Source organism: Bradyrhizobium sp. AZCC 1678 (assembly GCF_036924765.1).
GTDB classification, from domain to species: domain Bacteria; phylum Pseudomonadota; class Alphaproteobacteria; order Rhizobiales; family Xanthobacteraceae; genus Bradyrhizobium; species Bradyrhizobium algeriense.
In genome coordinates, this window is sequence record NZ_JAZHSE010000001.1 from 6,584,882 (window position 1) to 6,698,743 (window position 113,862).

108 protein-coding genes, 1 tRNA gene and 1 pseudogene (2 of these 110 only partly in view) are annotated in these 113,862 nt (G+C 63.2%); 61 read left to right on the forward strand and 49 right to left on the reverse strand.

Annotation, left to right across the window (positions count from 1 at the left end):
- Positions 1-3,182: the 5' portion of an indolepyruvate ferredoxin oxidoreductase family protein gene (locus V1294_RS31615; protein ID WP_334502720.1), read on the reverse strand. Its footprint begins 292 nt before the window's first position; 3,182 of the gene's 3,474 nt are visible here — the first part of the coding sequence; the start codon lies at positions 3,180-3,182; its stop codon lies beyond the left edge, outside the window.
- 189 nt (positions 3,183-3,371) lie between these two features.
- Between V1294_RS31615 and V1294_RS31620 the strand changes: the two genes are divergently transcribed.
- The 10 genes and pseudogenes from V1294_RS31620 to V1294_RS31665 all read left to right on the forward strand — a co-directional run bounded on the left by V1294_RS31620 (position 3,372) and on the right by V1294_RS31665 (position 12,109).
- Positions 3,372-4,316: a hypothetical protein gene (locus V1294_RS31620; RefSeq protein ID WP_334502722.1), complete on the forward strand. Its 945-nt coding sequence runs from the start codon at positions 3,372-3,374 to the stop codon at positions 4,314-4,316.
- Positions 4,317-4,356: 40 nt separating this feature from the next.
- Positions 4,357-4,911 (forward strand): carboxymuconolactone decarboxylase family protein, encoded by a 555-nt coding sequence (locus V1294_RS31625; RefSeq protein WP_334502723.1) that lies wholly within the window; start codon positions 4,357-4,359, stop codon positions 4,909-4,911.
- Entirely contained in the window at positions 4,912-5,712 is an 801-nt protein-coding gene (locus V1294_RS31630) for an SDR family NAD(P)-dependent oxidoreductase (RefSeq protein WP_334502725.1), read from the forward strand.
- 123 nt (positions 5,713-5,835) lie between these two features.
- The gene (locus tag V1294_RS31635; RefSeq protein ID WP_334504895.1) at positions 5,836-6,222 is read left to right on the forward strand and encodes an ester cyclase; all 387 of its coding nucleotides are present in this window, start codon (positions 5,836-5,838) and stop codon (positions 6,220-6,222) included.
- A 322-nt stretch (positions 6,223-6,544) separates the two neighbouring features.
- Positions 6,545-6,769, forward strand: a complete 225-nt coding sequence (locus V1294_RS31640; RefSeq protein ID WP_334502726.1) for a hypothetical protein — start codon at positions 6,545-6,547, stop codon at positions 6,767-6,769.
- Between the two features lie 296 nt (positions 6,770-7,065).
- A pseudogene (locus tag V1294_RS31645) lies at positions 7,066-7,506 on the forward strand (polyphosphate kinase 2 family protein).
- A complete protein-coding gene (locus V1294_RS31650; protein WP_334502727.1) occupies positions 7,503-9,224 on the forward strand; it encodes a SulP family inorganic anion transporter in 1,722 nt (573 codons plus the stop codon). Before V1294_RS31645 ends, V1294_RS31650 begins: the two are co-directional and overlap by 4 nt.
- 121 nt (positions 9,225-9,345) lie before the next feature.
- The gene (locus tag V1294_RS31655) at positions 9,346-9,822 is read left to right on the forward strand and encodes a Crp/Fnr family transcriptional regulator (RefSeq protein WP_334502728.1); all 477 of its coding nucleotides are present in this window, start codon (positions 9,346-9,348) and stop codon (positions 9,820-9,822) included.
- A gap of 281 nt (positions 9,823-10,103) precedes the next feature.
- Positions 10,104-11,087, forward strand: a complete 984-nt coding sequence (locus V1294_RS31660) for a putative zinc-binding metallopeptidase (RefSeq protein WP_334502730.1) — start codon at positions 10,104-10,106, stop codon at positions 11,085-11,087.
- Positions 11,084-12,109 carry a D-alanine--D-alanine ligase family protein gene (locus V1294_RS31665; protein ID WP_334502733.1) on the forward strand — a complete coding sequence of 342 codons (1,026 nt, stop codon included), beginning with the start codon at positions 11,084-11,086 and terminating at the stop codon, positions 12,107-12,109. The genes V1294_RS31660 and V1294_RS31665 overlap by 4 nt, the downstream gene beginning before the upstream one ends.
- 181 nt (positions 12,110-12,290) lie before the next feature.
- On the opposite strand, the gene hemC is transcribed toward V1294_RS31665, so the two are convergent.
- From hemC to V1294_RS31685, 4 genes are all read right to left on the reverse strand, one after another.
- Positions 12,291-13,265 carry a hydroxymethylbilane synthase gene (hemC, locus tag V1294_RS31670; protein ID WP_334504897.1) on the reverse strand — a complete coding sequence of 325 codons (975 nt, stop codon included), beginning with the start codon at positions 13,263-13,265 and terminating at the stop codon, positions 12,291-12,293.
- A 173-nt stretch (positions 13,266-13,438) separates the two neighbouring features.
- Positions 13,439-15,511: an acetate--CoA ligase family protein gene (locus tag V1294_RS31675; RefSeq protein WP_334502735.1), complete on the reverse strand. Its 2,073-nt coding sequence runs from the start codon at positions 15,509-15,511 to the stop codon at positions 13,439-13,441.
- 44 nt (positions 15,512-15,555) lie between these two features.
- The gene (locus tag V1294_RS31680) at positions 15,556-16,338 is read right to left on the reverse strand and encodes an enoyl-CoA hydratase/isomerase family protein (RefSeq protein WP_334484189.1); all 783 of its coding nucleotides are present in this window, start codon (positions 16,336-16,338) and stop codon (positions 15,556-15,558) included.
- Between the two features lie 72 nt (positions 16,339-16,410).
- On the reverse strand, positions 16,411-17,424 hold the full coding sequence (locus V1294_RS31685; RefSeq protein ID WP_334502737.1) for a Bug family tripartite tricarboxylate transporter substrate binding protein: 1,014 nt from the start codon (positions 17,422-17,424) through the stop codon (positions 16,411-16,413).
- A 263-nt stretch (positions 17,425-17,687) separates the two neighbouring features.
- On the opposite strand from V1294_RS31685, the gene V1294_RS31690 reads away from it, so the two are divergent.
- From V1294_RS31690 to V1294_RS31725, 8 genes are all read left to right on the forward strand, one after another.
- A complete protein-coding gene (locus V1294_RS31690; RefSeq protein ID WP_334484194.1) occupies positions 17,688-18,443 on the forward strand; it encodes an IclR family transcriptional regulator in 756 nt (251 codons plus the stop codon).
- Positions 18,444-18,551: 108 nt separating this feature from the next.
- Positions 18,552-19,799 carry a multidrug effflux MFS transporter gene (locus tag V1294_RS31695; protein WP_334502739.1) on the forward strand — a complete coding sequence of 416 codons (1,248 nt, stop codon included), beginning with the start codon at positions 18,552-18,554 and terminating at the stop codon, positions 19,797-19,799.
- 95 nt (positions 19,800-19,894) lie between these two features.
- Positions 19,895-21,313: a M20 family metallopeptidase gene (locus V1294_RS31700; protein ID WP_334502741.1), complete on the forward strand. Its 1,419-nt coding sequence runs from the start codon at positions 19,895-19,897 to the stop codon at positions 21,311-21,313.
- A 249-nt stretch (positions 21,314-21,562) separates the two neighbouring features.
- Positions 21,563-23,359: a peptide ABC transporter substrate-binding protein gene (locus V1294_RS31705; RefSeq protein WP_334502743.1), complete on the forward strand. Its 1,797-nt coding sequence runs from the start codon at positions 21,563-21,565 to the stop codon at positions 23,357-23,359.
- A 21-nt stretch (positions 23,360-23,380) separates the two neighbouring features.
- Positions 23,381-24,340 (forward strand): ABC transporter permease, encoded by a 960-nt coding sequence (locus V1294_RS31710; protein WP_334502745.1) that lies wholly within the window; start codon positions 23,381-23,383, stop codon positions 24,338-24,340.
- Positions 24,306-25,226 carry an ABC transporter permease gene (locus V1294_RS31715; protein ID WP_334484205.1) on the forward strand — a complete coding sequence of 307 codons (921 nt, stop codon included), beginning with the start codon at positions 24,306-24,308 and terminating at the stop codon, positions 25,224-25,226. The genes V1294_RS31710 and V1294_RS31715 overlap by 35 nt, the downstream gene beginning before the upstream one ends.
- Positions 25,226-26,218, forward strand: a complete 993-nt coding sequence (locus V1294_RS31720; RefSeq protein WP_334502747.1) for an ABC transporter ATP-binding protein — start codon at positions 25,226-25,228, stop codon at positions 26,216-26,218. Before V1294_RS31715 ends, V1294_RS31720 begins: the two co-directional genes overlap by 1 nt.
- Complete coding sequence (locus tag V1294_RS31725) at positions 26,215-27,183, forward strand: ABC transporter ATP-binding protein (protein WP_334502750.1); 969 nt, start codon at positions 26,215-26,217, stop codon at positions 27,181-27,183. Before V1294_RS31720 ends, V1294_RS31725 begins: the two co-directional genes overlap by 4 nt.
- Positions 27,184-27,574: 391 nt before the next feature.
- Here V1294_RS31725 and V1294_RS31730 read toward each other — a convergent pair whose 3' ends face one another.
- Entirely contained in the window at positions 27,575-27,820 is a 246-nt protein-coding gene (locus V1294_RS31730) for a hypothetical protein (RefSeq protein ID WP_108518585.1), read from the reverse strand.
- Positions 27,821-28,748: 928 nt separating this feature from the next.
- Positions 28,749-28,949, reverse strand: coding sequence for a hypothetical protein (locus tag V1294_RS31735; RefSeq protein WP_108518582.1), 201 nt, complete (start codon positions 28,947-28,949; stop codon positions 28,749-28,751).
- A 228-nt stretch (positions 28,950-29,177) separates the two neighbouring features.
- On the opposite strand from V1294_RS31735, the gene V1294_RS31740 reads away from it, so the two are divergent.
- Together V1294_RS31740 and V1294_RS31745 are read left to right on the forward strand one after the other, a co-directional pair.
- Positions 29,178-29,492: a hypothetical protein gene (locus tag V1294_RS31740; RefSeq protein ID WP_108518580.1), complete on the forward strand. Its 315-nt coding sequence runs from the start codon at positions 29,178-29,180 to the stop codon at positions 29,490-29,492.
- Between the two features lie 220 nt (positions 29,493-29,712).
- On the forward strand, positions 29,713-29,952 hold the full coding sequence (locus V1294_RS31745; RefSeq protein WP_334502752.1) for a hypothetical protein: 240 nt from the start codon (positions 29,713-29,715) through the stop codon (positions 29,950-29,952).
- A gap of 129 nt (positions 29,953-30,081) precedes the next feature.
- Here the strand turns inward: V1294_RS31745 and V1294_RS31750 are convergent, their stop codons facing one another.
- A complete protein-coding gene (locus V1294_RS31750) occupies positions 30,082-31,236 on the reverse strand; it encodes a hypothetical protein (RefSeq protein WP_334502754.1) in 1,155 nt (384 codons plus the stop codon).
- 696 nt (positions 31,237-31,932) lie between these two features.
- On the opposite strand from V1294_RS31750, the gene V1294_RS31755 reads away from it, so the two are divergent.
- The 4 genes from V1294_RS31755 (at position 31,933) to V1294_RS31770 (ending at position 35,645) form a co-directional block, all read left to right on the forward strand.
- On the forward strand, positions 31,933-33,021 hold the full coding sequence (locus V1294_RS31755) for a mandelate racemase/muconate lactonizing enzyme family protein (RefSeq protein ID WP_334502756.1): 1,089 nt from the start codon (positions 31,933-31,935) through the stop codon (positions 33,019-33,021).
- Positions 33,022-33,166: 145 nt separating this feature from the next.
- The gene (locus V1294_RS31760) at positions 33,167-33,469 is read left to right on the forward strand and encodes a hypothetical protein (protein WP_334502758.1); all 303 of its coding nucleotides are present in this window, start codon (positions 33,167-33,169) and stop codon (positions 33,467-33,469) included.
- 452 nt (positions 33,470-33,921) lie between these two features.
- Positions 33,922-35,031: an MBL fold metallo-hydrolase gene (locus V1294_RS31765; RefSeq protein WP_334502760.1), complete on the forward strand. Its 1,110-nt coding sequence runs from the start codon at positions 33,922-33,924 to the stop codon at positions 35,029-35,031.
- Positions 35,028-35,645 carry an SCO family protein gene (locus V1294_RS31770; protein WP_334484230.1) on the forward strand — a complete coding sequence of 206 codons (618 nt, stop codon included), beginning with the start codon at positions 35,028-35,030 and terminating at the stop codon, positions 35,643-35,645. The genes V1294_RS31765 and V1294_RS31770 overlap by 4 nt, the downstream gene beginning before the upstream one ends.
- A gap of 715 nt (positions 35,646-36,360) precedes the next feature.
- On the opposite strand, the gene V1294_RS31775 is transcribed toward V1294_RS31770, so the two are convergent.
- A tRNA-Pro gene (locus V1294_RS31775) sits at positions 36,361-36,437 on the reverse strand.
- Between the two features lie 69 nt (positions 36,438-36,506).
- On the opposite strand from V1294_RS31775, the gene V1294_RS31780 reads away from it, so the two are divergent.
- Genes V1294_RS31780 through V1294_RS31795 form a run of 4 tightly spaced genes read left to right on the forward strand, consistent with a single transcriptional unit; the run spans position 36,507 to position 40,014 of the window.
- Positions 36,507-37,499, forward strand: coding sequence for an L-threonylcarbamoyladenylate synthase (locus V1294_RS31780; protein ID WP_334502762.1), 993 nt, complete (start codon positions 36,507-36,509; stop codon positions 37,497-37,499).
- Positions 37,500-37,513: 14 nt separating this feature from the next.
- Entirely contained in the window at positions 37,514-38,953 is a 1,440-nt protein-coding gene (locus V1294_RS31785; RefSeq protein ID WP_334502764.1) for an FAD-binding oxidoreductase, read from the forward strand.
- 20 nt (positions 38,954-38,973) lie between these two features.
- Positions 38,974-39,411, forward strand: coding sequence for a GNAT family acetyltransferase (locus V1294_RS31790; protein WP_417021279.1), 438 nt, complete (start codon positions 38,974-38,976; stop codon positions 39,409-39,411).
- 21 nt (positions 39,412-39,432) lie between these two features.
- A complete protein-coding gene (locus tag V1294_RS31795) occupies positions 39,433-40,014 on the forward strand; it encodes an NUDIX domain-containing protein (protein WP_334502767.1) in 582 nt (193 codons plus the stop codon).
- Positions 40,015-40,153: 139 nt separating this feature from the next.
- Here the strand turns inward: V1294_RS31795 and V1294_RS31800 are convergent, their stop codons facing one another.
- Positions 40,154-40,912 (reverse strand): SOS response-associated peptidase, encoded by a 759-nt coding sequence (locus V1294_RS31800; protein WP_334502769.1) that lies wholly within the window; start codon positions 40,910-40,912, stop codon positions 40,154-40,156.
- A gap of 104 nt (positions 40,913-41,016) precedes the next feature.
- Here V1294_RS31800 and V1294_RS31805 point away from each other — a divergent pair, with 104 nt between their 5' ends.
- The 5 genes from V1294_RS31805 to V1294_RS31825 all read left to right on the forward strand — a co-directional run bounded on the left by V1294_RS31805 (position 41,017) and on the right by V1294_RS31825 (position 43,512).
- Positions 41,017-41,490, forward strand: coding sequence for a hypothetical protein (locus V1294_RS31805; RefSeq protein ID WP_334504898.1), 474 nt, complete (start codon positions 41,017-41,019; stop codon positions 41,488-41,490).
- A gap of 98 nt (positions 41,491-41,588) precedes the next feature.
- Positions 41,589-42,008 (forward strand): NUDIX hydrolase, encoded by a 420-nt coding sequence (locus V1294_RS31810; protein ID WP_108518564.1) that lies wholly within the window; start codon positions 41,589-41,591, stop codon positions 42,006-42,008.
- Positions 42,009-42,070: 62 nt separating this feature from the next.
- Complete coding sequence (locus V1294_RS31815; protein ID WP_247784420.1) at positions 42,071-42,448, forward strand: TIGR02301 family protein; 378 nt, start codon at positions 42,071-42,073, stop codon at positions 42,446-42,448.
- Positions 42,449-42,454: 6 nt separating this feature from the next.
- Positions 42,455-43,093, forward strand: coding sequence for an HAD family hydrolase (locus tag V1294_RS31820; RefSeq protein WP_334502772.1), 639 nt, complete (start codon positions 42,455-42,457; stop codon positions 43,091-43,093).
- Positions 43,094-43,245: 152 nt separating this feature from the next.
- A complete protein-coding gene (locus V1294_RS31825) occupies positions 43,246-43,512 on the forward strand; it encodes a hypothetical protein (protein WP_334502775.1) in 267 nt (88 codons plus the stop codon).
- A gap of 148 nt (positions 43,513-43,660) precedes the next feature.
- Here the strand turns inward: V1294_RS31825 and V1294_RS31830 are convergent, their stop codons facing one another.
- Positions 43,661-44,995: a dihydroorotase gene (locus V1294_RS31830; protein ID WP_334502778.1), complete on the reverse strand. Its 1,335-nt coding sequence runs from the start codon at positions 44,993-44,995 to the stop codon at positions 43,661-43,663.
- A 149-nt stretch (positions 44,996-45,144) separates the two neighbouring features.
- Between V1294_RS31830 and ygfZ the strand changes: the two genes are divergently transcribed.
- The 5 genes from ygfZ to V1294_RS31855 all read left to right on the forward strand — a co-directional run bounded on the left by ygfZ (position 45,145) and on the right by V1294_RS31855 (position 50,735).
- Entirely contained in the window at positions 45,145-46,026 is an 882-nt protein-coding gene (gene ygfZ / locus V1294_RS31835; protein WP_334502780.1) for a CAF17-like 4Fe-4S cluster assembly/insertion protein YgfZ, read from the forward strand.
- Positions 46,023-46,649 (forward strand): DNA-3-methyladenine glycosylase I, encoded by a 627-nt coding sequence (locus V1294_RS31840; protein WP_334502782.1) that lies wholly within the window; start codon positions 46,023-46,025, stop codon positions 46,647-46,649. The genes ygfZ and V1294_RS31840 overlap by 4 nt, the downstream gene beginning before the upstream one ends.
- A complete protein-coding gene (locus tag V1294_RS31845; protein ID WP_334502784.1) occupies positions 46,646-47,257 on the forward strand; it encodes an HD family hydrolase in 612 nt (203 codons plus the stop codon). The genes V1294_RS31840 and V1294_RS31845 overlap by 4 nt, the downstream gene beginning before the upstream one ends.
- A 92-nt stretch (positions 47,258-47,349) precedes the next feature.
- A complete protein-coding gene (locus tag V1294_RS31850; protein ID WP_334502786.1) occupies positions 47,350-47,856 on the forward strand; it encodes a tyrosine phosphatase family protein in 507 nt (168 codons plus the stop codon).
- 176 nt (positions 47,857-48,032) lie between these two features.
- The gene (locus V1294_RS31855; protein WP_334502788.1) at positions 48,033-50,735 is read left to right on the forward strand and encodes a DUF2339 domain-containing protein; all 2,703 of its coding nucleotides are present in this window, start codon (positions 48,033-48,035) and stop codon (positions 50,733-50,735) included.
- 102 nt (positions 50,736-50,837) lie between these two features.
- On the opposite strand, the gene V1294_RS31860 is transcribed toward V1294_RS31855, so the two are convergent.
- From V1294_RS31860 to V1294_RS31900, 9 genes are all read right to left on the reverse strand, one after another.
- Positions 50,838-52,526: a methyl-accepting chemotaxis protein gene (locus V1294_RS31860; RefSeq protein WP_334502789.1), complete on the reverse strand. Its 1,689-nt coding sequence runs from the start codon at positions 52,524-52,526 to the stop codon at positions 50,838-50,840.
- 170 nt (positions 52,527-52,696) lie between these two features.
- A complete protein-coding gene (locus tag V1294_RS31865) occupies positions 52,697-52,930 on the reverse strand; it encodes a DUF6894 family protein (RefSeq protein ID WP_334484262.1) in 234 nt (77 codons plus the stop codon).
- Positions 52,931-53,090: 160 nt separating this feature from the next.
- Positions 53,091-53,708, reverse strand: a complete 618-nt coding sequence (locus tag V1294_RS31870; RefSeq protein WP_334502791.1) for a hypothetical protein — start codon at positions 53,706-53,708, stop codon at positions 53,091-53,093.
- Positions 53,709-53,815: 107 nt separating this feature from the next.
- Positions 53,816-54,802, reverse strand: a complete 987-nt coding sequence (acuI, locus tag V1294_RS31875) for an acrylyl-CoA reductase (NADPH) (protein WP_334502793.1) — start codon at positions 54,800-54,802, stop codon at positions 53,816-53,818.
- A gap of 43 nt (positions 54,803-54,845) precedes the next feature.
- Complete coding sequence (locus V1294_RS31880; protein WP_334484273.1) at positions 54,846-56,096, reverse strand: MFS transporter; 1,251 nt, start codon at positions 56,094-56,096, stop codon at positions 54,846-54,848.
- Positions 56,097-56,806: 710 nt separating this feature from the next.
- Positions 56,807-57,961, reverse strand: a complete 1,155-nt coding sequence (locus tag V1294_RS31885; RefSeq protein ID WP_334495995.1) for an IS110 family transposase — start codon at positions 57,959-57,961, stop codon at positions 56,807-56,809.
- Positions 57,962-58,048: 87 nt separating this feature from the next.
- Complete coding sequence (locus tag V1294_RS31890) at positions 58,049-59,500, reverse strand: cell wall hydrolase (protein ID WP_334484276.1); 1,452 nt, start codon at positions 59,498-59,500, stop codon at positions 58,049-58,051.
- 416 nt (positions 59,501-59,916) lie between these two features.
- Positions 59,917-62,787, reverse strand: coding sequence for a pyruvate, phosphate dikinase (ppdK, locus tag V1294_RS31895; RefSeq protein WP_334502795.1), 2,871 nt, complete (start codon positions 62,785-62,787; stop codon positions 59,917-59,919).
- Positions 62,788-62,963: 176 nt separating this feature from the next.
- The gene (locus V1294_RS31900) at positions 62,964-63,119 is read right to left on the reverse strand and encodes a DUF3096 domain-containing protein (RefSeq protein WP_334484280.1); all 156 of its coding nucleotides are present in this window, start codon (positions 63,117-63,119) and stop codon (positions 62,964-62,966) included.
- 236 nt (positions 63,120-63,355) lie between these two features.
- Here V1294_RS31900 and V1294_RS31905 point away from each other — a divergent pair, with 236 nt between their 5' ends.
- Positions 63,356-63,718 carry a DUF1236 domain-containing protein gene (locus V1294_RS31905; protein ID WP_334502797.1) on the forward strand — a complete coding sequence of 121 codons (363 nt, stop codon included), beginning with the start codon at positions 63,356-63,358 and terminating at the stop codon, positions 63,716-63,718.
- Positions 63,719-63,856: 138 nt separating this feature from the next.
- Here V1294_RS31905 and V1294_RS31910 read toward each other — a convergent pair whose 3' ends face one another.
- From V1294_RS31910 to V1294_RS31940, 7 genes are all read right to left on the reverse strand, one after another.
- Complete coding sequence (locus tag V1294_RS31910; protein WP_108518527.1) at positions 63,857-64,459, reverse strand: class I SAM-dependent methyltransferase; 603 nt, start codon at positions 64,457-64,459, stop codon at positions 63,857-63,859.
- Positions 64,460-64,462: 3 nt separating this feature from the next.
- The gene (gene glyS / locus V1294_RS31915; protein ID WP_334502799.1) at positions 64,463-66,607 is read right to left on the reverse strand and encodes a glycine--tRNA ligase subunit beta; all 2,145 of its coding nucleotides are present in this window, start codon (positions 66,605-66,607) and stop codon (positions 64,463-64,465) included.
- Entirely contained in the window at positions 66,607-67,542 is a 936-nt protein-coding gene (locus V1294_RS31920; RefSeq protein WP_334502801.1) for a glycine--tRNA ligase subunit alpha, read from the reverse strand. The genes glyS and V1294_RS31920 overlap by 1 nt, the downstream gene beginning before the upstream one ends.
- A gap of 204 nt (positions 67,543-67,746) precedes the next feature.
- Entirely contained in the window at positions 67,747-67,935 is a 189-nt protein-coding gene (locus tag V1294_RS31925; protein ID WP_334504901.1) for a hypothetical protein, read from the reverse strand.
- Between the two features lie 120 nt (positions 67,936-68,055).
- Entirely contained in the window at positions 68,056-68,967 is a 912-nt protein-coding gene (locus V1294_RS31930) for a S49 family peptidase (RefSeq protein ID WP_334484290.1), read from the reverse strand.
- 242 nt (positions 68,968-69,209) lie between these two features.
- Positions 69,210-69,977: a tRNA1(Val) (adenine(37)-N6)-methyltransferase gene (locus V1294_RS31935; RefSeq protein ID WP_334502803.1), complete on the reverse strand. Its 768-nt coding sequence runs from the start codon at positions 69,975-69,977 to the stop codon at positions 69,210-69,212.
- Positions 69,970-70,197, reverse strand: a complete 228-nt coding sequence (locus V1294_RS31940; RefSeq protein ID WP_212420243.1) for a putative signal transducing protein — start codon at positions 70,195-70,197, stop codon at positions 69,970-69,972. The genes V1294_RS31935 and V1294_RS31940 overlap by 8 nt, the downstream gene beginning before the upstream one ends.
- Positions 70,198-70,330: 133 nt before the next feature.
- Between V1294_RS31940 and V1294_RS31945 the strand changes: the two genes are divergently transcribed.
- Both V1294_RS31945 and V1294_RS31950 read left to right on the forward strand, forming a co-directional pair.
- Complete coding sequence (locus V1294_RS31945; RefSeq protein WP_334484295.1) at positions 70,331-71,338, forward strand: polyprenyl synthetase family protein; 1,008 nt, start codon at positions 70,331-70,333, stop codon at positions 71,336-71,338.
- Positions 71,339-71,536: 198 nt separating this feature from the next.
- The gene (locus tag V1294_RS31950; RefSeq protein ID WP_334502805.1) at positions 71,537-72,166 is read left to right on the forward strand and encodes a LysE family translocator; all 630 of its coding nucleotides are present in this window, start codon (positions 71,537-71,539) and stop codon (positions 72,164-72,166) included.
- A gap of 92 nt (positions 72,167-72,258) precedes the next feature.
- Here the strand turns inward: V1294_RS31950 and V1294_RS31955 are convergent, their stop codons facing one another.
- The 3 genes from V1294_RS31955 to V1294_RS31965 all read right to left on the reverse strand — a co-directional run bounded on the left by V1294_RS31955 (position 72,259) and on the right by V1294_RS31965 (position 76,874).
- The gene (locus V1294_RS31955) at positions 72,259-73,143 is read right to left on the reverse strand and encodes a 4-(cytidine 5'-diphospho)-2-C-methyl-D-erythritol kinase (protein WP_334484301.1); all 885 of its coding nucleotides are present in this window, start codon (positions 73,141-73,143) and stop codon (positions 72,259-72,261) included.
- Positions 73,144-73,170: 27 nt separating this feature from the next.
- Complete coding sequence (locus tag V1294_RS31960) at positions 73,171-74,952, reverse strand: tetratricopeptide repeat protein (RefSeq protein ID WP_334484303.1); 1,782 nt, start codon at positions 74,950-74,952, stop codon at positions 73,171-73,173.
- A gap of 263 nt (positions 74,953-75,215) precedes the next feature.
- Positions 75,216-76,874 (reverse strand): electron transfer flavoprotein-ubiquinone oxidoreductase, encoded by a 1,659-nt coding sequence (locus tag V1294_RS31965; RefSeq protein ID WP_334502807.1) that lies wholly within the window; start codon positions 76,872-76,874, stop codon positions 75,216-75,218.
- 133 nt (positions 76,875-77,007) lie between these two features.
- Between V1294_RS31965 and V1294_RS31970 the strand changes: the two genes are divergently transcribed.
- Positions 77,008-77,844 carry a uracil-DNA glycosylase gene (locus tag V1294_RS31970; protein ID WP_334504903.1) on the forward strand — a complete coding sequence of 279 codons (837 nt, stop codon included), beginning with the start codon at positions 77,008-77,010 and terminating at the stop codon, positions 77,842-77,844.
- 45 nt (positions 77,845-77,889) lie between these two features.
- Here the strand turns inward: V1294_RS31970 and V1294_RS31975 are convergent, their stop codons facing one another.
- The 5 genes from V1294_RS31975 to V1294_RS31995 all read right to left on the reverse strand — a co-directional run bounded on the left by V1294_RS31975 (position 77,890) and on the right by V1294_RS31995 (position 82,736).
- Positions 77,890-79,398, reverse strand: coding sequence for a glycosyltransferase family 39 protein (locus V1294_RS31975; RefSeq protein WP_334502809.1), 1,509 nt, complete (start codon positions 79,396-79,398; stop codon positions 77,890-77,892).
- A gap of 81 nt (positions 79,399-79,479) precedes the next feature.
- Entirely contained in the window at positions 79,480-80,271 is a 792-nt protein-coding gene (locus V1294_RS31980; protein WP_442895398.1) for a ribonuclease HII, read from the reverse strand.
- A 58-nt stretch (positions 80,272-80,329) separates the two neighbouring features.
- Positions 80,330-80,905 (reverse strand): GNAT family N-acetyltransferase, encoded by a 576-nt coding sequence (locus tag V1294_RS31985; RefSeq protein WP_334502811.1) that lies wholly within the window; start codon positions 80,903-80,905, stop codon positions 80,330-80,332.
- A gap of 61 nt (positions 80,906-80,966) precedes the next feature.
- On the reverse strand, positions 80,967-81,416 hold the full coding sequence (locus tag V1294_RS31990) for a VOC family protein (protein ID WP_334502814.1): 450 nt from the start codon (positions 81,414-81,416) through the stop codon (positions 80,967-80,969).
- A gap of 159 nt (positions 81,417-81,575) precedes the next feature.
- Positions 81,576-82,736 carry a PA0069 family radical SAM protein gene (locus V1294_RS31995; protein WP_334502816.1) on the reverse strand — a complete coding sequence of 387 codons (1,161 nt, stop codon included), beginning with the start codon at positions 82,734-82,736 and terminating at the stop codon, positions 81,576-81,578.
- Between the two features lie 189 nt (positions 82,737-82,925).
- Here V1294_RS31995 and V1294_RS32000 point away from each other — a divergent pair, with 189 nt between their 5' ends.
- Positions 82,926-83,498: a glycosyl transferase gene (locus V1294_RS32000; protein WP_334484321.1), complete on the forward strand. Its 573-nt coding sequence runs from the start codon at positions 82,926-82,928 to the stop codon at positions 83,496-83,498.
- Between the two features lie 154 nt (positions 83,499-83,652).
- Positions 83,653-84,582: a bifunctional helix-turn-helix transcriptional regulator/GNAT family N-acetyltransferase gene (locus tag V1294_RS32005; RefSeq protein WP_334502818.1), complete on the forward strand. Its 930-nt coding sequence runs from the start codon at positions 83,653-83,655 to the stop codon at positions 84,580-84,582.
- A 148-nt stretch (positions 84,583-84,730) separates the two neighbouring features.
- Here V1294_RS32005 and moaB read toward each other — a convergent pair whose 3' ends face one another.
- Complete coding sequence (gene moaB, locus V1294_RS32010; protein ID WP_334484326.1) at positions 84,731-85,294, reverse strand: molybdenum cofactor biosynthesis protein B; 564 nt, start codon at positions 85,292-85,294, stop codon at positions 84,731-84,733.
- Between the two features lie 147 nt (positions 85,295-85,441).
- Positions 85,442-86,380 carry a KPN_02809 family neutral zinc metallopeptidase gene (ypfJ, locus tag V1294_RS32015; protein WP_108518478.1) on the reverse strand — a complete coding sequence of 313 codons (939 nt, stop codon included), beginning with the start codon at positions 86,378-86,380 and terminating at the stop codon, positions 85,442-85,444.
- 277 nt (positions 86,381-86,657) lie between these two features.
- Here ypfJ and V1294_RS32020 point away from each other — a divergent pair, with 277 nt between their 5' ends.
- The 3 genes from V1294_RS32020 (at position 86,658) to V1294_RS32030 (ending at position 89,221) form a co-directional block, all read left to right on the forward strand.
- A complete protein-coding gene (locus tag V1294_RS32020) occupies positions 86,658-87,791 on the forward strand; it encodes a site-specific DNA-methyltransferase (protein WP_334502820.1) in 1,134 nt (377 codons plus the stop codon).
- A 230-nt stretch (positions 87,792-88,021) separates the two neighbouring features.
- A complete protein-coding gene (locus V1294_RS32025; RefSeq protein ID WP_334484331.1) occupies positions 88,022-88,348 on the forward strand; it encodes a hypothetical protein in 327 nt (108 codons plus the stop codon).
- A 186-nt stretch (positions 88,349-88,534) separates the two neighbouring features.
- Positions 88,535-89,221 carry a glutathione S-transferase family protein gene (locus V1294_RS32030; protein ID WP_334502822.1) on the forward strand — a complete coding sequence of 229 codons (687 nt, stop codon included), beginning with the start codon at positions 88,535-88,537 and terminating at the stop codon, positions 89,219-89,221.
- A gap of 210 nt (positions 89,222-89,431) precedes the next feature.
- On the opposite strand, the gene V1294_RS32035 is transcribed toward V1294_RS32030, so the two are convergent.
- Positions 89,432-89,863: a nuclear transport factor 2 family protein gene (locus tag V1294_RS32035; protein ID WP_334484336.1), complete on the reverse strand. Its 432-nt coding sequence runs from the start codon at positions 89,861-89,863 to the stop codon at positions 89,432-89,434.
- A gap of 88 nt (positions 89,864-89,951) precedes the next feature.
- Here V1294_RS32035 and V1294_RS32040 point away from each other — a divergent pair, with 88 nt between their 5' ends.
- The gene (locus V1294_RS32040) at positions 89,952-90,872 is read left to right on the forward strand and encodes a LysR family transcriptional regulator (protein WP_334484339.1); all 921 of its coding nucleotides are present in this window, start codon (positions 89,952-89,954) and stop codon (positions 90,870-90,872) included.
- A 139-nt stretch (positions 90,873-91,011) separates the two neighbouring features.
- Here V1294_RS32040 and V1294_RS32045 read toward each other — a convergent pair whose 3' ends face one another.
- The 3 genes from V1294_RS32045 to V1294_RS32055 all read right to left on the reverse strand — a co-directional run bounded on the left by V1294_RS32045 (position 91,012) and on the right by V1294_RS32055 (position 93,082).
- Positions 91,012-91,629, reverse strand: a complete 618-nt coding sequence (locus tag V1294_RS32045; protein ID WP_334502824.1) for a glutathione S-transferase family protein — start codon at positions 91,627-91,629, stop codon at positions 91,012-91,014.
- A 129-nt stretch (positions 91,630-91,758) separates the two neighbouring features.
- Entirely contained in the window at positions 91,759-92,238 is a 480-nt protein-coding gene (locus V1294_RS32050) for a nuclear transport factor 2 family protein (protein WP_334502826.1), read from the reverse strand.
- Between the two features lie 19 nt (positions 92,239-92,257).
- Positions 92,258-93,082 carry a helix-turn-helix domain-containing protein gene (locus tag V1294_RS32055; protein WP_334502828.1) on the reverse strand — a complete coding sequence of 275 codons (825 nt, stop codon included), beginning with the start codon at positions 93,080-93,082 and terminating at the stop codon, positions 92,258-92,260.
- A gap of 150 nt (positions 93,083-93,232) precedes the next feature.
- Between V1294_RS32055 and V1294_RS32060 the strand changes: the two genes are divergently transcribed.
- Both V1294_RS32060 and V1294_RS32065 read left to right on the forward strand, forming a co-directional pair.
- Positions 93,233-93,607, forward strand: a complete 375-nt coding sequence (locus V1294_RS32060; RefSeq protein ID WP_334502829.1) for a nuclear transport factor 2 family protein — start codon at positions 93,233-93,235, stop codon at positions 93,605-93,607.
- 97 nt (positions 93,608-93,704) lie between these two features.
- Positions 93,705-94,991 carry a flavin-dependent oxidoreductase gene (locus tag V1294_RS32065; RefSeq protein ID WP_334502831.1) on the forward strand — a complete coding sequence of 429 codons (1,287 nt, stop codon included), beginning with the start codon at positions 93,705-93,707 and terminating at the stop codon, positions 94,989-94,991.
- On the opposite strand, the gene V1294_RS32070 is transcribed toward V1294_RS32065, so the two are convergent.
- Positions 94,960-95,415 carry a PaaI family thioesterase gene (locus tag V1294_RS32070; RefSeq protein ID WP_334502834.1) on the reverse strand — a complete coding sequence of 152 codons (456 nt, stop codon included), beginning with the start codon at positions 95,413-95,415 and terminating at the stop codon, positions 94,960-94,962. The genes V1294_RS32065 and V1294_RS32070 overlap by 32 nt on opposite strands.
- 280 nt (positions 95,416-95,695) lie before the next feature.
- On the opposite strand from V1294_RS32070, the gene V1294_RS32075 reads away from it, so the two are divergent.
- Complete coding sequence (locus V1294_RS32075) at positions 95,696-95,965, forward strand: DUF2798 domain-containing protein (RefSeq protein WP_334502836.1); 270 nt, start codon at positions 95,696-95,698, stop codon at positions 95,963-95,965.
- 38 nt (positions 95,966-96,003) lie between these two features.
- Here V1294_RS32075 and mutY read toward each other — a convergent pair whose 3' ends face one another.
- The gene (gene mutY, locus V1294_RS32080; RefSeq protein ID WP_334502838.1) at positions 96,004-97,101 is read right to left on the reverse strand and encodes an A/G-specific adenine glycosylase; all 1,098 of its coding nucleotides are present in this window, start codon (positions 97,099-97,101) and stop codon (positions 96,004-96,006) included.
- Between the two features lie 167 nt (positions 97,102-97,268).
- Between mutY and V1294_RS32085 the strand changes: the two genes are divergently transcribed.
- The 9 genes from V1294_RS32085 to V1294_RS32125 all read left to right on the forward strand — a co-directional run bounded on the left by V1294_RS32085 (position 97,269) and on the right by V1294_RS32125 (position 107,478).
- Positions 97,269-97,748: a DUF721 domain-containing protein gene (locus V1294_RS32085; protein ID WP_334502840.1), complete on the forward strand. Its 480-nt coding sequence runs from the start codon at positions 97,269-97,271 to the stop codon at positions 97,746-97,748.
- A 116-nt stretch (positions 97,749-97,864) separates the two neighbouring features.
- Positions 97,865-98,518: a DsbA family protein gene (locus V1294_RS32090; protein WP_190241922.1), complete on the forward strand. Its 654-nt coding sequence runs from the start codon at positions 97,865-97,867 to the stop codon at positions 98,516-98,518.
- A gap of 237 nt (positions 98,519-98,755) precedes the next feature.
- The gene (smc, locus tag V1294_RS32095; RefSeq protein ID WP_334502842.1) at positions 98,756-102,220 is read left to right on the forward strand and encodes a chromosome segregation protein SMC; all 3,465 of its coding nucleotides are present in this window, start codon (positions 98,756-98,758) and stop codon (positions 102,218-102,220) included.
- Positions 102,221-102,386: 166 nt separating this feature from the next.
- On the forward strand, positions 102,387-103,355 hold the full coding sequence (locus tag V1294_RS32100) for a small ribosomal subunit Rsm22 family protein (RefSeq protein WP_334502844.1): 969 nt from the start codon (positions 102,387-102,389) through the stop codon (positions 103,353-103,355).
- 258 nt (positions 103,356-103,613) lie between these two features.
- Positions 103,614-104,174, forward strand: a complete 561-nt coding sequence (locus V1294_RS32105) for a LemA family protein (RefSeq protein WP_334502846.1) — start codon at positions 103,614-103,616, stop codon at positions 104,172-104,174.
- A 30-nt stretch (positions 104,175-104,204) separates the two neighbouring features.
- Entirely contained in the window at positions 104,205-105,398 is a 1,194-nt protein-coding gene (locus V1294_RS32110) for a M48 family metallopeptidase (RefSeq protein ID WP_334502848.1), read from the forward strand.
- 168 nt (positions 105,399-105,566) lie between these two features.
- Entirely contained in the window at positions 105,567-106,319 is a 753-nt protein-coding gene (locus V1294_RS32115) for a hypothetical protein (RefSeq protein WP_108518437.1), read from the forward strand.
- A 60-nt stretch (positions 106,320-106,379) separates the two neighbouring features.
- Positions 106,380-107,048 carry a hypothetical protein gene (locus V1294_RS32120; protein WP_334502850.1) on the forward strand — a complete coding sequence of 223 codons (669 nt, stop codon included), beginning with the start codon at positions 106,380-106,382 and terminating at the stop codon, positions 107,046-107,048.
- 97 nt (positions 107,049-107,145) lie between these two features.
- On the forward strand, positions 107,146-107,478 hold the full coding sequence (locus V1294_RS32125; protein ID WP_334502853.1) for a GIY-YIG nuclease family protein: 333 nt from the start codon (positions 107,146-107,148) through the stop codon (positions 107,476-107,478).
- 187 nt (positions 107,479-107,665) lie between these two features.
- On the opposite strand, the gene V1294_RS32130 is transcribed toward V1294_RS32125, so the two are convergent.
- On the reverse strand, positions 107,666-108,205 hold the full coding sequence (locus tag V1294_RS32130) for an adenine phosphoribosyltransferase (protein WP_334484382.1): 540 nt from the start codon (positions 108,203-108,205) through the stop codon (positions 107,666-107,668).
- Positions 108,206-108,221: 16 nt separating this feature from the next.
- Positions 108,222-110,384, reverse strand: a complete 2,163-nt coding sequence (locus tag V1294_RS32135; protein ID WP_334502855.1) for an anthranilate synthase component I — start codon at positions 110,382-110,384, stop codon at positions 108,222-108,224.
- Between the two features lie 328 nt (positions 110,385-110,712).
- Here V1294_RS32135 and V1294_RS32140 point away from each other — a divergent pair, with 328 nt between their 5' ends.
- Positions 110,713-111,717, forward strand: a complete 1,005-nt coding sequence (locus V1294_RS32140) for a VOC family protein (protein WP_334502857.1) — start codon at positions 110,713-110,715, stop codon at positions 111,715-111,717.
- A 10-nt stretch (positions 111,718-111,727) separates the two neighbouring features.
- On the opposite strand, the gene V1294_RS38150 is transcribed toward V1294_RS32140, so the two are convergent.
- The 4 genes from V1294_RS38150 to V1294_RS32155 all read right to left on the reverse strand — a co-directional run.
- Positions 111,728-112,027, reverse strand: coding sequence for a type II toxin-antitoxin system RelE/ParE family toxin (locus V1294_RS38150; RefSeq protein WP_417021280.1), 300 nt, complete (start codon positions 112,025-112,027; stop codon positions 111,728-111,730).
- Entirely contained in the window at positions 112,015-112,242 is a 228-nt protein-coding gene (locus V1294_RS32145; RefSeq protein WP_334502858.1) for a hypothetical protein, read from the reverse strand. The genes V1294_RS38150 and V1294_RS32145 overlap by 13 nt, the downstream gene beginning before the upstream one ends.
- Positions 112,243-112,329: 87 nt before the next feature.
- Entirely contained in the window at positions 112,330-113,229 is a 900-nt protein-coding gene (locus tag V1294_RS32150; RefSeq protein WP_334502860.1) for an NAD-dependent epimerase/dehydratase family protein, read from the reverse strand.
- Positions 113,230-113,366: 137 nt separating this feature from the next.
- Positions 113,367-113,862: the 3' portion of a dienelactone hydrolase family protein gene (locus V1294_RS32155; RefSeq protein ID WP_334502862.1), read on the reverse strand. 179 nt of this gene lie beyond the right edge of the window; only the last 496 of its 675 coding nucleotides appear in the window; the start codon falls outside the window, past its right edge; its stop codon occupies positions 113,367-113,369.

Below are 113,862 nucleotides of genomic sequence, written 5' to 3' on the forward strand. Positions count from 1 at the left end.
AAGGCGCGGAAGATCCAGGCGCCGAACTCGCGCTTGCGCAGGTGCCCGGTCACCTTGTCGCGCGGCGCCAGCAGCGGCGGCGCTAGGCTGACCTTGACGCTCGCGTCGCCGTCGAACTGTTCCTTCAACGCTTTTGCGAACTCACCGTCGGAATAAAGCCGGGCGACTTCGTATTCGTCCTTGTAGGCCATCAACTTGAACAGGCCTTTTGCAAACGCTTCGGTCAGTTCATGCGACCCGGGCGAGCCCTTTGCTTCGACCGCGCGAACGCGCTCGACCTCGCTGAGGTAGCGCTTCGAGTAGGCCTCATTCTGGTAGTCCGTCAGGAACTTGGCGCGGAAAGCGATGCTCTCGTCGAGCGTCCGCTTGACCGGCGCCGCGCCCGAATTCTTGAAGCGGGCAGCCGTGACGACGCGCTGCAGATCGTGCGCGGCGAGCCGGCCCCACGAGAACGCCAGCTTGTTCATGTCGATCGCCGCGCCGTTGAGGTCGATCGCCTTCATGATCGCCTCCAGCGAAAGGGGAATCGCGCCACGCTGGAACGCGAAGCCGAGCATGAAGGCGTTGGTGGCGATGCTGTCGCCCATCAGCGCGGTGGCAAGCCCGGTCGCGTCCAGAATATCGAGATCGGAGGCGCTGACGGCGCCATTGAGCGACTCCCGCATCGTCCCCGCCTCAAAGTCGATGTCGGGGTTGATGACGAAGCTTGCCGTCGGCAACAAATCGGCATTGACGATCGCGCGCGTCACGCCGCGCTCGGCCCGGCTCAGCGCCGGAATGCTGGTGGCGACCACGATGTCGCAGCCGAGGATGAGGTTGGCGCCGCCGGGCGCAATACGGACGGTTGCGAGATCGTCCGCCTCGGGCGCGATGCGGACATGGCTCATGACCGCGCCGTTCTTCTGCGATAACCCTGTGAAGTCGAGCGTCGAGCACGCCAGGCCCTCGACATGGGCGGCCATGCCGAGCAGCGCGCCGATGGTGATGACGCCGGTGCCGCCGATGCCGGTGACGAGGATGTTGTAAGCGCCATCGAGCACAGGCGTGGCCGGCACAGGCAGATCGGCGAACAGCGCGGACGGATCGGCCGCGGTGCGATCGGCCTTCCTTAGTCTGCCGCCATGCACGGTGACAAAACTCGGGCAAAAGCCCTCGATGCAGGAAAAGTCCTTGTTGCAGTTCGACTGGTCGATCCGCCGCTTGCGGCCGAACTCGGTTTCCAGCGGCTGCACGGAAACGCAGTTGGAAACAGACGAGCAATCGCCGCAGCCCTCGCAGACCCTCTCGTTGATGAAGACGCGCTTCGGCGGATCGGGATAGAGCCCGCGCTTGCGGCGGCGGCGCTTTTCCGCCGCGCAAGTCTGGTCGTAGATCAGGACGGTGAGGCCCTTGACCTCGCGCAGTTGCTTCTGCACGGCGTCGAGCTCGCGGCGATGATGAACGGTCGCGCCTAATGGGAAGTAATTGCTGGGATACTTTTCGGGATCGTCGGAGACGATGACGAGACGTTTGGCGCCTTCCGCCGAAACCTGGTGCGCGATCTGCGAGACGGTCAATCCGCCTTCCGCCGGCTGGCCGCCGGTCATCGCCACCGCATCGTTGTAGAGGATCTTGTAGGTGATGTTGACGCGAGCAGCCGCCGCCGCGCGGATCGCGAGCAGGCCGGAATGAGTGTAGGTGCCGTCGCCCAAATTCTGGAACACGTGCGGCTCGCTGGTGAACGGCGCCTGCCCGATCCAGGTGACGCCTTCCGCGCCCATATGCGAGATCGTCTGGGTGCGGCGGTTCGGCACCGACAGCGCCATGCCGTGACAGCCGATGCCGGCCATGGCGCGGCTGCCCTCGGGGATCTTGGTCGAGGTGTTGTGGGGACAGCCCGAACAGAAATACGGCGTGCGCTGCAGCTTGGCGGCGCCAATGCCTTCCGCCGGCCGGTCGAACGCCTCGAGCTTTGCGAGACGCTGCTCCAGCGCCGGGCTGCGATGGCCAAGTTTGCGCAACCGCGCAACCACAGCCGCCGCGACCATGGTCGGCGTTATTTCGCCCTCGCTCGGCAGCAGCATCGCGCCGCTCTCGTCGCGCTTGCCAACCACCGAAGGCCGCTTCGAGGCATCGACATTATAGAGAATGCGAAGGAGCTGGTCCTCGATGAAACCGCGCTTCTCCTCGACCACAAGCACATCCTGCAGACCTTCGGCGAACGCCTTTGCTCCGGATTCCTCCAGCGGCCAGGTCAGCGCGACCTTGTAGATGCGCAGTCCCAGCGCCTGCGCCTCGGCGTCTGATATCCCGAGGTCGGCCAGCGCCTGCCGGAGGTCGAGATAGGCCTTGCCGGTCGCCATGATGCCGAGCCGGGCGGGCTTGGAATCCAGCACGATGCGGTCAAAGCGATTGACGCGCGTGAACGCCGCCACCGCCTGCATCTTCGGGCCGTGCAGCCGCCGCTCCTGCTCCAGCGGCGCATCGGGCCAGCGGATGGAAAGCCCGCCCGGCGGCATTTCGAAATCATCGGGCATGATGATCTTGATGCGGTCGGGATCGCTGACGATCGAGGCCGAGCTTTCAACGGTTTCGGAAATCGCCTTGAAGCCGACCCAGCAACTTGAATAGCGCGACAGCGCAAAGCCCAAAATGCCGAGGTCGAGATAATCCTGCAGCGTCGCCGGATTGACCACCGGCATCAATGCCGCGGCGAACACCTGCTCGCTCTGATGGGCGAGCGTCGAGGACTGGCAGCCATGGTCGTCGCCGGCGAGCGCAATCACGCCGCCGTTCGGCGAGGTGCCCGCCGAGTTGGCATGCTTGAGCGCATCCATCGAGCGGTCGACGCCGGGGCCTTTACCATACCAGATACCGAATACGCCATCGACCCTGGCGCCGGGAAACATGCCGACCTGCTGGCTGCCCCACACGGCGGTGGCCGCCAGGTCCTCGTTGAGACCGGGCGCAAACTCGATGTCATGCTGCTTGAGGAAGGTTTTGGCGCGCCACAGCGCGTGGTCGTACATGCCGAGCGGCGAGCCGCGGTAGCCTGATATGAATCCGGCGGTGTTGAGCCCCGCCGCACGGTCGCGTTCGCGCTGCAACATGGGAAGGCGGACCAGCGCCTGTGTACCGGACAGAAAAATCCGCTTCGCGTCCAGACGATACTTGTCGTCCAGACCAACTTCCATCAACGCCATTCGTCCGCTCCCCGTCGCACGTTCCGCCGGTTATTTGAACCGGTCTAATTACGAACAGAATGCACCGGTTTTGCTATGCGTGCCCAGCGTGAATTCATGGCCGCAGGACATATCTCGCCCGCCTTGTGGATCGCTCTTGCCGAAATCCGCCTTCTTTGAAACGCTTGGGAGTAAAGGGAGACACCAGGGATGACAGAAGCGGCGTTCACGACCGAACTATTGGAAAGCGGCAATCTGCTGGTGGGGCCGTGGCGCCGTCCGAAGCAGATGCTTCACGCGCAGGTCTACGACTCCCACGCCTCGATCCACGACGATGCGACCGCGCAAAAGCTCGGCTTTCAGGGCGGCACCATCGAGGGCCCGACCCATTTCAGCCAGTTCGCGCCGCTGTGCGAGCGGATCTGGGGCCAGGCCTGGTTCGAGACCGGGTGCCTGTCGGCCCACTACCGCAACCCCGCCTTCGAGGGCGAGGAGGTGCAGGCCAATATCGAAAAGCCGAAGCCGGGCGAGAGGATCTGCGCGATCGGCATGACCAAGCGCGACGGCACCGAGATCTTGCGTGGCACCGCATCGATCGGCGGTGACGGAACGGACACGGCGCTTTCCCGCCGGCTTGGCGAACTGAAGCCGCTCGGCGATCCCGTCATTCTCGCCGACCTCAAGGTCGGCATGAAGACACCCCGCCAGACGGTGAAGATGGATTTCGACCAGCACATGGGCGACCTCTACCCGTTTTCGCTTAAGCAGAAGCTGAAGGTGATCACCGAGCCCTCGGCGTATTATTCGCAGGAGCTCAATCCCTGGGGACGGGCGATCATTCCCATGGAGATGCTGAGCGTGCTGTTTCAATACCGCGCCCGCGAGGACCGGTTGCCGGTCCGCGGTCCGGCGGTCGGGCTGTTCGCCGATCAGGAAATCCGCCTGCTGCGCGGGCCGCTATTCGCAGGTGAGAGCTACACCACCGAGCGCGAGGTCGTTGCGCTGAGCGGCAGCCGTCGCACCGAGAGCGTGTGGATGCGCACGACGGTGTTCGCCGCCGATGACAAGCCCGTTGCAACCATGCTGCTCAACATGGCGAGCATCAAAGATTCCTACGCCAACTACGATCAGGAGCACAAAGCGCTCTATGGCTAGGTGAGCGTGATCCGCTATCGCCAACAAGGACAACAACAAAATGGCCCGCCTGCCCTATCTCGAAGCCGACCAGGTCGCCCCTGAATACCGCGACATGCTCAAGCGCAACACCAATTTGCACAAGCTGTTGGTGAACTCGCCCGACATGGCGCGCGCCTTCAACGGCGTCGGCGGCTACATCCGCTTCGAGAGCAAGCTCGATCCGCGCTTGCGTGAACTCGCGATCCTCCAGGTCGGCTGGATGGAGAAATCCGAATACGAATTCACCCACCATGTGAAGATCGGCAAGGAGTTCGGCGTCACCGATGACGATATCGCCGCCCTGATGGCCGAGACCGACGGCAAGCCCTCCAAACTCGAACCTCTGGCGAAGACGATTCTCCGTGGCGCCCGTGAGATGGTGCGGGAACTTGCGATGTCGGAGGCGACATTCGCCGAGATTAAAAAGGAACTCTCCGACGAGCACATGGTCGACCTCGTGCTCACCATCGCGTTCTACTGCGCCGTGGTCCGCGTGCTGGCGACGATGAAGATCGACAACGAACCCTTTTACAGAGAGGTACTGCAACAGTACCCGATCCCGGGAGTGGAATGAATGCGCCTGAAAGATCGTGTCGCCATCGTCGTCGGCGCCGGACAGAGCCCCGGCGAAGGCATCGGCAACGGCCGCGCCACCGCGCTGACCTTTGCGCGCGAAGGCGCCAAGGTGCTGTGTGTCGATCACAATCTGGCCTCCGCCCAGGAGACGGTCGACATGATCACCGCCAAACAGGGCACCGCAGCGGCGTTCAAGGCCGACGTCACCCAAAATGCCGACCTCAAGGCGATGGTGGCGGACGCGCAAGGACGCTGGGGCCGCATCGACATCCTGCACAACAATGTCGGCGTCAGCCTGTCCGGCGGAGACGCCGAACTGCTCGACATTTCAGAGGAGGCGTTCGACCGTTGCGTCGCGATCAATCTGAAGAGTTGCGTGTGGGCCGCCAGGCACGTGATCCCGATCATGCGGGCGCAAAAAAGCGGCGCGATTATCAACATCTCGTCGATGGCCGCGATCACGACCTATCCTTATGTGGCCTACAAGGCGACCAAGTCGGCGATGATCGCCTTCACTGAACAGCTCGCCTACCAGAACGCGCAATACGGCATCCGCGCCAACGTCATCCTGCCCGGCCTGATGAACACGCCGATGGCGGTCGATACTCGCGCGCGCGAGTTCAAGAAGAGCCGCGCCGAGGTCGAGGCCGAACGCGATGCAAAAGTGCCGCTGCGCCACAAGATGGGCACCGGCTGGGACGTCGCCAACGCCGCGCTGTTCCTCGCTTCCGATGAAGCAAGTTTCATTACCGGCGTGACGCTGCCGGTGGACGGCGGCGCCAGCGTCAGGCGCGGATAGAGTTGTAGGGTGGGCAAAGGCGCGAAGCGCCGTGCCCACCTTTCTCTCGGCGTAGAAGATGGTGGGCACGCTTCGCTTTGCCCACCCTACGGCAGCTACACCCCCGGAAGAAGGCGCATTGCCATGACCAAAGCCGACCTTTCCGACCTCTATCGAAACTACATTGCCTGCCTGAACAAGCAGGACTGGCCGATGCTGGGCGAATTCGTTCATCACGACGTGGTCCACAACGGCCGGCGCATCGGCTTGTCGGGTTATCTCGAAATGCTGGAGAGAGACTTTGATGAAATTCCGGACCTTCATTTCAACATCCGGATGCTGATCGCCGATCCACCTTATATTGCCAGCCGGCTCAGCTTCGACTGCACACCGAAGGGAAGCTTCCTTGGCCTCCAGGTAGGCGGGAAGCGAGTTTCATTCACCGAGAATGTTTTCTACGAGTTTCGGAACGACAAGATTCGCGAAGTTTGGTCGGTGATAGATAAGGTGGCGATCGAAGCCCAGCTTTAGCAGCCAATATGGCCGCGCGTTCCGACGGCGCGAAGAGGCCGGGCTCCTGAAATTTACCACTTGTTAGTAACTTTCTCTTAAGGGTTGCGGCGATTGGGCGGTCTTTTTGACGCGCCCCGTATTCACGCAATTTTGCGCCAGCGTTTTTGTCCGGCCATCTGTGTGATTCGACACATTCAATCGATTCCAGTGACACGATGATGTGACAGCACATCGTCGCTTGTCGAAATACCGACTCGTTGCAGTCGCACGAATTTCACGTGCGCTCGCTATGAGGCACCACAAGAATTGTGGCAAGCGCTGCAAGAAATGCCGAGGTACCATGAACGAAGAATTCGACTACGACCTGACGCCGTCCCAGTGGGAAGCATTGAAAGCGTTGCGCACGCCGCAATCAAAGCTGCCGCGCATGAGCCGCTACACGATCGACGGCCTGATCGCGCTCGGACTAGCCGACATAAACGGCGATACGCCCGCCATCACTGCAAAGGGGCGCAAGGTGCTGATCAGGGGTTCGTCGCTGCTGTTGCAGGATCTGGCGGCCTGATTCGCGGCACTGCGCTGCAACACAAGATTTTGGATTGGCCACACCTGATTCCCTTGGATATCAGAGCTCCATCGACTGAGTGGCAACTAGGGTTCCGGATGGCGAGACCGCCATCGCCGGTCCGAGCGTTGCGGAAACCGCGATAGCACGCGGCTGCACCCGAGGGACAAAAGCCGGGAGGAGATGTCGAGATCTTGTTCGCGCCAGATGGCACGGAGGTCTCATGTCGCCGCTCTCACTCTCGCTCGTTGTCCTCGCCGCCTTTATTCACGCCACCTGGAATCTGCTTTCGAAGCGTGCGGCGGCCGGCCCGACCGGGCGAGATCGTACTGTTCGACCGCTCATGGTACAACCGGGCCGGCGTCGAGCGGGTGATGAACTTCGTCACCGATGAGGATTACGAGCGGCTCATAACGATGGTCCCCGTTGTCGAGCGGGAGATGATCGTCAACAACGGCATCATCCTGCGCAAATACTTTCTCGATGTAAGTCAGGACGAGTAACGTCGCCGGTTTGAGGCGCGGATCAAAGACCTGATGAAACACTGGAAGCTCAGTCCGATGGACACTGAATCGATGCGGCGCTGGTGGGACTACACAGCGGCCTACCAGCGTATGATCAAGGCCACCCACACGTCATGGGCGCTCTACCGTGGGTCTGAGCGCTGGCCACCCGGTTCCCAGCCGCTACTGACGTTTCGGCCCGGAGTGGCCGGGCCTGGAAGTGACGGCCAATGAAGCATTGGATGCACTGGCTGCCGGGCATCGAAACGCTGCGTCGATACGAGGCGGCGTGGCTTAGGCACGATATCCTCGCTGGGCTCGTGCTGGCGGCCATGCTGGTCCCGGTTGGAATTGCCTACGCGGTGGCATCGGGCTTGCCTGGCATCTACGGTCTGTACGCAACGATCGTGCCGCTGTTGGTCTACGCATTGTTCGGCCCCAGTCGCATCCTTGTTCTGGGACCGGATTCGGCGCTGGCGGCTGTTATCCTCGGCGTTGTCGTTCCGCTGTCCGGTGGTGATCCTCTCCGCGCCGCAACGCTCGCCGCCATGATGGCGATCGTTTCAGGGACGGTATGCATTCTGGCCGGCATCGCCCGCCTGGGTTTTGTCACCGAGCTGCTCTCCAAACCGATTCGGTACGGCTATATGAACGGAATTGCATTGACCGTTTTGATCAGCCAAATGCCAAACCTCTTCGGCTTCTCGATCAATGGCGAAGGACCCCTGCGGAGTCTGTGGGCGATCGCCGATGCGATCCTTGAAGGAAAGACAAACTGGGTCGCATTCGGGATTGGGCTCGGCACGCTGACGGTCATCCTGCTGCTCCAGAACAACAAGCGGCTGCCAGGGATTCTGATTGCGGTGGTTGCGGCGACCGCTGTCGTCGGCGCGCTTGATCTTGGAACCCGTTACGGCGTGGCGGTCATTGGCCCCCTTCCAGAGCGATTGCCGGGTTTCGCAATCCCCTGGATAACCTACGGCGATATCGTCCCGGTACTGGTCGGCGGCTGCGCCATTGCCCTGGTTTCGTTTGCGGACACCAGCGTGCTTTCGCGTTCCTATGCCGCGCGATTGGGTACTCATGTCGATCCCAACCAGGAGATGGTCGGGCTTGGCGCCGCCAATCTGGCAACCGGCTTTTTTCAAGGTTTCCCGATCAGCAGCAGCTCTTCGCGTACGCCTGTTGCCGAAGCCGCCGGCGCCCGTACCCAGATAACCAGCGTCGTCGGCGCACTTGCCATCGCCACCCTTCTGCTAGTGGCGCCAAACCTGCTTCAGCATTTACCCTCCGCTGCATTGGCGGCTGTCGTCATCGCCGCTGCGATCGGCTTGTTTGAGGTCACCGACCTCAAACGAATCTATCGGATTCAGCAGTGGGAGTTCTGGCTGTCGATGGTCTGCTTTGTCGGCGTGGCCGTATTCGGAGTGATTCCGGGAATTGGGCTTGCAATCGCGATCGCCATTATCGAATTCCTGTGGGACGGCTGGCGCCCGCACTCGGCCGTGTTGGGTCGCGCCGATGGCGTCAAAGGTTACCACGACATCACGAGATATCCGGATGCACGCCGAATCCCCGGGCTGGTTCTGTTTCGGTGGGATGCGCCGCTATTCTTCGCCAACGCCGAATTCTTCAAGGAGCGCATACTGGACGCCGTGGCGAAATCGCCGACGCCCGTGCGCTGGCTGGTCGTTGCGGCGGAGCCTGTCACCAGCGTGGACGTCTCCGCCGGCGATACGGTCGCCGAATTGGACGAGATGCTGCACGCGCAGGGCATCGAGTTGTGCTTTGCCGAACTGAAAGATCCGGTAAAGGACAAGCTGAAGCGATTTGGGTTGTTCTCGCAGCTTGGCGAGCAATATTTTTTCCCAACCGTTGGCGCAGCCGTTTCCAGCTACCTGGAAATCAATGACGTGGAGTGGGAGGACTGGGAGGACCAGGTCAAACGTTAGGAAGTGACGTGCCGAGCTTGACTACGTCGCTTGACCGATCCTTGAAGGAGACCGGCAACCGCGCGGCCGCGAAAGCAGGTTCCGAACTTGCCGCTGCCGGAAGCGAGAGTATATTGGATCGATGGCTGTCAGCTCGCCCGATCTGAAAGCATTTTTGCTCGCCACACCTTTCTTCGGTGGCCTCTCGGACGCAAGCCTCGATCTCCTGGCCTCAATGCTGGTCGAGCGCCGCTTCGACGCCGGCGCCACGATCGTCGCGGAAGGAGAACCGGGGCGCTCAATGTTCATTGTTCACTCGGGCCAGCTCCTGGTGAGCAAGCTCGGTGATTTGGGCCGCGCCATTCGGATATCGGGTCTGGAGCCCGGCGATTTCTTCGGCGAAATGACGCTCATCGAAATGCAGAACCGGTCAGCCACCGTCGTAGCCGAGAGCGCAACCGTACTGTACGAGCTCACGGCCCGAAACCTCTACGCGTACTACAAGGCCGACATCCACGGCTACGTGATGGTGATGCAGAATATCAACCGCGAACTTTGCCGGCGGCTCCGCCGCGCCGACAGCCGTATTGCCGAACTGACCATTCACGCGGGTCGATGATGCAGATACAATCCGCAACGGCCCGTAGCGTGGCCGCCCAACGTTCTGAATTGACTTCCGCTTTCGGCGTCACAGTGCACATGGCTGGACTTGCCGCTGGACCGCCCCGGTAGCGAATGCCCCCAAGGCCGACGTGGGTCGCTAAACAACGGCGCGCCGCGGAGACTCCGCGGTTGTTGTCTTCAGCATCCTATGACACCATCTGAGTACCGAGTTGTTATGACTTCCAGAGGCCTATGCCCCGCCGGAAATATGCTTGGGAAAAGCTATCGGATGAGCAGTTGCTCCAGCAACGCCTCAGTAGTCTGAGGGTTGCGGTCGAAGGCACTTGGCTCGAGGATTGTATCAGCACTCTTTATGAAGAGCTTGAAGAGCGGGGCATCCGGCTGCGGCCACATACATGGATGTCGAGCGAATGGTTTAGTCCGGCAGATGTGCCGGGCATTGCCGTCCCATTCTATCTCAGCCATCCCCGCCTGATGAAGCTGGAGAAGAAAATGATGCTCGACGTCGAGGGCGGCACCTGGTCCGAATGCATGGCCATCCTCCGCCATGAGGCAGGCCATGCCATCCAGCACGGCTATCAGCTGCAGCGCCGCCGGCGTTGGCAGCAGCTGTTCGGCCGGTCCTCAAAACACTACCCACGCTACTACCGGCCCAATCCGGCCAGCCGGCAATATGTTCAGCATCTTCGGCTCTGGTACGCGCAGAGCCATCCGGACGAGGACTTCGCTGAAACCTTCGCGGTGTGGCTGCGGCCGCGTTCGAACTGGCGGACGCGCTATGCCGGCTGGCCGGCGCTGAACAAGCTCGAATATGTCGACGAACTGATGGAGGAGATCGCCGGGAAGCGGCCGCTGGTCACGACGCGGGAGCGTGTCGATCCGTTGCATGAACTCGGCCAGACACTCGGCGACCACTATAAAAAGAAGCAGGCGTTCTACGCCTTCAGGCCACCGAAGACTTACGACCGCGACCTCTCCCGGCTCTTTTCCGCCGATCCACGGCATCGCCGGGGGCAGCCGGCTTCTGCATTCATCAGGCGGCACCGCGCCCACATCAGGCAGCTGGTTGCGCGGTGGACGGGCGAGAACCAGCTTACGCTTGATGCTGTACTTGACGACATGATCTCCCGCTGCCGAGAGCTCAATCTGCGCGCTGTCGGCTCCGATCGGAAGCTTGTGGCTGACTTCACCGTCCTGTTGACCGCCAAGACCATGCACGCGCTGTTCGGTCCTTCGCGGCGAAAATGGATCGCGCTATGAGACGTCTGCGCGTTCTGGTGCTCATGCATCCGGACTTTGTGCCCCCGGACTCCACCGAGGGATACACTGCGCGGCAAATCAACGAATGGAAAACAGAATACGACGTCGTGAGCACCTTGCGTGCGGCCGGCCATGATGTTCGCGCACTCGGTGCGCAGGAGGAAATCAAGCCAGTGCGCGAGGAGATCGAAAGTTTCAAGCCGCACGTGGTATTCACGTTGCTGGAGCAGTTTCACAACGAGCCCACGTATGACCAGCACGTCGCAAGCTATCTCGAACTGATGCAGATCCCGTATACCGGGTGTAACCCGCGTGGTCTGATCCTGGCGCGCGGCAAGGATCTGTCCAAGACATTGGTGCACCATCGCCGGATCGCGGTGCCGGCCTTCGCCGTATTCCCGATGCGCCGAAAGGTCAAACGCCCAGCGCGTCTTGCGCTGCCGTTAATCGTCAAGAGCCTGAACGAGGATGGATCCCGGGGTATCTCGCAGGCATCCGTCGTCGATACGGACGAGAAGCTCGCAGAGCGCGTCGCCTTCGTCCATCAGCGGATCGGGACCGCCGCGATCGCCGAGCAATATATCGAGGGACGTGAGCTTTATGTCGGCGTGCTCGGCAACAATCGGTTGCGAGTGTTGCCGGTTTGGGAATTGAAATTCGGCACTATGGGCGGCCAGGCCATAGCCACCGAAAAGGTCAAACACGATCCCGGTTATCAGGAGCGCGTGGGAATTATGGATGGGCCGGCCAAGAACCTTGCGCCGGAGGTACTCACCCGCATTCAGCGAACAGCGAAACGCATCTACCGAACACTTGGGCTCGATGGATACGCGCGCATCGATTTTCGCCTTGCTGCCGACGGCACCTTGTATTTCATTGAAGCGAACCCCAATCCCGAAATCGCGAAGAGCCAGGAGTTCGCTACGGCGGCCCAGTATGGCGGACTTGATTACCCGGACCTCTTGCATCGCATTCTTGCGCTCGGAAAAAGCCGGGCAAACGCCGGCGCATCCGTAGGCTGAGACGGGCATGCGGAAGAGAGATTCCCGATTCATCTATGTCCGGCTGTTTTGGTCTTCTCGAAGACTCGCAGTCCTGAGGATGTTTTAGCTTCTGATCCGACAGCCCAAATCGATGCGGAATTTGGTCCGCTATCGGCGCGGACATCGAGTAGCAATCAAGCTCGATTTATGGGTATGCGCCCTAATGTTCGTCCGGCCTCGTCCGCGCGATAATCTCGGCCGCACCCTTGTCCAGCAATTCCAGCCCGACGGCGCGGCCAAGCTCGCGCGGCCGGTCCGCTGCGCCATGCCGCGACACCTCGATGAAGCGGTCGCCGGTTTCATCGAGCACGGCGGCCGTCAGCATCATCTCGCGGCCCGCAAGCGTAGCGTGGCCGGCGATCGGCGAGTTGCAATGGCCGTTCAATACCCAGAGCACCTCGCGCTCGGCCTCGGCGCAGCGCCGCGACGCGGCGTCCTCGATCTTCGCCAGCCGCTTGCGCGTCAGCCAATCGTTCTCGACGCATTCTACCGCGACGATGCCCTGCCCCACCGCCGGCAGCATCTCGCGAACCGAAAAATCATGGGCGATCCGCGAGGTCATCCCGATGCGCTCGAGCCCCGACCGCGCCATGACAAGCGCATCCGCAGGGCCGACCTCGCCGCCATCGGGAAGCCGCTGCTTGTCGCCGCGGTCGAGTTTTGCCACGCGGGTATCGGCCGCGCCGCGGAAATGGATGACGGTCACCTCGGGAAACAGCCGGCGCAGATAGGCCGCGCGGCGCACCGCATTGGTGCCTATCTTGAAACCTTTCCCGTTCGATGCGCGAAATTCATCGAGCGAAAGGCCGGGACGCAGCACCAGCGCATCGTTGGCGGCGTCGCGCGGCAGCGTCGCGGCGATGATCAGGCCCGGGGTCTCCTCATTGCCCGGAACATCCTTCAGCGAATGCATCGCCGCCTGCAATTCGCCGCCGCGCATGGCTTCGCGAATTTCGGCGACGAACGCCCCGCCCTTGCCGCCATGGCGCAGCAGCTTGCTGGTCTGGTCCCGGTCGCCGCGGGTTTCGAACTTGACGATCTCGACGTCGAGCGCGGAATCGGCCGCGCGCAACAGCCGCGCGATCCCTTCCGTCTGCGCCAGCGCCATCGCGCTCTTGCGCGTGCCGATCTTCAAGGTCTGTCCCGACACAAGGTCTCCGTTCGAAGGCGATCAAGCTGTTGTTTCGTGCGTAGGGGATAGAGCAAGCCGCCCACCAGAACAACTCTTTGGCTAATGGCTTGGCTAATGGCGAGCCGTTCGTTTAGGAGCGCCCATTGTGCACCGCAACAACCTGTTTCGCCAGGTTTTTAACCTCCGATCCCGGCTTTGTCCGGCGCCACCACCGCGACACCGTCCGCCGCCTTCACGCCATCCCCCCGCGGCAAGACAAACAAGGGATTGATCTCCGCTTCCAGCAGGTTCGTCCCGATCGAGGATACCATGCTCGAAAATGCAAGCATGGCGTCGATAAGAGCCTCGACATCCGCAACCGGGCGACCGCGAAAGCCGCTCAGCAGCGGAGCGGACTTCAGCTCACCGATCATTTCCTCAGCATCTTTTCGCGAAAGCGGCGCCAGCCTCACGGCGGTGTCCTTGTAAAGTTCAGCTGCGATGCCGCCCATGCCCAACAGGATCGAAGGCCCAAGCTGACTGTCATGCTTGAGGCCCAGGATCAGTTCGATCGCGCCGGTCACCAGTTCCTGGACCAGAAATCCTTCCACCTTTCGATTCGTCGCCAGCGAGAATGTTTCCGCCATCCGGGTGCAAGTGGCCGCGACATCGCTGGGAGGGATGTTGACGGCGACTCCGCCGACGTCAGATTTGTGAAGCACGTCGCGGGACAGAGCCTTGATGACGACGTTGCCCTGGAAGCGTACCGCTGCAGCTGCAGCTTCCTCGGGCGTGGCGGCACAGATCTCACGGGGGACGGGAACGCCGAATTTCGCAAACAGCGCCTTGCTCTCATACTCATTGAGAGGACCGGGACGCAGCATGCACCGGATGTCGGCGCCGACGGCCACGGGCATGGCCGGATCACCGGTTTGCGGAGAGGTCTTTCGGTGAATGCGCCACATTGCTGAAAATGCCGCGGCGCAGGCCTCAGGCGCGGCAAAGGTTGGTATGCCCGCGAGATTGAGGTGCCTGACCGCGTGCGGCGCGTGGGGGCTGGCAAATACCACAACGGGCTTGTCGGTCCGGGCGAAACAATCACGCAACGGCGCGCCGACGGTCTCCGGTTCCGTGATCGAAGACGAACCCAGAATGACGGCAACTGCATCGTAGGAAGGACTTTCGAGCACGCTGTCGAGCACATCTCGAAAGTACTCGGATTTCACGCCCGCGAGGGTAACGTCGATGGGGTTTCGATCCAGCACCGCATCGGGAATGTTCAGAGCCATCAGGCGGCCAGCAGTCATCGGGTCTGGTGCCGGGGTTTCGAACCCCGCCAGGCCGGCTGCATCAGCGACCAAACTCGCCGCGCCGCCGGTTGATGTTACCACGGCGACGCGGCGGCCCTTCAGTCGGCGCCCAGAACTCAGCGCGAGCGGGATATCGAGCAGATCAGAGAAGTACAGTGCTCTGATGATGCCGAGTTGCCTGAACAATGCATCGTAGACGACGTCCGATCCCGCCAGCGCCCCGGTATGCGAACTTGCTGACTGGATACCGGACTCCGATCGCCCGACTTTGAAAGCCACGATCGGCTTGCCGGCTCCCGCTGCGCGCAATGCCGCTTGCCGAAACTGCACCGGCTTGCGCAGGCCCTCCAGATAGAGCGCGATCACCTTCGTGGCGGGATCATCGACCAGGTAGTTGATCAGATCGGACACGTCGATGTCGGATTCGTTTCCCGTTGCGACCAGTTTGGAAAACCCGACGCCTTGGGCATCGGCTCGCGACAGCAGCGACCCAAGGATGCCCCCGCTTTGGGAAACCAGCGCGATGGAGCCGGGAACCAGCTCGTTGATCTGAAGCGCCGCGCTCGCGGAGAGGGCGATGCCGTCGGTGACATTGACGAGACCGATCGTATTCGGTCCAAGAAGCCGCATATTGCCGGCCGCGCTTTTCAGCCGTTGCTGCCGCGCCATTCCTTCCGCGCCGCTTTCACCAAATCCGCCGGCGAGAACGATCGCCGCGCCCGTTCCGATGGCTCCCAGCTCCTTGACAGCGTCCGGAACACGGCTGGAGCCGACCAGGACGATGGCGACGTCTGGTGCATGCGGCAGCGACCGGATATCCGGAAAACACGGATAGCGCCCAATCGATTGATAGCGAGGATTTACCGGGAAGACTTCATGCCCGTAGCCATACTTCTCCAGAAAGGCCAGCGGACGGCCGGTCAGTTTGCCGGTATCGGCTGAAGCGCCGATAATCGCCACGCTCTTCGGTCGGATCAAACGTTCCAGCGAATCCATATCGCCCCCTATCGCGCGGATTTGTCGAGGAATGCCGCGACGGATTCCCGGTGTTCGGACGTCGTGTAGCAGATGGCCTGGGCTTCCCGGCCGAGCGCAAAGACCTGCTCTTCCGCAGTTTCAAATGTGCGATCCATGATGCCCTTGGTCAGAGCGATCGCCGCCATCGAACCCCGACTGAGATCGCGCGCCCATGCTGCGGCGTCATGCACGAGCGTCGCAGCCGGACGCACGCGATCCGCCAGTCCCATAGCGAGAGCTTCTGTTGAACCCACGGAACGACCGGTGAAGATCATCTCTTTCGCGCGCGACAGACCTACCCGACGCGGCAAGAAGTACATTCCTCCACCGTCGGAAACCAACCCACGACGAACAAAACTCATGCTGAACACGGCCTCTTCGGAGGCCACGATGAAATCGCACGCGAGCGCCATGTCGCATCCCAGACCCGCGGCCGCACCGTTCACGGCAGCGACAGTCACCTTTCCCATGCCGTGAAGCGCCGCAACGCTCTTGTGGGTCTGCTGCTGCCGCCGCCAGCCATTGAATGCCACCTTGCCGGACGGCGCCTGCAGCCGCTCGCGCATGCCGGAAATGTCGCCACCCGAGCAGAACGACTTGCCGTTTCCGGTCAAAACGACGGCGCGCACGGCCTCGTCATTGGCTGCCCGATCGAGCGCGGCGACGAACTGCGCGCGCATTTCATCGTTGATGGCGTTGCGCACATCCGGCCTGTTCAACCTCACGATCGCGACTGAATCCTCAACGGACAACTCGACCAGGCTAGTCATCGTTACCTCTCAAACCGGTGATTGAAATCGTTGCTCATGGCGCGGCCTTGCCAAGGAAGGACATGCGCGGGGCTATTCCACCTTGATGTTCGCGTCCTTGATCAGCTTGCGCCATCGCGCTTCCTCGTCCTGAACATAGCGATCGAGCTTTTCGGGGGAGCCGCCGACCATGATCAGGCCTTCGTTGCTCTCGAGCCGCTTGAAAGCGGCGGACTGAATGGCCCTGGCGACGGCCTTGTTCAGACGCTCGATGATCGGCGCAGGCGTCTTGGCCGGCGCGTACAATCCGTACCAGCTCTCAGCAGCGTAGCCTGGCAGCCCGCCTTCGGCGACCGTCGGCAAATCGGGGAACGCGGGCGAGCGCTCGGCAGTCGTGACAGCCAGTGCCCGGAGCTGTCCACCTCCGACAAGCGAGGCTGCGCTTGCCACCGTGGTGAAGATGACATCGATCTGGCCGCCCAGGAGATCGGTGATTGCCGGCGCAGCGCCCCTGTAGGCCACCGTTGTCAGGTTCACATTCGCCATCGCTTTGAACAGTTCTCCCGCCAAATGGGCCGAAGTTCCCGTCCCGAACGTGCCGTAGTTGAGCTTCCCGGGGTTAGCCTTGGCTTCAGCGATCAGGTCGGGAATCGATTTGATCTTCGATGCCGGATTCACAACGACGATGTTGAGGGATCGCGCGATCAGCGAGACGGCGGCGAAGTCCTTGTGCGGATCGAACGGAAGCTTGCTGTTCAAGCTCGGATTGACCGCATGGGCGAAGCTTGCCAGCAGCAGCGTGTAGCCATCAGGCTCGCTGGTCGCGACAGTCTGAGTCCCGATGACGGTGCCTGCACCCGGCTTGTTTTCGATGATGACCGGCTTGCCCAGGTCGGACGAAATTTCCTGAGCCAGCGTTCGAGCGATGGTGTCGGTACCGCCGCCGGAGGAGAAGGGAACGACGATCTTGATAATCTTGGCCGGGTATTCGGCCTGGACCGGCGCGGCAGCCCCCAATACCGCCATCGCCGACAAGGCGGCAAGAATGATCCGCGGGCGCCGGCGCGCTGCGGGTCCTGAAGGATGGGTTACCTTGCTCTTCTGCATGCGTGCCTCCCTTTGCTGTTGTTCGAGCATTTTGGAAAATGCGTCTGTCACGGCGGCTTCTGTGTCCGGGCCGTCCATGCAGCTAGCACGGGCAATCCCGCCTCCGCTGGCCCCATTTCCATCTAGTGGAATTGGCAGGACGGCCGTTCCTCGTCGGACGCTGCCGAACTGGCCGACGTGCGTTAGCAGCTTGCGTGCCTTTGGCTATCCCGCTTATCCATTAGACGAGCTGAGAAGGCGGCTATGGCAGGAGGGCGGCGCGCATGAACTCTGCTGGCGGCAATCGTTCGTTGCAGCGGGGCGTCGAGATCCTGCGGGCGTTCCGTCAGGGAATCGATGTGCTCGGAAACGGGGAGATCGCAGAGCGGACCGGAATTCCGCGAGCGACGGTCAGCCGGCTGACTCGCACGCTGGTCCAGGCCGGCATGCTGGACGATGTTCGCAGCGAACGCGCCTACAGGCTGGCCGCGGCAGTGATGAGCTTCGGGCACGCGATGCGCATGAGTTCGCCGATCCTCAACGCCTTGGGGCCGATGATGCGCGTTGAATCCATGCGGCGGAAGATCAATGTTGGATTGGCCACCGCGGACCGCTCGATGATGGTCTATCTGGAATCCGTCCGATTCAACCCGCGCGTTGTTCTGCGCAATGTCGTTGCGGGGCAGCAGGTGCCGATGGAATTAACCTCGCTCGGGCGGGCCTATCTGGCGGGCATAACCGAACAAGAAAGAGCCAAGCTGTTTGCAGGCTTCACGCGGCGCGGTGCCGGCGCAACGCAGAATTTGCTCGCCGAAGTGCAGAGATCGATCCGCTCTGTCAAGCGCGATGGCTATTGCGCCGTCTCGTGGCAGCGCGGCGTTCTGGCTGTTGCGACACCGATCATCGTCAAGGGTCTCCCGGTGTACGCGCTCAATATGAGCACGCAGAATGTGCAACCCACCTCACGGCTGTCTGCCGAGATGGGGGCCTACCTCCTGGCGTTTGCAAAGAGGTGCAATGAGGCACTCGCCGGCAAATAAGAGTGTTGCGCGTTCAAGACCCACTTACCGATGGTCTGCCATGCCGAAAACGTTATTTGTGCAGCGCACCAAAATCCATAGGGTGCCGCCTTCAAAAGGATTTTTTTGTTGTCCGACACCAGTGCCAATGCCTTGGCCGCTTCAGGCCACCGCCCCATGGGCTTCCCCGAATTCGTGATCGTGATCGCCTCCATCATGGCGCTCAATCCGCTCGCGATGGACATGATGCTGCCGGCGCTGCCGAACATCGCGTCCGCCTTCGAGATCACGTCAGCCAACCGGCCGCAGATGGTGTTGTCGATCTTCCTGGTTGGCTTCGGCGTCGGCCAGTTCGTGATGGGCCCGCTGTCTGACCGGTTCGGGCGGCGGCCGGTCCTGCTCGGCGGCATGGCCGTCTATTGTATCGCGAGCCTGCTTGCGATCGCGGCACCTTCCTTTGAAACCTTGCTGCTGGCGCGGGCGCTGCAAGGCGTCTGCACCTCGGCCACGCGGGTGATCGCGACCTCGATCGTTCGCGACTGCTACGCCGGCCGGCGCATGGCGAGCGTGATGTCGCTGGCGATGATGGTGTTCATTGCCGTGCCTGTCATCGCCCCGGCATTCGGCCAGGCCGTGCTGATGCTGACGCAATGGCGCGGTATCTTCATCGTGCTGATGTTGTACGGCGTGGTGGCGCTGGTCTGGAGCGCGCTACGCATGCCGGAGACGCTGCCTGTCGCCAAACGCAGGTCGCTCGCGCTTCGCGCGGTGTTCGATGCGTTCCGCCAGACCGTGACCCATCGCCAGACGCTGGGTTATGCGCTGGCGGCCGGCGGCGTATTGGGGTCGCTGTTCGCCTTCGTCTTCATCTCGCAGCAGGTGTTCACCGGCATCTACCAGCTCGGGCATTATTTTCCGCTTGCGTTTGCCGGCGTCGCCGTCGGAACCGCGATCGCAGGCTTCGTCAATTCCCGCCTCGTCGGCCGCCTCGGCATGCGCGTGCTCTCCCACGGCGCGCTGATCGGCTTCGTGGTCATCGCCGCGACCATGCTGGCGGCGGCGAAACTGCAGATGCTGCCCTTGCCGCTGTTCATGGTGCTCTCGGTATCGATGATGTTCGCGTTCGGCTTGATGATCGCCAATTTCACCGCGCTCGCCATGGAGCCGCAGGGTCATATCGCCGGCACCGCGGCCTCGCTGTACGGCTCGATCACCACGCTGCTCGGCATCGGCATCGGCGCCACCATCGGCCAGGATTACGACGGCACGCTGGTGCCGTTCGCGACCGGCTTCCTGCTCTGCACGCTGGCGGCGCTCGGCGTGGTGCTGGTGGTGGAGAAAGGCCGGCTGTTCCAGCCGCATAACGTGAAGGTGTGATGGCATGGCAGATGCCTGCGCCGGCGCTGGCATCGTTTTGCGAAGCTGATTACAATTCCAGACTCACATCGCCTTCAGAATTAGGAAATCGGAAGATGGATAATCGCAGTAACATCTGGCGTGGCGTCGATACCATCAAGCCGCGCTTCGTCGACTTGAGCGACCGGGTCTGGGCGATGCCCGAGGTCTGCTACACCGAGGCGCGCTCGTCCGCCGAACATCTGGCCGAGCTGCGCCACCAGGGTTTCCGCATCACCGAGCAGGTCGCAGGCATTCCCACCGCGGTGATGGGCGAATGGGGCGAAGGCGGGCCCGTGATCGCTTTTCTCGGCGAATATGACGCCCTGCCCGGTCTCAGCCAGGAGGCCGGCGTGGCCGAACCTCGGCCGCTGGAGGCCGGCGGCCACGGCCATGGTTGCGGCCACAATCTGCTCGGTTCCGCCGCCCTGCTCGCGGCCACGGCCGTGAAGGATTGGCTCGCCGAACACAAAGCGCCGGGGCGCGTGCGCTATTACGGCTGCCCCGCGGAAGAAGGCGGCGCGGCAAAAGCCTTCATGGTGCGCGATGGCGCCTTCGACGACGCCGACATTGCGATCACCTGGCACCCGTCGAGCTTGTGGGAAGTGGTGGTGACGCCCTCGCTCGCCAATACGCGCGCCGATTTCATCTTCACCGGGCGCACCTCGCATGCCGCGGCCTCGCCGCATCTCGGCCGCAGCGCGCTGGATGCAGTCGAGCTGATGAATGTCGGCGTCAATTACATGCGCGAGCACATGCCGAGCGACGCCCGCGTTCATTACGCCCTGCTCGACACCGGCGGCATCGCTCCCAATGTGGTGCAGGCCCATGCGCGCGTGCGCTATTCAATCCGCGACCGCGACCTGCCCGGCATGAACGAACTGGTGGAGCGGGTCCACAAGATCGCGCAGGGCGCGGCATTGATGACCGAAACCAAGGTGGAGATGAAAATCATTTCCGCCGTCTCCAATCTGTTGCCGAACACCCCGCTCGAGGCGGCGCTTCATCGCATCATGGAGGAACTCGGCCCGCCGCATTTCGATGACACCGACAAGGATTTCGCCGCAAAAATCCGCTCCACGCTGACGGACAAGGATATCGCGTCCGTCTATCACTCGATCGGCATGGAGCCGACCGACCGGCCGCTGGCCGATTTCATCGTGCCGCTGGATGCCAAACGTAATCCGCAGATCGGCTCGACCGATGTGGGCGACGTGAGCTGGGTCGTGCCGACCGTTCAGGTCCATGCCCCGACGGTCGCGATCGGCACCCCGTTCCATACCTGGCAGGTGGTGGCGCAGGGCAAGAGCCCGCATGCCCACAAGGCCATGGTGCAGGCGGCCAAGGCCATGGCGGGGCTCGGCGTCCGGGCGTTGACGGAACCGGACCTGATCGCCGCCGCCAAGGCCGACCTGAACAAGCGGACCACCCGCACCCCCTATGTCAGCCCGCTGCCGGACAGCGTCGCGCCACCGCTGGATATGTCGCTGATCTGACCGGGTCCGGCGAACAAATTTTTTGCAGTGCAGAGCACGATTCCGCGCGCTTTGGCGCCGGATTGCTGAAGCTGTGTGCGTCGCAGCGCGTTTCTGCCCAAGCAAAAATCACAGGCCACCTTCATCCTGCCGATTGTCGACAGCCAGCCGTTGACGTTCGGGCCATTTGGTGTGCCATCTTACCCGGGGACACTTAACGCTGCCGCCCGGCGGCGCACTGCGCGATGCCAAAACCAGACGGGGACAACGATGCTGGACAACGAACTGCGAACCATGATCGACGAGGTGAAGGACGGGCGCATGGACCGCCGCGGCTTCGTTCAGCGGATGCTTGCGTTCGGTCTCACCGCACCCATGGCCACGCAGATTCTGGCTATCGGCGGTGTCGCCCTGGCCGAGGGCCCGTCCGTTTACAAGCCGACCAAGCGCGGTGGCGGCGGCGCGCTGAAACTTTTGTGGTGGCAGGGACCGACCCTGCTCAATCCGCATTTCGCCACCGGCACCAAGGACCAGGACGGCTCGCGCCTGTTCTATGAGCCGCTCGCCTGCTGGGATCCCGACGGCAACATGAAGCTGGTTCTGGCAGCCGAAATTCCCTCGCTCCAGAATGGCGGGCTGGCCGCCGACGGCATGTCCGTGACCTGGAAGCTCAAGCCCGGCGTCAAATGGCACGACGGCAAACCCTTCACCGCCGATGACGTGGTGTTCAACTGGGAATACGCCCGCGATCCCGCCACCGCCACGGTGACCATCGGCGTTCACCGCGACATCACCGTCGAGAAGGTCGACGACCTCACGGTCCGCATCCTGTTCAAGAAGCCGACGCCGTTCTGGGCGGATGCCTTTGTCGGCGCCCCCCAGAGCATCATCCCAAAACACCTGTTCGCAGAATATAAAGGCGCCAAGTCGCGCGAGGCCCCGAACAACCTCTCTCCCGTCGGCACCGGTCCCTACAAATTCGTCGAGTTCAAGCCGGGCGATGTCATCCGCGGCGAGATCAATCCCGACTACCACATGCCGAACCGTCCGCATTTCGACACGATCGAGATGAAGGGCGGCGGCGATGCCGTCTCGGCCGCGCGCGCCGTGATCCAGACCGGAGAGTATGATTTCGGCTGGAACATCCAGGTGGAAGACGACGTCCTGCTGCGTCTGGAAAAGGGCGGCAAGGGCAAGACCGTTTATGCTGTCGGCGGCGACACCGAATTCATCGCGCTGAACTTCACCGATCCCAATACCGAGGTCGACGGCGAGCGCTCCTCGATCAAGACCAAGCATCCGCTGTTCTCGGATCCGGCGGTGCGCAAGGCGCTCTCCATGCTGGTCGACCGAGAGGCTGTCAAGAAGGTCATCTACGGCCGCGCCGGACGCGTCACGCCCAATTTCCTCAACGGCCCCGAGAAGTTCGTTTCCAAGAACACGACCTGGGAATTCAGCATCGAGAAGGCGTCCAAGCTGCTGGACGACGCCGGCTGGAAGGTCGGCACCGACGGCATCCGCGAGAAGGACGGCAAGAAGCTGAAGCTTCTGTACCAGACCGCGATCAACGGCCCGCGCCAGAAGACCCAGGCCATCGTCAAGCAGGCCTGCCAGAAGGCCGGCATCGACGTCGAGCTGAAATCGGTGGTGGCCTCGGTGTTCTTCTCCTCCGACGTCGCCAATCCCGACACCTACGCCAAGTTCTACGCCGACCTCGAGATGTTCCAGATCCCGATGAGCCAGCCGGATCCGGCCCAGCACATGCGCCGCTATCATTCGCGCAACGTGGCCACCAAGGAGAACAAGTGGCAAGGCCAGAACTTCCCGCGCTGGGTCAACAAGGACTACGACGCGACGGTCGATGCGGCCGAAGCCGAAACCGATCTCGTCAAGCGCACCGCGCTCTACATCAAGGCCAACGACATCATGTGGCAGGATACCGTGTTCATCCCGGTGATGCACCGCCTGAAAGTGGAAGCCTGCTCCAACGCGCTCCGGCCGGTGGTCAGCGGCTGGGCCAACGAAACCGACAACCTGTTCGACTGGTACCGGGAGGCGACGGGATAAGCGCGACGGGATTTTTCCCTCATGAGCCAGTATGTGCTGCGTCGTCTCCTGATCGCGGTGCCGAGCCTGCTCGGCATCTCGCTTGTGCTGTTCATCGTGCTGGCGCTGGCGCCCGGCGATCCCTTCAGTGAACTCGCGACCAATCCCAACGTGCCGCCCGAAGTAGCTGCGGCGCTTCGGACCAAGTTCGGCCTCGACGACCCGATCCATCTGCGTTACCTGCACTGGATCACGGCCATGCTGCAGGGCGACTGGGGCTTTTCCTTTGTCAGCCGGATGAACGTCGACACGTTGATCCTGCAGCGCCTGCCGACGACGCTCTATGTGATCGGCTCGGCGCAACTGCTTGCGCTCGCGATTGCGATCCCGGTCGGGGTCTATGCCGCGACGCGGCCCTATTCGATCTTCGACCAGATCGCGAACACGCTCGCCTTTATCGGCTTTTCGCTGCCGACCTTCTTCACCGGCCTGCTGTTCATCCTGCTCTTTTCAATCACGCTGGACTGGCTGCCTTTCGTCTACACCTCCGACATCAAGGCGACCGGCTTCCGCTGGGTGATCGAACAAATACGGCAGGCCATCATGCCGGTGATGGTGCTCGGGCTGTTTCAGGCGGCCTCCATGACGCGCTTCGTGCGCTCGGCCATGCTGGACGTGATCCGCCTTGATTACGTCACCACCGCCCGCGCCAAGGGCCTCGGGCAGGCCCGGGTGATCGTCAAGCACGCGATGCGCAACGCCATGATCCCGGTCGTCACGCTGGTCGCGCTGCAGATGCCCGCCGTGTTCGGCGGCGCCATCGTCACCGAGCAGATTTTTCGCATTCCGGGCATCGGCTCGCTCCTGATCTCCTCCATTCTCTCCAACGACACGCCGGTCGTGATGGCCGTGACGTTCGTCTTCGCCTGTCTTGTCGTGCTCTTCAACCTGATCGCGGATGTCCTTTATGGCTGGCTTGACCCTCGCATCTCCCTCCGTTGAGCGGCGGCCGGCCTGGTCGCCCTGGCGCGAGACCTGGCGGCGCTATCGCCGCCACAAGCTCGCCGTGGTCAGCGCGGTCCTGCTGATCGTCCTGATTCTGGCGGTGGTGTTCGGCCCGTTCGTCTGGCGCGTCAGCATCAACGACATCGATTTCAACGCCCGCCTTGAAGGCCCCTCGCTCGCCCATCCGTTCGGCACCGACGATCTCGGACAGGATATCCTCGCCCGCATGATCTACGGCGGACGCATCTCGCTCGCGGTCGGCCTCGCCGCGATGGCGGTCGCCGTCATCGTCGGCACGGTGATCGGTGCGCTCGCCGGCATGTCCCGCGGCGCGCTGGGGCATGCCCTGATGTGGCTGACCGACCTCTTCCTCTCGCTGCCGCAACTGCCGCTGCTGCTGCTCCTGATCTACCTGTTCCGCGACGGACTGAAGGCCGTGTTCGGCCCCGAAGGCGGTATCTTCATCCTGATCGTGCTCGTCATCGGTGGCCTGCGCTGGATGCCGGTGGCCCGCCTGGTGCGCGCGCAATTCCTCTCGCTGCGCGAAAAGGATTTTGTCGAAGCCGCCCGCGCGCTCGGCGCCAGCCCGCTGCGGCAGGTGGTGCGCCACATCCTGCCCAATGCGCTGGGACCGGTGATCATCGCCGGCACCATCGACGTCGCCGCCGCCATCATCGCGGAATCGACCTTGTCCTTTCTCGGCCTCGGATTCCCGCCTGACACCCCGACCTGGGGCCGGCTGCTGTTCGACGCCAAGGACTTTCTCGACATCGCCGCCCATTGGGCGCTATTTCCGGGCGGCGCAATCTTCGTTGCGGTCGTTGCCATCAACTTCATCGGCGACGGCATGCGCGACGCGCTCGATGCAAGGCGGGTGATCTGATGGCGCCGCTGCTCGAGATCAAGGGCCTGAAGACTCACTTTGCCACCGACGACGGCATGCTGCAGGCCGTCGACGGCGTCGACATCGCGCTCAACAAGGGCGAGACGCTCTGCGTGGTCGGCGAATCCGGCTGCGGCAAGACCGTCACGGCGATGTCGATCCTGAAGCTGATCGCGATGCCGCCGGGCCGCATCGTCGAAGGCCAGATCCTGTTCGAGGGCCGCGATCTCGTGCCGCTCACAAGCCACGAACTTGACGACATACGCGCCAAGCAGATCGGCTTCATCTTCCAGGAGCCGATGACCTCGCTCAACCCGGTGCTGTCGATCGGCGAGCAGATCGCCGAGAGCCTGCGCCGCCATGAGGGCCTCTCGAAAAAGGAGGCGCTCGCCCGCACCATAGAGATGCTGAAGCTGGTGCAGATTCCCAATGCGGAAGGCCGCGTGCACGATTACCCGCACCAGTTCTCGGGCGGCATGCGCCAGCGCGTCATGATCGCGATGGCGCTGGCCTGCAAGCCAAAACTTGTCATCGCCGACGAGCCGACCACCGCACTCGACGTCACCATCCAGGCGCAGATCCTCGATTTGTTGCAGGACATGAAGGAACGCTTCGGCATGGCGGTCATGCTTATCACCCACGCCATGGGCGTGGTCGCCGAGACTGCTCAGCGCGTCGTCGTCATGTATGCCGGCAAGGTGGTGGAAGAGGCTGATGTCGACAGCCTGTTCGAAAGCCCGCGGCATCCCTACACGCAGGGCCTGATCCGCTCGATCCCGCGCATCGATCTCGACAGCGCGCACAAGACCCGGCTGGAAGCGATCGGCGGCTCGGTGCCGATGCTGATCAATCCCGCCCCCGGTTGCCGCTTTGCGCCGCGCTGCCGCTACGCCTTCGGTCCTTGCTCCGAAACGGAACCGGTTCTGCGCGAGGTCGCACCGGGCCATCGCATGGCCTGCCACCTCGAACAGACGCAGGGAGCGAGCTCATGAGCGAACCGCTGCTGCAAGTCACCGACCTGAAGAAGCATTTTTCCGTCAAGGGCGGACTCCTTTCGCGCGAGGTCGGACGCGTTCACGCGGTGGACGGTGTGTCGTTTGCGGTCAATCGCGGCGAAACGCTCGGACTGGTCGGCGAGTCCGGTTGCGGCAAGTCCACTACGGCGCGCTGCGTGCTGCGCCTCGTTGAGCCCAGCGAAGGCGAGATCGTCTTTGACGGACGCGACGTGCGCGGCCTTTCCGGCGGCGACCTGCGCACCATGCGGCGCAACATGCAGATCGTGTTCCAGGACCCGTTTGCCTCGCTCAATCCGCGCATGACCGTCGCTGCGATCCTCGGCGAAGCCTTCACCATCCACGAGCTCACCTCCTCGGCCAGCGAACGGGACGACCGCGTGGCGAGCCTGCTCGTCAAGGTCGGACTGAAGGCCGAGCACATGCGGCGCTACCCGCACGAATTCTCCGGCGGCCAGCGCCAGCGCATCGGGATTGCGCGCGCGCTCGCGGTGGAGCCGAAGTTCATCGTCTGCGACGAGCCGGTTTCGGCGCTCGACGTCTCGATTCAGGCGCAGGTGATCAACCTGCTGGAAGATCTGCAGGCCGAACTCAACCTCACCTATCTGTTCGTCGCCCACGATCTCTCGGTGGTGGAGCATATTTCCGACCGCGTCGCGGTGATGTATCTCGGCCGCATCGTCGAGCTGGCGAGCGCGCGCGATCTCTATCGCCATCCGCAGCATCCCTATACCCAGGCGCTGCTCTCCGCCGTGCCGGTGCCGGACCCGAAGGTGAAGCGCAAGCGGATCCGGCTGCAAGGCGATGTGCCGAGCCCGATGAACCCGCCGCGCGGCTGTCATTTCCACACCCGCTGCCCGATCGCCGAGCCGCGCTGCCGCGAAAGCGCACCCGAACTGAAGCAAGGCAGCGACGGGCATTTCGTGGCTTGCCATCTGGCTTGACGGGCACTGGCTGAAATAGGCCACCGTTTTTTGAATCAGGCCACTGTCGGGTTCCCTACAGACATCGGCTGGAATCAGATTTACCTCGGGCACATGCCGGGTCGGCATGGGGATCGGCGCGCCCCGGCATAGAACGACCCCAGTGGACCCCAGCCCCCGAAGCTGGGGTCGTTTCTTTTGAACGGCCGCTTTGAAGCGGGCCACTGTCAGCTGCGGCAGGCGGTTCGCTTTTTGTCGAAGCTTGCCGGCGGCGCCTGTACCGTCCGATTATTCGCCGCTTCCCGTGCGGGCGGCGTTCGCGTGAATTCAATCATCGAAAATGGAGCGGCCCCGCCGCGGCAGTGGTTGAACCACTCTTGCCGGGGCGGGGCCGCGATCAATTCGTTGCGCGTTAGCGCTGGTGAACGCCGTTTTTGCGAATGACGTCCGATAGCTGAGCCAAAAGCTCCCGAAGCCGGGCATTCTCTTCGATCAGCGAATGAGCTTCGTCGGCCTGGTCGTCGTGACGAAGGGCGGGCTCGTCCCCGCGAAGGGCATTCTCAAGCAGTGAAAGAGCGTCGTCGGTCGGTTCCTCAACCCAAAATGAGGGTTCTGCGCGTCGGTCTCGCTTATTAAGCTGCGGATGGTCTACTCGCATGATGATACTCCAATTTTAAAATGCGGAACGAGCCCCCAGTCTCTTTGTCGCGCGCGGAGAATGAGGTGAGTCGGCGGGCAATTTTGCGACTAAAATTGGAAGCGCGCGGAGGCGACCCCGGCGCTAAAGCGGCGTGATTGCGGCGAATCTTGAAGCGCGCGGAGGCTGGCGCTGCAGCCTGCGCGTGCGATGTGTGGCGTCTTCGAGCAGAGCATGTCCTCGGACCAGGACCGGCTCCGCGTCAGGAAAACGCGTCAAAACAACAATCTAGGACGGGTTCTGATTCAATCAGAGCCGAAAAGTTTCTCTCAAAGAAACGTGGCCAGTTGATAAAGCGCGTAAAGAACTTCCAGCCCCATGAGAACGAGCGCTGCGATCATTAGATAATAACCAAAATGCATGCCGGACTTGCAACCAATGCCTCTCGCGGCCTGTGCGGAATTCGCGCCAGGCCGTAAACCAAACTCGATACGCGTCGGAAGGAACAAAGCCTCCGGCGAACTATGCGTCGGCAACTAAAAATGAAAAGGCCTCCGCCGCCGCGGAAGTGACGCCTTTGTCGCGAACCTCTTCTTGACCGGAGGTTTCCAGTTCGACGCCAGCACGCCTGCTCATACACCGTGGAAAATCTTGATTCCCCACAGCACGATAACGATGGCCAACACCAGCGTAGCCGCCGTCAGTACACTTTCTAAGGAAGCGACTCTCATACTAACTCTCCGCTTCCCAGCCCCGCTAACGGTCTAGGTGATTCGTTGATTCTCCTGCAATCGCATGATCACAATGCTTTGAACGTTACCCCGCGGTTGTGTTTTACAGGTCACACATCTGGGGTTGGCGGTGCACTTCTCCGCCGCGACAGCATCGAAATGCGTCAACTGAAGCGGAAATGCCCGCCTCTTCCGACGGTTTTTCGATGGAGCAGGACTTACTCGGGCCGGCTTGCCGAAGCGTAGGAACCAGCCGGGACCATCGCACTGCGTCGCCGTTCGGCGTGAGCCGCCAGACGGTCGTACTCCTCCGCCACCTTGAGCAAACGCCCCTGGTCCTTGACGGCGTTCGCGGCTAACGCCCTTGTCAGTTCCGCGCGTTTGCGCCAGTGATCCGCATTGGTCAGGAAATCGGTCATCGATACGCCCCAAAATAAGATGGTTTGCTCCCCAGCCGCGCGGACGTCAGAATGGTTCGCGATACGTCAAAAATTTGGCCTAATTCGATCTGCCGTGTGAATCAAAGGACGTGTGGCTTTCCGGCGAGCCTCATCCTTGTTCCGTTTCCGACGCAAATTCGCCCTCGACTCAATGGAAAGCTTGTCGTCGAACCGACGACCGGGCCACCTTGTGAACAGGAATGTGTCATGAGTATCGAATATCCGCCGCAAGACAAACAAGCCCGCCGCGATTCATTTCGAAATGTCGGACATGCCGACAATGTCGTGCCGCTGCGTGAAGGCAATGACGTGCGTCAGGCAAATGAAGCACTGCTGCAGAGCGACGAACTTCTCACCGCCCTGGCGCCCCTGCTCGACGAAGTCGACGGACTTCGGGGTGATGACGCGCAGCATCAGAAAACCGATAATGTCGGGGTGCTACTCGAAGAGAATGCCCGGCTGCGAAAGCTGGCGGTCAAGCTGTCAAACCTCCTTGGCGACCTTCCCGAACGGAGCACGTAAGGTCGAAACCGCCGCGATTGACGCGGCGCGGCCAAAGCAAAGGCAAGCGCGCCTCGGTGCGGAGGATTTCGGCGCGAGGATTTTCACTCTGCCGAGATGGATCGCCGATCACGGCCGCCGCGCCAGCTCGCCGGTGAGAACGGCAGCTCCGAGCATTGCGAAGCGAGATTTGACGCCTCGGAACTGCCCGGAGCGGAACTGCCCGGAGAACGGCTCTTCAATGCAGACGCCGGTTCATTCCGGCCCGGCGTTGCGCGGGATGATCCTGCGGACGCCGGCCGTGTGGCTGATGATGTTGCCTTCAAGCCGAATTGTCTGGGCATCCAAGCCTCCATCCATGAACACCCTGCTGACGCCGGGTGTCGTTCCCAAGTGCAACCTAAGACGAATCTGCGGCTCAATCATTAAGCTTGTCTTGTTGCCCACAGCGCACAGGGGAAGCTTGCGCCTGATTTCCTGATTTGGAAACGGGAACCGTTGGCTCACCGTATTCGTACGTGACCTTTATTTGTACGTGACCTTTGGGCCGTGCGCAGGTTTCAAACATCCGTCACCGGAAAACCTACCCCCAATTCGCGCCCCTGCATACTCAAGTAGAGAATGCACTCGGCATGGAACGGTGAGATGGGTTCTCAAGTTTCCTGCGCTGGTGCGTCGACCACCACCGGGCAATCGCTTCATCAAGATCATCCCAGATCGTGGTGGGAAGATCGGACACCGCGATGCGGATGCTATAGCGATCAGTCGTGGGATTATGGAACCATTCTGCCCCTGCAAAATCAAACCCGAAACTCCCTGCGTGCTGGATTGGCAAACCCGTCCGGGCGAGATCGTTGCTCATTTCCGCAGCCGTCCGTCTCGCCGTTGCCTCATCAAGCGGCTGCTGGCTTCCGATCGTGACGTAGAGGCCATGAACGAAATGGAGTTCGGCCGTCAAGCCTGGGAGAGCGGTCGCAAAATACCGGCTGGCGCGACGGCTGTTGCGCAAAATGGCCGCGATTCGTTTGTTCGTCAGCTCGCGATATAACGGTGCGCCGATGTAGGGAGGGAAATGCGCTGGCAGCGCCGCGCCGCCCAATAGCCGAACAGCATTTCGCGTTTCGACCGGAAGTTCTCTGAGCTTCGATCCGCGGGGTACGTTCCTTTCCCAATTAACGAAAGTCACGGAGCCCAATCGACCGTACTCTGCCCCGAGCGAATCCAGCTTCGTATGGCTACGCACCATGACAACAGGGATAGTCAATTCTCGAGCACGTCCCAACACCCACCGGATGCGCCCTGACGCGCTGGAGAAGCAGGTGGTATCGAAGATCAAGAAATCAGGCGCCGATTTCGTGGACTGAAGCCCGGCATCAAACGCGGAAGCGGATGCGGAGGAGTCCAGTAACATTATCCGCGACGAAGCCGATCTCCGAGCGGCGCCCTCTTCCAAGGGGCGCTTCAGCGCAATCATCCGCAAACGATCGGCATAGCCTTCGATGAACTCCTGCGTCTCACCATAGGCACCAGGCAGGACCACAATGTCCGCCCTTCCGGTCACCCGGGCAGACGCCAACAGCAGAGCCGAGATCGCGGCCATGCCGGAAGCCGTATAGATGGTATCGATCGCGCCGCACTCGCGTTCGTAGAAAGAGGGGCCGCGCACATCGAGATCGGCGCGCTGGTAGTCGTATCGAAATTCGAAGGGGGCCGATGCGCTGTTGGCCGGGATGTGCCCAAGCCGTCTCGGTGACGTTCCAGTCATGCAGGGCGTGCTCTGCCTTAAGGGCAGCGGTGAGCTGAAACTTGTGCCGAATGACTTCGCTGACCGACCGCGGGCAGGTCAACGGCAAGGGGTGTCTCAGGCAGTCATTGATCAGCCTGAGTTCCTGGTACTTCCGACCTAGATATGCCTGGACGCTCTCCACGTAAATTCCGCCGATTGGGTGCCTGATCTAACGTTTCAAGGCCGCATCGGGTTCACTTCGAATAGAGCTGGCGAGACAGAGCCGGAATCGACGGCACGCACCTTGACGGACGTCATTGGCCGATTGGGTTTGACCGTCATCAGCGTGAGGCCCTCCCCGGCCTTAGACATCGCGCGCAAGAGCCGATCGTCTTTTTCCAACCAGCGGGCATTTCGAAACTGAGAGGTAGAAATCATCGTCGCCTCTGAGGCCAATGAGGCAGGACCTGCGTTAAATCCAAAAGAACCCAGCTCGCCTTTTCTGAGCACGGCCGCTGGGTGTCAGTTGAAGGGCAGGTTTTAACGCTCCCGCCTGTCACCTAGATGGTTCAGACGTTCCTGGCTGCAATGAGATTACGCAAACTTAAGGTCCGCGGTGCCGGACGTGGTGCGTTAAACGGGACCACGGTAAAGTGGACAAAAGTGGAAGGGGGTCAAACCAACCTATCGGCGCGCCCAATTCAATATGCACGAAGAAAACTCGGGTGGAAATCAATGACAACAATCAAAACGGTCGAGACTGAACTCTATCGGATCCCGCTGACGGTTACCCTCTCCGACAGCACGCATGGCGAAATCGCAGCCTTCGAACTGGTGACATGCCGCGTTCGCGATTCAGACGGGACTGAAGGCACGGGCTACACCTACACCGTCGGGCGTAATGGCGGCGCGATTGCCGACATCCTCAAGCGGGAGATCCCTGAACTGATCGAGGGCCGGCACGCCGACGACACCGAGGCCATCTGGCATTATATCTGGTGGGGCCTGCATTATGGCGGGCGCGGCGGACCGCCCGTGCTTGCGCTCTCGGCGCTCGATATCGCCCTGTGGGACCTGAAGGCGCGCCGCGCCAATCTGCCGCTGTTCCGTCTGCTCGGTGGCTTCGACGTTCGTGTGCCCTGCTACGCCGGCGGCATCGACCTCGATCTCTCTGTTGAAGCGCTTCTCAGGCAAACCGATGATAATCTTGCCAAGGGCTTTCGCGCCATCAAGATGAAGGTCGGCCGCCCCGAACTCGCATCCGACATCGCGCGCGTGCAGGCGATGCGCCAACATCTCGGTGACGGCTTTCCTCTGATGGCGGACGCCAACATGAAATGGACGGTCGAGGAAGCCATCCGCGCCGCGCGCGCGTTGCAGCCCTACGACCTCACCTGGCTCGAAGAGCCGATCATTCCCGATGATATTGCCGGTCATGCCCGCATCATGGCTGCCGGCGGCGTGCCGATTGCGGCCGGCGAAAACCTGCGCTCGCTCTGGGAGTTCAAGAACTATATCGCGGCCGGCGCGGTGTCCTATCCCGAGCCCGACGTCACCAATTGCGGCGGCGTCACGGCCTTCATGAAGGTCGCGCGGCTCGCCGAAGCGTTCAATCTTCCGGTCACCAGCCACGGCGCACACGACATCACGGTCCACCTTCTCGCGGCCTGCCCAAATCGCTCCTATCTCGAAGCGCACGGATTTGGACTCGATCGTTATATCGAGCACCCGCTGGTCCTCGACCAAGGCATGGCATTGGCGCCAACGCGGCCCGGCCACGGAATCACCTTCGACTGGAAAGGATTGGCGCAGCTCGCACAATGATCGGAGAGCTGCGCCAAGCTGAGCGGTCCTGTAGATCTCGACCTGGCTGTTCGCGGGTTCCTGCGTTCTCCTCCTTCGAAGTTCTCCGGGGAAACCATCGCTGCCTCGCGCGTTGTGCGGAGAGGAAACGATAGGAGGATGGCTCATGCGACCTTCAATTCTCGCCATGACGGTGGCTTTTGGCATTGCCATCGCCGTGCCGGCACAGGCTCAGCAGTCGACGGCGCCTGGCCAACAGATGCAACCTGACAAGCAGATGCAGGAAGAAGCGGATAAAGGCATCAAGACCCGCGACTCCGGACAGTCCGGATTTGTGGGACAACAGGAAACACCAGGTGCTTCCGCGCATGCACCCGGGCATCCCAATCCGAGCAGCAGTCAGACAACGACGGGTTCGGGTGCTGCAAGTTCCGGCCGGGATTCCGGGACCAGCAGCACGCCACGCTAACGCTGAGTTCAACACGGCGCGGTACGAAAGAAGTCCGGCATCGCCGCTCCCGTTGTGGTGCGGGCGTGGCGGCATCGAAGGCTCGCGCTGTGCGCCGTCGTCCTTTGAACCAGGGCGCGTGCCCATAAATCGAGCTTGATTACTACACGATGTCCGAAATGCGCCGCCGATAGCGGACCAAATTCCGCATCGCAGCGAAACGACGCCAAGTGCGATAAACGGAAGTGAATCTGCTCTTTTGGCTGCACCGAAAGTGGCGTATTCTTCGATGAGCTGCCAACGGCACGTGCCGGAGTTCTGTAGTTGAGCGCAGCACCAGTGCCTTCGGCGGGCAAGCACTACTTATTCATTGATATTGGATTTGAGGGCGCGATTTCGCGCCTTCTATACTTCGCCAGTTTTGGAGTCATCCAGCCAAGGATAACGCTCGGCTCCATTGCAGGGAGGAATCGATGATCGAGCAGTTCAAACGCCGCGATTTTCTGAGGGGTTGTGCGGCCATTGGGGGAGCCGTCGCCGCCGGCAGTTTCACCTGCATCGAAATCGCCAAAGCAGCCGCGATCGACGTTCCCGTGGTGGACAAACTCTCGATCCGGGTGCTGGTCGATGGAAGCCAGAATATTTTCGAGCGGCCGGGCAAGGTGGGGAACGTCTCGATCGAGCCGGCACCACGGCAGCAGGATTATCGTCGCGCACTACACAACCAATGGGGGTTGTCTCTGTACCTCCAGTCACAGCGCGGCAACGAGCAGCGCACTATCATGCTCGACTTCGGCTATACGCCGGAAGCTCTGCTCAACAATATCGAACTGACCGGCGCTGATCCCAGCAAGATCAATGCAATGGTCGTGAGCCATGGCCACTTCGATCATTACGGCGGCCTCATCGGCTTTCTGCAGAAGTACCGCAGCGCGTTGCCCACCGATGTGAAACTCTATGCCGGCGGGGAGGACAATTTCTGCCAGCGCTATAGCGGCGCGCCCGGCGCACTTGCCGAATTTGGCGCGCTCGATCGCCGCGAGCTGGCCGCGAACAAGGTCTCAGTCGTTCTGGCGGAAAACCCGACGGTTGTCGCCGACCACGCTTTCACGACGGGCAAGATCAAGAGGTCGGGCATCGAAAGAGTGTTGCCGAACACGTACGTCGGATTTGCTGTGAAGGACGGTCTCGGCTGTAACGCGAGCCACTACCTGCCGGCGGAGATGCTGGGCAAGATCGTTCCGGACGAGCACATCCACGAGCACGCGACCTGTTTCAATGTAAAAGACCGCGGGCTCGTGGTGATCAGCTCCTGCGGTCACGTCGGCATCGTCAATTCGGTCCGGCAGGCACAGGAAGTCTCCGGCGTGCAGAAGATCCATGCTATCGTCGGTGGCTTCCATCTCGGGCCGGCACCCGAGGACTATCTCAATCAAGTTGTCGCCGAGATCAAGAAGCTCGAGCCGGACGTGATTATCCCGATGCATTGTAGCGGCGACAACTTCGCTCGCGCCGTGCGCGCGCAGCTACCGGACAAGCTTCTGGTTTCGACAACCGGCGTCCGTATGACAATGGGCGCATGAGGAACAGTCGGGTGCTTGTCGGCCCGGTCCTGGCCGCGGGACTGCTCGGTGCAGTGCCCGTGGTGCACGCGCAGAGCGAACGCAGCGCCGGCGAGCTGATGGACGCAGTGATGTGGGGCAAGGAGCCGATCGGCGGCCCCTTCACTCTCATCGATCACACCGGCAAGCTTCGTACGGACGTCGATTTCCGTGGCAAGCTGATGCTTGTCTATTTCGGGTTCAGCTCCTGTCCGGACGTCTGCCCGACCGATCTGATGGCGATCGGGCAGGCCGTCGACAAACTTGGCCCCGGCGGCGACGCGGTGCAGCCGTTGTTCGTCACTGTCGATTCCGACCGCGATACGCCTGCGCATCTCGCCGACTATGTGCCGTTCTTTCACCCGCGCCTGCTCGGCCTAACAGGCGATGCTGCGCAGATTCGCGACGCTGCGCGCTTGTATCGGGTCTTTTACGCCAAAGTCCCGATCGAAGGCGCTGCAGGATACACTGTCGATCATTCGGGTTTCATCTATCTGATGGATCGCGACGGCAAGTATCTCGGGTTCTTCCCGCCGGGCACCCCCTCGGATCGGATGGCTGCGGGCATCAAGGCTCATCTCTCAGCCAAACGCTGAAGGGTCCATTGCGCGAAAAATCTAATTTGCTGAATGGATTCAGTCTGATTTGGGTCGTCCAGCCTGCTCTCCAAAAATAATTCGCTTCCCCCTCACCCCAAATCAGTGGCTATTTCCGCGCTGTCCCGTCTCGACAAGAGGGGCGTATCGCGATCGTCACGAACGCGAGGCGGGATGTGGTGGACGCTATGGCGTCGGCGCGCAGATGGAGTCGCAGGGCAAGTTTATCTTGTGAGCGAAATCCGGCGCGCAGGACGTACGGCGCTGAAGCGTACGGCAAAACCGTGTGGTCCCGACACCCGTGGCTGGTGCCAAGCTGCCGGTGGCGAATTCGATCCGACCGGATCGATTGAGCCATCAAGCCGGCAGCGATGGAGGCAAGACGAATTCGTCTCCAGGGAGAGCGCGGCATAAGCCGTCAACCCATTGCGCAGGGAATGCCGGCGTGCTCCGGCTGTACCTGTATGCTCGTGTGCGCACTTCCTTGTGCCCATTGCACACGAGACCGCGGGTGCAGCAAGCACCCGGCATTCCCTGCTCCCTCCCCAGGAGGGACAAGGTCAGGCAAATCTCGGGCTTCTTGAGCCGCGAGAACGCATGTTTATGTTTCGTTTCAGGCAGGGAATCCGCGGTTGACTTCACGGTTGACTCGGGAACCGCCAGCAATCAGAAAAAGCCCTGAAAAATGAATGGCAAGAATAAATGATAAAATAATTGGTCGGAGTGGCAGGATTCGAACCTGCGACCCCTGCGTCCCGAACGCAGTGCTCTACCGGGCTGAGCCACACTCCGACTTGGAACGCGGCTTATAGCCTTGGGTGTCGGCGACCGCAAGCAGCCGGATTAAGGAAATTAATCACAGTGAATGTTGCCCTGAAGACCCAGATTTTGCCCGCCGGCGAGGCCTCCGTGGCGGCGGCGGCGCGTATCCTGGCCGAAGGCGGCCTGGTCGCGTTTCCGACCGAGACCGTCTATGGCCTCGGCGCCGATGCCACCAATCCGGCCGCGGTCGCCCGCATCTACCAGGCCAAGGGCCGGCCGGCCTTCAATCCGCTGATCGCCCATGTCGGCAATATCGCCGCTGCCCGCAAAATCGCGCGCTTCGACGCCGCTGCGACCGCGCTGGCGGAGGCATTCTGGCCGGGCCCGCTGACGCTGGTGCTGCCGAAAACGGAAAGCTGCGCGGTGGCCGACCTCGCCACCGCCGGGCTCGACACGGTCGCGATCCGGATACCGGCCCATCCTGTGGCGCGCGACATCCTGCGTGTGTTCGGCGGCCCGGTGGTCGCGCCATCCGCAAACATCTCGGGCCACGTTTCCCCGACCACCGCCGCCCACGTGCAGAGCGACCTTGCGGAGCGGATCGAGTTGATCGTCGATGGCGGGCCGGTCGCCGTCGGCGTCGAATCCACCGTCGTCGGCTGCTTCGATGCGCCGATGCTGTTGCGCCCCGGCGGCGTGCCGCGCGCGGAGATCGAGCGCGTGCTGGGCCGCGCGCTCGTGCAGCCGCCGGCGGATGCCGGAACCGACAGCGTGCAACCGCTGGCGCCGGGCATGCTGACGTCCCATTACGCGCCGCGCGCGCGCGTTCGCCTCAACGCGCAAGCGCTGGAGCCCGGCGAAGCATTGCTCGCGTTCGGCCTCGGAGCAATTTCGGGAATTGACGCCACCTCCACAGTGATGAATCTGTCGGAGCGCGGCGACCTTGCGGAGGCTGCCGCCAATCTGTTCGGCCACCTTCGCGCGCTCGACGGCAAGGGCGTGCGCACCATCGCTGTCACGCCCATCCCGAACGAGGGATTGGGCGAAGCCATCAACGACCGGCTGCGCCGCGCAGCAGTCGGGCGAGAATGAACGAGAACAAGAAAATGAATATCGTCCAGGGCTCCAAGAAAGGTTCCGTGCCGCCTCTTCCCGCCGAGCTGATCGCAAAGTTTCGCGCCATCGTCGGCGACAAATATGCCGTGACCGATGCCGCCGATATCGCGCCCTACGTCACCGAGGAACGCGACCTGTTTCATGGCCGTTCGCCATTGGTGTTGCGGCCCGGCTCTACGGCGGAAGTGTCCGCGATCTGCAAGCTCGCCAGCGAGCACAAAATCGCGCTGGTGCCGCAGGGCGGCAATACCGGCCTGGTCGGCGGACAGACCCCGCATCATGGCGAGGTCGTCGTCTCGATGCGGCGGCTCGACAAGATCCGCGAGATCGATCCCGCTTCCAACACCATGACGTGCGAGGCCGGAGTGGTGCTGCAGATCGCGCAAGCCCGCGTAGCCGAAGTCGACCGCCTGTTCCCGCTGTCGCTCGGCGCGGAAGGAAGCTGCACCATCGGCGGCAATCTCTCCACCAATGCCGGCGGCACCGCTGCATTGGCGTATGGCGTGGCGCGCGAAATGGCGCTCGGGCTCGAGGTTGTGCTCGCCGATGGACGGATCCTGAACGGATTGTCAAAACTGAAGAAGGACAATACCGGCTACGATTTGCGCAACCTCTTCATCGGCGCTGAGGGCACGCTCGGCATCATCACCGCGGCGACGCTAAAATTGTTTCCAAAGCCGCGTGCGGTGGAGACCGCCTATGTCGGCCTCAAATCGCCGGCAGAGGCGCTGAAGCTGCTGTCGATCTCGCAGAACGAGGCGGCCGGCAGCCTCACCAGCTTCGAATTGCTGGCCGACATCGCCGTCGATTTCAGCCTGCGTCACGGCATCGACATCCGCGATCCCCTGACGACCAAGCATCCCTGGTACGTGCTGATGGAGTTATCCTCCTCGCGCGACGATGCCCGCGACGCCCTGGAATCCATCCTCGCCAAGGGCATGGAAGAAGGCATCGTCGACGACGCCGTGATCGCAGCTTCTCTCTCCCAGCGCGCCGGGTTCTGGAAGCTGCGCGACGAGATGTCAGCCGCGCAGAAGCCGGAAGGCGGCTCGATCAAGCACGATATCTCGGTGCCGGTCGCGGCGGTGCCCGCCTTCATCGAAGAGGCCAATGCGGCGGTGGTAAAACTCATTCCGGGTTCGCGGCCGGTACCGTTCGGCCATCTCGGCGACGGCAACATTCACTACAATGTCAGCCAGCCGATCGGCGGCAACACCGCCGACTTCATGTCGCGCTGGCACGAGGTCAACGAGGTGGTATTCGCGATCGTGATGCGGATGGGCGGATCGATTTCGGCCGAGCACGGCATCGGCGTGCTCAAGCGCGACGAACTGCCCGACGTGAAAGACAAGGTCGCGATCGAGCTGATGCGCGGCATCAAGGCGATGCTCGATCCGCTCGGCATCATGAATCCGGGGAAGGTGCTGTGACCGTGACGGCTGCGAAGACAATTCCCGCGCTCGCCATCGCCGACATCGCGGACGCCGATGTCGCCACTGTTATCGCGCTGTGGCAGGCCTGCGGCCTGACGCGGCCGTGGAACGATCCCGCAGCCGACATCGCGCTCGCCCGCCGCGAGCCGAATTCAACGATCCTGATCGGCCGCGACGGTGACGCGATCGTGGCGACCGCGATGGTCGGCTATGACGGCCATCGCGGCTGGGTCTATTACGTCGCCTCCGATCCACAGCGCCGCGCCAAGGGTTATGGCCGTGCGATCATGAACGCGGCCGAGGACTGGCTGCGCGCGGCCGGCATCCTGAAGCTTCAACTTATGGTTCGCAAAGACAATGCGCAGGTCCACGCATTCTACCAGTCGCTCGGCTATTACAACCAGCAGACCGTGACCTTCGCCAAATGGCTCGACGGCCGCGAGCCGACGCCGTAGTTTCCAGACGAACAGGCAGCCATGACTATCTCCGATCGCGTCCGCGTCAAGAACGTCGAGATCCTTTCCGACGACTACTACCTCTTGAACAAAACCACGTTCGAATATCGCCGCGCCAACGGCGAGTGGCAGACGCAATCCCGCGAGACCTATGACCGCGGCAACTGCGCCACCGTGTTGCCCTACAATCTCGCGCAGCGCACCGTGATATTGGTGCGGCAGTTTCGCTATCCGGTCTATGTCAACGGCTACGACGATCTCCTGATCGAGGCTGCGGCCGGCGTATTGGACGGCGAAGCGCCCGAGGTGCGGATCCGGGCCGAGGCGGAAGAGGAGACCGGTTATCGGCTCGGCGAGATCAGGAAGATCTTCGAAGCCTTCTCGAGTCCGGGCTCGGTCACCGAGAAGCTGCACTTCTTCGTCGCCGAATACGAGCCCTCGATGCGCATCAGCAGCGGCGGCGGCCTCGCCGACGAAGGCGAAGACATCGAGGTGCTGGAACTGCCGATCGATTCTGCGCTCGCGATGATATCAGACGGCCGCATTGTGGATGCGAAGACCATCATGCTGCTGCAGTATGCCGCGCTGCATATTTTCAAATGAGGACTGTAGGGTGGGCAAAGCGCAGCATGCCCACCATTCTTAAACCGTGTTCGAGAAGGCGTGGTGGGCACGCGGAGCCTGTCATCGGGCGCGCATTCGCGCGACCCGTTGGCTTTGCCCACCCTACAAATGCTGTGTTTCAAAACAACGACCCCTGCCCGTCATCCTCCGCCGTCACCTTGCGCGGCGCGGCCTTCTTCGCAGGCTTCGGCTCCTCCGCCGCGCGCTCCTCGTCGGTGATCGGCAGCAGCAGTTGTGCGTCGTCATTGACGACGCGGTTGACGCGCGTGGAAATCTCGTGCCAGCCGAATTCGCCCTCAGTCGGCCCGCGCAGCAGCGGCATGACATCGTCTGCATCGTACGCGCGGCCGTCGAGCCAGCGTTCGAATTCCTCAGGCGCAATGGTCACGGGCACGCGGTGATGCAGCACGGCAAGGTCGCGGCTGGCGGGCGCGGTGACGATGGCGACGCTGTCGGTCTCCTCGCCGTTCGGCCCCATCCAGGTCTCCGCCAGCGCGGCAAAGCCGACCGGCCGACCATCGCGCCGGTGGATGAAAAAGGGGCGCTTGCGGCCGCTCGCATCCTGCCATTCATAATAGCCGTCGGCCGGGATCAGGCAGCGCCGCCGCTTGATGGCATTCTTGAACGCCGGCTTCTCCAGAACCGTCTCGGAACGAGCATTGATCAGGAGCGTAAATTTGCGGGGTTCTTTGACCCACGACGGAATCAGTCCCCAGCGCATCAGCCGAAAATGGCGGCCGCCATTTTCCAGAATCACAACCGGAACTGGCTGAGTGGGCGCAATATTATACCGCGGCGGGAAATTGGGCTGCTCGATATAGCCGAAGATCTGCCGGAGTGCCGCAGGCGGTGAGGTAATTACAAAACGTCCGCACATTATCTGAACAAGATAAGCCGCTGTTTAATGGGTGTTAACCCCCGATGTTAACAGTGGGATAGATGACCTTCATGGCCACCACAGAAGTGCGAGCCGATCGCCCGATGCCACCACCGACGACGGCCCGTATTGACGAGGCGCGTGCGGATCAATTGCGCGCGGCCAACATCAATCCCCGCACCGGGCTCGCCACCGACTACCTGAATCATTTCAACGAAGCCGTCATGCTGCTCGAAATGGTGCCGGACATGCCGGAATGCGCGGAGGATTTTCTCACCTGGACCCCGCTGTCTTACGCCGAGCACTTCTGGGCCTCCAACTTCAAGGCCCGCGACCTCGCGATCGAGGCCTATGAATGCGCCGACCCCAAGGTCCGTGCCAATTTCGACAATCTCACGGCCACCATGACCTCGATCCTGACCGCGGTGGGCAACGCCATGCGCGAGGCCCAGCAGGACAAGACCCGCGCCACGCTGGCCGAGCAGGCCACCGCCTGGGTCAAGCCGCTGGTGGCGCTGGCCGGCGGCGTCATCAACGGCAGCACCGAGGGCGACATCGAAGCGGTGATGTCGAACTAGCCGCGCCACGCCTCACTCCATCTCGTCGTATTAGACCTGCGCGAACCGATCGGGCATGATCGTTCGCACCGCAAGTTCCCTGCTTACCGGATTCCCCCTTGGCTTCCCCTGTCCAGCCGACCCACCCCCAACTCGCCGTCAGCGGCGCGATTTTTCGTGACGGCAAGGTCCTGCTGGTCCGCCGCGCCCGCTCGCCCGGCAAGGGTTTTTACTCGTTCCCTGGCGGCCGGGTCGAATTCGGCGAATCCCTGCACACGGCGCTCCACCGCGAGGTGGACGAGGAAACCGGCTTGAGAATCGAGATTCTGGGCCTGGCCGGCTGGCGCGAGGTGCTGCCCGGGGCCGGCGGCGGCGGGCATTACCTGATCATGTCGTTCGCGGCGCGCTGGACGGCCAGGGAGCCGGTCCTGAACGACGAGCACGACGATTTCAAATGGCTGGCGCCGGATGGGCTCGGCGACCTCAAGGTCACCGGCGGCCTCCTGGAGGTCATCGAGGCCGCCCGAAAGCTGGTCTAGGCGGCCGTTCCCAGAGCCTCACACCTTGCCTCGGGCGTACTGAGGGGGCATATCGGCCCCAAATGCTCAAGCACGCCCTCGCCGCCCTCATCCTCATTTCGGCATGCCACCTGGCCCCCGCGCGGGCCCAGGATGCCGCCGCGCCGTTTGACGGCGACCTCCAGCGGCTGGCCGAGATTCTCGGCACCCTGCATTACCTCCGGGGCATCTGCGGCTCCAATGAAGGGGCGAAATGGCGCAACGAAATGCAGGCGCTGATTGACGCCGAAACCCCGTCCGGCGACCGCCGCGCCCGCATGATCGCGGGCTTCAACCGCGGCTATAACGGCTTTCAGCAGACCTACCGGACCTGCACGCCTGCGGCGTCCGTCGCGATCCGCAGATATATCGAGGAAGGCTCAAAGATCTCGCGCGACCTCACCGCGCGCTACGCGAACTAGGCAACCATGGACGCGATCTATTTCGACCTCGACGGAACGCTGACGGACCCCAAGCCGGGCATCACCCGTTCGATCCAGTATGCGCTGCAAAGGCTCGACCATCCGACCATGCCGACCGAAGACGAACTGACCTGGTGCATCGGCCCGCCGCTGCGCGCCAGCTTCGTCAGGCTGCTTGGCGCGGAGACGTCGGCCGATCTCGCCGTGACGTATTATCGTGAGCGATTTTCCGATGTCGGCCTCTATGAGAACGGCGTCTATGACGGTATCGGCGAGGTGCTGACGTCGCTCTGCGCCTCCGGCCACCGGCTGTTCGTCGCCACCAGCAAGCCGCATGTGTTCGCCGAGCGCATCATCGATCATTTCGGTCTGCGCGATCACTTCGAGCGCGTGTTCGGTTCCGAACTCGACGGCACCCGTGTGGACAAATCCCATCTGCTCGAATACGCGCTGAAGCAAGCATCGGTTGATCCGGCCAAGACCCTGATGATCGGCGACCGCAGCCACGACATGGTCGGCGCGAAGAACAACGGCATGAAGGGCATCGGCGTGCTGTACGGATACGGCAGCCGCGACGAGTTGCTGGAGGCCGGCGCGCACCATGTTTGCGCCACCCCGGGGGCGATCCTCGGCTGCATTGCGTGAGACGCGCGGGAACTTTTGTCGCCGCCTGAAATTCGAGCAGCGCCGTTAACCCTTCCTAAAGATGTGGCCTAGGCGAGCCCGCCGCGCGTGCTACAGCTTGTCGCGTTAGGATGCGTTCCGCCCTGGTTCGCGCGCAGATTTCGTTGAGCTTCATGAGCCGCCCAGCCTCGTTCCCGACCGCCCGCGACCCGCTTCCCGACTTCGAGCAGAAGCAGACTGCGCTGAGCTATTTGAGCGAGGCCTGGGCGGAAGCGCGGCACGATGGCGTCGATGGCGATTGCCTCGCGCAAGCGTGCCTGTTCACGGCGCTGGCCGAACTGGTCTCGACCTACGGCGAGGACGCAGTGGCGAAGTTCGTGGAAGGTCTGCCGGCTCGCGTGAAGAACGGTGAGTTTTCGCTGAAATTGGCGAAGCAGTGAGAGCGCTCCGCTAGCGCCGGTCGTCATTGCCTGCGACGAACGCGAAGCGTTTGCGCAAGGGAGCGCAAGCGACGAAGCAATCCATCTATCCGTTATGCCGTAGTATGGATTGCTTCGCTGCGCTCGCAATGACGGACGATAGACCGTCTTACCCCTTCAACGTCTCCAGAAACCGCACCGGCTCGCCGGTTGACGGCGTCGTCACCTCACCCTGCCACATCACGCGCTTGCCTCGGACAAAGGTGCCGACCGGCCAGCCGGTGACGCGCACGCCGTCATAGGGCGTCCAGCCGGCGCGCGAGGCCACCCATTTGTTGGTGATGGTCTCGCTGCGCTTGAGATCGACGATGGTGAAATCGGCGTCATAGCCGGCGGCAATGCGGCCCTTGCAGGCGATGTTGTAGAGCCGCGCGGGGCCCGCGCTGGTGAGATCGACGAAGCGCGCCAGCGACAGCCGTCCGGCATTGACGTGATCCAGCATCAAGGGTACCAGCGTCTGCACGCCGGTCATCCCCGAGGGCGAAGCCGGATAGGTCTTGGCCTTTTCCTCCAGCGTGTGCGGCGCATGGTCCGAGCCGAGCACGTCGATGATGCCTTGCTCGATGCCGTACCAGATACCCTCGCGGTGATCGGCCGAGCGCACCGGCGGGTTCATCTGCGCGCGGGTGCCGAGCCGCTCGTAGCATTCGGGCGCGGCCAGCGTCAGATGGTGCGGCGTCGCCTCGCAGGACGCGACGTCCTTGTGATCGCGCAGATACTCGATCTCCTGCTTGGTCGAGATGTGCAGGACATGGATGCGCTTTCCGGTTTCGCGCGCGAGATTGACCAGCCGCTGCGTCGCCATCAGCGCCGCGGTCTCGTCCCGCCACACCGGATGCGAGCGCGGATCGCCCTCGATGCGCAGCGGCTTGCGCTCGTTGAGGCGATATTCGTCCTCGGCATGAAAGGCAGCGCGACGGCGGATCACCTGAAAGATACGCCGCAGGCTCTCGTCGTCCTCGACCAGCAGCGCGCCGGTAGACGAGCCGATGAACACCTTGACGCCAGCGCAGCCCGGTGCGCGCTCGAGTTCAGGTAAATCCTGAACATTCTCGCGCGTGCCGCCGATGAAGAAAGCAAAGTCGCAATGCATGCGGTGACGGCCGCGCTTCACCTTGTCGGTGAAGTTGGCTTCCGTGACGGTCAGCGGATCGGTGTTCGGCATTTCAAATACCGCCGTCACCCCGCCCATCACAGCGCTGCGCGATCCGGTTTCAAGATCTTCCTTATGCGTCTGGCCCGGCTCGCGGAAATGCACCTGCGTATCCATCACGCCGGGCAGGATGTGCAGGCCCCTGCAGTCGATCGTCTCGGCGGCGGACGCCTGCCCGAGGCCGCCGATCGCGGCGATCCGGCCGTTGGAAATGCCGATATCGCGGATGCCCTCGCCGTCCTGATTGACCACGGTGCCGGATTTTAGAATGGTATCAAATCGTTGATTCATCGCTGATTCATCGGTCCTTAGGCGCCCGCTTCAAGGCTGTCGCGGGGCTTGTTGGCGGCACCTTAGCGCCTTAACTTCGGATGGGATATCCGCCACCTGCGTTTCCCCAGGAACTTCAAAAAGCACGTCAAAAGAGGCTGATTTAGCTTATGAAAGCAGCGTTTCTTCCGGACCGGGGCGTGGTCAAGGTCAGCGGCGAGGATGCCCGCAACTTCCTCAACGGCCTCGTCACCACAGACGTCACGCTGCTGCAGCCCGGCCTTGGCCGGTTCGGCGCACTGCTGACGCCGCAGGGCAAGATCACGGCCGATTTCCTGATCACCGAAGCCCCCGCCGGCCATGGCGTCGGCTTCCTGATCGATGCGCCTCGCGCGCTGGCGCAGAACCTCGCCGACAAGCTCGGCTTCTATAAGCTGCGCGCCAAGGTCGCGGTGGAGAACATCTCCGACAGCATGGGCGTGCTGGCGGTATGGGAGGGCGAGCCGGCCGTGAAGCCCGATCTGGCTTTTGCCGATCCGCGGCATGAGGGTCTTGGCTGGCGCATTCTCGTGCCCGAAGATCTCAAGCATAAAGTCGCCGGTCTGATCGGCGCCGATCTCGTCGACAGTGACGCCTACGAGGCCCATCGCATCGCCTTGGGCGTGCCGCGCGGCGGGCTCGATTTCATGTACAGCGACGCGTTTCCGCATGAGACAAATATGGACCGCCTGCACGGCGTCGATTTCGACAAGGGCTGCTATGTCGGCCAGGAAGTGGTGTCGCGGATGCAGCATCGCGGCACCGCGCGGACGCGGATCGTGCGCGTCACGCTCGAAGACTTTTCGCCGGAGACCGGCGTCGCCGTTCTCGGTGGCGACAAGCAGCTCGGCACCATGGGATCTACCGCCGGCGGCCATGGCCTCGCGCTGGTCCGGATCGACCGCGTTGCGGACGCGCTCGATGCGGGACTGCCGTTGACGGCCGGCGGCCTTGCGATCCGGCTGACCGACCCGAACGACGTTCGCACCCCACCGAAGCAGACCGTCGCATGAGCAAATCTGCGCGCCTGCACCCCGACGGCAAGCTGCGGTGCCCGTGGCCGGGCGAAGACCCGTTCTACATGGCCTATCACGACACTGAATGGGGCGTCCCCGAATACGACGATCGGGCGCTCTATGAAAAATTGATCCTCGATGGCTTCCAGGCCGGGCTGTCGTGGATCACGATTCTGCGCAAGCGCGAAAACTTCCGCAAAGCGTTCGACGATTTTCAGCCGGAGAAGATCGCGCGCTACAGCGACAAGAAGGTCCACGCGCTGATGAACGATGCCGGCATCGTGCGCAACCGCGCCAAGATCGAAGGCGCCGTCAACAGCGCCAAGGCCTATCTGAAGATCATGGAGGAAGGCGCGGGCTTCTCCAAGTTCCTGTGGGAGTTCGTTGACGGCAAGCCTGTCGTCAACCAGTTCAAGACCACCGCCAGCGTACCGGCCTCGACGCCGGTCTCGATCAAGATTTCAAAGGAGCTCGGCGCCCGCGGCTTCAAATTCGTCGGCCCGACCATCGTCTACGCCTTCATGCAGGCCACCGGCATGGTCAACGACCATCTGGTCACCTGCTTCTGCCACGAGGCCTGCGGCGGCAAGCTTCGCAAGCCCCGTCTCAAGGCCAAATGACGGCGCGAAAATCGTCCCTAGTCGCCAACCGCGCCTGGCAGCGGATGCTGTCGGGGCGGCGGCTCGACCTGCTGGACCCTTCCCCGCTCGATATCGAGATCGCCGACATCGCGCATGGACTGGCGCGCGTCGCGCGCTGGAACGGGCAGACCAGCGGCGCGCATATTTTCTCGGTGGCGCAGCACACGCTGCTGGTGGAAACCGTCATGCGCGAACAGATGCCGCGCGTCGACGCCCGCTTCCGGCTCGCAGCGCTGCTGCACGACGCGCCGGAATATGTCATCGGCGACATGATCTCGCCGTTCAAGGCGGTGCTCGGCGGCGACTACAAGGTGGTGGAGAAGCGCCTGCTGGCGGCGATCCATATTCGCTTTGGTTTGCCGCCGGTTCTGGCGGACGAAATTACCAAGGCCATCAAGGCGGCCGATCGCGGTGCCGCCTATCTCGAAGCCACCCATCTGGCCGGATTTTCGGAAAGAGAGGCGAAACGCCTGTTCGGCAGAGACCCCGGCCTGCCCGAGGCCACGGTGCGCGATTATCTGACGCCGTGGACCGCGGCCCGGGCCGAGAAGCAGTTTTTGGCGCGATTCAAGCTGCTGCTCGGTTGATCGCCCCGCGCAAACCTGCTTTCACCACCCCACCGGCGGGCCTATAATTGCGACAAAACAGTACCTTCCAGGGAACGCTTCGAAGGATCATCATGCTTCACATCTGTTCGCTCGCCGCACTTCCCGAGACCGTCAGAGCCACTGGCGCCAGCCATATCCTCACCGTGATGGCCAATGTCGATCAGGTGCTGCGGCCGGCTTCGGTGCTCGAGGCCAACCATCTGAAAGTGTCGATGGACGACATCACCGAGCAGATGGACGGCTTTGTCGCGCCGTCGGACCTGCATATCGAGAGGGTGCTGAGCTTCGTCCGCAACTGGGACCGCAGCGCGCCGATGGTGGTGCACTGCTATGCCGGCATCAGCCGCTCGACCGCGAGCGCCTTCGCCGCCGCCTGCGCTCTCAATCCGCACCGCAACGAGATCGAGATTGCCCGGCAAATTCGCGCCCGCTCTCCGATTGCTTCCCCGAACCGGCTGATCGTCAGCCTCGCTGACAAGGCGCTCGGGCGCGACGGCCGGATGCTGCGCGCGCTCGACGAGATGGGCCCGGGCAGCATGACCGTCGAAGGCCGGCCGTTCCAGCTCGATCTGGAATAGAAACCTGTGCGCGCCTGAGGGATATGGCACGAAAATGCCATATCCCTCGCAGCAAAGAGTGCGACATTGCCTCACGGGCTTGATTTGAACTTTTAGCGGACAAAGCCCCACACAGGATTGCAACCGGGCCGCCGAGGTGGCCGGTTAACGCTCTCACGCGCCCGCCTGGAGGCCCAATGTTCGACGATCCCTTCGTTTTCTTCGCGCTCGTGATCGCGATCGTCGCGCTGATTTTTGCGCGGAAGGCCATGAATCAGGTGGCGGAGCTGCGCCAGCGCCTGGAGGCGATCCAGGCGACGCCGACGGCCGCCGCGGCACCCGTACCTCCGTCGCTCACGCCATTCGAAGCGTTCGAGCAGACCCTGCCGCCGGCCGCGGCCGCGCCGACACCACCGCCCATCGTACCCGACGTCGCGCCCGTTGCGCCCTCCGAGACGCCGGAGCAGGCCACAGGCGCCGCTGCGGCACCGCCACCACCGCTGCCTCAGCCCGATCGTGGCTTCGAGGAAACGATCGGCACCCGCTGGGTGGTGTGGATCGGCGGGCTGACGCTGGCGCTCGGTGGATTCTTCATGGTGCGCTATTCGATCGAGGCCGGCCTGCTCGGCCCGGGCGTCCGCACCATGCTGGGCGGCCTGTTTGCTGCGGCTCTCCTGCTGGCCGGCGAATGGACGCGCCGCAAGGAGAGCATCTCCACGATCGAGGCCCTGCCGATCGCCAACATCCCGGCCATCCTGACGGCTGCAGGAACAGCCGTGGCGTTTGCCACGGTGTACGCCGCCTATGCGCTATATGGCTTTCTGGTGCCCGCCACCGCCTTCGTCCTGCTTGGGCTGGTGGCGCTGGGCACGCTTGCCGCGGCACTCTTGCACGGGCCGGCGCTGGCTGGTCTCGGCGTCGTCGGCGCCTTTGTCACGCCTGTCCTGGTCTCGTCCGACAAGCCGGACTTCTGGGCGCTCTACATCTATCTCGCGATCGTCACCGCAGCCGCTTTCGGACTTGCGCGTGTCAGGCTGTGGCGCTGGCTCGCGGTTACCGCGATCGTGTTCGCGCTGCTATGGACGTTCCCGTGCCTGCAATGCGGCCCATCGATGGTCGGCCCGCATGCGTTCCACGTGCTCGCCGGTTTCATTCTTGCCGCCCTGCTCGTGGTGTGCGGCTTCATGTTCGGACCACCCGCCGACGAGGGACAGGTCGAGCCGATCTCTTCCGGCTCGCTTGCGGCCTATCTGCTCGGCGCCACCTTGATCGTCCTGAACAGTTTTCATGCCGACACCGCGATGATCGTGTTCGGCCTCTTGGTGGCCGGCAGTCTCCTGGTCGCCTGGCGCAGCGATGCCGCCGCCGGCGCGGTCGGGGCTGCCGCTGCATTGGTCTTTGTCGTATTCGCTGAATGGGCCGTTCGCGCCAATGCCGACATGCTGGTGCTGCCCGGCGGCCCGTTGTCAGGCATCGGACCGAACGCCACGGACGGATCGGTGTCGCTGCATCTGATTTCGGCCGCGATCTTCGCCGCAGGTTTTGGTGTGGCGGGCTTCCTGGCGCAGGGTCGCTCCGTCGGACCAATCATACCGGTGATCTGGTCGGCCGCGGCGGTCTTCACGCCGCTGGCGCTGCTGGTCGCGCTCTACGCCCGCATCGTCCATCTCGATCGTTCGATCCCGTTCGCGATTCTCGCGGTCGCGCTCGCCGCGGCCTATGCCGCTGCGACCGAGGTCCTCGCCAAGCGCGAAGACCGTCCGGGACTGCAGGCCTCAATCGCGCTGTTTGCGACCGGCTCGCTCGCCGCGCTGGCGCTGGCGCTGACATTCGCGCTGGAAAAAGGCTGGCTCACGATTGCGCTGGCGTTGATGTCAGCAGGTACCGCCTGGATTTCGACGCAGCGGCCGATTCCGTTCTTGCGCTCGCTGGCCGCGATCCTCGCTGCGATCGTGGTGCTGCGGATCGCTGACGATCCGCGCATTGTCGGCACCGCAGTCGGCACCACGCCGATCTTCAACTGGCTATTGTGGGGCTACGGGATTCCGGCGCTGTCGTTCTGGGCCGGCAGCATCTTGCTGCGCCGCGGCGGCGATGACGCGCCGCTGCGGACGGTGGAGGCGGCGGCGATCCTGTTCACGGTGCTGCTGGCGTTCATGGAAATCCGCCACGCCGTCAATCAGGGCGACGTCTATCACCAGAGCGCCGGCCTTACCGAGGTTGCGCTGCAAGTCTGCGTAGCGCTCGCAATGGCGATCGGGCTGGAGCGCCTGCGCATCCGTACCGGCAGCGTCATTCACAATGCCGGCGCGATCCTGCTCACGGCGTTCGCGGGCCTTGCGGCGGTGTTCGGGCTACTGATGCTGGAGAACCCCATTCTCTGGTACATCGACGTCGGCGGCGCCGTCATCAATCTGCTGCTGCTCGGCTACGCCCTGCCCGCCGTTCTCGCACTGCTGTTGTCATACGCTGTCGCCGGCCGGCGCCCGGTCAGTTACGCCAACACGATCGCAGCGGGAGCGCTCATTCTTGCGCTTGCCTATATGACGTTTGAAATCAGGAGAATTTATCACGGCCCGGTCATGTCGGTCGGCCCGACCACCGGCGCCGAACAATACACTTACTCGATCGCGTACCTGGCGTTCGGCGTGGTGCTGCTCGGCATCGGCATTCTCTTCAACTCGCAGCGCGCGCGGCTGGCCTCCGCCGTCGTCATCGCACTGACGATCCTGAAGGCCTTCCTGATCGACATGTCGACGCTCACGGGCGTCTACCGCGCGCTGTCGTTCATGTGCTTAGGCCTGGTGCTGGTGGCGATCGGCTGGCTGTACCAGCGGATCCTGTTCCGCAGGCAAGCGGCATCGCCGCCGCCTGCACCGGCTGCTTCCTCGGGAAGCTGATCCACTAGAGCGTTTTCAAGCGAAGTAGCAACCGGTTCGCGTTAAGAAAACGCGTCAAACCAAGAATCTAGAGCTCTGTTTCGATACCATTGAAACGGAGCTCTAGGCGGCGCGTACCGATTCGAGGAATTTGGCGACCTCGAGCTTGAGACGGCTGCTGTCGCCCGACAGCAACTGCGCCGCGGAGAGCACGTGTGACGAGGCGGTCTCCGTCTCGGTCGCGCCACGCTGCACGTCGGTGATGTTGGCGGATACCATCTGCGTTCCCATCGCCGCCTGCTGCACGTTGCGGGAGATCTCCTGCGTCGCCGCGCCCTGCTCTTCCACGGCGGCCGCGATCGCCGAGGAAATTTCGGAAAGCTTTCCGATGGTGCCCGAGATTTCCTGGATGGCGCCGACCGAATCCTGGGTTGCGGACTGAATACCGGTGATCTGCTGACCGATCTCGCCGGTGGCCTTGGCGGTCTGTTCGGCCAGCGCCTTGACTTCGGACGCAACGACCGCAAAGCCACGGCCGGCTTCACCGGCGCGTGCCGCCTCGATGGTGGCGTTGAGCGCAAGCAGGTTGGTCTGGCCCGCAATGTTGTTGATGAGTTCGATCACGTCGCCGATGCGGGCGGCGGCTTTCGACAATTCGCCGACCCGATCGTTGGTCCTTGAGGCCTGATCCACAGCATCGCTTGCCATCCGCGCGGATTCCTGCACCTGCCGGCTGATCTCGTTGACCGAGGACGCCATTTCCTCGGTGGCGGATGCGACCGACTGCACGTTGGTGGAGGCCTCTTCCGAGGCTGCCGAGACGGTGGTGGCAAGCTCCTGGGCGCGCTCCGCGGTCGAAGTCAGCGTGCCTGCGGAAGCCTCGAGTTCGGTCGAGGCCGACGACACGGTTTCGACGATCTCGCCGATCATGGCTTCGAAGTCCCGCGTGATGCTGTCGACGCGACGGCCGCGCTCGATCTTGGCTTCGGCATCGCGGGCGGCGACCTCGTCGGCGGCCTTCTTGGCGATCAGCGCATCCTTGAATACCTGCAGGGCATCCGCCATCGCGCCGATTTCAGTCTTCTCACCGCGGCGCGTTACTGCGGCGGACAGGTCGCCCCTTCCCAGCGCCTGCATCGGCATCACGACGGAGGCAATCCCGCTCGAGAGATCGCGGACCAGATACATCCCCACGCCGATACCGCAGATGACGACGGCAGCGACAATGCCCAGGACGGTCCAGAACGCGAAATTGTAACCTTCCGCAGCCTTCCGGGTCGCGGTGTCCGCTCCCGCATTGTTGAGATTGATGGATTTTTCCAGGAACGCATCGGATTCGGCGGCGATGACCGCAACTTCCTTGGAGATGGCTTCGCTCGCCTCATGCGGAATCCGGCCGATGCTCTGGCGCGACAACTCGATGACCTCCTGGACGCCGGTGATGTACTTGTCCCAGGCGCGCGCCCAGTTCTCGTAGATCGAGCGCTCTTCGGGAGAGGTAATCATCGGCTCGTAAGCCTTGCGATCTTTTGCAATCCTTTCGAGGATGCCGGCCAGTCGCTTGTCGTTGGCGGCCTTCGCCTCCAGCGTTTCCGCCATCACATGAGCACGGAGTGCAACGCGGAACAGGTTGATATCCGCGCGTAGTTCACCGAGCACCCGGACGCTCGGAAGCCAGTTCGAGGCGATTTCCACCGTGTGGGCGTTGATTACCTGCATGCTGCGGATCGCCAGCAGGCCGATGCCGGACATCGCGATCAGCATGAATGCGATCACGGCGATGACCTTGGCGCGGATGGAAAGTGCGGACATGGCTGGCTCACTCAAGCGTTGGAGACAGGCGCCGCTGAATTATGAGGAACTGCCGTCAATCTTCGATGCGCCGGGAATATTCGGCAACGGTACGCATCAGGTCGCAAGCGACGGTTAATACGGCGCTCCGTAAAATTACCCGGGTGCGGGAACGGACACTGAATTGAGCGCTAACCGACGGATTCGGCGACAAGGCGAATCCGGAAAACCGGCCGCTTGGCTTCGTCCAGAAGCTCCATCTGCCATTCGGCGTTCTGTTTCAGGCTGCGCGAAAGGCTGCCGAGCAGGTTACCGCAGACTTTGGTCATCTCGGTCCAGGCGGCCTCGCGGCTTGCGAATTCGGATCCCTGATCGGACGCGCCTGCGTAGCTGCCGTGGCTGATCCGAAAAAAATACAGCGGCATGATTGATCTCATGGGTTGGGCCGCCCCCGGCCTTCTCTGCCGGTCACCAGTTGGAATGAGATTCGCTACCGGGACGTGAATGCGCCAGCCCGTATGACTACGGGTTGGCGTTCGTCAGCTGAAATGGATTCGCCGGAGCCGAGGCCGACTTACCGTGCAATTAATCGGTCGAGCGGCGCAGCTCCGGAGCGCTCTCGGCCTTGGCCGGTTCAGACTTGGCCGATTCAGCCTTTGGCTCGGATTTCACCGGCTCGAGCTTGGCGCTCTCGACCGCCGGCGTTTCGACGCGCGACGTTACCTCGGCACGTGCGTCAGCCGCCGCGCGCGACGGCTCCTCCCGACGAAGCATCGAGCGCGGCCGCGCCACGGAGCGCGCCATCAGCATCTGCGAGGCGCCCTGATGGCGGAAATCGCAATAGGCGAAGCCCATGCCCGAGACGGAGCCGCGGAACGAGCGATCGTCGCGCTTGTCGAGATTGAAGCACGGCTCGAACGGAAGTCCCTTGATCGAAGCACAAACGGCCTGGCCGCGAATCTGCAGCGTGTTGCCGGGCAGGCGCACATGGCGGATCGGGCCGGAGCCGCTGAATTGGACAGAACCGGCTGCGCCGAGATCTTCGAGAATGCGACCGGCGCCACGGGTACCGTCGAAACAGGTAAAGGCGAAAACTTTGCCGCTCACGAACCTGCGCGCCTCGTCAGCATTCATGCTCCCGGCCAGCGCAGGAACGATCATCGCACCGGCCGTGACGGCCCCCAGAACCAAACGCGCAAGCATGCTGCTACTCCAACTTAACAATAGCGCGGGCGCCCGCCTTTACCCCGTGCTTACCATATCAACAGTGGCAACATTGGAGCAGGTTGGTTGGTAAAGTCTGAACGCCGTTAGAGAATTTTTACCACGATTCGACCGCGGACCTGCCCGGCGAGTATTTGCGCACCGGTTCCAATGACCTGATCGAGGGTGATTTCCTGAGTAATATCAGCAAGTTTTCCTTTATCCAAATCGCTGGCGAGGCGATTCCAGGCAAGCTTGCGCTGGGGCAGCGGACACATCACGGAATCGATGCCCAGAAGGCACACCCCGCGTAAAATGAAAGGCGCGACCGAAGACGGCAGGTCCATGCCGGCGGCAAGCCCGCAGGCGGCGATGGCGCCGCCATATTTCGTCATCGAAAGCAGGTTGGCGAGCGTAGTCGAGCCGACGCTGTCGACGCCGCCCGCCCAGCGCTCCTTCGCCAGCGGCTTGGCGGGCCCTGCGAGCTCGGCACGGCCGATCACCTCGGCGGCGCCGATCCCCTTGAGGTAGTCGGCCTCCGAGATGCGCCCGGTGGATGCGATGACGTGGTAGCCGAGCTTTGACATCACGGCGGTGGCGACCGAACCGACGCCGCCGGCAGCTCCCGTCACCACGACAGGGCCGCTCGCAGGCGTCAGGCCATGCTTCTCCAGCGCCAGCACCGACAGCATCGCGGTGTAGCCGGCGGTGCCGATCGCCATCGCGTCGCGGGTCGAAATGTTGTCGGGCAGCCGCACCAGCCAGTCGCCCTTGACGCGTGCCTTCTCGGCATAGGCGCCGAGATGGGTCTCACCCATGCCCCAGCCGTTGCAGACGACCTTGTCGCCGGCCTTCCAATTCGGATGCGAGGATTGTTCGACGGTGCCTGCGAAATCGATGCCGGCGATCATCGGGAAGCGCCGCACCACAGGGGCCTTGCCGGTGACGGCCAGGCCATCCTTGTAGTTCAGCGTAGACCACTCGACCGCAACCGTGACGTCGCCTTCCATCAGCTCGGCTTCGTCGAACTGCGTCAGTGCGGCGGTGGTGCCCTTCTCCGCCTTGTCGATCCTGATGGCCTTGAACGTTCCCACGGCAAACTCCCCGGACTTTTCTCTGTCAGGAGTGTTTACCGCATCAGGCGGGTTGTGCAACCGGGCGCGCGACCGGCTGCTCGACGATCGGCAGGTTGATCAGGGCCGACAGCACGCCGAAGAAGATCGAGAGCCACCAGATCGGCGTATAGGAACCGAACTGCTCGAACACCACGCCGCCGAGCCAGACGCCGAGAAAACCGCCGACCTGATGGCTGACGAAGGCAAAGCCATACAGCGTCGCAAACCAGCGGGTGCCGAACATCAGCGCCACCAGCGCCGACGTCGGCGGCACCGTCGAGAGCCAGGTCAGGCCGGTGGCGGCGCCGAATACGATCGCCGAAAAGGTGGTGATCGGAAACGAGATGAACGCCATGATCGACAGCGCGCGGGCGAAGTAGATGAGCGAGAGAATATAGCGCTTGGGATATTTGTTCTGCAGCCAGCCGACACTGAGCGAGCCGATGATGTTGAAGAGACCGATGGCCGCGACCACCCAGCCGCCGGTCCACGCCGCAACCCCGCGATCGGCCAGATAGGCCGGCAGATGCACGGTGATGAAGGCGAGCTGGAAGCCGCAGGTGAAGAAGCCGAGCACCAATAGAACATAGGAGCGATGGCCGAACGCCTCCGCCAGCGCGGTCTTGAACGATTGCTGGTCGCCGACAGGTTCGTTCGACGACGTCGAAGGCGGTGTCGCGATCGCCAGCGACAGCGGCACGATCAAGAGCATCAGGAGCGCGAACACCGTCAGCGCCGCCTGCCAGCCGAAATTGTCGATCATCGCGACGCCGAACGGCGCGAACAGGAATTGTCCGAACGAGCCGGCCGCGGTGCCGGCGCCGAGCGCAAAGCCGCGCTTCTCGGGCGGCAAGAGCTTGCTGAACGCCGACAGCACCAGGTTGAACGAACAGCCTGATAGACCGAAGCCGATCAGGACGCCGGCGCCGAGATCGAGCGACAACGGCGCCGTGGAATAACGCATCAGCAGCAGACCGCCGGCATAGAGCAGCGCGCCGACGATCATCACACGCAGGATGCCGAAGCGATCGGCGATGGCGCCCGCGATCGGCTGACCCAGGCCCCACAACAGGTTCTGCAGTGCCAGCGCGAGGCCGAAGACGTCGCGGCCCCAGGTGAACTCACGGCTCATCGGCTGGACGAAAAATCCGAGGCTCGAGCGCGGCCCGAAGCTCAGCAGCGCGATCAAGCATCCGCAGATGATGATGACGAGCGGCGTCCGCCAGGTGCCAAGGCCGGAGGATGGACGAAGATCGCCGGTCGTTGCTGACATATGAATTTCCTGCGGGCCGAACCAATGCGCCGGCATGACTTAATGCATTTGCATGAAAACCCCAAGGGGAGCCGCAAAAAAATTCTCGCTGCAGGGCAGCCCTGCAAAATCGGCGAGTGCAATCAATGCAATTTATCAGCCGTGGCGCGTAGGCCGGATGGAGCGAAGCGCAATCCGGGACGGTCTCACATGCGGATCATCCGGCCCCCGGATTTCGCTGCGCTCCATCCGGGCTTGTATGGGGTTGTGGTTGTCAAGGGGAATGATTGATCAGGGCATGTGTTGCTCCCGGTCGTTGTCGTGGAGCGCGCTGCGCTCGCAGTGGCTGTTTCGTTCCGATGGTTGATCGCTGCGCCAGGCGCGGCCGCGGTCAAGGTTGGCCGCAGGCCACCGCCGGAGGCGGCGCGTAGCGACCTTGACGGCGGCAAGGCTGGCGCGAAGCTTTCGGATCGGAACGTTTTGGTGCGCGCGGTGAGCGGGTTGACGCGACATCCTGGACTGGGCCGTGACGTTGTTATGCGGCAGACACCGCATCAACTTGTATCCGGTCGGGTGTGGTGACCCGGACCCTGATCTTTCATGCACGGGTGAAGGTAAGGCCCAGAAGAGACGGGACCCATCTACGAAAGCGGAATCCGAAGACCCAAACCCGGGTTCGGTCACACGTCTGTCCTGGGTCACGTCGGCCGTCATTGGCGCACCGGCGTTCGTTAGAGGCTTGGGCGCAGCGCCGCGCCGGTTGGCACGAGGCCGGTTTCCAGATAGCGCCACAGTGCCACCATCAGCTTGCGCGCCAGCGCTACGATGGCGATCTTGCGGATGCGGCCCTTGAGGTTGCCAACCCGCGCGCGGAACCAGCGGCTCAGCTCGCTGTCGGGCTGATGGCTCAGCCACAGCCAGGCGAGCTCGATTGCGGTCGTTCGCGCCCGGCGATTGCCCGCCTTGCTGATGCCCTGTTGTCGACGGCGGGCGCCGCTGTCGTAGGGCATGTCGGTCAGTCCGACGCAACTGCCGACCTGACGCCGGTTCTTAAAGTCACGGTAGAAGACCTCGTTGGCCAGGAGCTGGGCGATGTGCGGGCCGATCGCCTTGAGTTGGGCAAGCTGAACCGCCTTCGCCTCGACCGAGTCCTTTGCCGGTGCCCGATGCGCGGCCGCATTCGCCGCCTCGAGCGCCCTGATCTGCGTGTGCACCAATACCAGCCGCTCATGCTCGCGGCGGATCTCATCCTTCAGCCGTGGCGGCAGAACGCGCCCATCGCCGGTACGCATCTCGTCCAGACCCGACAAGAAGCCCGGCTTCAGGGGCATGACATCGCGGATGCCCTGGCCATGCAGCAGCCCCTTGATCCGGTTGCTGTGTCCGGTGCGCTCCTTCAGCAGCCGCTCGCGCTCGCGCGTACGCCGTTTGCGATCCTCATCCTCAGGCGTGGGAACCCGAACCATGCTGCAAACCCGCGGTTCGCCCCGCAGGTACGCCAGAAACGAGCGCATCAACTGCGCCAGGTCGATCCGATCGGTCTTGGCACGCCGGGCCCGCCGGTTCACCTCGATGCTCGACGCATCGATCTCGTAATTGAGTACCTCGTTGTCGGCCAGCCAGCGGTGCAGCCAATGACCGTCGAGACCCGCTTCATAGCAGGACAGAATACGAACCGGCTTCCCCGCCTGCGCCGCTTTCGCCCGAGCCTTGACCAGCAAACCCGACAGCGCCGCCAGGTCGCCCCCATCAATCCGGTAACGGCTCATCTTCTCGCCGCCAGGCATCATTATGCCCAGCTGCCATTTCGCCTTGCTCAGTTCGAAAGCAATGTAAACCGTGCCATACTCGCAGCCGGCGGGTGTGTCAGTGTGATCAGTGCGCATCGTTGATCCTCCGGGTGGTTGGGTGCTCGCAAACTCAGCTTACCCCTGACCACCTGCCACCCCATAGGATCTACGGGAACAACAATGCTACCGTTTCGCGCTCGCCTGCTCGGCGGAGCTCTGTGCGGCTTCGGCGAGCTTGGCGGAGATTGCCGCGGTTTCGGCCTGGCTTCCCCAGCTCGGCGCGTCACTGCCGTTGCCCCAGGCGCGCGGCCGGTAGAAGGTGTGCACGCCGGTCTTGTACATCTTCTTCATTTCATTGGCCCAGGACGGCCGCACCCAATAAGCGTGGTAGTGCGTCGACTTGTCGACTTCCGGCAACCAGAGCTGGCCGTCGAGCATCGCCTTGGCGATTTTCTGCGCGCGCTCCCACATATCGGGCTCGCGAATGACGTCCTTGTTGTTGTCGCAGGCGAAGGTGAACTGGCAGGCCAGATGGCGGTGCTTGTTCTGGTAGACCACGCCGCACACGGTTTCGGGATATTTGCCGGAGAAGGCGCGGTTCAGCACCACCTGCGCCACCGCGATCTGGCCCCGTACCGCTTCGCCGCGGGCTTCGAAATAGACCGCTTCCGCCAAACACTTCTCCGACTTGGCGCGCGACTTTTCATCGAACAGGCCGAGACGTTCGGCGGGCGTCTTGGCGCGCTGGTTGTCGGAATTGACTTCGCCCTTCGGCGCAACGCTCTCGCCCATCTCGCCGGCCCGCACCGGACCATCGGCATCGACCGGCAGCGAGGCCATCACTTTCATGTCGGGATCGGGAACAGCGCCCGGAATCACGATGACGGGCTCTTCGCCTGGTCGCCAGCGCTCGATGCTCTCCGGCGAGCCGAGCGACGAACCAAAGAACAGGCTCGAAGTCTTGAACGAGAAGCCGTCGCGCGGCGACGCCGGCGTATGCGCGGCCTCGCGCTTTTCCGGAACAGTCTTGAGATCGTCTTGAGGCCTGGTTTCGAGCGACAGCGACATGTCGTATTGCGCCAGCGGCGGCGCGCGCAGCGCGGCCTGCAGCTCCGGATCGAGCGGCGCGCGCTCGACGGATGGCGCCATCTCGGCGGTCTTGGCGCCCTTGACCGATGTATTCGATGTCGCGGGGTCCTCGGTCGCCGGCGCGCGCCCGGCGGGGCTTGCGGTTTCAGCAGGCGGCGGCGTCACGACGAGACGATCGCCCTTCAGCGTGCGATCGACCTTGGGGAAATCGGCAGCGTGATAACGCGGCGGCGGAGCGACGAGCGGATTGCGCGTCACGGATCCCGTGATGTCGATGCCCTGGTTGTCGAGACTGGCGAGGCGGTAGGTCGCGGTTTGCGGCGAGGAGGTTCCGATCGGACGGCCGAAGGAGAACGTTGCGACCTGAATCGTGCCGGCGGACGAGAACACCCGCTTCTGCCAGCGCTCGGCGACGCCGGGCTGGCGCGCCAGCAGCGAAGCGATATCCTGATATCCGATCTCGGTCGGCATCAAAGCGAAGACGCAGAGACCGAGGCCGAAGGACGCGAACCGCGCGCCCTTCGGCTGGCTACGCAACACAAACATCGATACGCTCACGCAACACTTACACGATCGAACGTCAGTACATCCGTGCAATTCGACCTTTTTTGTTGGTATCGAATTTAGGTTGCCGGGGAGTTAATCGGCGTGGCCTGTGTGCTACACGCAAGACATCACGGGATTTTCGCGGATCGCATGAGAAGTGTTGGTAAACAGACGCGCGATGAAAGTGGTAAATATCCCGTCAACAAAGATGATGAAGAAAATTTTTTGCGCACGTACGCACCACGCTCGCCCACGTCGCGACGCGCGAGTTCCAATTCACGCTATCATGGTGAAAGCAGTCAATCGCAATGACGGCTTTCACGCGTGCGCCAAAACGCGAATGCCCGGGTCATCTAGCGCGAAGACGCGCTTCTGCCCGGGCATGACGTCGTATCCGTTGATAGCGAGCGTTTAAACTACGCCTGGCTCGCGACCGTCTTGCCGAGCGCGGCCTGCGCGGCGGCGAGGCGGGCGATCGGCACGCGATAGGGTGAGCACGACACGTAGTCGAGCCCGATCTCGTGGCAGAACGCCACCGAGGCAGGATCGCCGCCATGCTCGCCGCAAATGCCGACCTTGAGACCGGGCCGGACCTTGCGGCCGCGAGTGACGCCGATCTTCACCAGTTCGCCGACGCCGTCGCGATCGACCGAGATGAACGGATCGATTTCCAAAATCCCCTTGCTGACATAGGTGCCGAGGAAGCTTGCGGCGTCGTCGCGGCTGATGCCGTAGGTGGTCTGGGTCAGGTCGTTGGTGCCGAACGAGAAGAACTCCGCGGTCTGCGCCACGTCGCCGGCCATCAGGCACGCGCGCGGAAGCTCGATCATGGTGCCGACTTGATAGGCGAGCTTCTTGCCGGTTTCCTTCATCACCGACTGCGCCATCGCGTCGATCCGCGCCTTGACCAGGTCGAACTCGGCCTTGGTCGCGATCAGCGGCACCATCACCTCGAGGCCGACGGCCTTGCTGGTGCGCTTCTCGGCTTCGACCGCCGCTTCGAAGATCGCACGCGCCTGCATCTCCGCGATCTCAGGATAGGCAATGGCGAGGCGGCAGCCGCGGAAGCCCAGCATCGGATTGAACTCGGCGAGATCGCGGGCGCGATCGGCGAGCCGGCGCGGATCGGTGTTCATCGCGCGCGCGACTTCCTCGATCTCGGCCTGGGTGTGCGGCAGGAACTCGTGTAGCGGCGGATCGAGCAGGCGGATCGTGACCGGCAGGCCCTTCATGATCTCGAACAGCTCGACGAAATCGGCGCGCTGCATCGGCAGCAGTTTTGACAGCGCCGCGCGGCGCGACTGTTCATCCTCGGAAAGGATCATCTCGCGCACGGTGCGGATGCGGGTTTCCTCGAAGAACATGTGCTCGGTGCGGCACAGCCCGATGCCCTCGCCGCCAAACTTGATGGCGGTGCGCGCATCTTCCGGCGTATCCGCATTGACGCGAACGCCGAGCTTGCGAACCTGATCGGCCCAGCCCATCAGCGTGCCGAATTCGCCCGACAGTTTCGGCTCGATCATCGGCATGCGGCCGGCCAGCACCTGGCCGAGCGAACCGTCGATGGTGATGACGTCGCCGGTCTTGAAGGTGCGCGAGCCGATGCTCATCGTGCCCCGCCCGTAATCGACGCGAATGGCGCCGCAGCCGGAGACGCAGGGCTTGCCCATGCCGCGCGCGACCACGGCGGCGTGCGAGGTCATGCCGCCGCGGGTGGTGAGAATGCCTTCAGCGGCGTGCATGCCGTGAATGTCTTCCGGGCTGGTTTCGACGCGCACCAGAATGACGTTGCGGCCGTCGGCCTGAAGTTTTGCGGCTTCGTCGGACGAGAACACGATCTCGCCCGATGCGGCGCCGGGCGAGGCCGGCAGGCCGGTCGCGATCACGTCGCGCTTGGCCGCGGGATCGATGGTCGGATGCAGCAATTGATCCAGCGAAGCCGGATCGATCCGCATCACCGCGTCCTTTTTCGAGATCAGGCCTTCGTTGGCGAGTTCGACCGCGATGCGCAGCGCAGCTTTCGCCGTGCGCTTGCCGCCGCGGGTCTGCAGCATCCACAACTTGCCCTGCTCGACCGTGAACTCCATGTCCTGCATGTCGCGGTAGTGCTTTTCGAGCAGCGTGTAGAACCGCGTCAGCTCCTTGAAGGCTTCCGGCATCGCGCTTTCCATCGACGGCTTGTCGGAGCCGGATTCCTGGCGCGCTTCCTCGGTGATGTCCTGCGGCGTGCGAATGCCCGCCACCACGTCCTCACCCTGCGCGTTGATCAGGAACTCGCCGTAGAGCTTGCTCTCGCCGGTGGAGGGATTGCGGGTGAACGCTACTCCGGTCGCGGACGTCTCGCCCATGTTGCCGAACACCATGGCCTGCACGTTGACGGCGGTGCCCCAGGATTCCGGGATGTCGTGCAGGCGGCGATAGGTCACCGCACGCGTATTCATCCAGGATGAGAACACCGCGCCGATCGCGCCCCACAATTGCTCGTGCGGATCCTGCGGGAAATCCTTGCCGGTCTCGCGCGCCACGGCTTCCTTGTACTTGCCGACCAGTTCGACCCAGTCGTCGCCGGAGAGATCAGTGTCGAGCGTATATCCCTGGCCGTCCTTGAAGGTGTCGAGGATGTCCTCGAAGTGATGATGCTCGAAGCCGAGCACCACATCCGAATACATCGTGATGAAGCGGCGATAGCTGTCATAGGCGAAGCGGCGATCGCCGGAGAGCTCGGCGAGCGCTTCGACCGTCTTGTCGTTGAGGCCGAGATTGAGCACGGTGTCCATCATGCCCGGCATCGAGGCGCGGCCGCCGGAGCGGACCGAGACCAGAAGCGGATTCTTCGAATCGCCGAACGCCTTTCCGGTCAGCTTGCCGACATGGTCGAGCGCCTTCTCCACCTGCGTCTTCAGCGCGGCGGGATAGGATTTGTCGTGCGCGTAGAAATAGGTGCAGACCGAGGTCGGTATGGTGAAGCCCGGAGGCACCGGCAGGCCGAGATTGGCCATTTCCGCGAGGTTGGCGCCCTTGCCGCCCAAGAGGTCGCGCAGGCCCGCTTTGCCCTCCGCCTTGCCGACCCCGAAGGTATAGACCCACTTGCCGGATTTTACCGCCTCAGCGGCCGGCTTGCGGACTGCGGCCTTCTTGGCCGCGACCTTGGCGGCCGGCTTGGCCGGGGCCTTCTTCAGCGCCTTGCGGGCGGAAGGGGCCACAGCGGCCTTGGACCGGGCCGATGGCTTTGATTTCGCTACAGATTTCACTGCAGCCTTCTTGGACTTCGCGACGGCTTTGGCCATGGATTCCAACTATCCGAAAAGGTGAGAAGAATTGCGCGCCTTACACCACTTTGAAGGGTTCCGCGCAAGCCGCGAAACCCTGCTTTCCTGCGGTATTCGGAATACCGGTTCGCGTGAAGAAAACGCGTCAAACAGGAATCTAGAGTTTCGGTTCTGATTCAATCAGAACCGAAACGCTAGAACCGAAACATCTTGAACACGCCGAGGCCGGCCAAACCGACTACGATCAGGTAGATGGCGACGATGAAATTCAGGAACCGGGGCATAATCAGAATCAAGACTCCCGCAATCAGCGCGACGATCGGGGAAATGTGCGCAGCAGTGATGGTCATTGAAATCTCCGGCTGATGGGTGGGGAATCGAATCGAGGGCCGCAACTTAACCGCTGGCGCGGTTTCGGAATAGCAAGACGCTCACGACTTCAAAGGGTTCCAGGCTCCGCAACAATTCCCCAGAAATGCCGCGTATGAGGCCGCGGTTTTGCCGGAACAATGCCGCGCGGGATGAATTGGCCCGCATGTGTGTGCTGGCGAAAGCCGGCGCCTCTCTTCTCGCGAAGGAGTTGACCATGCGGAACAGACTACTTGCCATTGCGGCGATTGCCGGTGCGATGGCTGCCCCGATCGCGGCTCAGGCGCAAAGCACGATCACCACCGGCACCGCTGGCGGCAGCACGGTCGTCATCGGCGAACACGAAGGCATCACTGCCGACCAGCGGCCGGCCTTCCGCGAATACATCGTGCGTGAGCGCGTGCCGAACTACACGATTTCCGAGCGCGTGACGGTTGGCGCCGTGCTGCCGGAAGCCGGCGTGACCTATTACGACGTGCCGCAATCGTTCGGCATGACGCCCTATCGCTACACCGTGGTGAACGGCCAGACGATACTGGTCGAACCGCGTTCGCGCCGCATCGTTCAGGTGGTCGATTGACCTTCAGTAGCCTGAACGATTGGTCCGGGCGCCGCGCAAGCGGATGTGCGCGAGATACGACCGGACAAAAAGCCCCGCCCGGCGTGTCCCCTCCGGGCGGGGTTTTCTTTGGCCCGGATGCGGTGCAGCTTGGTTCGGCTACTCGCGAATTTCCAGCCCCGGCTTCTTCACCACGAGCCGATGAATCTTCTTTCCGGATGAGGCGCTGACTGCCTCTTCATCCAGCAACACCGTCGTCGCCTTCAATTCCGCCAGCACCAAGGCGGAATCGAAGGCCGCGTAAAGCCGTCCCTGCGCGTCGCGTTGATCAGCGCCCTCGGTAACGCGCCAGCTTAGATAGAGAATACCGCTGGGCTTGACGATATCGAGCAGACGGCGAACCGATGCCGCTATCTGCTTGCGGTCGAGATGCATGATCACGGTTTCGCACAGGACGTTATCGAAGGTGCCTACGCCGCGCAGCTCGGGCAATTCGGCATGCGCGAACTTGAACGAGGGATATCGCCGGCGCGCCTCGTTGAGCAGGCCTTCGGAAGGATCGAAGCCCACGGCCGAAAAACCGTTCGCGTGGAGCCAGGCGACTTCGCGGCCGCAGCCGCAGCCGATATCCGCCGAGGTGCCGCCGCGCACGAAAAACCGCTCGACGACCTCCTGCAGGTCGACGGGCGCCGGCTGAGCGAGCCAGTCCTTCGCGAACGCCGCCGCATCCAGTTCGTAAGCGGCGAGCGTCTGACGGTCCATGATCTAGCCTTCGATCTTCGAAAAATCCGCAACCGCGCGGGTCGCCGCGCGGACCTCGTTCAGGAGCTTTAGTCGGTTCTCGCGCACCTTGGGTTCATCGTCATTGACCTTGACCTTGTCGAAGAACGCATCGACCGCCGGACGCAACTTGGCCATCGCGCTCATTGCGCTGGCGAAATCTTCCCTGGCAACGGCGGAGCCGGCTTCGCCCTTGACCTGATCGATCGCGCTGGCGAGCGCCTTTTCCTCAGGCAAATTGTAAAGCCCGGTATCCGGGGCGCCGTCAAACGTGCGCTTGTCCTTTTTCTCCTCGATCGCAAGGATGTTACTCGCGCGCTTGGTCCCTGCAAGCAGGTTCTTGCCGTCATCGGTGTCAAGGAACTTTCCGAGCGCCTCGACGCGGCGCACCACCAGCAGCAGATCGTCCTGGCCGCCGAGCGAAAACACGGCATCGACGAGATCGTGGCGCGCGCCCTGGTCGCGGAGCTGGACTTTCAGGCGGTCGGCGAAGAAGGCGATGAGGTCCATTGCGACTTGCGGAACCTGCTGCCCCTTCCAAGGTACCGAAATATAGCCCGCCACGGGCTTCGCCACTTGCTGATAAATGCGACGAGCAGGCTCCGCGAGAAGCAAAGCGATGCCAACCCGCAGGTTGTTTTCAACGATCAGCCTAATCGCACCCAATGCAGCGCGACGCAGCGCATAGGGGTCCTTGCTTCCCGTCGGTTTTTCGTCAATCGCCCAAAAGCCAGCAAGCGTATCGAGCTTGTCTGCAAGCGCGACTGCTACACTTACCGGATCAGTCGGCACACGATCCGCCGGCCCTTGCGGCTTGTAGTGCTCCTCACTGGCGGCAGCGACGGAAGCATCTTCGCCCTGCGCCTGCGCGTAGTATTTTCCCATCAAGCCCTGCAGCTCGGGGAATTCGCCGACGACTTCGGTCAGCAAATCAGCCTTCGCCAGATGGGCGGCGCGCTTGGCCTTTTCGACGTCGGCGCCGACCAGCAGCGCGATCTCCGCCGCCAGCCGCTCGATGCGCTTGATCCGCTCCGCCTGCGTGCCGAGCTTCTCGTGAAACACGATCTGATCAAATTTCGGCAGGCGAGCTTCGAGCTTCGTCTTCAGGTCGGTGTCGTAGAAGAACTTCGCGTCCGACAGCCGCGCGCGGATCACGCGTTCGTTGCCGCCGATGATGGTTTTGCCGCCGTCCGTGGCCTCGATGTTGGCGGTGAGGATGAATTTGTTGGTCAGCTTGCCCGTCTTGGGATCGCTGACCACAAAGCATTTCTGGTTATTGCGGATGGTGGCGCGGATCACTTCATCGGGGATCGACAAGAATTCCTTATCGAACGATCCCATCAACGCGACCGGCCATTCGACGAGGCCCGCGACCTCGTCCGCCAGCGCCTGGTCCTCGACCAGGTCAAAGCCCTGCGCGAATGCCAGCTCCTTCGCATCGGCCAGGATGATGTCCTTGCGCGCCTGTGGATCGAGCACGACTTTTGCGGCCTTCAGCTTAGCTTCGTAGTCCTCGAAGCGGCGCACGGAGATCGCAGCGGGCGCCATGAAGCGGTGGCCGAACGTGGTCTGCCCGGCTTCGATGCCGTCGACGGAAAACTTCACCACGTCGGGGTCTTCGGTCTCCGGACCAAAGGTCGCGATGATCGAATGCAGCGGCCGCACCCAGGAGAACGAGCCTGACCTGGCCGAACGTTCGCCCCAGCGCATCGATTTCGGCCATGGGAAGGTTCTGATGATGACGGGTAGAATCTCGGCGAGCACGTCGAGCGTGGCGCGTCCCGGCTTTTCGATCAGCGCGATGTAGAAATCGCCCTTCTTCGGGTCGGTCTGGATCTTGGCGTCTTCGATCCGGGCGAGACCCGTGGCCTTCAAGAATCCCTGGATCGCCGCATCGGCGCCGCCGACGCGCGGGCCGCGGCGTTCTTCCTTCAGATCGGATTGCCGCGCCGGGATGCCGTGCACGGTCAGCGCCAGCCGCCGCGGCGTCGCGAACGCTTTTGCGCCCTCATAGACGAGGCCTTCGGCAACGAGCTTGTCGGTGACCATGCGGCGCAGATCGTCCGCCGCCTTCGCCTGCATGCGCGCGGGGATTTCTTCGGAGAACAGCTCCAGCAGAAGATCAGGCATCAGATCGCCCTGCCCGCTTCGGTGTGTACCCAGGCTTCGCCGCAGGCCTTTGCCAGTTCGCGCACCCGCATGATGTAGCTCTGCCGCTCGGTCACAGAGATCACGCCGCGCGCATCCAGGAGATTGAAAACGTGGCTCGCCTTGATGCACTGGTCATAGGCCGGCAGCGCCATCAGATGTTCTTTCTGGTTGCCGCCCTCGCGCCACCCGACGGCGAGATACTTTTTGCAGGCGTCTTCCGCCATCCTGAACTGCTCGAACAGCATCGTGGTGTCGGCATATTCGAAATTGTGCCGCGAATATTCCTGCTCGGCCTGCAGGAACACGTCGCCATAGGTGACCTTGTCGGCGCCGTCACGGCCATTAAAATTGAGATCGTAGACGCGGTCGACGCCCTGCACATACATCGCAAGACGCTCGAGCCCATAGGTGAGCTCGCCGGCAACCGGCGCGCATTCGACGCCCGCGACCTGCTGGAAGTAGGTGAACTGGCTGACTTCCATGCCGTCGCACCAGCACTCCCAACCCAGTCCCCACGCGCCGAGCGTCGGGCTCTCCCAATCGTCCTCGACGAAGCGGATATCGTGCAGGCTGGAATCGATGCCGATCGCGGCCAGCGACTTCAGGTACAGGTCCTGAAGGTTCGGCGGCGACGGCTTCATGATCACCTGAAACTGATAATAGTGCTGCATCCGGTTGGGATTTTCGCCGTAACGGCCGTCCTTGGGCCGCCGCGAGGGCTGCACATAGGCCGCGTTCCAGCGCTTCGGACCGAGCGCGCGCAGCGTCGTCGCAGGATGGAACGTGCCGGCGCCCATTTCCATGTCGTAGGGCTGCAGGATCACGCAGCCCTGCTCTGCCCAGAACCGTTGCAGGGCGAGGATGAAGCCCTGGAACGAACGTTCCGGGCGCATATGGGCAGGAAGTGCGTCCATCGGCAGAATCGGTCTCGCGAAGGGGGGTTTAAGAGCGCGGGACCGTATCGACGCGGCGGCAGGGAATCAAGGCGATGGGCGGCGGATTGTCGCTCTCCGTCATTCCGGGGCGCGCGTCAGCGCGAACTATGGGGCGCCCTTGCGCCCCTGAGAATCTCGAGATTCCGGGTTCGATGCTTCGCATCGCCCCGGAATGACGAAAGGTTAACCCGGCCGATAAGCTCCGGTGACGGGGTCGCGGCGCAGCGTCGGAATATCGCCCGTCTGGGCCTCGGCGACGCGTGCCAGGCGCGCCTCTTCCAACTCCCTGTTGATGCGGACGGCGGTCTTGTAGGCCCATCGGACCACGGCGAGCCCACCCAGGGCACCCGCGAATGCGATCAGCGGCGGCATCGGTCGATCCTTGTCGTTCACGTGTCAGCCCCCAATGGGTGCATTGTCGCCCAAGCCGGCCTGCGCCGCAATTCCGCTTTTGGGACTAAATGGCGCGGCTCGATGACCTGCAGTTGATTTCTAGAACCCGAATTTGGCCCAAATCGCCCGGGTCTCGAGCGCCGAAATCAGGTCATCCGGCAGTCCCCCGATACCGTCGAATGCGGCCAGCGAACCCGCTCCCGGCGACCTGCGGCCCAACAGCCCGGACAGCATGCCGCTGGCGGGCGCAATGACAGGCGTCAGCACCTTCTCACCGTAACGCTCGCGCAGCGTCGACCTGATATCGCCGATCTTGTCCGCAAGACCCAGCGACACGGACTTCTCGCCCGCCCAGTACTCGCCGGTGAACAAGACGTCCTCGGTTCCCTTGAGCCGCGCACCGCGGCTCCCCTTGACCAGCGCGATGAAGATGGCGTGGATCTCGCGCTGAAGCGCCTTCAGGCGCGCCACGTCATCGGGATCTTCGGGCAAGAACGGATCGAGCATCGCCTTGTGCTCGCCTGCCGTGTAAAGCCGCCGCTCGACGCCAATTCGCTTGAGCAGGTCCTGAAAACCGAAACTGCCGCCGACCACGCCGATCGAGCCGAGGATCGAGGACGGATCGCAGAATATCTCGTCGCCGGCGCAGGCGATCATGTAGCCGCCGGAGGCGGCGACGTCCTCGACGAACACCAGCACCGGCAGTTTCTTTTCCGCGGCAAGCTGCCTGATCCGCAAATAGATTTGCCGCGATTGCACCGGCGAACCGCCGGGCGAATTGATCACCAGCGCCACCGCCTTGGCGTGTTTGGTGGCGAAAGCGCGCTCCAGCGTCTTGGCGATGCCCGCCAGCGTCAGGCCCGGCCGCAACGGCGTCACCGCGCCGATGACACCCGACAGGCGGACCACCGGGACGACGGCAGCGTCGCGCCGGAATTTTGCCGGAATGAGTTGCTTCACCCTGTCAATGAGGTTCGGCAATCCCGCGCGATCACTTAATTGTTCACTCATGCCGTTACCTCGAATTAACCATTTTTTATCGCACCAGTGTCATTGCAAAGGCCGGAACGCCTTTTGCATTGCAGACGTTAAAGCTGCAATGGCGCAGCGGAGACTGACATGAAAATCTACCTGCTGATAATGCTCATCGGCAGCCTTCTGGCCGCGATCCACTTTACATCGGCACCCAAGCAACAGTCAGAGACGCTTCCGCAATAGCGTCCTGTTCCGGAAAATGGGCGTGCGAGCCACCGTTACGGGGACGCGAGCGGCAAGCTCCCCTTCCCGGCTAAAATCTCCTGCACTCCTTTATTGGGCGCGCCCTGCTCGTCATTGAGCATCAGGGCGGGATGGATTTGTGTCGGCGTCCGCCCACCCTTGGTGGCGCGAACCAGGATGCGATTGGCAGGCGCCCGCGGCTCGCCGTGAACCGGCAGGACCTGCAAACTCCCGAAACCGTGATCGAGCGCCGAGAGCACCGCGGCAATTCCGTCGGCGCGCCAGACCAGCGTCAACGCTCCCCTCGATTTGAGAATGCGCCGCGCGGCGTGAACCCATTTCGAGAGCGTCGTTGCGGTCGCCATATGCGCGGTCCCGCGCGCCGTGTCCGGCGAGACGCGATGCCGCGCGGGATCGTTGAAGGGCGGGTTCATCAGCACCGCATCGACGCTGTCAGGCGCTAATCCGGCAGCGGCAAAAGCCGAGGCATCGGCTTCCACATCGAGCACGATCACGTCAGCGTGAATCGCATTGGCATCCGCATTGGCGCGCGCAAGCCCTGCCAGCGCGGCATCGATCTCGACCAGGACGAGATCGATGCCGGTCACGCGCCTGGCGACCGCCAGGCCCGCGGCCCCGACGCCGGCGCCGAGATCGACCACGCGGTCGCCCGAACGGGCTGGCGTCGCCGCCGCCAGCAGCACCGCATCGTGACCGGCGCGATGTCCGGATTTTAGTTGCATCAAACGCAATTGCCCGCCGAGAAACGCATCTTCGGTGAGTTCGAGTACCGGGTCAGTCATCGGGGCGCAATTCGTGAGCCAGGCCCGCCTCGGCCAGCAACTGGCGGGCCGCGCGATTGTCATCCTCGTGAACCAGGATGCGGCGTGGCAGGATGCCGAGCGATCCCTCGATGACGCTCATGTTCTGATCCAGCACCAGATGATGGATGTTGGCGCCGTCGAGCAGCGCGCCGACTGCGGAAACCAGCACGATATCGTTGGTCCTGACCAATTCCCGCAAGGGACGCTCTCCTTTTCGCCCGGGTGCGACAGCGGCACCGGGTCTGTCAACCGCTACGTGCCCTTGCCGCCTTAGCCGGCACTTTCTATTGTAGAACAAGGATAGTGCGAATTGGCCAAAATTGGAGACCCGCGTGGCGGTTATTGTACCCTTCGAAAGCCCGAACGCTTCGATCGACGCGTTGGTCGGGCTCGTCGCCGCCGACATGGAGCGGGTCAACGCCACGATCCTGTCGCGGACGGGGTCGGAAGTCACCATGATTCCGGAAGTCGCCAACCACCTGATCTCGTCGGGCGGCAAACGTCTCCGCCCGATGCTGACGCTGGCGATGGCAAACCTCACCGGCTATTCCGGCGACGGCCATATCAAGCTCGCGGCTTCCGTCGAATTCATGCACACCGCGACGCTGTTGCATGATGACGTGGTCGACGAGAGCGAACTGCGCCGCGGCAAGCTGTCGGCGCGGATGCTGTGGGGCAATGAGGCGAGCGTGCTGGTCGGCGACTTCCTGCTCGGCCAGGCTTTTCGCATGATGGTCGAGGTCGGCTCGCTGCGCGCGCTGGACATTCTCTCCTCCGCCGCGGCCACCATCGCCGAAGGCGAAGTGATGCAGCTTGCGGCCGCCAAGAACACCGCGACCACCGAGGACGAATACCTCGCCGTCATCCGAGGCAAGACCGCCGAACTGTTTGCCGCGGCTTGCGAGGTCGGGCCCGTGATCGCCAACCGGCCGAAGGCCGAGCAGACCGCGTGCCGCTCGGTCGGCATGAATCTCGGCATCGCGTTCCAGCTCGTCGACGACGTGCTGGACTATGGCGGCAAGGCCGCGAAACTCGGCAAGAACATCGGCGACGATTTCCGCGAGGGCAAGATCACGCTGCCGGTGGTGCTGGCGTTCCGCCGCGGCAATGACGGCGAGCGCAAGTTCTGGGTCAAGGCGTTGGAGCGTGGCGAGATCGGCGACAGCGACCTCGATCATGCCATCGGGTTGATGACCAAGCACCGCGCGCTGGAAGACACGATCAGCCGCGCCCAGCACTACGGCGCGATGGCCGTCGACGCGCTGGCGCTGTTCCCGGCCTCGCCGATGAAGACTGCGCTGGAGCAGGTCGTGGCGTTCTGTCTGGCGAGATCGCATTAACGCGCACCGCCGTCATTGCCTGCGACAAACGCGAAGCGTTTGCGCAAGGGAGCGAAGCGACGAAGCAATCCATGCTTCCTTTGCGGCCCAATGGATTGCTTCGCTTCGCTCGCAATGACGCCGCTACTATCATTCACGCCGTTGGCAGCCTATTGATGGGTTTCGCGTCGCTCTACCCATCCTACAAGAGAGATCGCATTGAACGGCACCAGTTTCACGTTGTTTCTCCTGGCCGCGCTTGTCATCGCCGCTGTCCCCGGTCCTGGAATCTTCTACGTCGCCGCGAGGACGCTGTCGGGCGGCAAGCGAGCCGGCATCGCGTCGACGTTCGGGACGGCGCTCGGCGGGCTCGTACATGTGATCGCGGGCGGACTTGGCGTCTCGGCGATGATCCTTGCCAGTGCCGAGCTGTTCACCGTACTCAAATTCGCAGGCGCGCTCTATCTGGTCTGGCTTGGCCTCAAGACGTTTCGCGAGGCGCGCGATCTGCTGCCGCAACAGGCCATCGCTACCGGTACAGAACGGGTGTTTCGGGAAGGCGTGCTGGTCGAAGCCCTCAACCCGAAGACCGCGGCGTTCTTTCTGGCTTTCATTCCGCAATTCCTCGATCCGGCCGGCGGCTACCCTGCGCTCCAGTTCATCGCGCTCGGCCTGATCTCGGTGGCGCTCAACACGCTGGCCGATGTCGTCGTGGTGATGATGGCCGCGACGGCGCGCGCCGGTCTCACGCGCAATCCGAATCTGCTTCAACGATTGCGGCAGGGCTCGGGGCTGTTCATCGCAAGCCTCGGTATTTCGCTGGCGCTGGCGCGGCGGCCCAACTCGTAGGATGGGTAGAGCGCAGCGAAACCCATCAATTGTCGCCAATGGGTATGAATTGATGGGTTTCGCTTCGCGATACCCATCCTACGAAGAGAATCTCAGCTCAGCGTTCCCGCATGCACCCACCATCCAGGGTGATCGCGCCGGATCTTCTCCGCCGCGCGGCCGGCTTCGGCGGTGTTCTCGTAGATCGCAAAGCAGGTGGCGCCCGATCCGGACATCCGTGCCAGCCAGGCGCCGTTGGTCGCGTTGAGCGCTGCGATGACGTCACCGATCACGGGCTGGACGCGCATGGCCGGCGCTTCCAGATCGTTGGAACTGGCGGCGAGCGCTTCAACCCAGTCCTCGAGCGATGCTACCCCGTCGGGCCAGTGGTCCTGCAGCAGCACGTCGGTGGCGCCGACCAGCAATTCGCCGTTGCGCAGGCCCAGCGCGGCAAAGACGTCTTTGGTCGCGACGGGAACGCCGGGATTGACCATCACGCAGGGCATTTTCGGCAAGTTCAGCGGCTGCAGCGTTTCGCCGACGCCGGTCATGACGCAGCCGCGTGAGTTGACGCAGACCGGTACGTCGGCGCCGGTCAGTTCCGCGACCTCGATGATGCGAGGATCGTCGAGCGCGAGCCCGTTCAATTGCGAAAGCAGCCGCAACGCCGCCGCGGCATCGGCCGAACCTCCGCCGATTCCGGCCGCCACCGGCAAGACCTTGTCGAGCGAGAAGCTGCCGGCCTTCATATTTGGTACGCGCTCGGCCAGCAGGCGCGCGGCCTTGAGCACCAGATTGTCCGACGTCTCGCCGCAAGCCAGCGCCAGCGGCCCGGACATCTTCAATTCCAGATTCGAACCCGGCGTCAGTGTCAGCCGGTCGGCGCAGTCGGCGAACGCCACCACGCTTTCAAGATCATGAAAACCGTCCGCACGACGGCCGTTCACCTGCAAGGTCAGGTTGACCTTGGCGCGCGCCTCATCACTCAATGCCGGCATTACCGAACAGCCCCCAAAGTCCTTGCCTCAGCCGCCCCTGCCGTCTTCTTTCTTCTTGTCGGCGGAAGCCGCAGAAGAGGTGTCTTCGGGCAGACCGTTGGCGATCTTGGCCTCGATCTTCGGCAATTCCTCCGCCTCAGGCTTGAGGTCGCGGGCATGGGCCCACTGGAATTTGGCTTCCAGCGTGCGCCCGACGCGCCAATAGGCATCGCCGAGATGGTCGTTGATGGTCGGATCCTCGGGCTTGAGATCGATCGCACGCTCGAGATTCTTCACCGCGTCCTCAAAATTACCGATCCGGTAAAACGCCCAGCCCAGCGAATCCACGATGTAGCCGTCGTCGGGGCGCTGATCGACGGCGCGCCTGATCATCTTCATGCCTTCGTCGAGGTTGATGCCCTGATCGATCCAGGAATAGCCGAGATAGTTGAGGACATGCGGCTGCTCGGGCTGCAGCTCCAGCGCCTTGCGCATGTCGGTCTCGGCCTTGCTCCACTGCTTGGAACGTTCCTCGCAAATGCCACGATAATAATAGGTGACCCAGGTGTTCTTGTCGGTCACCCCGGGCATCGCATCGATCGCCAGCGAATAGGTGTTGGCGCAATCGTTGAATTTCTTTCGGCCGCGCTCGATGTTGCCGAGCGCCATGATGGCCTCGATATCTTTCGGAGCTTCCCCAGTGACGCCCTTCAGGATCTTGATCGCCTCTTCGCTGCGGTCGGCGGCGTCGAGATTGGTGGCAAGCTGGATCTGCGCATTGCGCTTGAGCGGCGAACTGGCCGGCATGCGCTCGTAGACCTTGATCGCCATCTGGGGCTTCTTCACGGACTCATAGAGATCGGCGAGCGACAGCAGCGCCAGCGGGTGATTGGGCTGCAGGTAGAGCGCGAGCTGCAGATAGACCAGCGCCAGATCCTCGCCGCCGCGGCGGGTCAGCGTGGCGCCGATGCCGTACAGCGCCTCGGCTGCGCCGGCCTGCGCCGAATCGACCAGCGGCGACATCTTTTTGCCGGCCCGGGTGTCGCGCAGCCCTTCCTGCACCAGCGGATGCCGCGGCAGCTTCTTGTCGAACGCCTCGTAAATGCCGGCCGCCGCCGCGCCGTCCTTGTTGCGCGACAACCAGCGCGCATAAGCGTCGGACACACGCAGCATCGAATCGTCGAGCTTGTAGGCGCGCTCGAACCGCGTGCCGGCATCCTTGTCCTTGCCCGATATTTCCAGGATCATCCCGGTGTGGAGATCCTTGAAGATCGGATACCATTCGGGGCCGGTCAGCTTGTCGATACCTGCAACCGCCGCCTTGGCATCGCCCGCGCCGTAGCTCGCCCATCCCGACAGCAGCGTCGCCACCAGGTCGGTTATCGGTCCGCGGATCGACTGGTTGATGTTGAGCTGCGCGGCGGGATATTTCTTCTGCTTGAGGTCGCGTACGCCGACCACCAGCCGCGCGACGCGGTTCGCCTTGTCCATCGTCAGGATGCGATCGGCGAGCTTGACCGCTTCATCGATGTCGCCATCGGCAAGCGAGGAGATGAAGGCGCGGTCCAAAAGTTCGTTGTTCTTCGGATCGGTGCGCAGCGCGGAGCGATAGAACGCAGCGGCCGAAGCCGCGTCGCGCTCGACGCTGGCGTGGCGCGCGGCCAGATAGCTGCCGGACGTCGTCAGCGATTTCAGATCGGCCTTGCTGGGGAATTGCGCGGCGTTATCGCCCGTGTGTTCGGGCGTCTGGGCCAAAACCGCAGCCGGTGCGGCCAGTGCGGCGAGAGTAATTGCGGCGAAGGTCCAACGATTCATACGAGTGGAAAGCATCACGTTCGCCTTGCTCCAGGATGTATGGCGGGATCGTTACGATCGGTCTCGAATGCAAACCCAAGCGGCGGCATCTCGGGCAGCGACAATGCCGCTTTTGGCCCTCAACCGCAAGGATACGGGTTGGCGAATCGATTGGCAGATTAGGCCCTTGAGGCTTCGATTTAGCCAGCTCAACCCGGAAACGCTTTTACTATGGCGGTATCGTGGCCGGAGGCGGTATCACCCTCCTCCAGCTCACGCAATCGTGGTCTACGGCCTCGCTACATACCCTGGTAGTTGGGCCCGCCGCCGCCCTCGGGCGGAACCCAGGTGATATTGCCGTTCGGGTCCTTCACGTCGCAGGTTTTGCAGTGGACGCAGTTCTGGGCGTTGATCTGGAAGCGCGGACCTGAGGTTTCCTCGACCCATTCGTAGACGCCGGCCGGGCAATAGCGGTTCGACGGACCGGCATAGACATCGTGCTCGGACGCCTTCTGCAGGTTCATGTCGGCGACCTTGAGGTGGATCGGCTGGTCCTCTTCATGATTGGTATTGGAGAGGAACACCGACGACAGCTTGTCGAAAGTCAACTTGCCGTCCGGCTTGGGATAGGCGATCGGGGTGTGCGCCTTCGCCGCATCCAGCGTCTTGCGGTCGGGCTTGGCGTGCGACTGGGTTCCGAACAGCGAGAAGCCCAGCGTGTTGCACCACATGTCGAAGCCGCCGAGCGCGACGCCGATGATGGTGCCGAACTTCGACCACAGCGGCTTGACGTTACGAACCCGGTGCAGGTCTCGGCCGACGGCGGAATCCCGCCAGGCGTTCTCATATTCAACCAGTTCGTCGTTGGCGCGCCCGGCGGTAAGCGCTGCGGCGACATGTTCGGCGGCGAGCATGCCGCTGCCCATAGCATTGTGCACGCCCTTGATGCGCGGCACGTTGACGAAGCCGGCGGCGCAGCCGATCAGCGCACCACCCGGGAAACTCAGACGCGGCACCGACTGATAGCCGCCCTCAGTAATGGCGCGCGCGCCATAGGAAAGCCGCTTGCCGCCTTCGAAGACGGTACGGATCGCAGGGTGGGTCTTGAAGCGCTGGAATTCGTCGAACGGCGACAGATACGGATCGTCGTAATTGAGATGCACGACGAAGCCGACCGCCACCTTGTTGTCGTCGTAGTGGTAGAGGAATGAGCCGCCGCCAGTCGAATTGTTGAGCGGCCAGCCGAACGAATGCTGGATCAGGCCCTTCTGGTGTTTTGCGGGATCGATCTCCCAGACTTCCTTCAGCCCGATGCCGAATTTCGACGGCTCACTCTTGGCGTCGAGCGAGTATTTCGCGATCAACTGCTTGCTCAGGCTGCCGCGCGCACCTTCGGCGAACAGCGTGTACTTGCCCAGCAGTTCCATGCCGCGCGTGAAAGAGTCCTTGAGGCTGCCATCCCTGGCAATGCCCATGTCGCCGGTCGCGATACCCCGCACCGCACCGTTGTCATCATAAAGTACCTCGGCCGCGGCAAAGCCCGGATAGATTTCGACGCCGAGCGCCTCCGCCTTCGGCCCCAGCCAGCGGCAGACATCGCCGAGCGAGCCGATATAGCAGTGATGGTTATTCATCAGCGGCGGCATCGCGAAGTTCGGCAGCCGGATCGCGCTGGTTGCGGTGGTCCAGTAGAAGCGATCGTCCTTGACCTGCGTCTTCAGCGGACAATCCGCGTCCTCACGCCAGTCCGGGATCAGTTTGTCGAGGGACACCGGATCGATCACGGCGCCTGAGAGAATATGCGCGCCGACTTCGGAACCCTTCTCCACCACGACGATGCTGAGATCGGCATTGAGCTGCTTCAGCCGGATCGCCGCGGCAAGGCCCGACGGCCCGGCGCCGACGATCACGACGTCGAATTCCATGGATTCGCGGGGAGGAAGTTCTTCTGCACTCATGATCTGATCTCAGCCCGATTGAGAACGGCTCTAAAGGCTGGTTGTTTCCGATTTTTGCGCCGATAACAACCATGGAAATGCGAGGCGAGGCGTTTCACGCCGGCGCGATCCATATTAGATTGGCATAATGGATTTGATCCCCGAACCCGCGCCTAATATCAGGCAATTGCTGGCCTTTTATCTGGAGGCCGGGGTCGATTGCGCGTTGACGGAGGCGCCGGTCGATCGGCTGAGCGAGCCCGACGCCCCGATCGCCCCCGTCCCGGTCCGTGAGACGACGCCAGCCCGCCCGATCAGGGAAGTGCCCGCCGCGACGCCGGCGGTTCCGCGCAGCGAAATAGCGCCCCCGCCGGAAGCGGCGATCGCCATCGCGCGCGAAGCGGCGCGAACGGCGCCGACGCTGGAAGCGCTGCGCACGCTCCTGGAAAATTTCGAGGGCTGCGCGCTGAAAAACACCGCGACGCGGCTGGTGTTTGCCGACGGCAATCCGCAGGCGCGCATCATGTTCGTCGGTGAGGCGCCCGGGCGGGACGAAGACATCGAGGGCCTGCCCTTTGTCGGGCGTTCCGGCAAATTGCTCGACCGGATGATCGCGGCGATCGGGCTCGACCGCAGCAAGGCCTATATCGCCAACGTGATCCCCTGGCGGCCGCCCGGCAACCGGACGCCGACGCCGCAGGAAACGCAAATCTGCCTGCCGTTCATCCAGCGGCAGATCGAGCTCGTGAACCCGGACGTGCTGGTGACGCTCGGCAATCCCTCGACGCAAACGCTGCTGTCGACCCGCGAGGGCATCATGAGGACCCGCGGGAAATGGTTCGACTACGACACCGGCACCCGCACCATCCGCGCCATGGCGACGTTCCATCCGGCCTACCTGTTGCGGTCGCCCTCCTACAAGCGGATGTCGTGGCAGGATCTGCGCGCGATTGCAAAGGCACTTGAGCAGACAGTGTCTCCCTCATCCTGAGGAGCCCGCAAAGCGGGCGTCTCGAAGGATGGGCCGAGGGACCGACTACGGCGCCTTCGGCCGCACGATGGCCCAGCCGACGCGCAACAGCGGCTGGCGGCCGTTCACCATCCATTCGAAGGCGCGCGGCACTTCCGGCACCAGGCCCGGAAAGCGTTGCGCGATCTCGGGAGGCGGCGTGCCTGAGGTGTCGGAGGCGCGCCAGACCACGACGCCGCCGGTCTCGCTGAATTTCGCGGCCGACAGCCACGGCGTTCGTTCCGGCGTGGCGTCGAGCAACAGATGCGGGCGCCCGGCGCTCATCGCGATGAAACTCGCCAGTTGCGGATCGCCGGCTACCGCGCGCAGCCGCTGGTTGGTTCGCCGTTCGAAATTGTCGCCGAAGAAATGCGCAATCGCCTTCGCCGGCAACGCGGTCGGCACTTCGGCAGCGCCGGTCCACGGCAGAACAAACGCGGTCGCGATCACCGCGACGGCGGGAGCGGCGACCGCCGCGGCCCAGACCGTGCGCAACACGCGCTGACGCCGCAGGTGAATCAGATCGCCGGTCGCCACGATCACGGCAAGCCCCGACATTAGCAATGCAACGCCCGCGCCGCCCACGACGTGGTCGAAATTGAACAGCCCGGCCAGGAAACTTCCGAGCAGCGCCGGGGCGATGGCGAAGAAATAGACGAAGTCGCGCGCCAGCGGATCGACCGGTGGCCGATAGATGATCGGCGCTTCCCCGGCATTGCGGGCGAACCAGCCGGAATTGAGGATTGCCAGCAGCACGATGGCGGACATCGCGAGCGCCAGGCCGATGAGCAGCCCACCCCATTGCAGGACGCGCGCGCCAAGATCGGAGATCGCGGGCCATGGCGGCATGGCGAGTGCGTCGGCGCGGAGCAGCCAGATCAGATAGGGCAACGCCAGGACGGCGATCACGAGCAGCGCATAGAGCGGGTCGAGCGACATCAAGACCCGCCGCCCCCGCACGGTGGCAACGGCAAATCCGGCGAGCAGCAGCAATATTCCGGGCGCGGCCGACGTCGTCAGCAGCAGCAGCCCGGCCTCGATCGACCAGGCGAACCACGCATTGCGCCGGTTCTGGCCGATCAATTGCCAGGAATGCAGCAAAAGCAGCGCCCACAGCGGGCGCGCCAGCACCAGCGGGCCGAACTCGACGCCGGGCGAGCTGAACGCCACCACCGTCATCGAGAGCAGGACCGCGAGCACCGCCTGCTGCCCGCCGACGATCGCGCGGGCCAGTTGATAATAGATCCAGAAGGTGACGACGGCGCAGGCCTGCGCCAGCAGATAGACGCCGAACATGTTGTTGCCGGCGGCTCGGAAAGCAATGTCAGCGAGCCAGAACGCCAGCGGCGGACCGAGCCAGGTTCCGACCTGGTACTCCCGGCCGAAGGCCAGCACGGTCGCAAGGTCGCCGGGCGGACTCGGATAGAGCAGCATCGGCAGGATCAGCCAAAGCCCGGCCTGGGCCAACACCACGATCCAGACCACCAGGCGCGGCCGGGCGCGGATCAGTTCGACAACGAGCGAGGTGAAGCGCATGAAACGTCCGAATGCCGGGCCGGGCAGCCCTGTCCCCCAGGGACGTTTGATAGAGCGCAGGAGCCGCCGAGGCAACCGGCCTCAGGCCGTGACTGAAATCTCGGAAGTAATCTCTTCGTCCACGGTAAAGAGATCGGGTTCGACCGTCTCTTGGGCCGTCTCGGGGTAATGTTTCAGCCGCGCGGCGATCACCGGCGCGAAAAACCGGCGGTGGTGGATGCTCGGGCCTAACCGGTCCAGCGCCTCGCGATGTTCCGGCACGGCGTAGCCCTTGTGGGTTTCGAAGCCGTAGCCCGGGCAATCCAGCGCCAATGCGCACATCAGGCGGTCGCGCGTTACCTTGGCGATGATCGAGGCGGCTGCAATCGACATGACGATGCCGTCGCCGCCGATTACTGCGTCGCAATCGCAGGGCACGTCGATCTTGTCGCGGCCATCGACAAACACATGCTGCGGCATTTCGGGCAGCGCGCGCACGGCCCGCGCCAGCGCCCAGAGCGAGGCGCGCAAGATATTGTCGCGATCGATCCGCGCCGGCGAGGCAAAGGCGACCGCAAAGGACGATGTCGCGCAGATTTCCTCGAACAGTTCCTCGCGGCGCTCGGCGGTCAGCCGCTTGGAATCGTCGATCCCTTTGGGAATTCGCCTGGGATCGAGCACAACGGCGGCCGCCACCACCGGACCTGCCAGCGGACCGCGGCCGGCCTCGTCGCAGCCGGCCACCGGCCAGACGCCACGCTTGATCAGCGCTCTTTCGCGGCGAAAGCTCGGCGGCGCGACTGCGATTACGCCCTTGAGCGGCTCGGCCTGTTCCATGCCAGCCTTCTTGTCGGTCTTTTTGGTGTTTTTCTTGGCGGACTTGTCCCGAATCATGCCGGGATCGTGCGAAAGCGCGCGCCCGGGCGCAACCGGAAACCCGGCACAATTCCCGTTATTCAGCGCGCCGCCGTTGCCACTCCGCGGCCTCAATCACATAAACGCTCCGACTTCCGCGTTCGGGATCCGCAATCGTCTCCTGATAGCGCATTCCGAGCTTCTCGAGCGCATGAATGGACGGTGCATTTCGCGGATCGACCAGCCCGAGCAATCTGCCGCATTTGAGTTGCTCGAACCCAAAGGCAAGCTGCGCCTCGCCGATTTCGGTTGCGATCCCCTTGCCCCATGCCCGGCGCGCAAGGACAAACCCGATCTCAAAATCGTCGGCTCCCAGCGCGTTGCATGGGGACAAGCCGGCAAAGCCGATGATATCGCCCGCGGGCTTTTCCATCAGAACCGCCATCCCCGTGAGGCTGCGGCCGAAGGTGAAGAATCGCCGAATGAAATCTTCGGCGGCGTCCCCTGCCATCGGCGCTCCGGAAAATGCAAAGCGCATCACATCGCTGTCACCGAAGATCAGATTGTGCAGAACCGATATGTCCTCTTCCACCACAGCGCGCAGAATTAGCCGCGGCGTCGTCAAGATGACGAGCGGCTGCTGTTCCGATAGCGGTGCGGGCTTCTGGTTCATCAAGCTCCAATACCGCAACTTGCCGGCAGAGAGAAGCGGCGTGGCCATCGCATCGTGGGTTCTAATCCGGCAGATGAACCCGCCGGTCGTTGCCAACCTCGATGCCGGGCGCAACCACGACTTCCCAGGGGTGGTTGTCGGGATCGCCGAAATAGCCGGAGTAACCGCCGTACTCGGTCTTGTGTGCGGACTTCAATAGCGACGCGCCGCAGGAGATGGCGAAATCCAGCACGATGTCGACCTCCTCGACGGAGCCGCAATTCCAGGCGAGCGTCGTTCCGCGAAAGGTTTTCGGCCGCGGCTGATCCGGCAGTGTGGCGTCACGGGCGAGTTGATCCCACGGGAAAAGCGCGATCAGCGTGCCGCCAGTGTCGAAGAAAGCGACCGCCTCGCCGGTTGCCTGCATTTTTCGGGCAAAGCCGAGCGCTTCGTAAAACGCGATACTGGCGCGCATGTCGGTTACGCCGAGCGTGATGACCGTGAACCGGGGGGTTGGCGCTTTGGTACTCATGCTACTCTCCTATCCGTCATTGCCTGCGACAAACGCGAAGCGTTTGCGCAAGGGAGCGTAAGCGACGAAGCAATCCATTGTTCCGTGGCGACATGGATTGCTTCCGCCTTCGCTCTTCGAGCTACGGCGGACAAGTCGCTTGCGCCCGAATGACGGCTTCTAGAACAAACTCAGTTGCTGTCCGCTTCGCTTCGGCTTGATGAAATGATCGGTCGTCAGCTTCGAGCGGCGCTTGTTGAGGCCGAGCTTTTCGCAGGCGATTTCGAACCGCCGTCCGATCATCCAGGCCATCGGCCCGGTACCCTTCATCCGCGTGCCCCATTGCGAGTCGTAGTCGCGCCCGCCGCGCATGTCGCGGATCAGGGTGAAGACGTGACGGTAACGGTCGGGATAGTTCGCCATCAGCCATTCGCGAAACAGGTCGCGCACTTCCAGCGGCAGCCGCAGCAGCACGTAGCTTGCTTCCTTGACACCGGCATGGGCTGCGGCATCGAGAATGCGTTCGATCTCGGAATCGTTCAGCGCGGGGATGACAGGCGCGACCATCACGGTCGCGGGAATGCCGGCCTCCGACAATTGCCGCAGCGCCTCCAGCCGCTTCGGCGGCGTCGAGGCGCGCGGCTCCATGGTGCGCGCGAGCTTGGGATCGAGCGTGGTCACGGATATGGCGACCTTGGCCAAATTGCGCTTCGCCATCCGCTGCAGAATATCGATGTCGCGCGTCACCAGCGCCGATTTGGTGACGATGCCGACGGGATGGCCGGCGCGATCGAGCACTTCGAGAATGCCGCGCATGATTTTGTGCTCGCGCTCAATCGGCTGATACGGGTCGGTGTTGGTGCCGATCGCGATCATGCGCGGCTCGTAACCGGAGGCGGCCATTTCCTTCTCGAGCAGTTCCGGCGCGTCCGGCTTGGCCAGCAGCTTGGATTCGAAATCGAGCCCGGGCGACAATCCGAGAAAGGCGTGGGTAGGCCGCGCGAAGCAGTAGACGCAGCCATGCTCACAGCCGCGATACGGATTGATGGAACGGTCGAACCCGACGTCGGGCGAGTCGTTGCGGGTGATGACCTTGCGCGAGGTATCGAGCGATACCGTCGTCTTGAACGGCGGCAGTTCGTCCAGGCTCTGCCAGCCATCGTCGAAGGCGACCCGCGCCTCGGCCTCGAACCGGCCGCTATCGTTGGACTGCGCGCCGCGGCCACGCCGTCGCTGGCCTTCGATGGCGACCGCAAGCTCAGGAAAAGGTGTCGCACCCGCCGGCTCGGAGGGCGCCGTGACCGGCGGGTGCTTGAGGGCATGAGAGGATGCTCGGCTCATGAAGCGAACATAGCACGTCGCAAGAACAAATCAAGAACATCATCGACAACAATCACAACGAAGCGCAAACATCGGAAAAGGGTATTGGCGCCAGTGCCGCAAAAAGCTGCACGCAAGCGGCTGTTTTGATTGTGACAACATGATAACGGTGCGGCGTTTTTCCTCGTTTGAGTCACCGAAGCCTCATCCATGTTGAGCGTGATCATTCCAACCGAAGGGGTCGAGCAGCCCGCCGTCGCAACGCTTGCAGCGCTGGTGCCGGGAGCTGCAGCCGGCGTCATCCGCGAGGTGCTGCTGGTCGACAGGGCCGGCAACGGCGTGATCGAACGGGTGGCCGACGTCGCCGGGTGCCGCTTTCTCGGGTTTGAAGGAACACGCGCCGCGGCGCTGGCCGCAGGCGCGCGGGCGGCGCGCTCGCCATGGCTGATGTTCCTGCACGCCGGCGCGGTGCTCGACAATGGATGGATCGACGAGACCACGCAGTTCATCCAGAACGTATCGAGCAGCGACCGGCCGCGCGCCGGGGTCTTTCGCTATGCCCGCTCGCCCTATGCCGACACGCGGCTGCGCGACGGCTTCAAATTCGTCGCCCGCATGATTACCGGCCCGTCGGCGGAACAAGGCCTCCTGATCGCGCGCGATCATTATGAGCGGCTTGGCGGCTACCGGCCGGATTCGCGCCGTTCCGAGACGCGGCTGTTGCGCCAGCTCGGCCGCTCGGCGCGCACCCAGTTGCGCAGCCGGATCATGGTCGTCGCCTAAAAGCGGTACACCGCAGGGCCCAGACACAAAATATCGAAAACAACCCCATGCAAAGTAGAACGGGGCTGGCGCGCCTCGCAGGATGCCTGCCGTCAAATATATACTTGCCAAAAGCAACTATATATTTGACAATGGCAAATATCGAGGGAGTATCATGCCCCAACCGGATTCCGAACGAGACGTCGCGGCGGTTCGCGCCTTCAACCGCTTCTACACCCGCAGGCTCGGCGTGCTGGACCAGCAGGTCGTGAAAAGTCCGTTCTCGCTGAGCGAAGCCCGGGTGCTGTACGAGCTCGCCCACCGCGAAGATCTCTCGGCCAAGGAGATCGGCACCGAACTGGGCCTCGATGCCGGCTATCTCAGCCGGATCGTGCAGAATTTCGATGAGACCGGGTTGATCACCCGCGAACCGCTGCCGTCCGATCGCCGACAATACCGGCTCGGATTGACCGCCAAGGGCCGTCAGGCGTTCGCCAAACTCGAGCGCAATACAAAGGACGACGTCGCGGCGATGCTTGCCGCGCTGACACGCGGCGGCAGGGAGCGCCTGATCGGGGCAATGACCGACATCGAGCGGCTGCTCGGTGATGGCAGTGTAGCGCCAAAGCCGGCGACGCTGCGCGAGCCGCGTCCCGGCGACATGGGATGGGTGGTGCAGAGCCACGGCGCGCTCTACGCCCGCGAATACGGGTGGGATTCCTCGTTTGAGGGCCTCGTCGCCGAGATCGCAGCCAAGTTCCTCAGCTCGTTCGACGCATCGCGGGAACGTTGCTGGATCGCTGATATCGAGGGAGCGCAGGTCGGCTCGATATTTCTGGTGCGGCACACCGACGATGTCGCCAAGCTGCGGCTCTTGCTGGTCGACCCGGCCGGGCGTGGCCAGGGGCTGGGCCATCGGCTGGTCGGCGAATGCATCGCGTTCGCGAAGGCCTGCGGCTATCGCCGGATCACGCTGTGGACCCAGAGCATTCTGGTTGCCGCCCGCAAAATCTATCACGAGGCCGGGTTCAAGCTGGTCGCCACCGAGCCGCACCGCAGTTTCGGCCAAGACCTGATCGGCGAAACCTGGGAACTCGAATTGTGAAGTCCGCGCGTCGCGATACATCGCGGCGCGTCACGCCGGACCTCCTGGACTTTTACATCAAGCGTGCACATGGGTTGCGCGAAGAGTGGTATCGCAACATGTGGCATGCGATCTGGTCGCGGCTGGTTAGGCCACGCTAGAATCTTCGTCAGGCCGACGCGCCTTGTGCTTTAGGCCGCCGCAGATGCTCGTCGAGCCGCGGCATGATCTCGACGAAATTGCAGGGACGCGTGCGGTAATCGAGCTGGGCGGCGAGGATGCCGTCCCACGCATCGCGGCAGGCGCCCGGCGATCCCGGCAGGCAGAAGATGAAGGTCGCACCCGCAACGCCGGCAGTGGCGCGGCTTTGCACCGTCGAGGTGCCGATCTTGGCGTGGCTCAGCATGTGGAAGGCGATGGAAAAGCCATCCATCCGCTTCTCGAACAGCGGCTCGACCGCCTCCGGCGTCACGTCGCGGCCGGTAAATCCAGTACCGCCGGTGGTGATGATGGCATCGACGCCCTCGTCGGCGATCCATCGCTTGATGATGACGCGGATCGCATCAATGTCGTCGACGATGATCTCGCGCGCGGCAAGCCGATGACCCGCCGCCGTCAGCCGCTCCGCCAGCGTGGTGCCGGATTTGTCATCGGCCAGCGTGCGGGTGTCGGAGACCGTCAGCACCGCGATGTTGAGCGGCACGAATTGTTTTGATTCATCGATGGAGGACATGACCGCTTCTTCCCGTCGTGCCCGGCCTAAAGCGCGAAGCGCGTCTTCGCGTTGAAAATGCCGGGCATCACCTCTTCAAACTACAACGCGCCTTCAAACTACAACGCGAAACTACAACGCGCCGTCAAACTATAACGCGCCTTCAAATTACAAAGCGCCTTGGGCAAACGTGTTGCAGGCCTGCACCGTGCCCTGCTGGTAGCCGGTCATGAACCATTGCTTGCGCTGTGCCGCGGAGCCGTGGGTGAAGCTGTCCGGCACCACCCTGCCCGTCGACTGTCGCTGCAGCGTGTCGTCGCCGATCGCGGTTGCTGTTTTCAATGCCGCGTCGATGTCGCCGGCTTCGACGAAGCCCGGACGTTTCTTTTCCTCGCGGTTGACCCAGACGCCGGAAAGACAATCCGCCTGCAGTTCGACCTTGACCTGGAGCGCGTTGGCTTCCGCCTTGCTGCCGGCCTGCTGCTGCAGCCGCTGCACCCGCGGCAGGATGCCGAGCAGGTTCTGGATGTGATGTCCCGCTTCATGGGCGATGATATAGGCTGTCGTGAATTTGCAGGTGCTGCCCGAACAGCCGCGAAAGCGCGTCTCGACTTCGCGGAAGAAACCGGTGTCGAGGAAGATCTGCTTGTCCGGCGGGCAGTAGAACGGTCCCATCGCCGATTGCGCCATGCCGCAGCGGCCGCCATTGGTGGCGTTGCGAAACAGCACGATGCGCGGTCCGGTGTAATTCTGTCCGCTGGACTGGAAGATCTCGCTCCAGCGGTCATCGATCTCGCCAAGAATGCCGGCGATCATGCTGCCGACTTCGTCTTTCGGCGCGCCGGTCTTGGCCGGCCCCGACCGGCGATCGGTCTGGTAGGTCGGCGCCTGGTTGCCGCCGGTCAGGATTTCGGCGCCGCCGATCAGGATGCGCGGATCAATTCCGAAAGCATAGCCGACCAGGCCGAGCACGATGATGGTGCCGATGCCGAGCCCGCCGCCGCCCATCGGCAGACCAAAACCGCCACCGCCGCCACCCATTCCGCCGCCGCTATCGTCGCGACGGTCTTCAATGTCGTCGCTGCGGCGGAAATCATCGTAACGCATGGCGGTATTTCCTCATCCCCGGCTGTTTGCTCGAATACGCAACGCGGCAATCACGTAAAATTTCCATTCCATTAATCAATAACCCGCCCGGCAAAAATTGCCTAGTGCGCAAGCGGCCGCAATCTCTGCTGGCAATGGTACCGGCAGACTCTTCCGCATTCTCTGTCGGCAACAGACTTGGTTAAGTCGATTTTTACTTTGCGGGGTCAATGTATCGCCAGTCGGTTGTTTAGTCCCGCGTCGCCGACAGCGTCGCCTGAGTCAGAGTAATTGAGTCATGGTAGTGTCGCGTCGCGGGGCGTCTGCAAGGGCGCCCCGCACTAAATTTGAGTCTGAGTCCAGCGCTCGCATCGTCGTCGGCGATTGCGTCGCCGAGATGTCGAAGCTTCCGGCTGGTTCCGTCGATCTGGTGTTCGCAGATCCGCCGTATAACCTGCAGCTGAAGGGCGACCTCAAGCGTCCCGACGAATCCCATGTCGATGCCGTCAACAACGACTGGGACAAGTTCTCATCGTTTGCGGCCTATGACGATTTCACCCGCGCCTGGCTGCTGGCCTGTCGCCGGATCATGAAACCGTCGGCAACGCTGTGGGTGATCGGTTCCTATCACAACATTTTCCGCGTCGGCGCGATCATGCAGGACCTCGGCTTCTGGGTCCTCAACGATATCGTCTGGCGCAAGACCAATCCGATGCCGAATTTCCGCGGCCGCCGCTTCACCAATGCCCATGAAACCATGATCTGGGCGGCGCGCGACGAGAAGGCCAAGGGCTATACGTTCAATTACGAAGCCCTGAAGGCCGCCAACGAGGACGTGCAGGCGCGTTCCGACTGGCTGATCCCGCTCTGCACCGGCGAAGAGCGTCTCAAGGGCGCCGACGGCAAGAAAGTGCATCCGACCCAGAAGCCCGAGGGCCTCCTGGCGCGCGTGCTGTTGTCGTCGTCGAAACCCGGCGACCTCGTGATCGATCCCTTCAACGGCACCGGCACGACCGGCGCCGTGGCAAAACGTCTCGGCCGCCGCTACATCGGCTTCGAGCGCGACAAGACCTATGCGAAAGCGGCCGAGGAGCGCATCGCGGCGGTCGAACCGCTGCCCGACGCGACGCTGGCGCCGTTCATGACCGCGCGCGACGCCCCCCGCGTGGCGTTCTCCGAACTGATCGAGCGCGGCATGATTCCGCCCGGCACCAAGCTGGTCGACTCCAAGAAGCGCCATGGCGCACTGGTTCGCGCCGACGGCGCCATCATGCTCGGCGACAAGGTCGGCTCGATCCACCGCATCGGCGCGGTCGCGCAAGGCTCGGGCGCCTGCAACGGCTGGACCTTCTGGCATGTCGAGACCAAGAGCGGCCTGAGGCTGATCGACGAACTGCGCGCCGAAATCCGCTCGGGGATGGCGGTGGGCTAAGCGGCGCTCGGCGCAGGACACCTGCGGCGCGTCGCGGCAGGACGCGCCAAAGCACCGCACCGTGCAGACGACCTCGGCTATGCCGCGAAATGCGGCCTGCCTACCCCCTGCGCAATCACCCCGATCAACCGGCATGGCAGGCGTGTCAGGCGCGCGGGTGGTCACGTGCCTTTTCGTCGCTATCTGAGGGGACACCTGCTATATTCATTATCCCAAATGAGATTACTGCCATGCGCACGCGAGGCTCCGAGTCGTTCATCGTGCTGCCACTGCTGCCGATCTTCCTGATCGGCTTGTTTCCAATACTGCTGTTGAGCTTGCTCGGCCCCGCCGGACTGATCATCCTCGGCATTCTGGTCGCCAGCGCGGGCTTGACCGACATTCTCGACGCCAGCGGCACCTTCAGCGAGCAGATCATCGTCCACGGCTATGCGCGAGGATCGGAGCGCACGGGGCAAAGAACGGCGCTGCGCTCGGAAATGCGCTTCGCATCCCTCATGATCGCTGCCGGTGCCGGCCTTGCGGTCGCCGGCATAGGCGGTCTGGCGCTATCGTAGAGAGCGAGTTTCGCTCGTCTCGAGAGCGAGCTTCGCTCGTCTCGAGAGCGCCGGCCCGGGCCCGGTCACAAACTCGTCGCTTGCGCATCCCGCAAAAATTTGAGCATGGACGTGACACAAGGCGGCAATGCCGCCCCGTGCCGCAATAAACCGTCCTGCCAAGAAGCAATGGGAGAGAATTCCAAAATGCTCAAATTCTATTTCAACGGATCGCCCAACCCGACCAAGGTCGCCCTCTTCCTCGAGGAAGCCGGCCTTGCCTACGAGCCGGTCGCCGTCGACACCCGCAAGGGCGACCAGTTCAAGCCGGAATATCTCGCCATCAATCCGAACGCCAAGGTGCCCGCGATCGACGACGACGGCGTCAAGGTGTTCGACAGCAACGCCATCCTGCTCTACCTCGCCGAAAAGACCGGCAAGTTCCTGCCTGCGAACACGCCCGCCAACCGCGGCGAATTGCTGTCATGGCTGATGTTCGCCGCCACCGGCGTCGGCCCGTATTCCGGCCAGGCCGTCCACTTCAAGCATTTTGCGCCGGAAAAAATCGACTACGCCCATAACCGCTACCAGTTCGAGGCGCAGCGGCATTTCGGTATCCTCAACGATCATCTTGCGAGCCGCCGCTATATGGTCGGCGACACCTATACCATCGTCGACATGGACGTCTGGGGCTGGGCCCGCATGCTCCCCTTCGTTCTCGGCGAGGATGCGGTCGCGAAATATCCCAACGTCAAGCGGCTGGTCGATGAGATCATGGCGCGGCCGGCGGCCGCCAAGGCGATCGCGCTGAAGGATAGCTTCAAGTTCAAGGCCGAGATGGATGACGAAGCCCGCGGCAACATGTTCAAGCACATGTCGGTGAAGGCGGCCTGAATTTCTTCACCCGCCCCTTGAGGGGGCGGGTCGGCGCGACGCGCCGGGGTGGGGTGACGGTCCCTCCACATCCAACAGTGTTCGTGTTGAGAGACCTTCACCCCACCTCGGTTCGCATTTCATGCGAACCGATCCTCCCCCTCCAGGGGAGGATCGGTAGCTTGCGCGTTGACAGATTCGCGCCTCCGCCCACCTGACGAGATCCACGACCTAAGCCGCCGCCACCTTCCGCTCTTGCGGAAACTTCCCCAGCACACGCTCCACCAGCGCGGAATCGCAGTATTCCTTGATCTCCTTGATCTTGCCGTTCTCGATCCGCCAGACCATGCAGTACTGATTGTCGTAGCGCTCCCCGGACTTGGTGACATTGTCCCCGCGGGCTTCGACGACGACGTAATCACCCTCCGCGATAAAATTGAACGCCAGCGTGCGCGGCCGCCCGGCGGCGAGGCGCGACCGCAAATGACCCATCAGGCCGTTCTGGATCGCATCGCGGCCCCTGAATTCGTGCGACCACGAATATTGTCCGGTGACGATCCAGGTCACATCCTCGGCGAGGTTATCGACGAAGGTGGTGCCGCTCCGGTTGGCGGAATCTGTGTAGACCTGCTGCACTAGTTTCTTGTTCGCTTCTGCGCTCATGGCGGCTCTCCTTTGATCTGTGCTGCAGATCATCGCGCGCGGCATGCCATTCTTCCAATCGATAATGAATATGATATATATTCACTCCATGAATTTGAACTCGCTTGACCTCAACCTGCTGGTCGCGCTCGACGCGCTGCTCAGGGAAGTCAATGTCAGCCGCGCCGCGATGCGGATCGGGTTGTCGCAGCCGGCCGCCAGCCATGCGTTGCAGCGGCTGCGCGACCTGATCGGCGATCCCCTTTTGGTTCGCAATGGAGCACGGATGGAGCTGACGCCGCGGGCACAGGCGCTGCGCGCGCCCCTGGCGCAGGCGCTCGATCAGGTGCGCTCCCTGTTCATCGCCGATGAGTTCGACGCCGCGCGAAGCGAACGCCAGTTTCGCCTGATGATGCCGGATCTCGCCGTCGAGCTTTTGATGCCGCCGCTGATGGAGAAGATCACGAAGATAGCGCCGAACGTCCGGATCGACGTCGTGCCGTGGCGGGGACCTGCGATCTTCACCGCGGAGTTCGCCCGCACCATCGACATGGTGATCTCGATCGGCAACGCCTTTACCGGATTTCACCGGCAACGGCTCTACACCGACAGCGACGCGCTCGCGGTGCGGCGGGGCCACCCTATCGGCGCGCGGCTGAAGCGGCCGGACGTGTTTCTCGAGGCGCGCCACGTCGCGGTCGTGATCCGCGGCCAGAGCGAGGACCTGATCGACATCTGGCTGCGCCCCAAGGGCATCGAGCGGCGGATCGCGCTGGTCGTGCCCGGCTATATCGAGGCGCTGCATGTCGCCGCGCGCACCGATCTCGTCGCCTTCGTGCCGCGCCGGCTGATCGGCGCGCTGTCGAAGCAGCTATCGCTGACAACAGTCACGCCACCGCTCGATCCGGGGATCGACGAGCAGTTCATGTTCTACCCGACCCGGGCGCAGATGGACCCTGGTTCGATCTGGCTGCGCAACATCATGCTCGGCATCGGTCGAGAAATGGAGCGCGGGAAAAAGGCTGCGTAGGGTGGGCAAAGGCGCCCTTGCGCCGTGCCCACCATCTCTCCATGCGCGCGCGGCGGCGTGTCGGTGGGCACGCGGAGCCTGTCATCGGGCGCGCATTCGCGCGACCCGTTGGCTTTGCCCACGCTACACGCCTGAAATCTCAGGCCTTCACGTCCGCCAGCACCTTCTGCACTGCCGGCCGCTCCGACATCCGCTTGCGGTGAGCGACCACCTTCGGCAGCGCCGCGACATCGACACCGTCGCCCTCCAACCAACCGACGATCGTGAACAGATAGGGGTCGCACACCGTGTACTGCTCGCCCATTACCCACGGTCCCTTCAGCATGTCGCGCTCGATCAGCGCGAACGCCGCGGCCATGGTTTCCGGCACCTTGCGCTTCATGTCGGCGAACGAGGATTCCTCGACCGCCCAGCGATAGCCGCGCCCCTTGTGCGCATGATTGACGTGCACCGTCGCGCAGAGATAGCTGTTGAAGGACTGCGCCTGCGCGAAGGCGAACGGGTCGTCCGGCATCAGCTTGGCCTGCGGAAAGCTCTGCGCAATGTAGGCGAGGATCGCCGGCGTTTCGGTCAGGGTGCCACGGTCGGTCACCAGCGCCGGCACCCGCCCCTTTGGATTGATCGCAAGATATTGCGGGGTGGTCTGCTGGCCGTTCTTGAAGTCGAGCCGCTCCGCCGCATAGGAGGCGCCGGCCTCCTCCAGAGCGATATGCGAAGCCAGCGCGCAGGTGCCGGGGGCGGTATAGAGCTTGAACATGGTGATCCTCACGGGGGAAGCCGGAGGTTAACCGCGCGCCTGTCCGCCGTCCATCCCCGGAGCGTTGAGGCCCCCCTGCACTACACGCAAGCCAGGGCATGCCGGCCGGCTTGCCCGCAGCCGGCGCATTCACGCCGCCGCGCGGTGCTGAAGCTTTCCCTTGATATAGACGCTGACGATCGTGTCATCGGCGGGATAATGCTCAGGCGCGACCGCCGTGATCTGGGCCTGGATGCATTTCCACGCACCGTTCTCGAACAGGTAGGTGTCGGTATAGGTGGTCATGCCGGTGACTTCATTGCCATCGCGGCGGCGCGTGCATTTGTTGGTGGAACGCACCAGCGCAACGTCGCCGATGACGGTAATGAGTTCGTCACAGACGTCCCAGTACACGACGACCTCGGGATCGAAGGCCGTAGCCCAGTATTTCAGATATGTCGCGCGATCCCACCGCTGGCCCGTGGGCAAGATGCTGATGAAGCCGGGATGCAGAATGGCGTCGTGCGAAGCCACGTCGTTGGTCACGAAATTATGGATGAAGCGGGCGTTCAACGCACGCAATTCGTTTATCGTCTCGGCCGTTTGGTGATTACGCAGAGCATGTTGCATTTCCATCTCCTGAGTTTTGTTAAAGTGCCAGTTGTCGCGCCTTCTCGGCGGTCGCGTCGTCCGCCGGGAAAAAACACTCGATCTTGATCTGTTGCAGCGCTGCATCCATCGGCATCGCCAGTATCGTGAAGGTGGAGAAGAAGGCGAGATGAAAGTCACCCTTGGCAAGGTGCATCGTCATGACCGGAGCGGCCGCCGACGCTTGTCGCGGAAGCCTCCATTCGGCGGATAATCCTGGATAGGCCATGATTTCGCCGAGCAGCTGCGCCGCAGCCCGGCTGCCTTGCGCGACGTCGCGATGAAGGATCTGGATCAGCTGGCCGGCGAACTCATCCCAGTTCACGATGAACTGCCGCAGCCCCTTCGGATGAAAGACGACGTGCATGGCGTTGTCGGCAAGCCCGGCCGCCATCTCGTATGAATCGCGAAAGGGTTTCAGCAGGCGCGCCGATCCCTGGTTGCGCATGCGGATGTCCCAGCGGCCGTCGATGACAATCGCCGGGTACGGCTCCTGCTGACGCAGGATGAAATCCAGCGCTTGCTGCACCGGCTGCAGATTATCGGCGGCCAGTCCCTTGTCGCTGTAGGGCGGCACGAAGCCGGCCGCGACATGCAGCGCGTTCCTCTCCTCGAGCGGCAGATCGAGCGCACTGCCGAGCAACTGCACCATCTCGCGGCTCGGTTGAGAGCGGCCGGTTTCCAGAAAACACAGATGTTTGGCGGAGACATTTGCATCAACCGCCAGTTCGATCTGGGTAAGGCGGCGCACGTTTCTCCAGTGCTTCAGCAGGCTGCTGAAATGCCCGTTCGCGACGTCCTGCGAACTCTGGTTTGGCGCGCTCATGTGCGGCAATCTAGACCATCACGTCGGAAGGGCAATTACCTCGGATGTAAGTGACTGTCCGACGATTCCTTGCAAGAGTTCACCTGCGAAACGCGCGATGAGTTGCCCGCCTCGATCGTGCAGGGAATACAGGGAAGGACAGGAGCGCTCATGGAAAGCGATGCGATCACGAAGATCGTGACACAATATATGGCGGCATGGAACGAGCCGGACGATGCGGCCCGACACGCCTTGCTCGAGCAATGCTGGAGCGACAACGGCGTCTATCTCGATCCGAACGTCTCGCTGGCAGGGCGTGACGCGCTGGCGACGAAGATCGGCGAGGCGCTGGCCAGCCGGCCCGGCGCACGGCTCGAGTTCATGAGCGGCATCGATGTGCACCACCATGTGGTCCGCTTCCTCTGGCACCTGGTGCGCGCGGATGGAACCAGCGGCGACACGTCGATCGATTTTGGCGAGGTCGGTCCCGACGGCCGGCTGGTCAAAATCTTCGGCTTCTTCGGTGCTCCGCCACCGCTCGGTTGAATCGTCTGCCGCCGTGAGCCTGTCCGCCGGCTACCTTCGCAGTTGCCCCCTTGCCGCCTCTCATGCCATGACGCCCAGGCAGCAAGAGGGGCGTAACATGACTGTTCTCATCGCGGGCGGCGGCATCGGCGGGCTGACGCTGGCGCTCAGCCTGCACCAGATCGGCGTTCCCGCCAGGATCTTTGAAAGCGTGTCCGAGCTGAGACCCCTCGGCGTCGGCATCAACGTGCTGCCCCATGCGGTACGCGAATTGATCGAGCTCGGCCTGCACGACAGGCTCGATGCGCACGCTGTCCGCACCAAGGAGCTCGCGTATTTCTCCAAGCACGGCAAGCCGATCTGGAGCGAGCCGCGCGGCATCGAGGCCGGTTACAAATGGCCGCAATTTTCGATCCATCGCGGCACGCTGCAGCAGATCCTGCTCGATGCCGCGATCGAGCGGCTGGGGCCGGAGAACATCCTGACCAGCCATCACCTCACTGGCTGGAGCGAGACGGAGAATGGCGTCCGCGCCGAATTCATCGACAAGGCGACCGGCAAATCGAACGGCGCTCACGAGGGCGCGCTGCTGATCGCAGCCGACGGCATCCATTCGGCGGTTCGCGAAAAACTCTATCCCGATGAGGGCCCGCCGATCTGGAACGGGCGCATCCTGTGGCGCGGCATCACCGACAGCGACGCCTTCCTGTCCGGCCGCACCATGATCATGGCCGGCCACGAAATCCTGAAATTCGTCTGCTATCCGATTTCGAAACAGGCAGACAGCGCGGACAAGTTCAAAATCAACTGGGTGGCCGAGCGGCATATGCCGCCGACCTATCAGTGGCGGCGCGAGGACTATAACCGGACCGCCCGGCTCGAAGAGTTTTTGCCGTGGTTCAAGGACTGGAAATTCGACTGGCTCGATGTGCCCGGCCTGATCGAGAGGTGCCCGCACGCCTACGAATATCCCCTGGTCGACCGCGATCCCGTTGCGCAATGGACGTTCGGCCGCGTCACGCTGATGGGCGATGCCGCGCATCCGATGTACCCGATCGGCTCCAACGGCGCGTCGCAGGCGATTTTGGACGCGCGCGTCATCACCCGCGAGATCCTGGCGCATGGCGCGACCAACGCCGCGTTGGTCGCCTATGAAGCCGAGCGCCGCCCGGCGACATCAGATCTCGTGATGCTCAACCGCCGCAACGGTCCCGAGCAGGTCATGCAGATGGTCGAAGAGCGTGCGCCCAACGGCTACAACGTCGTCACCGACGTGCTCTCGCTGCAGGAGCTGGAAGACATCGCCGCCAACTACAAGCGCGTCGCCGGCTTCCAGGTCGAAGGCCTCAACGCCAAGCCGCCGATCGTCCAGTTCACGCAGGCAACGCCGCGGGCTGCGAGCTGACAAAAGAAGCAATGGCCTTCGCCGTCTCGACCAGTCGCGCGCTCGTCGTGGCGGTCGCCAGCAGCGTGCCATCCGCCGCCGTCAGTCGCCCCTCGACGAAGGCAACGGTCTTGCCGAGTTGGGTGACTCTGGCTTCGCCCGTGATCGGCCCCGGCTTGGCCGGTGCGAGATAATTCACGGTCATGGTGATGGTCGCCGTGTAGAGCTTGCCTTCGGTCATGGTGAACACCGCCGGCCCCATGGTATCGTCGAGCATCGCCGAGAGAATGCCGCCCTGCACGAAGCCGGCCGGGTTGCAGAAATCCCGCTTGCCGTCGAAGCCGATCCGGATCCAACCCTCCTTCGGCCGCGCGTCGAGCACGTGCCAGCCGAGCAGTCTGGAAGACGGCGGCGTAGGGATATTGTCGAGAGCGGTGCTGATCATGGGTACCTCCGTGAGGCCTCCATCTAGCGCAGACCTGCTGCCAGCGTGGTGTCAGCAAGCCGCTACACGGTACCCGCCGGGCCCCGGTTGCCGATTTTGACAGCTTCCAGATTTTAAGGGCTGGCGCTGGCCGTACGCCTCCGTTAGGAAACGGCTGCTGCGCTCAGGCGCACCGTAAGCGTCTCACGTCAGGCAACGCATTCAACCGGTCGGCTCGACCCCGGAGGAATGCGTCATGCGCCGCTCGTGATCGACCGACCGAATTCCAAAGAGCAATTTCATGACTACTTCTCCTGCTCCGCGCCCGCGCGGAAAATTGCCTGCGCGCTATGCGGCGATCGTCATGCCGCTGGTGTTGTCGGTGCTGATGACTTTCGTCGTATCCGCGATCTCAACCTTGAGGAGTCTCGGTCCAACGCCTGCTTTCGTTGCGACCTGGCCCGCCGCATGGGCGATATCGTGGCTGGTGGCGTTTCCGACCTTGCTCGCGGTGCTGCCGCTGGTGCGGCGGATCGTAGCGTTCGCCGTCGAGACTCCGCGGTCAGACTAACCCGATACAGGCGCGCGCCGCCGCGAGGTGGGCGCGCCTCATTCCCCCAGCCCGTGTGCGATCGCCTTGCGCATCACATTGGGAAGCGCCTCGCCAGCGAGCGTTGCGATCGGCACCCAGCGCATGTCCTCGGGCGCCCGCGTGCGCGCGGCGACGTCGGCGGTGTAGATCACAAGCTCGAGCGGGAAATGCGTGAACACGTGGGTGACGACGCCGGCCTTGCGATGCCAGCGTTCAACCCCCTTCAGCGCAGGTGCCTGCTTCAGCGCCGCCTTGTCGTCATGTCCAGCCAGCCATTCCGAGCCCGGTACTTCGGTCATGCCGCCGAGCAGGCCCTTTTCAGCCCGCGTTCGAACCAGAAGTTCGTCGCCGCGCGTGACGATGAAGGCGGCTCCGCGGCGCAGCGTTCCCGTCTTCTTCGGCGCCTTGCGCGGGAACGTTTCCTGATCGCCGCGCGTGCGGGCCATGCAATCCTCGTTCAACGGGCACAGCGCGCAGGCCGGTTTCTTCGGCGTGCAGATCGAGGAGCCGAGGTCCATCAATGCTTGCGCGCTGTCGCCGGCGCGAGAGAGGCCGAGCAACGTCGCCGCCAATTCCTGAATGAGCGGCTTGGCCTGTGGCAACGGCTCTTCGACCGCGTAAAGCCGCGACACCACCCGCTCGATATTGCCATCCACCGGCATGGTTCGGATGTCGAAGGCAATCGCGCCGATCGCCGCTGCCGTATATGGCCCGATCCCCGGCAATTTGCGCAGGCCTTCCTCGGTATCCGGAAACACCCCGCCATGGTCGCCCAGCACCGCAACTGCGCAGGCATGCAAATTGCGCGCACGCGAATAATAGCCGAGCCCGGCCCACATCCGCAGCACGTCGTCCTGCGAGGCGCGGCCGAGCGAGGCGACATCCGGCCAGCGCGCCAGAAACTTCTCGAAATATGGCCCGACCGTTTTGACGCCGGTCTGCTGCAGCATGATTTCGGACAGCCAGACCCGGTACGGATCAGCCCGCTCCCCCGCCGGCGGCCGCCACGGCAAGCGACGGCGATGGCGGTCATACCAGTCGAGCAGCAGCGCGGGGCGATCGGCCGCCACAACAGGCGGTTCTCGTCGTTTGATTTTGGCGGCCGCAGGACTCATGGGCACACTCTAGTGTGGGGATTCCAATCTCTCCACGTCATGCCCGGGCTTGTCCCGGGCATCCACGTCTTTCTTCTTCGCGGCTGTCCAAGACGTGGATGGCCGGGATAAACCCGGCCATGACGGTGGAGATGGCGCCTGCGACGAGCGAGGTGATATAAAGCCCCATGTCCAGACCCGGCCCGATCTCGGCAAAACCGCTTTCCGTCCTGCTCAGCGACGTGTTTTCTGATGCCTACGCCAAGCAGGGATTTGCCGCGCGGGAACTGGTGACGCGCTGGGCCGAGATCGCGGGACCTCAGATCGCCGCCCATTCCGAGCCGCTGAAGATGCAATGGCCGCGGCCGGTGGAGGGGCAGCCGCAGGAACCGGCCACGCTGATATTGCGGGTCGAAGGCCCGATGGCGCTGGAGATCCAGCATTCGTCCGACGTCATCCTGCAACGGGTCAACCGCTTTTTCGGCTGGAGCGCGGTCGGGCGGCTGGCGCTGCGGCAGGCGCCGCTGTCGCGCCGCAATCGCCCCGCGCCCTCCCGCGCGCCGGACCCGAAAGCGGTGGCAAAAGTTGCAGAAACCCTGTCCGCGGTGGAGGACGAGGAACTGCGCGCCGCACTGGCGCGGCTCGGCGCTGCGATCAAGCGAAATTGAGCCCTGGGCGCAGCGCCGCCGCGGCAACACGCCATTGCCACAACTGGCGTTTCAAGCTAGCGAAGGCTTCTTTTCGTACTTCTTTCGGGCGTGAACGCGCCATTCGGGAGCAGACTTTGATGATCACGCGCCGCGCTTTCACCGCCGCCCTGTCGCTGACCGGGCTGACCGCTCTCGCCGGCTTCTCGCCGCTGCGGCTGATCACGGGCGCGATGGCGCAGGGCGCCGACGTCGCCAAGCCGCAATCCCTGCCGGACATGGCGCTTGGACCGGCCAACGCTACGGTCACCATCACCGAATACGCCTCGATGACCTGCCCGCATTGCGCGGCGTTCACCGAAAAGGTGTTTCCGAAGATCAAGTCGGAATTCATCGATAGCGGCAAGATCCGCTTCGTGTTCCGCGAATTCCCGCTCGACATCAAGGCCGCCGCGGGATCGATGCTGGCACGCTGCATCGCCAAGGACGACGCGCCGAAATTTTTTGCCGTGATCGATCTGCTGTTCAGGCAGCAGAACGACTGGATGGTGAAGAACACCACCGAGACGCTGAGCCGGATCGGCAAGCAGGCCGGCCTCACGCAGACGCAGGTCGAGGACTGCCTGAAGGATCAGGCGCTGCTCGACAAGATCGCGGCCGACCAGAAGTTTGCCGCCGAGGTGCTGAAGGTGCAGTCGACGCCGACCTTCTTCATCAACGGCGAGATGCTCAAGGGCGAGCAGAGCTTCGAGGAATTCTCGAAGCGCATCAATTCGCTGTTGAAGAGCTGATTCGCGCCGCCGGATTCATATCCGGCCATAAGTCCAGCAAAAGGCTGGACAAAAACGCATCAAAACCCTCTCAAAACCCTTGGGAAAAGCCGCGTAGGGCCGTTGCCCTTCGGCCCCGGCCTCGCCATTGTCGCGGCTCATAAGAGCCGCAATGGGCTATCCATCCACACCGACATTGCCTTCTATGGTATTGTCACGGCAGGGAGATTCGCGCCCGGCCAACCGAGATTTGTGTTCATGAAACTCACGCGCCTCCGCCTCCACGGCTTCAAGTCGTTCGTTGAACCCACTGATTTCATGATCGAACCCGGCCTCACTGGCGTGGTCGGGCCGAACGGCTGCGGCAAATCCAATCTGGTCGAGGCGCTGCGCTGGGCGATGGGCGAAACCTCGCACAAATCGCTGCGCGCCGCCGACATGGATGCGGTGATCTTCGCCGGTTCCGGCAACCGCCCGGCGCGGAACCACGCCGAAGTCGTCATGACGATCGACAATTCCGATCGCACGGCGCCGGCCGCCGTCAATGATAGCCAGCTTCTTGAGATCTCTCGCCGCATCGAGCGCGAGGCCGGCTCGGCCTATCGCATCAACGGCCGCGACGTGCGCGCCCGCGACGTGCAGATCCTGTTTGCCGATGCCGCCACCGGCGCGCGTTCGCCGGCGCTGGTTCACCAGGGCAAGATCGGCGAGATCATTCAGGCGAAACCCGAACAGCGCCGTCGCGTGCTGGAAGACGCCGCCGGCGTCGCCGGGCTTCATGCCCGCCGCCACGAGGCCGAACTGCGGCTGAAGGCGGCCGAAACCAACCTCACCCGCGTCGAGGACGTGATCGGGCAATTGTCCGGCCAGATCGACGGCTTGAAGAAGCAGGCGCGCCAGGCCATTCGCTTTCGCGAAGTTGCGGCCAAGGTGCGCAAGGCCGAGGCCACGCTGTTCCATCTGCGCTGGTTAGAGGCCAATGCCGACGTCGCGGAAGCCGGGCATACCCACGACATCAACGTGCGCGAAATGGCCGAGCGCACCCGCGAGCAGGCCGAGGCCGCACGCATCCAGGCGATCCGCGCCTCCGAACTCCCTGCCTTGCGCGAGGGCGAAGCCCGCGCCGCGGCGGGACTGCAGCGGCTCACCAATGCGCGCGAACTGCTCGACCGCGAGGAAGTGCGCGCCAAGGAGCGCGTCGCCGAGCTCGACCGGCGGCTGACGCAGTTCGCCGCCGACATCGCGCGCGAACAGCAGCAGACCTCGGATGCCGAGGTGGCGCTGCAGCGGCTCGACACCGAAGACGCTGAGTTAAAGGAAGAGATCAAGTCGCGCGTCGAAAAGCGCTCCGGCGTTGATGAACGTGTTTCTGAAGCGGAAACGACGCTTTCCGCCGCCGAGCGCATGTTCGGCGAGCTCACCACCGCGCTCGCCGACCTCACCGCCAAGCGCAACCAGCTCGAAGCCGGCGTGCGCACCCACCGCGACCGGCTGGCCCGGCTCGATCAGGAAATCGCCAGCGTCCAGGCCGACGAGGAAAAACTCGCACAGGAAACTGGCAATCTCGGTGACCTCGACGCGCTCGCCGCGGCCATGGAGACCGCGCAGGAAACGCTGGCGGTATCTGAGGCCGCCGCACAGGCCAGCGAGACCGGCCACGTCGCCGCGCGACAGAAGCTCGAAGCCTCCCGCGCCCCGCTCACTGAGGCCGAAAAGCGCGTGCAGCGGCTTGAGACCGAGGCGCGCACCATTTCAAAACTCGTCAATGGCGAGACCAAAAATCTGTGGCCGCCGATTATCGACGGCGTCACCGTCACCAAAGGCTATGAGAAGGCGCTTGGCGCCGTGCTCGGCGACGATCTTGACGCGCCCGTCGATCCCTCGGCGCCGATGCGCTGGACCAATGCCGGTGCGAGCTTCGACGATCCGGCCCTGCCGGATGGCGTCGAGGCCCTCGCCGCTCACGTCGAGGCACCGTCCGAACTGGCGCGGCGCCTCGCGCAGATCGGCGTCGTGCCGAAGGAGCGCGGCGCGGAACTGGTGTCGCAATTGAAGACCGGCCAGCGGCTGGTGTCGCTGGAGGGCGACGTCTGGCGCTGGGACGGTTTTGTCACAGCCGCCCATGCCCCGACCGGCGCCGCACGGCGTCTCGCCGAACGCGCGCGTCTGGTCGATATTGAGCATGAGCTGGAGCAGGCCCGCACCGATGCCGCCAACAAGCGGCAGGCGCTGGAAGAAGCCGAGGCGGAACTGAAGGCTGCCTCCGCCGCCGAGTCCGCCGCCCGCGAGGCCTGGCGTGTTGCGCAGCGCGAGGCCGATGCCGCGCGCGAACGCCATGCCGCGACCGAGCGCGAGATCAATCGCCACGCCGCGCGCAAATCGGCGCTGACCGAAGCCCATACCCGTCTCGCCGCCGACCGCAGCGAGGCCGAAGCCGCGCATGAGAGCGCCAGCGCCGCGCTGGCCGAGTTGCCGCCGACCCTCGACACCGAGACGCGGCTCGCCGCCGTTCGCGGCGAGATTGACGGGCACCGCCGCTTTGCCGCACAGGTGCGGGCCGAAGCCCAGGCGCTGGCGCGCGAGGCCGAACTGGCCGACAAACGTGTGCAGGCGATCACGGCCGAACGCACCGAATGGCAGAACCGCAGGCAAAGCTCGGCCTCCCAGGTCGCCACCGTCGAGGCGCGTATCACCGAAGTGACGGCCGAGCGCGCCGAGCTTGACGATGCCCCGGCGCTGTTTGCCGAAAAGCGCCGCGCACTGATCAACGAAATCGAATCCGCCGAAAGCGCCCGCCGCGTCGCCGCCGACGCGCTCGCCGCCGCCGAGAGCGTGATGGCGCAGACCGACCGCGAAGCCAAGGCCTCGCTCGAAGCGCTCTCCTCCGCCCGCGAGGCCTGCGCCCGCGCCGAGGAACGCATGGAAGGCACCAAGCGCCGGCTTTCCGACATCGAGCGCGAAATCCACGACATGCTCGAAGTCGAGCCGCATGCGGTCGCAGCGCTCGCCGAGATCGAACCGGGCGCGGAACTGCCGCCGCTCAACGAGATCGAGGAAAGCCTCGAAAAACTGCGCCGCGACCGCGAACGTCTCGGCGCCGTCAATCTGCGCGCTGAGGAAGAACTGCGCGAGGTCGAGACCCAGCACACCGCGCTAACCACGGAACGCGACGACCTGGTCGAGGCCATCAAGCGGCTGCGCCAGGGCATCCAGAGCCTCAACAAGGAAGCCCGCGAGCGGCTGCTGACCTCCTTCGAGACCGTCAACGAGCACTTCAAGCGGCTGTTCACCGAACTGTTCGGCGGCGGCGAAGCCGCGCTTCATCTGATCGAAAGCGACGATCCCCTGGAAGCTGGCCTCGAAATCATTGCAAAACCGCCCGGCAAGAAGCCGCAGACGCTGTCGCTGCTGTCAGGCGGCGAGCAGGCGCTGACCGCGCTGGCGCTGATCTTCGCGGTGTTCCTCACCAACCCGTCGCCGATCTGCGTGCTGGACGAAGTCGACGCGCCGCTCGACGACCACAACGTGGAGCGGTTCTGCAACCTGCTGCACGAAATGACGTCGTCGACCGAAACCCGCTTCATCATCATCACGCACAACCCGATCACGATGGCGCGGATGAACCGGCTGTTCGGCGTCACCATGGCCGAGCGCGGCGTGTCGCAACTGGTCTCGGTCGGCCTCGACGACGCCGTGAAGATCCTCGACCAGAACGTGGCGTGATCTTTCTTCCCTTCTCCCCTTGTGGGAGAAGGTGGCGCGAAGCGCCGGATGAGGGGTATTTCACCGCGAACGCGGAATTCGCGGAGAGAACCCCTCACCCGTCTCGCCGTCGCTTCGCGACGTCGATCCACCCTCTCCCACAAGGGGAGAGGGGAAAGAACACGCCATGACCTCGCCTGACCTCCCCGCCGAACTGAAGGCCGCGCTCGACGGCAAGCTGCGCGGTTTTTCGCGCAGCGACGCCGCCGGCCGCGCAGCATCAATCTCGAAAACCTACCGCGGCGGCGGCAACTCCGGCGCCATCCGCTCCGAGGCCGATGCGCTTGCCTACGCACTGGCGCGAATGCCCGCGACCTATGCCGCGGTCACGGCGAGCCTCAACGCGCTGATCGAGATCAGGCCGGATTTTGTCCCGAATAGCCTGCTCGATATCGGCGCCGGGCCGGGCACGGCCACCTGGGCGGCGACCGAAGCCTTTCCGTCGCTGAGGGACTTCACGCTGCTGGATGCGAACGACGCGTTGCGTGCGCTGGCGCTCGACCTCGTCAGCGACAGCTTTCGCCTGCGTGACCTCAGCTACGAGCGCGGCGAAGCCCGCGCCGCGCTCGCCAAAGCGGATGCCGCCGACCTTGTCATGGCGAGCTACATGATCGGCGAAATCAGTGATACCGAACAGCGCGCGCTCGCCGAACTGATGTGGGCAAAGACCCACGACACGCTGCTCGTCGTCGAACCCGGCACGCCTGCCGGCTATGCCCGGATCATCGCGCTGCGTGAGCACTTGATCGCGTTGGGCGCGCATGTCGCCGCGCCTTGCCCGCATGACGGCAGATGCCCGCTTCAAACGCCCGACTGGTGCCATTTCACCCAGCGCCTGCAGCGCTCGCGCGCGCACAAGCAGGTCAAGGGCACGGAGCTGCCGTTCGAGGACGAAAAATTCGCCTATGTCGCGCTGACGCGTGAACTGGTTGAAACACGGCCTTCCCGCGTGCTGGCGCAACCCGCGGTCACCAAGGTCGAAATAGCAGCGAAGCTCTGCACTCCAGAAGGTCTCGTCCTCACAAAAGTGCCTCGCCGCGCCAAAGCGGATTACGCCGCCGCCCGCCGTTGGCGGTGGGGCGATGCTGTCAATTGATCCGGTCATTCCGGGATGGTCCGAAGGACCAGACCTCAGATGCGCAATTGCGCATCGGGGAATCTCGAGATTCTCAGATGCGCAATTGCGCACCAGTTCGATGCTTTGCATCGCCCCGGAATGACCGCGGAGCGTTGGCCTTGAACTTATCCCGCCCCACTTCCGACTAAAGCCATGCCCCAAATCGTGGGTGGGCTGCCGCCTGCCCGGTTTTTCGTCTAGTTTCCCTGTCTTTTCGTCCCACAGGAGTTGTCCGTCATGTCGACCGGCTGGATCGTTCTCGGCGTCATCGTCATCATCGTGCTGTTTGCCTTCGCGGCGTATAACCGCCTGGTCGCGCTCAGCCAGCGCGTCAGCCAGGCCTTTGCCGACATCGACGTGCAGCTCAAGCAGCGCCACGATCTGATCCCGAACCTCGTGGAGACCGTGAAGGGCTACGCCAGCCACGAGCGCGGCACGCTCGACGACGTCATCAAGGCGCGCAATTCGGCGATGTCGGCGGAGGGGCCGGCGCAGGTGTCCGCCGCCGAAAACCAGCTCAGCGGCGCGCTCGGGCGCCTGATCGCGCTGTCGGAGGCCTATCCGGACCTCAAGGCCAACGCCAATTTCCAGCAGCTTGCGAGTGAACTGTCCGACCTCGAAAACAAGATCGCGGCCAGCCGGCGTTTCTTCAACAACGCGGTCCAGGAATACAACACCGGCATCCAGCAGCTTCCTGCGGCGCTGTTCGCCGGCATGTTCGGCTTCACCCGCAAGGAGTTCTTCGACCTCGGCGCCAGCCGCACCGAAGTCGAGGCCGTGCCGACCGTGAAGTTCTGACGCTTCAAACATCCGGCAGAGCAGCCCATCATGGCCGCGTACGGTCTCTACACGCATATCTCGTCGAACAAGATTCGTTCGATGCTGCTGCTCGCCGGGCTGTTTCTCCTGATTTATGTCATCGTCTTTGCCGGCGCGCTGGTCGCCGAGGTGCTGCTGTACAGCAACAAATCGGTCGACTTCTACCTGATACAAGCCCGGCGCGACCTGATCGCGGCCTTCCCCTACGCCACCCTTGCCGCCGCGCTCTGGATCGTCATCGCCTATTTCTTCCACCAGAACATGATCGACGCCGTGACCGGCGGCGAGAGCGTGACGCGGCAGCAGCAGCCGCGGCTCTATAATCTCCTGGAAAATCTCTGCATCTCGCGCGGCATCCCGATGCCGAAGCTGAAGGTGATGGACAGCCCGGCGCTGAACGCATTCGCCAGCGGCCTCAACCGGCAGCAATATTCGATCACGGTGACGTCGGGCCTTCTGCAGGCGCTCAACGATCAGGAGATCGAGGCCGTGCTCGGCCACGAGCTCACGCATATCCGCAACGGCGACGTGCAATTGATGGTGGTCGCGGTGATTATCGCCGGCGTGGTGGGCTTTTTCGGCGAATTGTTCTTTCGCATGTTCACCAACCTGTCGTGGAACTCCTCCGGTAGCGGCTGGTCTTCATCGTCCTCTTCTTCTTCCTCCTCGTCATCATCATCCGACCGCGACAGCAAGGGTGGCGGTGGCGCGATCATCGCGATCATCATTGCTGTGGCGCTGATCCTGCTGGCCTGGCTGTTGTCGCAAGTCGTCAAGCTGGCGCTGTCGCGGTCGCGCGAATTGCTGGCCGACGCCGGCTCGGTCGAACTGACCAAGAATCCCGACGCCATGATCACGGCGCTGCGCAAGATCGAGAACCGCGGCGAGCTGCCCGGCGCAACGTCTGCGGTCATGGAGCTCTGCGTCGACAATCCGCGCGAGGGATTTGCCGACCTGTTCGCGACCCATCCGTCGGTCGACAACCGCGTCAAGGCGCTGGTGCAGTTTGCCGGCGGTCATGATCCCGGCCCGCTCGCCTTGCCGTCCGATACGGCGGACGAATCGGACCAGCCGGAGGAATCGGCCACCGGGCAACTCCAACCGCCGGTTCCCCGCGGCCCGTGGAGCGATCCCAGCGAGCCCGCCGGTGTTCCGGGCACTCGTCCCGGCCCATCAGAGGGCCCTTGGGGCCCGCACCGCTAAGCAGCCGCCCTGTCGCCGCCCCCGGATTAACGAAATTCCCGTATGAATAATGGCAATGGCCGTCTAAGGAATTGAATTCTCCCTTGTTTCTGCCATGTTCGCGCCCAAAGCAGGGAATGGGGCCTACCGATCGCTCCCGCGATCGGGGACGTTGTTCAAGGGAATTCCATGGCAAAGCCAGTCGTGATTGTGGTGGGCGCGGACAAGGGCGGGGTCGGCAAGACGACCGTGTCGCGTACGCTCCTGGATTACTTCAGCGCCAACAACGTGCCGACTCGGGCATTCGACACCGAATCGCCGCGCGGCACTCTGAAGCGCTTCCACCCCGAGATCACCGAGATCGTCGACATGACGACGACGTCGGATCAGATGAAGATTTTCGATACGCTGAACGCGGCCAGCCCGTCCGTCACCGTGATCGACGTCCGCGCCGGACTGCTGTCGCCGGCGCTGGCCTCGCTGCGCGACATCGGCTTTCTCGATGCGGCAAAGGCGGGTCAGATCACCTTCGCCGTGTTCCACATCCTGGGTCCCTCGATCGCCTCGCTGGACGAAATTGCCGAGACCGCGGGTTTCATGCAGGGCGCCAAATACTTCCTGGTGAAGAACTTCATCAATGACACCCAGTTCTTCCAGTGGGACCAGTCCACCTACAACTCCTACTTTCACCGCATCAAGGACGCCACCGATCTCGTCATCCCCAAGCTCAATGAAATGGCCTATGAGCAGGTCGAGGTCTCCTCAGTGCCGTTCCTCAAATTCGTCGCCAACAAGGGCAAGGAAGACGAAGCCGCGAACTATTCGTTCGTGCTGCGCGGCTATGTCCGGCACTGGCTCGCCAATGTTTGGAGCGAGTTCGACCGCATCAAGTTGACCGATCTGGTCGGCGCCAAGCCTGGCGTGCGCGGCGGTGAAAAATAGTCGCGTACGCGCCGCGATGGGGGCTGGAATAGGCGAAGGATTCCTTTGATATAGCGGGTGATGAGCTCCACGCCTGTTTACATCATCTGCTCGCCCCGGCCGCTGGTCGGCAAGACGCTGCTCGCGCGGCTCCTGAGCGAGTTCCTGCTGCTGAAAGACGGCGCGGTGTCCTCCTTCGACATCAACCTGAAGGAACCGTCGCTGCTCGAATATTTGCCGCGCCTGACCGAGACGGCCGAGGTCATGGACACCTATGGCAAGATGCAGCTCATGGACCGCCTGATCGTCCATGACGGCATCGCCAAGGTGGTCGACCTCGGCTTTCATGCGTTCGACGAGTTCTTCAAGATGACCAACGAGATCGGTTTCCTGAAAGAGGCCGCGCGGCGCAGCGTCGCGCCGATCATCCTGTTCGTGGCCGATACCGACCGTGTTTCCGCGCGCGCCTATCCGATGTTACGGGAGCAGATCCCGCTGAAAGCGTTGATTACGATCGACAACGAGTATGTGGTTCGCGGCGAACTGCCCGAGATGATGGGCTTGGGGCGGGTGCTGCGAATAACGGCCCTGCCCTCGTTCCTGAAGACCTATGTCGACCGGCTGACCTTTTCCTTCACCGACTATTTGCGCAACGAACGGGATTCATCGACCGAGCTGCACCAGTGGATCCGCAGGAACTACACCAGCTTTCGCGAGCTTGAGTTCAGCCTGCTTTCAGAACGGTCGTGAAGTCTCCACAAGGTTGATAATATTACCCGGATAATATTGACGTGGTCCGCCTCGTCTGGTATCGCCTCCGCCTGACCGCAATTGGCGAGGCCATCCCGTGACATCAGACAGAAAGGCGGTGATCGCCGCCTACAAGGAGCGGAAAACCTTCGCAGGGGTTTTCGTCATCCGCCGCAAGGCCTCGCACCAGGCATGGGTCGGCCAGACGCCCAATCTGGAGAAGATCCAGAACCGGATCTGGTTCACGCTGCGCCAGGGCAGCCACACCTGCCGCACCCTGCAGGCGGCATGGACCGCGCATGGGCCTGACAGCCTGACGTTTTGGGAATGCGAACGGCTGGAAGAGGAAGAGACGTCCTACATCCGCGATGCGCTGCTGAAGGAGAGCGCGCTGCACTGGCGGTCGCAGCTCGGCGCCGAGGCGGTGTGACCTTGCTTACCCGCCCCTTGAGGGGGCGGGTCGGCTCGCATTGAGCGCAGCGAAATGTGAGACGGGGTGGGGTGACGGTCTCTCCACTCGCACACTGTCGGACGTAGAGAGACCGTCACCCCACCTCGCCGCGCGCCTTGCGCGCGTCGATCCTCCCCCTCCAGGGGAGGATAAAACGCGTAACCGCTCAATGCCCCTCGAACGCCATCAGCGTGCGCACCGGCACTTCCATCGCGCGCAGTTTGGCGGCGCCGCCGAGATCGGGCAGATCGATGATGAAGCAGGCCGCGACCACGTTGGCGCCGATCTGGCGCAGCAGCTTCACCGCGCCTTCTGCGGTGCCCCCGGTGGCGATGAGATCGTCGACCAGGATCACGCGCTCGCCGGGCAGGATCGCATCGGCATGCATTTCCATTTCATCGAGGCCGTATTCCAGGGAGTAGGCAATTCGCACCGTGGTGTGCGGCAGCTTGCCCTTCTTGCGGATCGGCACGAAGCCGGCGGAGACCTGATGCGCCACCGCGCCGCCGAGAATGAATCCCCTCGCCTCGATGCCGGCGACCTTGTCGATCTTCAAACCGGCCCAGGGCTGCACCAGTTCATCGACCGCGCGGCGGAAGGCGCGCGCATCCGCCAACAGCGTCGTGATATCGCGAAACAGGATGCCCTTTTTCGGGTAATCCGGAATGGTGCGGACGGTGGCTTTCAGATCATGATCGAATGTCATCGGTATCTCGCAAGCCTCAATTGACGGGTACGCTCAGACGAAACGCGTTCTCAACGATACGCAGTCCCACCTCGCCGCCGAGCGACATCAGCGATTCCGGGTGAAATTGCACGCCGCCGACCGGCAGGGTCTTGTGTTCGATCGCCATCGCGACGCCGTCCTCGGTGGTCGCGGTGACCTCGAGAACTTCCGGCACGCTGTCGCGCTCGACATAGAGCGAATGATAGCGGCCGATCACGATTTCATTGGGCAGGTTATGCATCAGCCGTCCGCCGCGCACTTGAACCCGCGACGGCCGCCCGTGCGCGGGATGGGTGAGCTGGCCGAGCTGGCCGCCGAAATATTCGCCGATCGCCTGCACGCCGAGACAGACGCCGAAGATCGGCAGTTTTCGGTCGAGCGCAGTGCCAATGGTTTTCGAAATCCCAAAGTCCTCAGGACGTCCCGGCCCGGGCGACAGCACCAGCAAATCCCAGTTCTTCTTCAGCATCTCCTGGGCATGCACATGCCGGACCACGGTAACGCTGGCGCCGACCTGGCGGAAATAATCCGCCAGCATATGCACGAAACTGTCGTCGTGGTCGATCAACAGCACCTTGCGGCCCGAGCCGGTGGCATCAGGCGCAAATGCCGACAGCGGTTTTGGCGCATCGCCGCGCAGCGCCTGGAACAGCGCCGCCGCCTTGACCTGGCACTCGCGGTCTTCCGCCGCGGGGTCTGAATCAAAGAGACAGGTGGCGCCGACGCGCACTTCAGCGAGACCATCCTTCATGCGGATGGTGCGGATGGTGAGCCCGGTATTGATGCTGCCGTCGAAATTCACCGCACCGATCGCGCCGGCATACCAGCGCCGCGACGACCGCTCATTGTCCTCGACGAACTGCATGGCCCACAATTTCGGCGCGCCGGTCACGGTGACCGCCCAGGCATGGGTCAGGAACGCATCCAGCGCATCGAAGCCCGGGCGCAGCATGCCTTCGACATGATCGACGGTATGGAACAGCTTTGAATAGGTCTCGATCTGCCGCCGCGCCAGCACCTTGATCGTGCCGGGCACGCACACCCGCGCCTTGTCGTTGCGGTCGACGTCGGTGCACATGTTGAGTTCGAACTCGTCCTTCTCCGAGTTCAACAATTGCCTGATCTGCTCGGCATCACCGATCGCATCGACGCCGCGCGCAATCGTGCCCGAGATCGGGCAGGTCTCGACTCGCCTGCCGTCGGAGCGGACGAACATTTCCGGCGAGGCCGACACCAGAAATTCACCGTCGCCGAGATTCATCAGCGCGCCATAGGGCGACGGGTTGATACGACAAAGCCGCTGGAACACTTCGGCCGGCGAGCGCTCGCAGGACTCGGCGAAGAGCTGCCCCGGCACCGCCTCGAATAGATCGCCGCGTGCGAACGCCGCGCGCGCGACCTCGACGGTGGCCTGATATTCGCCAGGCGCGTGATCGGCAAAGCCCTGCCGCGGCGTCCTGGCGTAAACGCTCTCGGCGGTGTCGCGCGGCAGACCCTTGGTGGATTTTCCTTTCCAGGAAAAATCGTAGCTCAGCACCACGCCGCGGCCGGTGGCGCGGTCATAGGCCAGCAGGCGATCCGGCACATACAGCACGATGTCGCGCTGGTCGCTCTCCCGCGCACGCTTTTGCACGAGGTCTTCGATCTGGAATACGAGATCGTAGGCGAAGGCGCCGAACAGGCCGAGCAGCGGGTCGTCATTGGCTGACAAGGCGGCGACGAGATCGCGCACCAGCGACATCACGCTGGCGCGGCGGGTGCGCTGGTCTTCCTCGACCGGTGCGGCGCCGCGAATGATATGGCCGGCCAGCCGCGTCGGGCTTTTTTCAGAGATGACCACGCAGGGCTCGCGCAGCACGTCGCCCAGAAACGCGATCAGCACTTCGCCCCGCGCATTCAGCGCAGAGAGCGAGAAATTGGAGCCAGCGGTTTCCAGCACCAGCGGCGGATCGGCAAAGCCGAGGTCGAAACTCTCATAGCGGCCGGGCACCGTGGTGCCGGAGGACAGCACCACACCGCGGCGGCGGTCGAGCAATTCGATCAGGTCGTCGAGGCGCTTGGCGTTGCCGGTGAACTGCTCGACGGCGCGCGAAATCGCGAGGCCGCCGCTGGTCCGGTACTCGCTGTGCTCGGGCAGAGAGAAGGCTGTCCTGTTCATGTGATCCTCTTACGAAACTTCGGGAGGGAGCGCCACACAGGACAAACGAAGGGACCGTCGCACTGCGATGGCGACCTTCGACGATTGAAAAATGAAATCGCACCGGCCACCTCTTTAAGAGGTGCGCCACCAAAGACGGGATGGGCTGATAACGGTGTTCATGGGCCCTAAACACCATCCGCCGGTGATGATGTCAAGGGAGGGGCCGGCCGGGATGCCCTCATCCCGGCCCGATCTTTGGGTGTCGGAAAGGCGAAAACTTGCGTAGGATTTGAGCAAGCAGCCGCGCTCTCTGGCGCGCAAAGATTGCAAACAAGGGAGGCTGGCGATGGCATTGCTGGGTCTGGGATATGCCGGGTTCGGCTCGGATGCGCTGGACGACTGGCGCCGGTTCGGGACCGGATTGGTGGGGCTGCAGGCGGTCGAGCGCGGCAATTCCCTGCTGGCGTTCCGGATGGACGACCGCAAGCAGCGCATCGTGATCGACCGCGCGATGGGCGAAGGGACGCGCTTCTTCGGCTGGGAGGTCGCCGACAGCGCCGCGCTGGACGCGCTGGCGGCACGGCTGGAAAAAGCCGGCGTGTCAGTCACCACCGAACCGCAGACGCTGGCCGATGCCAGGCGCGTCCGCAGCCTGATTTCGTTTCGCGATCCGGCCGGCAACCGGCTGGAGGCCTTTTACGGCGCCGAGATCGACGATACGCCCTTCGCGCCGGGACGATCGATCTCGGGATTCCGCACCGGCCCGCTCGGGCTTGGACACGCCGTGTTGACGGTCGAAAATATCGCCCCAGTGAGGGCGTTCTATGTCGACGTGCTCGGCTTCGGGCTTTCCGACTACATCGAAAAACCGTTCCGCGCTTACTTCTTCCATGTCAACGCGCGGCATCACAGCCTCGCGCTGATCGAGACTGGCAGGAACGGCATGCACCATCTGATGGTGGAGCTGTTCTCGCTCGACGATGTCGGCCAGTGCTACGACATCGCGCTGACGCAAGAAGACCGCGTCGGCGTCACGCTCGGCCGGCACACCAACGATTTCATGACCTCGTTCTACGCCAGGACGCCGTCGGCCTTCATGATCGAATGCGGCTGGGGCGGCCGCGAGATCGATCCTGCGACATGGCAGCCGGTCGAGATGCACGACGGCCCAAGCCTGTGGGGCCACGAACGCGTCTGGCTGCCGCCGGAAGACCGCGAGGTCGCACGAGCGATGCGCCTGCGCGCGGCGGCTTCAGGCCTGCGCGCGCCGGTGCAGGTGATGGAAGGCAACTACAAGCTGATGTCGGGAACGTGTGCGTGGTGGGACGGGGTACGCGAGGACGGACAATGAAAGGCAAACTTTAGAATTCATTCGCCCGCGGCGCATCACGGCGACCATGCCGGACATGGACGATCACCAATTCATCACCGCGAATGTGGTGGTCGACAAGGAACGAATAGCGAGCCGTTGGAAACACACGCACGCCGGAAATATCCGTCTCCCGTCCAAGTCCGGGATGCTCCGCAAGTAGCCGACTTGTGGTGCGTATTTGATTGACGACGGAAGAGGCCGCGCGTGGACTGTGCTGCGAAATGTATTCGTGGATTTCGGCGATGTCAGCGCGGGCACGCGGCGCGTACCGTAGTCTCACAGGCCACACTTCTCCCAAAGTGCGGACATTTCGTCTTCACTGACAAACTCGCCGCGCTGGGCCTGCCTCAGACCTTCGAGCACCGCCGCGCGATGCACTTCCGGCACGACAAACGGATCGCTGCCGGCGGCAACAATCTGTTCGAGCAATTCCGCCGCATAGGCTTGCCGATCTTCGGGAAGCTTTCGCACCTTTTCGATGGCGTCTTCGAGGACCTTGGTCATTGAAGCAGTCTAACGCAACTCCAAATAAAATGCGAGATGTGGCCCCTCACCTCACGGCCTGATCGCGCCGAAGCAGCCTATACGCACCTACTCCCGGTAACACCCCTGCTCGATCTCTTCGATCAATCCGCGCGCCTTCGGCTGCCAGCCGAGCTGGCGCGCGTGCTTGGCCCGCACGCGGCTGTTGGAGGCCATCGTATCCTCCGTCGTGCCCTCGCCCCATTCGGCGGCGGCTTCCGCCATCGACATCGCCGTGGGCGGTCCGGCAAAACCCAGCATGCGGTTGATCGCCTCGCAGGCTTCGCGCATCGAATTCTCGCCGTTCTCGGCGAAATAGAACGCGCCCGCCGGCGCCTTATCGATCGCAAGCGCGTAGAGCGTTACGAGATCGTCGATATGCACGTTCGACCAGATGTTCTCGCCAGGGCCGGCGTGCGCCGCGTTGCCGCGCTTTTTGGCCAGCCTGATCAGCAGCGGCACCTGCACGCTGTCAGGTCCGGCGCCAAGGCCAACGCCGTAGATCAGGCTCGGGCAGATGATGACCGGTCGGCAGTCTTTGTCGCGGTGCGAGAGGATGAACTCGTTCAGCGCGACCCGCGCCACGCGCGCAGGCGATGGTGCGATCGGCGCGTCTTCGTCGAAAATCGCATCCGACCGCTCGCCCCTGGCGCGCGTGCCGACGATGCTCGATCCCGATGTATGTATGAATGGCTTGCCGCTTCCGGCGAGCGCGCCAAGCAGGCTCTCGACCGCGCCCCTGTGATCGGCGCTCGCCGCATTGACGACGATGTCGGCGGCTCGCGCAGCTTGCGCAAGAGCTTCTGCGTCATCAAGCGTTCCCAGCACTGGCTGGATGCCCCGCGCGCGAACCGCTTCGGCCTTTTCAGGCGAGCGAACCAATCCGGTCACGTGATGTCCGGCGGCAATGAGATGCGCCGCAACCGATCCGCCGATATAGCCCGATGCGCCCGTGCAGAAGATTTTCATTCACCGCCTCCGCCGTCATTGCCTGCGACAAACGCAAAGCGTTTGCGCAAGGGAGCGAAGCGACGAAGCAATCCATGTCGCCGCGCTCACGATGGATTGCTTCGCTTCGCTCGCAATGACGAGGAAGCACGACAGGTTTACCCCAAATGCTTCCTGAAAAACTCCGTCGCCCTGCCCCAGGCCAGTTCCGCGGCCTGCCGGTCATGCACCGACTGCCGCTGCTCGTTGACGAAGGCGTGTTCGGCGTCATAGCGGAACAGCTCGAGCGACTTGCCGGCGGCCTTCATGCCCTGCTCGAAGGCATCGACCACCTGCGGCGTGCACCAGTCGTCCTTGTTGGCGAAATGGGCCTGCAGCGGGATCTTCACGTCCGCGGGCTTTGCGGCCTGCTCCGGCGGAATGCCGTAGAACACCACGCCGGCCGCCAGCTCCGGAATTTTGGTGGCGCCGATGATGGTCACCGCGCCGCCGAGGCAGAAGCCGGTCAACCCGACCTTGGCGCCGTTGCGCGACAGATATTGCGCGGCGCCCCGCACGGTCTGCGTGGTGGCGTCCATGAAATCCAGCGAGTTCATCTCTTTGCCGGCCGCATCCGTGTCGTGATACGGAACCACCGTGCCCTTGTAGAGATCG

Excerpts from the sequence above, each read along its gene's own strand:
- V1294_RS31715 (WP_334484205.1), top strand. The coding sequence starts at position 24,306 with ATGGCTGGCTTGACCCTCGCATCTCCCTCCGTTGAGCGGCGGCCGGCC.
- V1294_RS31745 (WP_334502752.1), top strand. The coding sequence starts at position 29,713 with ATGCAGACGCCGGTTCATTCCGGCCCGGCGTTGCGCGGGATGATCCTG.
- mutY (WP_334502838.1), bottom strand. The coding sequence starts at position 97,101 with ATGAGTCCTGCGGCCGCCAAAATCAAACGACGAGAACCGCCTGTTGTG.
- V1294_RS31750 (WP_334502754.1), bottom strand. The coding sequence starts at position 31,236 with ATGACTGGAACGTCACCGAGACGGCTTGGGCACATCCCGGCCAACAGC.
- V1294_RS31630 (WP_334502725.1), top strand. The coding sequence starts at position 4,912 with ATGCGCCTGAAAGATCGTGTCGCCATCGTCGTCGGCGCCGGACAGAGC.
- V1294_RS32030 (WP_334502822.1), top strand. The coding sequence starts at position 88,535 with ATGCTCAAATTCTATTTCAACGGATCGCCCAACCCGACCAAGGTCGCC.
- V1294_RS31820 (WP_334502772.1), top strand. The coding sequence starts at position 42,455 with ATGGACGCGATCTATTTCGACCTCGACGGAACGCTGACGGACCCCAAG.
- V1294_RS31730 (WP_108518585.1), bottom strand. The coding sequence starts at position 27,820 with ATGCGAGTAGACCATCCGCAGCTTAATAAGCGAGACCGACGCGCAGAA.
- ygfZ (WP_334502780.1), top strand. The coding sequence starts at position 45,145 with ATGAAAGCAGCGTTTCTTCCGGACCGGGGCGTGGTCAAGGTCAGCGGC.
- V1294_RS32130 (WP_334484382.1), bottom strand. The coding sequence starts at position 108,205 with ATGACATTCGATCATGATCTGAAAGCCACCGTCCGCACCATTCCGGAT.
- V1294_RS31980 (WP_442895398.1), bottom strand. The coding sequence starts at position 80,271 with ATGATTCGGGACAAGTCCGCCAAGAAAAACACCAAAAAGACCGACAAG.
- V1294_RS32140 (WP_334502857.1), top strand. The coding sequence starts at position 110,713 with ATGGCATTGCTGGGTCTGGGATATGCCGGGTTCGGCTCGGATGCGCTG.
- V1294_RS32110 (WP_334502848.1), top strand. The coding sequence starts at position 104,205 with ATGGCCGCGTACGGTCTCTACACGCATATCTCGTCGAACAAGATTCGT.
- V1294_RS31710 (WP_334502745.1), top strand. The coding sequence starts at position 23,381 with ATGAGCCAGTATGTGCTGCGTCGTCTCCTGATCGCGGTGCCGAGCCTG.
- moaB (WP_334484326.1), bottom strand. The coding sequence starts at position 85,294 with ATGTCCTCCATCGATGAATCAAAACAATTCGTGCCGCTCAACATCGCG.
- V1294_RS31900 (WP_334484280.1), bottom strand. The coding sequence starts at position 63,119 with ATGACCATCACTGCTGCGCACATTTCCCCGATCGTCGCGCTGATTGCG.
- V1294_RS32120 (WP_334502850.1), top strand. The coding sequence starts at position 106,380 with ATGAGCTCCACGCCTGTTTACATCATCTGCTCGCCCCGGCCGCTGGTC.
- V1294_RS31840 (WP_334502782.1), top strand. The coding sequence starts at position 46,023 with ATGAGCAAATCTGCGCGCCTGCACCCCGACGGCAAGCTGCGGTGCCCG.
- V1294_RS31655 (WP_334502728.1), top strand. The coding sequence starts at position 9,346 with ATGGCTGTCAGCTCGCCCGATCTGAAAGCATTTTTGCTCGCCACACCT.
- V1294_RS31765 (WP_334502760.1), top strand. The coding sequence starts at position 33,922 with ATGATCGAGCAGTTCAAACGCCGCGATTTTCTGAGGGGTTGTGCGGCC.
- V1294_RS31640 (WP_334502726.1), top strand. The coding sequence starts at position 6,545 with ATGAACGAAGAATTCGACTACGACCTGACGCCGTCCCAGTGGGAAGCA.
- V1294_RS32025 (WP_334484331.1), top strand. The coding sequence starts at position 88,022 with ATGCGCACGCGAGGCTCCGAGTCGTTCATCGTGCTGCCACTGCTGCCG.
- V1294_RS31865 (WP_334484262.1), bottom strand. The coding sequence starts at position 52,930 with ATGCCGCTGTATTTTTTTCGGATCAGCCACGGCAGCTACGCAGGCGCG.
- V1294_RS31625 (WP_334502723.1), top strand. The coding sequence starts at position 4,357 with ATGGCCCGCCTGCCCTATCTCGAAGCCGACCAGGTCGCCCCTGAATAC.
- V1294_RS32005 (WP_334502818.1), top strand. The coding sequence starts at position 83,653 with ATGCCCCAACCGGATTCCGAACGAGACGTCGCGGCGGTTCGCGCCTTC.
- V1294_RS31935 (WP_334502803.1), bottom strand. The coding sequence starts at position 69,977 with ATGACTGACCCGGTACTCGAACTCACCGAAGATGCGTTTCTCGGCGGG.
- V1294_RS31995 (WP_334502816.1), bottom strand. The coding sequence starts at position 82,736 with ATGAGCCGAGCATCCTCTCATGCCCTCAAGCACCCGCCGGTCACGGCG.
- V1294_RS32105 (WP_334502846.1), top strand. The coding sequence starts at position 103,614 with ATGTCGACCGGCTGGATCGTTCTCGGCGTCATCGTCATCATCGTGCTG.
- V1294_RS32070 (WP_334502834.1), bottom strand. The coding sequence starts at position 95,415 with ATGATCAGCACCGCTCTCGACAATATCCCTACGCCGCCGTCTTCCAGA.
- ppdK (WP_334502795.1), bottom strand. The coding sequence starts at position 62,787 with ATGGCCAAAGCCGTCGCGAAGTCCAAGAAGGCTGCAGTGAAATCTGTA.
- V1294_RS31815 (WP_247784420.1), top strand. The coding sequence starts at position 42,071 with ATGCTCAAGCACGCCCTCGCCGCCCTCATCCTCATTTCGGCATGCCAC.
- V1294_RS31830 (WP_334502778.1), bottom strand. The coding sequence starts at position 44,995 with ATGAATCAACGATTTGATACCATTCTAAAATCCGGCACCGTGGTCAAT.
- V1294_RS31965 (WP_334502807.1), bottom strand. The coding sequence starts at position 76,874 with ATGAGTGCAGAAGAACTTCCTCCCCGCGAATCCATGGAATTCGACGTC.
- V1294_RS31870 (WP_334502791.1), bottom strand. The coding sequence starts at position 53,708 with ATGCTTGCGCGTTTGGTTCTGGGGGCCGTCACGGCCGGTGCGATGATC.
- V1294_RS31845 (WP_334502784.1), top strand. The coding sequence starts at position 46,646 with ATGACGGCGCGAAAATCGTCCCTAGTCGCCAACCGCGCCTGGCAGCGG.
- V1294_RS32150 (WP_334502860.1), bottom strand. The coding sequence starts at position 113,229 with ATGAAAATCTTCTGCACGGGCGCATCGGGCTATATCGGCGGATCGGTT.
- V1294_RS31650 (WP_334502727.1), top strand. The coding sequence starts at position 7,503 with ATGAAGCATTGGATGCACTGGCTGCCGGGCATCGAAACGCTGCGTCGA.
- V1294_RS32075 (WP_334502836.1), top strand. The coding sequence starts at position 95,696 with ATGACTACTTCTCCTGCTCCGCGCCCGCGCGGAAAATTGCCTGCGCGC.
- smc (WP_334502842.1), top strand. The coding sequence starts at position 98,756 with ATGAAACTCACGCGCCTCCGCCTCCACGGCTTCAAGTCGTTCGTTGAA.
- V1294_RS31620 (WP_334502722.1), top strand. The coding sequence starts at position 3,372 with ATGACAGAAGCGGCGTTCACGACCGAACTATTGGAAAGCGGCAATCTG.
- V1294_RS31930 (WP_334484290.1), bottom strand. The coding sequence starts at position 68,967 with ATGAGTGAACAATTAAGTGATCGCGCGGGATTGCCGAACCTCATTGAC.
- V1294_RS31880 (WP_334484273.1), bottom strand. The coding sequence starts at position 56,096 with ATGTCAGCAACGACCGGCGATCTTCGTCCATCCTCCGGCCTTGGCACC.
- V1294_RS31755 (WP_334502756.1), top strand. The coding sequence starts at position 31,933 with ATGACAACAATCAAAACGGTCGAGACTGAACTCTATCGGATCCCGCTG.
- V1294_RS31735 (WP_108518582.1), bottom strand. The coding sequence starts at position 28,949 with ATGACCGATTTCCTGACCAATGCGGATCACTGGCGCAAACGCGCGGAA.
- V1294_RS32145 (WP_334502858.1), bottom strand. The coding sequence starts at position 112,242 with ATGACCAAGGTCCTCGAAGACGCCATCGAAAAGGTGCGAAAGCTTCCC.
- V1294_RS31795 (WP_334502767.1), top strand. The coding sequence starts at position 39,433 with ATGACTATCTCCGATCGCGTCCGCGTCAAGAACGTCGAGATCCTTTCC.
- V1294_RS32050 (WP_334502826.1), bottom strand. The coding sequence starts at position 92,238 with ATGCAACATGCTCTGCGTAATCACCAAACGGCCGAGACGATAAACGAA.
- V1294_RS31665 (WP_334502733.1), top strand. The coding sequence starts at position 11,084 with ATGAGACGTCTGCGCGTTCTGGTGCTCATGCATCCGGACTTTGTGCCC.
- V1294_RS31770 (WP_334484230.1), top strand. The coding sequence starts at position 35,028 with ATGAGGAACAGTCGGGTGCTTGTCGGCCCGGTCCTGGCCGCGGGACTG.
- V1294_RS31910 (WP_108518527.1), bottom strand. The coding sequence starts at position 64,459 with ATGGACCGTCAGACGCTCGCCGCTTACGAACTGGATGCGGCGGCGTTC.
- V1294_RS31635 (WP_334504895.1), top strand. The coding sequence starts at position 5,836 with ATGACCAAAGCCGACCTTTCCGACCTCTATCGAAACTACATTGCCTGC.
- V1294_RS31705 (WP_334502743.1), top strand. The coding sequence starts at position 21,563 with ATGCTGGACAACGAACTGCGAACCATGATCGACGAGGTGAAGGACGGG.
- V1294_RS31955 (WP_334484301.1), bottom strand. The coding sequence starts at position 73,143 with ATGCCGGCATTGAGTGATGAGGCGCGCGCCAAGGTCAACCTGACCTTG.
- V1294_RS31760 (WP_334502758.1), top strand. The coding sequence starts at position 33,167 with ATGCGACCTTCAATTCTCGCCATGACGGTGGCTTTTGGCATTGCCATC.
- V1294_RS31740 (WP_108518580.1), top strand. The coding sequence starts at position 29,178 with ATGAGTATCGAATATCCGCCGCAAGACAAACAAGCCCGCCGCGATTCA.
- V1294_RS32100 (WP_334502844.1), top strand. The coding sequence starts at position 102,387 with ATGACCTCGCCTGACCTCCCCGCCGAACTGAAGGCCGCGCTCGACGGC.
- V1294_RS31685 (WP_334502737.1), bottom strand. The coding sequence starts at position 17,424 with ATGCAGAAGAGCAAGGTAACCCATCCTTCAGGACCCGCAGCGCGCCGG.
- V1294_RS32065 (WP_334502831.1), top strand. The coding sequence starts at position 93,705 with ATGACTGTTCTCATCGCGGGCGGCGGCATCGGCGGGCTGACGCTGGCG.
- V1294_RS32020 (WP_334502820.1), top strand. The coding sequence starts at position 86,658 with ATGGTAGTGTCGCGTCGCGGGGCGTCTGCAAGGGCGCCCCGCACTAAA.
- V1294_RS32055 (WP_334502828.1), bottom strand. The coding sequence starts at position 93,082 with ATGAGCGCGCCAAACCAGAGTTCGCAGGACGTCGCGAACGGGCATTTC.
- V1294_RS31785 (WP_334502764.1), top strand. The coding sequence starts at position 37,514 with ATGAATATCGTCCAGGGCTCCAAGAAAGGTTCCGTGCCGCCTCTTCCC.
- V1294_RS31700 (WP_334502741.1), top strand. The coding sequence starts at position 19,895 with ATGGATAATCGCAGTAACATCTGGCGTGGCGTCGATACCATCAAGCCG.
- ypfJ (WP_108518478.1), bottom strand. The coding sequence starts at position 86,380 with ATGCGTTACGATGATTTCCGCCGCAGCGACGACATTGAAGACCGTCGC.
- V1294_RS31805 (WP_334504898.1), top strand. The coding sequence starts at position 41,017 with ATGCCACCACCGACGACGGCCCGTATTGACGAGGCGCGTGCGGATCAA.
- V1294_RS32035 (WP_334484336.1), bottom strand. The coding sequence starts at position 89,863 with ATGAGCGCAGAAGCGAACAAGAAACTAGTGCAGCAGGTCTACACAGAT.
- V1294_RS31800 (WP_334502769.1), bottom strand. The coding sequence starts at position 40,912 with ATGTGCGGACGTTTTGTAATTACCTCACCGCCTGCGGCACTCCGGCAG.
- V1294_RS31680 (WP_334484189.1), bottom strand. The coding sequence starts at position 16,338 with ATGACTAGCCTGGTCGAGTTGTCCGTTGAGGATTCAGTCGCGATCGTG.
- V1294_RS32040 (WP_334484339.1), top strand. The coding sequence starts at position 89,952 with ATGAATTTGAACTCGCTTGACCTCAACCTGCTGGTCGCGCTCGACGCG.
- V1294_RS31725 (WP_334502750.1), top strand. The coding sequence starts at position 26,215 with ATGAGCGAACCGCTGCTGCAAGTCACCGACCTGAAGAAGCATTTTTCC.
- V1294_RS31850 (WP_334502786.1), top strand. The coding sequence starts at position 47,350 with ATGCTTCACATCTGTTCGCTCGCCGCACTTCCCGAGACCGTCAGAGCC.
- V1294_RS31855 (WP_334502788.1), top strand. The coding sequence starts at position 48,033 with ATGTTCGACGATCCCTTCGTTTTCTTCGCGCTCGTGATCGCGATCGTC.
- V1294_RS31925 (WP_334504901.1), bottom strand. The coding sequence starts at position 67,935 with ATGCCGCCGCTGATCGCATTCGCGGGTGCCCTGGGTGGGCTCGCCGTG.
- glyS (WP_334502799.1), bottom strand. The coding sequence starts at position 66,607 with ATGCCTGATCTTCTGCTGGAGCTGTTCTCCGAAGAAATCCCCGCGCGC.
- V1294_RS31690 (WP_334484194.1), top strand. The coding sequence starts at position 17,688 with ATGAACTCTGCTGGCGGCAATCGTTCGTTGCAGCGGGGCGTCGAGATC.
- V1294_RS32060 (WP_334502829.1), top strand. The coding sequence starts at position 93,233 with ATGGAAAGCGATGCGATCACGAAGATCGTGACACAATATATGGCGGCA.
- V1294_RS32045 (WP_334502824.1), bottom strand. The coding sequence starts at position 91,629 with ATGTTCAAGCTCTATACCGCCCCCGGCACCTGCGCGCTGGCTTCGCAT.
- V1294_RS32000 (WP_334484321.1), top strand. The coding sequence starts at position 82,926 with ATGTTGAGCGTGATCATTCCAACCGAAGGGGTCGAGCAGCCCGCCGTC.
- V1294_RS32135 (WP_334502855.1), bottom strand. The coding sequence starts at position 110,384 with ATGAACAGGACAGCCTTCTCTCTGCCCGAGCACAGCGAGTACCGGACC.
- V1294_RS31860 (WP_334502789.1), bottom strand. The coding sequence starts at position 52,526 with ATGTCCGCACTTTCCATCCGCGCCAAGGTCATCGCCGTGATCGCATTC.
- V1294_RS31985 (WP_334502811.1), bottom strand. The coding sequence starts at position 80,905 with ATGAACCAGAAGCCCGCACCGCTATCGGAACAGCAGCCGCTCGTCATC.
- V1294_RS31825 (WP_334502775.1), top strand. The coding sequence starts at position 43,246 with ATGAGCCGCCCAGCCTCGTTCCCGACCGCCCGCGACCCGCTTCCCGAC.
- V1294_RS31720 (WP_334502747.1), top strand. The coding sequence starts at position 25,226 with ATGGCGCCGCTGCTCGAGATCAAGGGCCTGAAGACTCACTTTGCCACC.
- V1294_RS31975 (WP_334502809.1), bottom strand. The coding sequence starts at position 79,398 with ATGCGCTTCACCTCGCTCGTTGTCGAACTGATCCGCGCCCGGCCGCGC.
- V1294_RS31920 (WP_334502801.1), bottom strand. The coding sequence starts at position 67,542 with ATGGACGCACTTCCTGCCCATATGCGCCCGGAACGTTCGTTCCAGGGC.
- V1294_RS31960 (WP_334484303.1), bottom strand. The coding sequence starts at position 74,952 with ATGCTTTCCACTCGTATGAATCGTTGGACCTTCGCCGCAATTACTCTC.
- V1294_RS31890 (WP_334484276.1), bottom strand. The coding sequence starts at position 59,500 with ATGTTTGTGTTGCGTAGCCAGCCGAAGGGCGCGCGGTTCGCGTCCTTC.
- V1294_RS31885 (WP_334495995.1), bottom strand. The coding sequence starts at position 57,961 with ATGCGCACTGATCACACTGACACACCCGCCGGCTGCGAGTATGGCACG.
- V1294_RS32085 (WP_334502840.1), top strand. The coding sequence starts at position 97,269 with ATGTCCAGACCCGGCCCGATCTCGGCAAAACCGCTTTCCGTCCTGCTC.
- V1294_RS31905 (WP_334502797.1), top strand. The coding sequence starts at position 63,356 with ATGCGGAACAGACTACTTGCCATTGCGGCGATTGCCGGTGCGATGGCT.
- V1294_RS32115 (WP_108518437.1), top strand. The coding sequence starts at position 105,567 with ATGGCAAAGCCAGTCGTGATTGTGGTGGGCGCGGACAAGGGCGGGGTC.
- V1294_RS31990 (WP_334502814.1), bottom strand. The coding sequence starts at position 81,416 with ATGAGTACCAAAGCGCCAACCCCCCGGTTCACGGTCATCACGCTCGGC.